Consider the following 113123-nt stretch of genomic DNA (forward strand, 5'->3'; position numbering starts at 1 on the left):
AAATTCAGGGTGATACTGCACGCTCCACTGGCGTGGTCCATAGCGCAGCGCTTGGTGAGCATCGTGGCTGTTATGTGCCAGTACCGTTGTGTTGGGCGGCAGTTGCATGACCGACTGGGCATGGGTGAGGTGGGCCGGGAAACACTCGGGCAACTGGCTGAATAAGGGGTCTTGCTGGCCTGCCTGGGTGAGCCTTACCGAATGGGTGCCTGACTCCCGACCGGCGGGATGGAAGTCGCTAATGCCGTCAAAAGCGGCGGCCATTAGCTGATGGCCGTAACACACACCAAGCATTGGCACGTTTTCCACTAGCGCCTGCTTGAGCCAGGGTTTTAGCGCTTCACTCCACGGTGGCGCTTCGCTGACCATGCTGTGCGAGCCAGTGATGACGAGGCCTGCAAGTGATGATGGCGACACAGCGGGCACCTGGTCCCGCGCATCCCACACAGTTAACGTTATTGCAGCAGGTAGCGCCTCACGCAGCTGTTGTATAAAGAGCTGCTCGAAATCACCGTGCTGTTCAACCACTTCCGGGAACGCATCACCGGTTTTAATAATCACTAAAGCAGGCATTAATGAGTCTCATGTTAGCGCAGCGTAAACGTGAAAAGCGCTATGCGGGGGGTATCGCAAAGCGGAAACCGTAGCCTATCGGGGGGAATCCCATGTAAGGTGCAGTAGTAGTCCCATATTACGTTTAGGAGTCTGATATGCAACAGATAACCCGCGCGGGTGAGCCGATGGATGTCGCTGGTAGTTTGCCAGCCCCTGGGCAAGTAGCGCCTGCCATGACGCTCACTAACGGTGATCTAAAGGATGTTACTCTGGACAACTACTCGGGGAAGCGCAAAGTACTCAACATTATTCCCAGCGTCGATACCCCGACCTGTGCTATGTCGACCCGTCAGTTTAACGCGCTGGCATCCAAGCTTGATAACACCGTGGTGTTAGTGGTGTCCGCCGACCTTCCTTTTGCCGCCAAGCGTTTTTGCGGTGCGGAGGGGTTGGACGAGGTTGAAACCCTATCCACCTTCCGCCATCGCGAGTTTCAAGAAGCGTGGGGCGTGGCGCTGTGCGATAGTGCGATGGAAGGCTTGTGCGCCCGTGCTGTGGTGGTGCTGGATGCCGATAACCGCGTGTTGCATAGTGAACTGGTCAGTGAGCTGAAAAACGAGCCGGATTATGACGCCGCTCTGGCGGTTCTCAACGCGTAGTGCCCGCTTGATGGCGCTCCGCCGCCGCCACCAACGCACGGATTAAGCGCTGTTGGGGGCGGTTGAAGATGAGCCATTCTGGATGCCACTGCACGCCAATCAGAAAATCGTGATCCCGAGACTCAATACCCTGGACCAGGCCATCGCGGTCGCGGGCGACAATGTCGATCCCTTGGCCCGCCTGGTTGACAGCTTGATGGTGGAGGCTATTGACGCGGCACCAAGTGACACCCAGCAAGCGATGAAGCTGGCTGGCACCCACAATATCCACCGTTTTACGCGGTAGGACAGTGCGTCGACGCTTCAAGCCTTCGTGGGTGGTATAAATATCCGGGTCCAGGGTGCCACCTAAATGCACGTTTATCAGTTGAGCACCACGACAAATGCCCAACACCGGCGTATGCAACGGGATGAAATATTCTAGCAACGTGAGTTCTAGTTCATCCCGGGCAGGATCGAGGCGCACGTCAAGCTGTACTTCCCCCCCATACAGAGAGGCTTGAATATCGTCACCCCCGCCGATAATCAGCCCGTCTAAGTGGTCGGGCATGCGTCGAGAGGGTGATAATCGCAGCGGTCGGCCACCGTGGCGCCAAACCGCAAACCAGTCAAACCACCAGGCAAGCTGGCTTTTTGCATCGGAAGTGGTGATGCCAATTAACGGGCGAACCATGCAGCGGCACTCTTAAAGAAGGTGAAAATATCAGCGTTTCGTTGAAGCGAGGCTGCCCCACCAGTGTTTAACGCGGCTTGCCAGGCGAGTGATCAAAGGCCGGTTATGCTTGGCAATGTAGTCTTCGCAGCGGCTGGCAAGCGTTTCTCGAGAGGCGGCCAGGCGCTCCACCGCCACCCAGCGATTCCATTCCTTGGCGGCCCCCCAATGAGGCTCCGAGAGCTGCGCGTTGGGTAGCCGGTAGTGGAAAGTCGGTCGCGGCTTGATCAATTCGGTATGCAGCAGTTTATGAGGGTGGCTGGGGCGCAGATAAGCAAACAGCGGTAGTAGATCCAGTTCCCGGTTGCGGGTGGGATTGTAATGAAGATAGTCGTCAATCAGCGTATCGATATCCGGTGTGTACTGGCTGCTCAAGACTTTAAACGCATACTCTTTTGGGAAAGGGTTGGCGTGAGGCAGCACCTCGCGGGTGATGTCCACTTTAATCTCATCGCGAAGCCAGCTTGCCAAGAGCAGGTAAGCGCGCAGCATGGCCAGTAAGTAATCTACATCGCTACGTTCAATTTCGAGATTTAGATGCAGCCCAAATCCGTATAGCAGGCTGGCATCCGTGCCCTTGGCACCATGGGCACGAAGCGCTTCAAACAAGGCATCTAAATCTTCCAGCTCATTCCAAGGAACCGGTGGGCAAACGATTTCAGTGGGGACCAGGCCCGTCACCATATCGCCAATCAGTGCGCGAGTTTTACGGTGGAATTCGAGACGATGTAGGTGTCGCTGACGTGCCCATTCGCCGTCCTGCTCGTGACTCTCTTCCAGTAGCGCCTTATCAGGGTGGGCATACTGGGTATCCAGTTCAATGCCAAATTTACCCCAGCGTGTGCCTTCCACGAGTAGCCGATGAGGACTGACCACGTTAAGCTCGCCACCAAACAGCTCGCGTACAATCTGGGCTGTGTCGCGGGGTGGTAAACCGGCGAACTCGATTTCGACACCGATATGGCGAGTTTGACCCTTAGCATTCTGTCCGTTAGGTGGCGCATCTAACGTCATCTCGGCATCCCGTGAGGTGAACGATTTATGCGCTCAGCCTATCATAGTCACGCACGTGGGCTGAGAATATTCGCTCAGCCCACGCCACGAGAATTGGATTGCGTGGCAATGCCCGTTTACGTCTTGGTTCAGGAGTAATATGTGCGACCGCACTGGCTAATTAATACCGTTCTAAGCCTGGTTTTTATTGTGCTGTTGGGGGGCGTGGCCACCCAGGCTCAGGCGCAATCAATTTCGCTGCCCGGTTTAGGCGGTGATGAGTCTGAACAGCAAACCGACGTTAACAGCGAGGAATTCCAGGGGTCACTTGACGACGTTATCTCGATGCTCGATGACGAAGAGCGACGCAACGAATTACTGGATTCACTGCGTGAGCTACAAACTACGTCGGAAGAGGCGAGCGAAGATGAGGGCATCGTTCGCCAGGGTTTGCTGGGTGCATTGGCTGACACGCTGACCGATATTGGCGAGCAAGCCCAAGCGGGCGGCTCGCCAATCGAGGAGTGGTCGCGGCAACTGGTGCATGGTGGTGAGGAACTGAAAGCCGTGGTCAGCAGCGCCGATCAAGGGGAGTCCATTCGTGCGGTGGCCGAAGGGGCGGTGCTCGCCTTGATATGGGTGGCGTTGCTGGTAGCGATGATTGGTGCTGGCCGGGTGATTGCCAATCGCCGTGAGTGGCCGCTTGATTTGCCGCGCGATCCTAAAGGCTGGCTGATGGTCGTGCACTTCTTTCGGCGGATACTGCCCTGGATACTGGCATTTGCCATTACCCTCGGGATCGGCCAACTGATGCCTTACAGCCCAGGCCGTACCATGGTGCTGGTGGTCGCCTATATTTGCGTTTGTGGTCGGCTACTGTCGGTGGTGTTTGAAACCGTGGTGGCGTTCTTTAGCCGCGGGCATCGGTTTACTGCCGTTCAGTTGCTACACCAGCAGGCGCTGCGTGGTCTATTCGTGATTGGCGCGCTGATTGCCCTGGGCGACGCGGTAAATTCAAGCCGTATCGTCGAGATGCTAGGCGAAGAGCTTTCCAGTCTTGTCTCAGTACTCGCTAACATGATGGCCGCGCTACTGTCGGCGCGCTTCGTCTTCAAGTTCAAAAGGCCGGTGCGCCACCTGATTCGTAACCGCCCTTACAAGCAACGCCGCGATGCCAGTGCAGCCGTGGAAATGATCCGCAGCCTTGGCGGGTTGTGGCATATCCCCGCGTTGCTGCTAGTGGGCGGTTCGCTGTTGGCAATCTTTATTACCGTGGGCGACGTGGGTACCGCGCTGGCACGCTCAATTATTTCTGCCAGCCTGCTGGTGTTAACGTTGGTGATTACCGGTCTGCTGCGTCGTCAGGCCGAGCGTTTGGGTAAGCGTCGGCATCGCCGCCGGCAAAGTCAGTACCGTAAACGGCTGGAGCGCTTTGGGTTTGTGCTGGCGCATATTTGTGCGTGGGTGGTATTCGCTGAGCTGTCGATGCAGGTGTGGGGCAGTTCAATGTTCGGTTTAGGCCAACGCGGCCTGGCCGGCGCGAAAATCGGCCCAGCCTTGGTGAGCCTGGGTGGGACGGTGCTACTGTCGTGGCTGGTATGGATTTTTGCCGATACCGCGATTCAGCGGGCGCTTGTTTCGTCGACGCGCTCCCGTGGGCGGCGGGTTAATCAGGCCCGCGCGCAAACCATTACGCCGATGATTCGCAATGTCATTTTCGTGACCATTCTGATTATTGCGTTCATCGCCGCGCTCGCCAACTTAGGCGTGAACGTAACGCCACTGCTGGCGGGTGCCGGTGTTATCGGTCTGGCGATTGGTTTTGGGGCGCAAACGCTGGTGCAGGATTTGATAACGGGGATATTTATTCTGATCGAAGACTCCCTCGCAGTGGACGATTTCGTCGAAATCAACAGCCACACGGGCACGGTCGAAGGCCTAACCCTGCGCACCGTCAGGCTGCGCGACCTCGATGGCATCGTACATATCATCACCTTCAGCCGCATCGAGTCGATCCACAATATGTCTCGCCAGTTTGGTATTGCGCTGATGCGGATCCGCATTCCCCACGATATGAAAGTGGATGATGCCATTCATCTGATGCAGGAAACCGCCCAGGAACTGCGCAAAGACCCGATGATGCGCCATTACATTTGGTCGCCGCTGGAGATGCAGGGAATCGACAGTTTCGACGACGGCGGTGCCATTCTGCGCATGCGCTTCCGCACGGCACCGGAAATGCAGTGGGACGTGGCGCGCGCCTTTAATCTGATGCTGAAACAGCGCATGGAAATTGACGGTGTTGACCTTGGCTTGCCCCGCTTGAGTGTCAGCATGGAAGGTCAGATAGGTGGCTCCCTGACGCCGGACGGCAGCGTGGACATGAACCTGGAAGGCGACGGCGAAGCAGCCGAGAACAGCCCGTCAACTGATGAGGCCAGCGGTGCCGAGGAGACACCAGAGGGAAGAGAGAGGCCAACACCGCCAAAACCCGCGCCGCTTCCGACCCAGGCCGAAATCAAAAAGGATGAACGTCAGCGCACAGCGAACAAACAAGACGCTCGTTTATCCGGCGGCAAGCCCCATGCAGAGGGCAAAACCCATTATGATGCCGATACCGGCCCCGGTCGCGAACATGGCGACGAGTAGCCAGGGGCCTCGCCAGCGCCGCCAGCGGTTATACAGAGAGACCGCGTTGCTGACGCGGTCGACCAGCTCATCATGACGCGAAATGGCTTGATCGGGTGGCAATGAAAAATCATTGGCAACATCGCCTTGCCAGTGCGCCCCATGGGTTAAGCCTAAGCGTGCGCGCAGGCAGCCAATATCGCTGAGCGTATGGTGTAGCGTGTCGTAGGCATCGCGGTGCTCGTTGACTGCGAGCACACTCTCCGCATCCTGGCGCAGAGCGCTGTTTTGGCAGCGCATCACGGCGTTGTGGATGTCGTGCTCGCTGGCCTGTGATGAAAGCGATAGGCGTTGATACAAATCGCGCATATGGGTGTTTTTATTCCGTCGGTCGCCGCTGCGTCGGTTTAGTAGGTTTGCATCAGGTAATCATACGCGTTTTTGATGCGCTGAAAACGGGCGGATGCCAGCGCCACTTGATGATCGCTCTCGGTAAAGAAGCGATCTGGATGGTGCAACTGTGCCATGCGCCGGTAAGCAAGCCGCACGTCGCCCCGGCTGGCGCCCGGCGGCAGCCCAAGTACGGCAAGGGCGCGCGTCGTACGGTCGGGAGGTGGTGCGGTGCGCTGCCACTGGCGGCGTTCCCCTCGAGCGCCTTCGTGGCGAGTCCTTTCCTGTCGCGCTTTTTCCCGCTGGGCCTGCTCGCGTCGATACTGTTCATCTTGCTTTCGCTGGCGGTCACGCTCTTGGCGAGTATGCTCTTGGCGCGCATGGGCCTCTTCTTGTTGGCGCTGTTTTTCCTGCTGTTTACGTTGTTTTTTCTGCTCGCGCTGTTGGGCTTGTCGATGCGCCTGCTGTTCCGCTGCCTCGCGCGCCTGCTTCTCGGCGGCGGCATCGCGTGCCTTTTGGCTAAAATAGTCTGGGTTGTGCTGTTGCCAGTAGGTATGACGGCTGGGATCCTCCGGGGATCCCATCTGGCGGCCGGTTAATTCGTAAAACAGAGTGCTCAGCGTGGTAGGCGACACGTTGAGCAAATCAGCCAAAAAACGCAGGATATAATGGTTAGCTAACGACAATTCGCCATCGTCGGTGGCCACGGCGATCGACTGATGCAAGATGCTTAGGCTACGCTCCTGGGAGCATTCTTTGCGTAGAATTTCGGCGGCTAACTGGATCGCCTGAAGATCCTGGCTATGGGCAATGCCCATGACCGGGCCTAACTCATGCCCATGACGAAACTGTGCTGTGACCTGGGCCAAGCGACGCCGCCGCTGGCCTTCCGACACATGCTGGCGGTGCACAAGCACCCAGGCCAGCAATAACAGTGTTGCCGTATCCACTTGGCTGCGGCTTTTTAACAGCACGAGCTCAAAGGGTGAAAAACGGGCCATGGACATTCCCAAGCTCCCAATACGAATAGGTAAACAGCGGGCAATAGTGGCGTTAGGCGCCCATTAAGGCAAGTCCTCCCCATACCCGATGCCGTACCATGTTATCGCATCGTCAGATCCAGGGAAGTAGGAGATTAGTTAGTTGATCAATGTTGAGCGTAAAAATAGCTATCAGCTGCGTATTTCGCGTCGTTTAAAGGAGGAGACCTCTCACACGCTGGATGTCTATCTGTTCGTGCCGGGTGAACTGGGCCTGTCCACCCAACTGATTTCAGAAGAGGCGTTTTATCACTCGGCTATCCAGGTGTCGCGAACCTATTACAGCGACCAACATCACCTGCCGTTGGTACATAGCCGCCTGGCCACTCGCAACCAGATGGGCAGCGACTCCTATCGACTGAGTTTGAGCCTTTACGCATACCAATACGTAGGCGCAATGGAGCGCACCACCCAGACCATGCTGGAAAGCGCGCGAGACATCCGCCGTGGTCAGGACAAGCAGCAGGCCGATCAAGAAAGTATCAATAGTCTGTGCGAGCAGCTTCAAGAGATGAGCGACTTAAGCGAGGGCATCTTGAAGCGCCTGCGCCGCCACCCACCCGAGGACGAGCGACTGTATAAATATTTTGCCAATATCGATAATTATCTGTCGTGGTTTACCGAGCAGCAGCTATTGGCCTTGGTGGCCCATATGCCCAGGGGCGGAGAATTTACCCCGATTCGTCGCCGTTTTGTGGCGATTTGCCAGCGCGAAGCCGAGTACCGCTACGAACAGGATTACAATGCCGTACGGGTCATGGATGACCCCACCCGCATGTCGAATAAGATGCGCTTATTGCGCCGTTTAATCGAGTACCCCATTACCCTGAAACAGCGTTCCCAGGAACTGGGCGGCGGTGAGCAGAAAGCTGTCAAAGCCCTGGCCACCGCCGTGGTCATGGGTTTTGTATCGTTTGGCGTGCTGCGCCTCCGCGATACGCTGGGCGATATTACCGCGCTGTTTGTGATTGCCATGGCGGTGCTTTATGCGATGCGCGAGGTATTCAAAGATGATCTACGCAACACGCTTTGGCGCTGGCTTCGACGTGGGCGTCCCAAGTGGCGGCGGCAATACGTCGACCCCAACCGCAATGTGGCGGTCGGCCACCAGCTCGAGTGGTTCGACTATAAACGCTATGCCGCATTGGACACTGAAATTCAGCAGCTGCGGCGCCGTACCGTCGCCCAGCGTGAAGAGGTAGTGCTGCATTATCGCTCGCAGTCGCGGATGTCGCCGACGCGCTTCTTGAGCGGCTATGAACACACCCAGGAGAGTCTGACCCTGGATATATCCATGCTGACGCGACTGATGAGCAAGGGAAAGCATGCCATCTACCGACTCAAGGAAGGTCAGGCAGTGCGCGAGACCGTCGAACGCCGTCACCTGTTCAACCTGGTGATCCGTGAAACCGGCAGCGAAGACCAGCCTTATCTTGCCCGCTGGAAGGTAGTGGTCAGTCGCTCAGGGATTGTTTCGGTGGAAAAAGTCGAGGAAAGCGATACCGAATAGGTGCAGACGTAAACTGCGCTAGATCAAGTATTGCGTCATCCCATTCAAGCCAGCATAGGCAAATGCCCGCGTGGGAACTAGGCTTAAAGATAGGCAATGCACCCTGCATTGGCGACGACATCGCAAGGTTCGTCGCAAGGAGAAGAATGATGCAAGCAATCGATATTATGACGCCAAAAGTCGTCAGCGTGTCTCCCGACACGGAGGTGCGTGATATAGCGCAACTGCTGCTTAGGCACCGAATTAGTGGCGTCCCAGTAGTGGATGGTCAGGATCGCGTGGTGGGCATGGTCAGCGAGGGTGATCTGATGCGCCGACTGAAAAATGACAGCGGTGAGGACCATGGCGGGTGGCTATCGCTGTTCAGCGCCGGTAAGAATGCTGGCGAGTATGTGAAGTCGCATGGGCGCAAAGCTCAAGAAATCATGACCCCTGATCCGCTGACCGTTGAGGAAAATACACCGTTACATAGCATTGCGCGATTGCTGGAAAAGCACCATATCAAGCGCGTGCCTGTGCTGCGTGATGGCAAGCTGGTGGGCATCGTCAGCCGCGCTAATTTACTGCAAGGCATTGCCAATGCGGCGGTGGGGGCCACTCAGTCGCCTACCGACGATCGGGCAATTCGAGAAGCTATTCTCAATGAAGTCGAGCATAGCACTGACGTGCGGACCGAAAACATCAGCATCATCGTGGACGGCGGTGCCGTGGAAGTGTGGGGACTGGTGGACTCTCTGGAGCAGAAGCAGGCCGTCAGTGTAGCGGCGGAAAATGTGCCGGGGGTGACGCAAGTCGAAAACAACCTGGGTATGATGCCCCGCGGCGTGGGCTTTATGTAACTTCTTCGCCCGTGTCCGCGTATTGTCGGACCGCCTGTTGGGTTGGGTAAAAAGGCACGCCAAAGCCCGCTAACGCTAATAGCGGGCTTTATTAGTTCTAGCCTACCGCCTTGATGGCGTTTTCCAGGCTATCGACACTGCGTTGGGTGTGGTGAAGCTTATCGAGGCCAAACAGGCCAATGCGGAAGGTCTGGAAGTTGTCGCCCTCATCGCACATCAGCGGTACGCCGCCTGCCACTTGCACACCTGCCTGGGCAAGTTTGCCGACCAGGCCGGCGTCGTTGGTGAAGCACACCACCACGCCAGGCGCCTCAAAGCCCTCGGCGGCAACGCTTACAAACCCGTGGCGTTTCAGCATGGCGCGGACTTCCTGGCCGATCGCCTGTTGCTCGGTTTTGACCTTGGCAAACCCATACTCGCGGGTTTCCTGCATGATGTCGCGAAGCTTGCGCAGGGCATCGGTGGGCATGGTCGCGTGATAGGCGTGGCCGCCGTTTTCGTAGGCCTGCATAATGCTGTGCCACTTGCCCAAATCGCAGGCAAAGCTGTTGCTTTGCGTCTCGCCAAGCCGCTCAGTGGCACGTTCTGAAAGCATCACCATGGCGCAGCAGGGCGAGCCGCTCCAACCTTTCTGAGGCGCGCTGACCACCACGTCCACACCTAAATCCTGCATATCCACCCACAGCGTACCCGCGGCAATCGCGTCGAGAACAAACAAGCCGCCTACGTCGCGGGTCGCCTGGGCAACTGTGCGAAGGTAGTCGTCGGGCAGCAACAGCCCGGCTGAGGTTTCCACCTGCGGGGCAAACACCACGGCGGGCTTTTCCTCACGAATGCGCTTGGCGACCTCGTCGGCGGGTACCGGCGCAAAGGGTGACTGAGGATCATCGGCGTTAAAGCGACGCGCTTTCAATACGCTGTGCTGGTCAGTCAGGCGGCCCATCTCGATAATCTGCGTCCAGCGGTAGCTGAACCAGCCATTGCGAATCACCAGGGTTTTCTGGTCGACGGCAAACTGGCGGGCGACCGCTTCCATGCCGAAGGTGCCGCTCCCCGGTACGATCACCGCCGCATGGGCGTTGTACACCTCTTTCAGCGTGGCGGAAATATCGCGCATTACGCCCTGGAACTGTTGCGACATATGGTTTAGCGAGCGGTCGGTATAGACCACCGAATATTCCAGCAAGCCGTCAGGGTCGACGTTGGGCAGTAAGCCAGCCATGGCGTTCTCCAATCATGTGATGTGCTCTCAATCGGCACATTTTGTCTTGTATAAGAAGGTGTTCTTAAGAGTACGAGCAAAAAACGCACAAAACCAGCCCGCAAGGGGCTGGTCGTTAAAGCTAAATAGCGGGAATTAACGTGGCGGCAATTGCTCGGGCCCAAACGCATCGGGCAGCAGGGTTTCCATGGTGTAGGTTTTTAGTACCTCGCCCTGGCGGGAAAGCACCAGGATCTGCGTGTCGGGCGTGGCAAACTCGCGGATGCGCTGGCGGCAGTCACCGCAGGGCGTACATAGGTGCTCGCCCGGTCCCATGACATAGACCTTGGCAAGCTCGCGCTGCCCGGCAGTAGCCATGGCGGAAATCGCCGAGGCTTCGGCACACAGTCCCTTGTAGTGGGCGACTTCCACGTTGGCGCCGGCAAACTGCTGCCCGTCGGGTGTCTCCACCACCGATGCCACCGGGTGGTGGGAGTAGGGCGCATAGGCATTGCCCAGCGTCTTGAGCAGTGTTTCAACCAGCGCCGTATTGGCTTGGCTCATGGCGATATCCTCGATCATGGCTTTTAGGACTTGGCAGCGTCGTCGCGCAGCACGGTATCCAACGCGATGATCATCATGTCGTCGAAGGTGGTCTGACGGTCGGCGCTGGAGAGCGAGTCGCCCTTAAGAATATGGTCCGACACGGTGCAGATGGTCAGTGCCCGTGCGCCGAATTCCGCCGCCACGCCGTAAAGGCCTGCGGCTTCCATCTCAACGCCGACAATGCCGTAACGCTTGAGCAGTTCGGCCATTTCGGTTTGCGGGTTGTAGAACAGATCCGCCGAGAAGATGTTGCCCACCTTGACCGGTACGTTCTGTGCGTTGGCGGCGGCCACGGCGTGCTGGGTCAGGTCAAAGTCGGCAATCGCGGCGAAGTCATGGTCGTTGAAGCGCATGCGGTTGACCTTGGAGTCGGTGCAGGCACCCATGCCGATGACCACATCGCGGACGTTGACGTCGTCGCGTACCGCGCCGCAGGAGCCCACGCGAATAACGGATTTAACGCCGTAGTCGGTGATCAGCTCCTTGGCGTAAATCGATACCGAGGGGATGCCCATGCCGTGTCCCATGACCGAAATCTCGCGGCCTTTGTAGGTGCCGGTGTAACCAAACATGCTGCGCACGTCGTTCACCTGGCGAACGTTCTCCAGGTAGGTGTCGGCAATGTACTTGGCACGCAGTGGATCGCCGGGCATCAGCACAGTATCGGCGAAATCACCTGGGGCAGCGTTAATATGTGGGGTAGCCATAAAAGGTCTCCTTTAAGCGGCGTTGGGCAAAAAGCTGTCGCCGTCGGCCATGGCCTCGAGCGCGAAGTAGTCGGCGAGCGTCTGGCCAATATCGGCGAAGGTGCCGCGTTCGCCCATGGGGCCGGGGGCAAAGCCTGCGCCCCGCACCATGACCGGCACGTACTCACGGGTGTGCTCGGTGCCTTCCCAACTGGGGTCACAGCCGTGGTCAGCGGTGAGCAGCAGCAGGTCGTCGTCGTTGAGCGCGGCAAAAAGCTCGGGCAGGCGGGCATCGAAGTGCTCAAGGGCGGCGGCATAGCCCGGCACGTCGCGGCGGTGACCGTAGACCGAGTCAAAATCGACGAAGTTGGCCATGATCATGGTCGGGCGGTCGCTGGTTTCCTTGGCAGTACGCGCTATCTCGCCAAGCGTCGCTTCCATCAGCGCATCGTGGCCGCTGGCTTTGACCTTGTGGGTGATCCCGCAGTGGGCGTAGATATCGGCAATCTTGCCGATCGAGACCACTTCGCCTCCGGCCTCGGCAAGCTTTTGCAGCACGGTAGGCGTCGGCGGCTCAACGCTGTAGTCGCGGCGGTTGCCGGTGCGCGCGAAACTTGCGCTGTCGTCGCCAACAAACGGGCGGGCGATGACCCGGCCAATGTTGTAGGGCTCGAGCAGGCCGCGCACGGTTTCGCACAGCGCATAGAGCCGTTCGAGGCCGAAGTGCTCCTCGTGGGCGGCAATCTGGAAGACGGAATCCGCCGAGGTGTAGACGATCGGCTTGCCGGTAGCGACGTGCTCTTCCCCCAGGCGGGCGATGATCTCGGTGCCCGAGGCGTGGCAATTGCCGATTACACCGGGAAGGTTGGCCTCCTCGACAATCCTGTCGAGCAGCTCAGCCGGGAAGCTGTCGGTCTTATCGAGAAAGTAGCCCCAGTCAAAGCGTACCGGTACGCCAGCAATTTCCCAGTGGCCGGAAGGCGTGTCCTTGCCGCTGGAAATCTCCTTGGCATGGGCGTAAGCGCCTTCCAGCGTGCTGGGCAGGTCAACGCCTTCGGCGACGCTGCCAGTGGCATCACGGTGGGCGTGGAACAGACCCAGCTTGGCCATGTTGGGCAGTTTCAGCGGCCCGGAACGTTCGGCGGTATCGGCCTCGCCGCGCGCGCAGGCGGCGGCGATGTGGCCCAGGGTGTCGGCCCCCTGGTCACCGAATTTGTCGGCGTCCGGCGCGCTGCCGATACCGAAGGAATCGAGGACCACGACGATGGCACGGCGCATTAGGCTTCTCCTCGGAAAGTGTCTTGAAGTAGCGTGTCAGCGGTGGCGGGCTGCTCGCCCAGCGTAACCGCCGCGCGTAGCTGAGCGGCGGCGCGGGCGGCGGCGTCTTCGCTTTGGGCGTGAACGATGGCCAGCGGGCGCTGGTTATCCACCCGATCGCCGACTTCGGCGATATCGCTGAAGCCAACGCTATGGTCGACGCTGGCGTCGTTGCGCAGGCGGCCACCGCCGAGTTCCACCACGCTCATGCCCACGGCGCGAGTGTCAATACGTTGCACGATGCCATCCTGCTCGGGATAGACCGCCTGAACCACCGACGCGGTGGCCAAATAACTATCCGAGCGCTCCATGAAGTCGGCGGGGCCGCCCAGCTCGTGCACCATGCGGGCGAAGACCTCGGCGGCCGCGCCGGAAGTAAGCGCTTTTTCAAGCTTGGCTAGCGCTTCGTCACGGCTGGCAGCCAGCTTGCCCGCCATCAGCATTTCCACCGCCAGTTCGCGGGTTACCTGCATGACGCGGCTATCGGAGCGCTCGCCGCGCAGCAGCGCCAGGGTTTCGACGATCTCGACCGCATTGCCGGCGCAGGGGGCCAGCGGCTGGCTCATGTCGGTGAGCAGTGCGGTGGTGGGCGTGCCTGCCTGGGTGGCCACGTTGGCGATGCTCTTGGCCAGTTCGCGGGATTTCTCTGGAGTGGGCATAAAAGCGCCGCTGCCGACTTTGACGTCCATCACCAGTGCGTCAAGCCCCGAGGCTAACTTTTTACCCAGAATCGAGGCGGTGATCAACGGGATGGATTCCACCGTGGCGGTCACGTCGCGCACCCCGTAGATACGCTTATCCGCGGGGGCGAGGTTGCCGGTTTGGCCGATAATCGCCACGCCGGTGGATTTGACCACATCGCCGAAGCGTTCCGGGGCGGGGTAGGGGTTGTAGCCGGGAATGGACTCGAGCTTGTCCAGCGTGCCGCCGGTGTGGCCCAGGCCGCGGCCGGAAATCATCGGCACAAAGGCACCGCAGGCCGCGACCCAGGGGCCAAGCACCAGCGATACTAGATCGCCCACGCCGCCGGTGGAGTGTTTATCGACGACCGGCCCCGGTAGGTTGAGTGAGTCCCAGTTCATCACATGGCCCGAATCGCGTGTAGCCGTGGTCAGCGCCACGACTTCTTCGCGGCTCATGCCGTTCAAGAACACCGCCATGGTGAACGCGCCAATTTGCGCATCGCTGATGCGGTCGTCGGCAATGCTTTGTACAAAGGCTTTGATTTCTTCAGCGGGCAGCGGCTGGCCGTCGCGCTTCAGGCGAATCAGTTCTTGGGGAAGCAAGGTGTGCTGGGAAGCCATTAGTAGCCTCCCTCAGTGGTGGATCGTGGGTTGCCATCCAGCGTATTGAGCAAGTTACCCAGCAAACTCGACGCGCCAAAGCGAAAGTGTTTAGCCGAGACCCACTGATTACCCATGATATTGGCCGCCAAGGCTAAATACTCGGCGGCATCTTCTGCTGTTTTGACACCACCGGCTGCTTTGAAGCCAACATCTTTACCACTGGCTTTGATCGCCTTGAGCATGATCTCGGCGGCTTCCAGCGTTGCGTTGACGGCCACCTTGCCGGTTGAGGTTTTGATAAAGTCCGCGCCGCCCTCAATGGCCAACTCGCTTGCCCGTTTAATAAGGGCGGGATCCTTGAGTTCGCCTGATTCGATGATGACTTTTAAGAGCGCCTGGCCGCCGCAGGCCGCGTGGCACATTTCCACCAGTTCGCGGCCAGTATCTTCATCACCTGCCATGAGGGCACGGTAGGGGAACACCACATCGACTTCATCCGCGCCGGAGGCAACGGCTTCACGGGTTTCTCGGGCAGCGCCCATGATGTCGTCACCGCCAAGGGGGAAGTTGGTCACGGTGGCAATTTTGACTTCACCACTAAGCTTGTGGGCGGTGAGTGCGCGACGTGCCGTCACCACAAACTGGGGGTATATGCATACCGCTGCCGGATGGCCATAGGGCGTTTTCGCCTGCTGGCAAAGCGATTCGATGGTCGCATCAGTATCGGTATCGTTAAGACTGGTTAGGTCCATCAGTGAAAGCGCCTGGCGCGCGGCAAGGGTCACGTTAATCGAAGCTGTCATGGACATCTCGCACAGTTATTATCAACGGAAAAAAACGGGCACTACCGTATATGACAGCAGCGCCCGAGATATAGCTTATTATTACGTTAAGTAGCGGCGCTGCCTAGGGCGATAAAGAAGCCTGCAATGGAGGCTGACATTAGGTTAGACAGTGTACCGGCCAATACCGCTTTGACACCAAAACGGGCGATTTCCTTGCGGCGTGTCGGGGCAATGCTACCCAGGCCACCCAGCAAAATCGCAATCGACGACAAATTCGCAAAGCCACACAGGGCAAAGGAAAGAATCGCCGTGGTATGCGGCGTCATTGCCTGGCCAGTGGCCGCCACCATCTGCTCGCCCTCAATATAGGGAGCCAGGTTGATATAGGCGACAAACTCATTGACCACCAGTTTTTGGCCGATGAACGAGCCGGCTAGTGTCGCTTCTTCCCAGGGTACGCCCAGTAAAAATGCCAGCGGGGCAAACAGCCAGCCGAGAATCCACTCAAGGCTCAGCGACTCGAAGCCAACCCAGCCGCCGACGCCACCCAAAATGCCGTTGATCAGCGCAATCAGCGCAATGAAGGCAAGCAGCATGGCGCCGACGTTAGCGGCCAGCATCAGGCCAGAGGTCGCACCGGAGGCAGCCGCGTCCAACACGTTAGTGGGCTTGTCTTCCTGTTCTTTAAGCTCTTCCTCGACCTGGGAAACGCTGTCGGCGTCCTTGGGGTCCTGGGTTTCGGGCATGATCAGCTTAGCAAACAGCAGGCCACCGGGGGCTGCCATAAAGGAGGCGGCGACCAGATATTCCATGGGAATACCCAGCGCGGCATAGCCGGCCAATACAGAACCCGCCACCGATGCCAAACCACCGCACATAACGGCAAATAGCTGAGAAGGGGTCATCCGGGCAATAAACGGACGAACCACCAAGGGCGCTTCGGTTTGACCAACGAAGATATTAGCCGTGGCCGACAACGACTCGGTGCGCGAGGTACCCAGTGCTTTTTGCAGCGCGCCACCCAAGATGCGGATCACCCATTGCATGATGCCGAGGTAATACAGTACCGCGATCAGCGAGGAGAAAAAGATAATGACCGGCAGAACTTTAATGGCAAACACGAAGCCGACTTCGTCAGCATTGGCCAAGTCGCCGAACAAGAACTCGATGCCGTCATCGGCAAATACCAGAATCTGGCTGACGCCCGCCGAAATGGTTTGCAGCACCGTCTGGCCAAAAGGGACGTAGAGCACAAAGGCGCCGATACCCGCTTGAATGCCAAACGCGCCGAGCACAGTACGCAAGCGGATCGACTTGCGATCGTAAGAAAAGATCAGGGCGATGGCCACCAGAGTGACCATGCCGACCAGGCTCATCAGGAGTGTCATAGGGAAATCCTTCGCATCGCGTTAGGCGGTGTTACAGCAGGTTGAGCTTCACGGTGTAAATCATCGCATTCTGATAGTTGTCAGGCGTGCCCAACTTTTCATCAGAATAGCGATACTGGACGCCGGTGGTGACCAGCTCAGTCGGGTGCCACCAGAGACTTACCGCGCCATTGGTGCCTACGCTGTTGGCTTTATCGCCCACATAGTTCTGTTCCAGGTACTCATCGTCGCGGCCAAAGGTTTGCTCATGCCAGTTGGTGACGCCAAAGTCCTGTCCGAACGCGGTAAAGTCGTAACCCGCGACCCAGCCCGCCATAAAGCCGTTTGAGCCGGTGTAGCCGTCGCTTTGTACCCGGGCGGCGCCGATAAACGGCTTGAACCACAAACCGTTGTCTAACGTCTTGCGGTAGCCCAGGCCGAGAATCTGGTCCTGTTCACGGCTGTCATAACCGTAGTCCCGGAAGTCGTAAAGATGTGCATAGATAGAGAACGGGCTGTCGCCCAGGTAAATATGTGAGGTCAGCTTGCCCGCCGTGCGAAAGTTGTCCTTACCGCCGCTAGCCTCGTCGAACTGGTCGTTGGTGGGGTTTTCAAAATCAAAAAAGCCGTAAAATTCACCCCATTCGTAGCCCAGGCCGCCTTCGATTTCGAGAAACATGAAATCGCTTTTCGCCGCATTGTCAGCGGTACGGTCTTCGGTGCCGTCAGACCAGTCGAGGTAGTTGACCGATACATTGGCGAATGACCAAATTGGGTCGAAGGTGTCCGCGTTAGCGGTAGTGGCGGTACCGGCCATTAATACGCTGGCGCAAAGCGCTGTGAGCGAAGCGCGAGATGCAATAGCAGTAGTAAAACGAGTACGAGCAGTCATGGTAGCCTCAACAGGTTTGTTAGTTGCAGTTTTGATCCGCCTCGACGACGGACGTGAGGGCTGGCGTTGACCCGAGTCAGCGGGTTTTATTGAGCTGTAATGTTAAAATTATAACATTTAGTGTTATTTTTCTAACGCCAATTTGCAACTTTTATCACTTCAACGTCTATTAAATGAAAAATTGGTAACATAAAGTTTAATGGTCGTTGATTTAATGGTAATTCCGTGAGCGCTCGCTCAGCATAGGGAAGGCCCTCAGTGAAAAGGGATAAGCTCAGCGATAACCCTAGGCCCATCCAACGTACAACAGGCCGTTACCAGGAGAAGCTGTCAATGAAAGACCGAAGCGCGTTGCGCCTGGCAACGTTGCAGGAGACGTTAGCAAACGGTGGGACTCTGCATTTGCGCGATGCGGCTGAGCTGTGCGGTGTGTCCGAAATGACGATTCGACGGGATGTGAATGCCCATCCTCACGTCATTAGCTTGTTAGGTGGCCGGCTGGTCATGGCGCATACCCCAGGCGTTACGCCGGTATACGACTTAACCGAGCAGCAGGCCAGCCATTACCAAGCAAAAAACCGCTTATGCCAACGAGCTCAACGTTTCATAGAGGATGGCGATACGCTATTTGTCGACTGCGGTTCAACGCTCATGCCACTAATGAACCAGTTGGGCAGCTATCGCGAGCTCACCGTGATCACCTATGCCCTAAACGTGGCGAACGCGGTAGCCCCTTTGCCCAACGTACGGCTGGTGCTGCTGGGTGGATTGTTTTATGCCGCGTCGCAAACGTTTGCCAGTGACAGCATGGCGGAGTCAATCGAGCGGTTGGGTATCAATAAGGCGTTTATTTCGGCCGCGGGTGTCGATGTGCAGCGTGGGGTGAGTTGTTTTCACTTCCATGAGGTGCTGCCTAAACAGGCAGCTATGGCTGCTGCCATGCAGCGTCTATTGGTCGTAGATGCAAGCAAATTTGGTGTTGTGCGCCCTGCCTATTTTGCCTCAGTGAGTGAGTTTGATGTGATAGTGACTGACGAAGAGGGCGCATCACCCTTTCTCAGTGATGGGCTCCGTGACCAAGGTCTCGGCCTGCCGACTATTACGGTGGCTTAAGCTTAGTTTTCATTAAATTAGCCAAGTTTTCTTTAAGCCGCAGGCCATTCGTGGCAAAATCCGCCGCGTTTACCTGCGGCAAATCGTCTCTTCTCTTCTGCATCATTGATGCGAGAATAGCGTCCGTCTGCGGTAATTGTGTTTGGCGATAGTCTGCCAAGCGATCCTCTCTCGCGATCAGACGTCGACGTTAAGCGGTTGCTTATCGGCTGCGTTTGCTCAAGAGACTTTGTTGGCTTGCTACCTTAGCAGCTTGTTCACAATGTTTGCCTCCCAGCCCTGACGAGGTCGTAACATGAGAAAAAACCTCTACGCCAAAGCGGCAGGTCTTCTACTGCTGCTTTCTTTATTTTTACTGCTGGGTGGTTGTAGCTCGGCGTTGATGGACCCGAAGGGTCAAATCGGCGCCGAGCAACGCACCCTGATTCTGACAGCCTTTGGCATTATGCAGATCGTCGTGCTTCCCGTTATCGGGATGACGCTGTTCTTTGCCTGGCGTTATCGCCGCGGCAATCATAATGCTGCTTACACGCCTGATTGGGCTCACAACACCTGGGTCGAAGTGGTGGTGTGGCTGATTCCGTGCGTCATCGTTCTCTTCCTTGCCGGGTTGACGTGGTATACCTCGAACAGCCTGGATCCGCACAAGTCCATTGCTGAGGAAGACGAAGAGACGTTTGAAATCCAGGCTGTAGCGATGGATTGGAAGTGGCTGTTCATCTATCCCGAGCAGGGCATTGCCACGGTCAACGAGGTGGCGTTCCCCGCGGATACGCCGATACGGTTCCGGGTGAGTTCTGCGTCAGTGATGAATTCGTTCTTCATCCCTGATCTCGGCAGTCAAATCTATGCCATGGCGGGTATGGATAATGACGTTCATCTGGTTGCTGATGAGGAAGGCACTTACCCAGGCCGTTCCACCAACTACAGCGGTTCAGGCTTCTCTGGCATGACCTTTGAAGCGCATGCGACCTCTGATGAAGGCTTCGATGAGTGGGTGGACGAAGTGAGAGAGTCCTCTGATTCGATAAGCTTCGACGATGGCTATCTCGAGTTGTTAAAGCCAAGCCGTAATCATCCGGTCGAGTACTTCTCTGAAGTATCGCCGACCCTTTATGACGACATTCTCAACACTTACCACAGCGGTGAGCCTGTTGATGTGTTGCCTAATGAGACCGGATACAAACATGCCAGTAGCGATCATCAAGAGCAGGACGGCGATATGGCGATGAACGCGGAGGCAGCGGAGTAAACTATGTTTGGAAAACTCGGTTTAGACTCGATCCCCTTTTACGATCCCATCATCGTATCGCTCATGATCATGACCGCCTTGGGCGGAGCGGTAGTGTTAGGGGGCGTTACCTACTACCGCAAGTGGGGCTACCTGTGGAGCGAGTGGGTAACCTCGGTCGACCATAAAAAGATCGGGATCATGTATTTCATCGTGGCCCTGGTGATGCTGGTCCGCGGTATTGGTGAAGCGCTGATGATGCGTGCCCAGCTGGCGATTGCCTCTGGCGGAGCAGAAGGCTTCCTGCCGCCGGAGCATTACGACCAGCTGTTCACGACCCACGGCGTCATCATGATCTTCTTCGTGGCCATGCCCATGGTCATCGGTTTGATGAACCTGGTCGTGCCGCTACAGATCGGTGCCCGCGACGTTGCCTACCCGTTCCTGAACAACCTCAGCTTCTGGTTGTTTGTATCTGGTGCGATGATCGTCAACCTATCTCTGTTTATCGGCGAGTTTGGTACCACCGGCTGGTTGGCCTACGCGCCTCTCTCGGGGATTGAGTACAGTCCCGGGGTCGGGGTCGATTACTGGATATGGGCGTTGCAGATATCCGGGGTAGGGACCACGTTGACGGGTATCAACTTCTTCGTGACGATCCTGAAAATGCGTGCGCCGGGCATGAAGATGTTCCGCATGCCGATCTTTACGTGGACATCGCTGTGCGCCAACGTGCTGATCATCGCGTCGTTCCCGATTCTGACCGCGACGATTGCGCTGCTGACTCTTGATCGTTACTTGGGGATGAACTTCTTCACCAACGATCTTGGCGGCAACGTGATGATGTATGTCAACCTCATCTGGGCCTGGGGCCATCCTGAGGTGTACATCCTGATTCTGCCGGCCTTCGGGGTGTTCTCTGAAGTCGTGGCGACGTACGCCCGCAAGCGATTGTTTGGCTATACCACCATGGTCTGGGCGACCGTCGCGATTACGCTGCTGTCCTTCATCGTATGGCTGCACCACTTCTTCACCATGGGTGCAGGGGCCAACGTCAATGCCTTCTTCGGCATCATGACGATGATCATCGCCATCCCCACGGGTGTGAAGGTGTTTAACTGGCTGTTCACCATGTATCGCGGCAGCATCGAGCTGTCTGTGCCCATGCTGTGGCTCATCGGTTTCATCATCGTCTTTACCATCGGTGGTATGACCGGTGTGATGCTGTCGGTGCCAGCCGCTAACTTTGTGCTGCATAACAGCCTGTTCGTTATCGCCCACTTCCACAACGTGATTATCGGCGGCGTGGTCTTCGGCATGATGGCGGGAATGTACTACTGGTTCCCGAAGGCGTTTGGCTTCAAGCTCGACGAAAAGTGGGGCAAGCGCAGCTTCTGGTGCTGGTTGATCGGCTTCCTCATGGCCTTTATGCCGCTCTACGTGCTCAGCTTCGATGGGGCCGTGCGTCGCATGCAGTCTTACGAAGCCACTGAATGGCAGCCAATGATGATCGTCGCCTTTATCGGTGCCTGTATTATTCTGATGGGTATCTTATCGACACTGATCATGGTGGCGGTCAGCATCAAGAATCGTCATAGCATGAAGTATGCAGACTTGAGCGGTGACCCTTGGGATGGCCGTACCCTGGAGTGGGCAACCTCTTCGCCTGCGCCTTTCTATAACTTCGCGCATCTGCCCAAAATCAGCGGTATCGATGATTTCTGGCGCCAGAAGCAGGAAGGTCGTGACGCAATTGGCACTGGGCCTTACCAGGACATCCATATGCCGCGCAACACCATTGCTGGACCAGTGATCAGCCTGTTCTCGATGATCTTTGGTTTTGCCCTGGTATGGCATATCTGGTGGCTGGCGATTGTCGGTGGTATCGGTATGTTTGTTGCCTTTATCGCCCGCGTAGCTAATGACGATATCGATTACTACGTGCCGGCGGCTGAAGTCGAGCGTATTGAGACTGAGCATAAGCAACGCCTCGAAGAGTATCGGGAGTGGGTCAAGCAGAATCCCGAAGAAGCGTCTCATCTACAGGTTCGGATGCAGGGGTAACCATGGCGAGCGAAGCAGTAAGTAACCACGACGATCACGCGCATCCAGTGACGCATGATCACCACGATACCGGCAGCATCAAGGTGTTCGGTTTCTGGGTTTACCTGATGAGCGATTTGGTGATCTTCGGAACACTATTCGCAACTTTTGCCGTGCTCCTTCGGGGCACGGCCGGTGGACCCGACGGCTCCGAGATCTTTGATTTACCGCTGATTCTGGCCGGTACATTTGCACTGTTGATCAGTAGTTTTACCTATGGGATGGCGGTGCTGGCAATGACCGCCGAGAAGGTTGACAAGGTCAAGAAATGGCTTTGGATCACCTTCGTGCTGGGGGCGGCCTTTATCGCCATGGAGATTTATGAGTTCCAGCATCTCATTCATCTCGGCTACGGGCCTGATCGCAGCGCCTTTTTATCTGCCTTCTTTACACTGGTTGGCACACACGGTCTGCACGTAACCTTCGGGCTGGTTTGGATCCTGGTAGTACTCTATCAATTGCGTACCAAGGGTCTGAACGACATGACACGTCCGCGTATCCTATGCTTAAGCTTGTTCTGGCACTTCTTGGATATTGTTTGGATTTGCGTGTTTTCATTCGTCTACCTGATGGGGGTTCTGTAATATGGATGATTCACCCACTTCACACGGCAGCGTAAAGTCGTATGTGACAGGCCTCATTCTGTCCATCGTGCTCACTATTATCCCCTTCTCGGTGGTAATGAGTGGTGCGTTGAGCATGAATGCCACCGTTTGGACGATTGTTATAACCGCCATAGCCCAGATTCTGGTGCAGCTTGTGATGTTCATGCACATGGACACTAAGCAAGAGGAAGGTTGGAACTTCATGTCCTTCGTCTTCACCCTGATTATTCTCGGCCTGGTTGTTGGAGGTTCGTTGTGGATCATGCATCACCTGCACCTCAATCTGCACATCGGGTAACGTTTATGGCAAAGATGGGCGATTATTTCGCCCTCACCAAACCGGGTATCATCGGTGGTAATACCATTTCAGTCATGGGCGGCTATTTTTTAGCCGCCCGCGGCGATTTTGATTTGCTGCTGTTTTTGAGCGCGGTGGTGGGCTTGGCGCTGGTGATTGCGTCAGGCTGTGCCTTTAATAACGTGATTGATCGGGACATTGATGCGGTGATGAGCCGCACGCGTACGCGGGCTTTGGTACAGGGTCGTATCACACCGTTTGCGGCATTGTGCTTTGCGACGCTGCTGGGTATTGCCGGCTTTGCCGTGTTGGCGCTAGGTACCAATGGGTTGACGGTTGCTTTGGCAGGCTTTGGTTACGCTATTTATGTAGGGGCCTATAGCCTCTATATGAAGCGTCATTCTGAGTTTGGCACTTTGGTGGGTAGCCTTTCCGGTGCAGTACCGCCAGTGGTGGGTTATTGCGCCGTAACTAACCAGTTGGACGCCGGGGCCTTAACGCTACTGTTGATTTTCTGTCTTTGGCAAATGCCGCATTCTTATGCGATTGCTATTTTCCGGATGGAAGATTACCGCGCCGCTTCAATTCCGGTCTTGCCGGTGGTACGCGGTATTGCGTCAGCGCGTCGCTATATTCTTGGCTACATAATTGCGTTTATTGCCGCATCCTTGGCGCTGGTATTGGCCGGCTATGCTGGCGTTGGCTACCTGATCGTAGCATTGGTGATGGGTAGCTACTGGCTTTATCAGGCCGTACAGGGCTATCACGGTAGCGATGAAGTCCGTTGGGCTAAGCGCGTGTTTGGCGTTTCAATCCTGGCGATCACGGTGTTGAGCGTTGCCATGTCACTGGATGCCAGCCTGCTGTCGTTACCACCGTTGTTAGACCGTTGGTTATGAATTTCGTCAGAAATTAGGCAGGAGTGCAATGCTCCTGTCTATACTGTCTTTAAGCCCGACGTGGGTTTGATCGACTATCCCGTCGGTTAGAATAATAAGGACAGTAGGAGACGTACCCATGCTGACACACGTCTGGGGTCTGATGGCCCATCCTCAACGCGAATGGAAACAGATGCACGACGAGCATGAAACGGTGTTTCACCTCTATGCTCACCATGTATTGATTCTCAGCGCTGTCCCCGTTGTCTGCTCTTTTATCGGCACTACCCAGTTCGGCTGGGGACTTGGCGGTGAGCGGACCATTCAGCTTAACCTGCTGGATGCATTTTATGCGGGTATCGTGTTCTATCTGGTCATTCTGGCGGCCGTGTTGTTCATGGGTAACGTTATCCATTGGATGGCCCAGCGCTTTGTAGACCCCCCAAATCGTCGGCGCTGCGTAAAATTTGCAGGTTATGTCGCAACCCCCATGCTACTTAGCGGTATTGTCGCCCTCTATCCCATTGTATGGCTGTGCCTGCTGGCCGGGGTAATAGGGCTGTGCTGGTCGGGTTATCTGCTCTACGTCGGAATTCCGAACTTTCTGGATATTTCTGATGAGCAAGGGTTTATCGTTTCCAGTGCCACCCTGGCGATCGGTGTGTTGGTGCTTGAGATGTTGCTGGCCGCGACGGTGTTGCTCTGGGGTTACGGCGAGCAGATTATTCTCGGTATCCTGTCCTAGCCCACGCCGTTAGCGTCCTGCTCCTTAAAACCGCTACCTCGCTATGCTGCGAGGTAGCGGCTTGAACTATGCGTTTTGCTGGCTTGCCTGAATGGCGGTCAGGGCGATGGTATAGACAATATCGTCGACCAATGCCCCGCGTGATAAGTCATTTACGGGCTTATTCAAGCCTTGCAGCATTGGGCCGACGCTTACCACCCTAGCGCTGCGTTGAACCGCCTTGTAAGTGGTGTTTCCCGTATTCAGATCGGGAAACACAAACACCGTTGCGTTACCGGCGACCGGTGAGTCGGGCGCTTTTTGCTTGCCTACACTTTCGATGGCAGCGGCGTCGTATTGCAGTGGACCGTCGATAAGTAAGCCAGGCGCACGCTGTTTGGCGATGCGCGTGGCTTCGCGCACTTTATCGACATCCGCACCAGTCCCCGAATCCCCCGTTGAATAGCTGATCATTGCGACCCGCGGTTCGATTCCAAATGCTTGTGCCGAGTGGGCACTTTGTATAGCGATTTCGGCGAGCGTTTCAGCGTCAGGGTCGGGATTTATTGCGCAATCACCATAGACCACCACTTGTTCGGGTAGCAGCATAAAGAAGATCGACGACACCTGACGGTATTCCGGTGCGGTTTTGATCAACTGGAAGGCGGGTCGCACGGTGTTGGCCGTGGTATGGACGGCCCCTGACACCAAGCCGTCGACCTCATCCAACTGAAGCATCATGGTGCCAAGTACTACGTTATCCTGCAGTTGGGCCTCAGCCGTTAACTCGTTGAGCTTACCGCGTCGACGCTTAACCATGGGGGCGATGTAATGCGCACGGGTGCTTTCCGGGTCAATAATGGTGAGCGCCTCCGGTAGCGTCAATCCCCGGTTGCGGGCGACATCTTCTATGTCATTGCGATTACCCAGCAGTACGCAATTAGCGATGCCGCGCCGCTGGCAAATAATCGCGGCTTCGATGGTTCTTGGTTCGTCGCCTTCAGGCAGCACGATGCGCTTTTTGGCTTGCTGAGCATGCTTGACCAGCTGGTGACGAAAGGCGGAAGGCGAAAGCCGATGCGTGTAGCCACGGCTAAGATTGGTTTTTAGCCAGTCTAAATCGATATGGGCAGCAACATAGCGAGCGACCTGTTCGGCGCGCTCGAAATCATCCATGGGAATTTCACTGCTTAACTGGCTTAAGTTTTGCGCGGTGGTCAGGCTGTCGGTGTCGACTGCCAGCACCGGCAAGCCAGTTTTTAGCGCAGGCCGACACATTTCAATCATATTGTCGTTGGGCATAAAGCCGTTGGTTAGCAGCACACCGGCCAGGCGGGTACCGTTCATGGTGGCAAGTGCAGAGGCCAGCACCACATCGTCGCGGTCGCCAGACGCGACCACCAGGCAACCTGGCTTGAAAATATGCAACGCATTGGCGGCACTGCGGGCGCAAAGGCTGGTGGAAAGCACCCGTCGGCTGGCGGCTTCGCCTTCGTTCAGCAGCGTCGCATTCAGCGCCCTGGCGACGTCCAGCGTGCGCGGTGCACTGAGCGCATTGCTGTAGGGGACAACGCCAATCAGATGAAACTTATCCGTGGCAAGCGACGGCGAGTAGCGGCGTAGCTCGTTGAGCAGTGAGGCTTCCAACTGGGGTTTAATGGTCCCTGGTGCCGCGGAAAGATCGTCTTCCTGGCCGTAAGGCAGGTTTTTCATACGCATCAAAATGCCGCCCAGTGTGCGGCTGGAGCTAACGCCGCCGAAGCTTCTTGCGTGCATATCCAGCTCTTCGGCGAGCCGCTGAGGGTCATCCAAATCGCCGGTGCCCACCAGAATAATGCGTGCATTTAATGCATTAGCCAACTGAGTGTTGGTTTGGGTGGCGTAGGTGGTGTACTGGGTGGGGACCACGCCTTCGACCACCACCAAATCCAAGGTGCTACCGTCCCGGTAAGCCTGCTGGGTGACCTGATCGTAAAGCTCGATCACGTTTTCCATCAACTCGTCGGTTTGATTGTCGCGCAACAGGCGCTCAAGCCGGGCCTGTGAAATAGGCGAGGGCGGTCGTTGATTTAATGTACGCGAAGCTAGCGCCGTTGAGCGGTCCAACCCGGGGCCATTTAACTCTTTTTGCATAAATGGCTTTAGAAAGCCTGCTTTAAGGCCAATGGTGTCCAGCGCTTGAATCAACCCCAGGCACGCGGAGGTTAGGCCTGCTCCTTGGCTGGTGGGTACCAGTAAAATAGCCTGCGGTGCATCAGCGGGCGTGTTCATGCGTGAGTCTCCAGACAGTGACGGGTTTCCATGGCGATACGGCCTTCTTCATCCGTGGGAATGACCCACACCTGCGCCCCTTGGTGATCAGGGTTATCCAGCCTGCCTTCTTTACCGCGAATCGTGGCCTCGTTGGCTGCGTCATTCAGCGCAACGCCGAAGTGCGGCATCAGGCCAATTACTTGGCGACGTACCTGTGGTGAGTTTTCACCGATACCGCCGGTGAAAATGACACCATCCAACTGGGGCAGCGCACAGGAAAGCCCCGCCAGTGATTTAGCAATACGGTAGCAGAATACTTCCAGCGCCAGAGTGGCGCCTGTATGGCCCTGGGCGGCGGCCTGTTCTATTTCACGCATATCGTTGGTTAGGCCGGAAAGCCCCAGTAGCCCGCTTTGTTTATTCAGTACCTTGTCGATTTCATCCAGCGACCAGCCAAGCTGGCGATGCAAATGCGCGTGCAGGCCGGGGTCGACATCGCCGCTGCGCGTGCCCATTACCACCCCTTCCAATGGTGTTAATCCCATGCTGGTATCCAGGCTTTGGTTCTGCCACACGGCGCTGGTCGAGCAGCCGTTGCCCAGGTGCGCGGTCAGCCAGCCGCCAGCCCCCCGGTCGCTCAGTTCACCGGCGCGCTGGCTAACGAAGGCGTGACTGGTGCCATGAAAGCCGTAGCGGCGAATGCCGTGCTCGGAGTAAAGCGCCTCGGGCAGTGCATAGCGGTAGGCGCGCGGCGGCAGCGTTTGATGAAAGGCGGTATCAAACACGGCGACCTGGGGAAGCGAGGGAAAGACTTGTTGAGTGGCGGTAATACCGGTCAGGTTGGCCGGGTTATGTAACGGCGCGAGGGCGGCGGTACTTTCAATGACGGTGATGACGTGCTCATCAATCAGGGCTGCCTGGGTAAAATGCTCGCCCCCGTGGACAATACGGTGACCAACAGCATTAGGCCGGCGGCCTTCCAAACAGTCTAGAATGGCGCTTATTGCCTGGGCATGGTCGACGCCGGGCAACGACTTGGTAAAACGCTCACCGGCGCTGTCGTTTCCTTTAAGGCGTGCTTCGGGACTGCCCAGGCGTTCAGCAATGCCATCAAGACGTGCTGCCTTTGGGTCTGCATCAATAAGGGCATATTTAATTGAGGAGGAGCCGCAGTTAATGACCAATACCGATGCGTTCATGAAGGGCCTTTTTCGACAAAGAGATAAAGTAAAAAGTTAGACCTTAGTATAACATGTAGCAATACTGACCATCAGTTCGTAAATCTCGTTAGCCTTCTAGCTAAAATCTCGGCATGCTAGGTATTGCCGTTACTGCTTTCCATCATCCCAAAAAGAGCCCGCTGTTACTATGCAACCCCCTGCGCTCCCGTCTTTTCTTCCACGCCATCTTGCTATCTTATTATTAATGACGGTGGCGACGATGTTCGCGGCCAACCATGTCTCGGCCAGGTTAGCGTTCGATAATGGTACCGGGCTGCTACTGGCGGTGCTGACCCGTTCCGGGGTGGCCTGTTTGATCCTGCTGTGCTTGGTGGTCGCGCAAAAAAAGCGTCTCTGGCTGCCGCCGGGTACTTGGCGGTGGCAGCTCGCCGTCGGGCTTTGTATCACGGTGCAGAGCGTTTGCTTGTACTCGGCCGTAGCGCGGTTGCCGGTGGTGATTGCCTTGCTGCTAGTCAACACCTTCCCGATCCAACTGGCGCTGCTCAGTTGGGCATTAGGCGGGCCGCGACCAACGCTGCGCAGCTGTCTTATAATGGGCACAATTTTGATCGGCCTACTTGTGGTGCTCGATATACCCGCGTGGTTTGCCAGTGCTGAGGGCATGGGCCCAGGCTGGTTGGCGGGTATCGGCTTTGGGTTAACGGCGGCGTTTGCCTTCGCCTGCGCGCTTTGGACCACCGAGCATAGGCTGGCAGGGGTAGGAAGTACCTTACGCAGCTTGCTTACGATGCAAACCGTGTTCATTGCCATGATCATAGGCGGCTTAGCTGGCGTGGTCCCGGGAGGGATGAGCTTGCCGGAAAACAGCCAAGGCTGGATTGGGCTTACGTTATTGGCAGTGTTGTACGGTTCGGCCTTTTCGATGTTGTTTATTTTTGTGCCCCGCCTGGATATGGCGCGCAACGCACCGGTGATGAACATCGAGCCCGTCGCCTCGTTAGTGATTGGTTACTTCGTCTTGGGCCAAATGCTCAGCCCTAGCCAGTTAGTCGGTGGGGCGGTGGTTGTGGGTGGAATCGTGGTGTTGAGTCTCTCCAAACAACGGTAATTTGTTAGCGTGCTAATTAAATGATAAGCTAGCGATGTCATTAACACGCTAATGAGTTCCGCATGTCCCCCGAACAACGCTTTGCCCGCTGGGTAAAGGTGGCGATTGCCGCCTTTCTCCTTGTATTTTTATATTTTCTCATCGCCGATAGCTTTATGCCCATCACTCCGGAAGCGCGGGTGATGCGCCCGGTGACGCGCATTGCGCCTGAGCTGAGCGCGCCTGTTAAAGAAGTTGTGGTGCACGACCACCAACAGGTCGCAGAAGGGGACGTACTTTTCCGCTTAGACGCTGCGCCTTTTCGCGTGGCCTTGCAACAGGCACAGTTGGATCGCGAACAAGCCCAGCAAGACAATGCCCGCTTAAAAGCTGAACTAGCCGCGGCGCGTGCCTCCCTGATGTCGGCAGAGGCGACGGCAGAGGAACGCCGCGGCGAACGTCGTCGTGGGGAAGCGCTGCTCGCACGGCAGAGTCTTTCTCGCCAGCAGTACGATCAGCAGGTTGCCGCCGAGCACACGGCGCAGTCGGCGGTGGCCTCGGCCCAGGCAAACATTGAAAGTTTGGAAGTGCAATTGGGTGAAGAAGGCGAGGCCAATTTGCGCTTACGCCAGGCAGATAATGCCCTGGAAAAAGCACAGCTGGATATGGCGCATACCAACATCCGCGCGGCCGAGTCCGGGGTGATAACCAACCTACAATTGCAGGCGGGCGACTATGTACAGGCCGGTCAGCCGGCGTTGGCATTAGTGGCTGATAAGATGGATATTATTGCCGACTTCCGGGAAAAAAGTCTCCGCCATGTGAGCTTGGGCGACTCGGTCAAGGTCGTGCTGGACGGCTGGCCGGGGCAGGTGTTTGAGGGCAAGGTCAGCGCCTTTGATGCAGGCGTTGGCGAAGGTCAAATCGCCCCGAACGGCCAACTGGCGGATATCCCGACAACGGATCGCTGGGTGCGCGATGCCCAGCGTCTGCGCCTCCACGTAGAGCTAAACAAATCACTACCTGCGTTACCAGCCAGTGGTGCTCGAGCCACTGTGCAGTTGGTGCCGGGAGATCATCTGCTGGCTAAACCGTTCGCTGCACTGCAGGCGCGTTTAATCAGCTGGCTTCATATGGTGTATTGAGTATGGCGTTCAATAAACGTTTGGGGCGCAAGCGTGCTGTCGCCATAGAGACAACTGCTCAGCGACCCGCCGGGCTAACGGAGAACGGCCTGCGCCAATGCTTGCGAATCGCGGGTGGAGGCTCGCTGGGTTTTATTATCAGCCAGTTGATGGGCTGGAATTACGGCGTGTTCTTCACCGTGTTTCCGATGTTTCTGCTGGGCATGGTACCCATCTTGAACGGCCATATCGTGCGGCAATTTCTGGCTAACGTCTCGATCAATGTGCTCGAAGTCAGTTTGGTCGTAGGGCTGCTCAAGCATATGCCCTTAGTGATGACGCTGGTAGTGCTGGTGATCTTTTCGTTTCGCTTTTATCTCATGGCCAAAGGCCCGCTATTTTTGTTCGGGGCCAACGGCGTGCTCACACTGAGTATTCTGCTGCACTTTGCCAGTTACCCAAGCGTTGATTTGAGCGATTTGCTGGCCAGCAATATGGTCGCCAGTGGGCTTGCCGTGTTGATTGCCATGCTGATGCACACCTTGTTTCCCGATGTAGAGCCTCGCAACCCACCGCCTAGAGGCGCAAAGCCCGCTGCGCAAATTCGCCATGAAACCCTGATGGGCGGGATCACCGCGACGCTCTCCTTTGTGGTGTTCCAGGTTTTTGATTTGCAGGGCTCGCTGTCGGCCCAGATGGCAACCATTCTGGTGCTGTTCTCGCTGGGCTATGGCGGTGCCAAAGTATCTGCTGGCAAACGCGCGGTGGGCACGCTATTGGGCTGCAATCTGGCGCTTGCCATGCAGCTGGTGCTGTACACCCAGAGCCATCATTTTTTACTGGTGATGCTGCTCTATTGGCTGGGTCTTATGCTGTTGGCAAGGGAGCATATTCTGGAAGGCGGCGGTTCGGGTATTGGCTTTGGCGGGCTAACCACGCTGGGTATTTTATTTGGCCAGTCCCTCGGGCCCCAGCAGGATCTCGTTTACAGTGCGCTCTATCGTTTTTCGTCGATGAGCGTAGCGCTGCTGGTGACGCTGTTGGTGATGGCGTGCTTGCACGTCATTCTTAATCGCTTTGCGCCTACACGCTTACCTAGTGCAGCAGCCTAAAAGAAGTTGAGGCAATTTTGCCGATAACGACTACGCTGATGACTAACCCACGCATGAAGTAAGCATTCACTACAGGCGTGGTATTACCCCACTAACGGATTAGAGGTGTTTGTCATGGCAAATGGTAAAGAAGACAAAGCAAAAGGCACTGCCAACAAGGCTGCCGGTAAAGTGAAAGAAGCGGCGGGCAAAGCTACCGGCAGCGGCAAGACCGAAGCCAAAGGCAAGGCTCAACAGGCAAAGGGCAGCATCCAAAAAGGCGTGGGTGAGGCCAAGGAGAACCAAAAGAAAAAACGCTAGCCGCATAACATTGACACCAACAGGGGGCTTCGGCCCCCTGTTGACGTTTAACACCGTGAAGCTTGATCCAGCGCAATATGGCGCGTTGCCTTCTGTGCCGTAATGGTGAGGAATTTCGACTTCCCGACAGAGGAGACGCGCCATGCCTGCCATGATGAAAGCGGCCATTTTTGTTGAGCCCGGCCGCATCGAGATTGACGACAAACCCATTCCTGAGATCGGCCCCAATGATGCCTTGATGCGCGTGACCACCACGACGATCTGCGGCACCGACGTGCATATCCTCAAAGGCGAGTACCCGGTGGAGCGCGGCCTGACCATCGGCCACGAGCCGGTGGGCGTTATCGAAAAGCTGGGCGCCAACGTTCAGGGCTACCAGGAAGGCCAGCGGGTGATCGCCGGGGCGATCTGCCCGAGCTTTACCTCCTATGGCTGCCAGAACGGTTGCGCCTCGCAGGATGGCGGCCACCATAGCCACGGCTACAAGCCGATGGGCGGCTGGCGCTTTGGCAATACCATCGACGGCGCACAGGCAGAATACCTGTTGGTGCCCGATGCCCAGGCCAATCTCTCGCCGGTGCCGGATGGCCTGACCGACGAACAAGTGCTGATGTGCCCAGATATTATGTCGACCGGCTTTGCCGGTGCCGAAGCCGGGGGTATCAAAATCGGTGACACGGTAGTGGTCTTCGCCCAAGGCCCGATTGGCCTTTGCGCTACGGCGGGGGCGAGGCTGCGAGGCGCGGGGATGATCATTGCGGTAGACGGCGTGGATGAACGCTTGGCTATCGCCAAGCAGATGGGCGCCGACGTAACGCTGGATTTCCGTAAGGTCGACGTAGTGGATGAAATCCTCAAGCTCACTGGTGGGCGCGGTGTCGACGTTGCCATCGAAGCCCTCGGCCTGCAGCAGACCTTCGAGTCTGCCCTGCGCGTACTAAAACCCGGCGGAACGCTATCCAGCCTCGGCGTTTACTCTGAAGACCTGACGATTCCGCTGGGTGCCTTCTGCGCGGGCCTTGGTGACCACAAGATCATTACCTCGCTGTGCCCCGGTGGCAAAGAGCGCATGCGACGGCTGATGAGCATCATCGCCGCTGGTCGGTTGGATCTTGGCCCCATGGTCACCCACCGCTACGCGCTGGAGAACATCGTCGATGCCTACGACCTGTTCTCTCATCAGCGCGACGGCGTCTTGAAAGTAGCGCTCGAGGTTTCCTGAGTGTCAGGCACCGCATAAAACAACGAGGCTAACAACGAAAAACCCGCTAACGGTCCTCTGTATAACCGTCAGCGGGTTTTATTGCTGGCGGCAATGGCCGCTAGGTCTTATTCCAATTCCGCCGAAAAACTCATTTCGACGCCTGCATCATCGACTCGGAGCCAGTACTCCATATTCTTGTAGATGTCAGCATACTGCCTGACGACGTCAATATCAGATGCTGATACCTCGTCGGAAGAAACCTGCTCCATGACATCGGCCAGCGAATGATAAAACTCACTAGTCAGGTGACCATGAAGCAGTAGGTCTTGCTCTGAAGCAGGGGCTTCCAGCGCTTCCTGCAGTGAGGCCGGATCGCTGATATCAGCGCCCAAGGCAATGGCATTGTTAGACATAGCAGCATGCAGTGCCGGTGTTTCTGGCGGCAGCATCATGCTTTCGATTTGCTTGGCGTCTCCGCCTGGTTCAAGTTCCAGAGCCCCTAGTTCAGGCACGAAGGCGCTTGCGGTAGTCACCAGCCCCATAGGGTTCGGGGAGGCAAGGGTCAGGATACCGCTGCCGCTGGGTTCGCCATTGGTCATTGTCAGACTGTCGATGCGAGCCCTCAAACCTGATAGCGCTGAACCGATCATCATGGTGGCCGGGTTGTTCATCGCCGTGTTGATTTCGCTCCAGGCGCTGTTCAGGTCCTGCAGCTCATCACAGCTGAAGGGGTTCTGACGCACTTGCTGAGCATATTGCTGAACCGTCTGAAGCAGTAACGGTAAATTCAGGCCCATCCCGATGCTGGCGATACCTTCAGTGCTACCGAGACCTGGAACCTGAGTCGTTAGGGCGCGCAGGTCGCTGACAATCTCTTCATCGGTTTCCAGAATGACATTCATCTCCATGCGGTCCTGGTTGTACTCACGCATGCCCATAACGAGGCCGGGGAAGCGGCTGGTGATGCGGTCAATATCGGCCTGGCAGGCAGACAGATCCAATTGCTCTGCCTCAACGGCGTCCATCAATGCCTGAGTACCTGCATGGGAAGGAGAGCTGAGCTCATTAAGCAGGCGTGAAAAGTCGACTTCCCCGGCGCCGTAAGGGGTAAAGTCGTGGCGCTGCTCAAGCTCTGCCAGTGCACCAGAATCTTCGAGGTTGCTGTCAGGCAAGTCGTTACCCAGAACCTGCGCTAGCAGCTCGTCGCTGGCATCCTGCGGCACGACAGATATCAGTAACTGCTGATCAATAATGGCCAGGATCGCCTTGACTGGTGCCTCGGGTGTCAGTACCCAGTAGTCTGTGCCGTTGGTGGTGGCCGTGGTGGGATGGATCTCTGCCTTGGTCAGGATACGCTGAAGCGTTTCGCGAAACGCTTCTTCATCTTGCAGTTGCATGCGCAACACAGGCAGGATGCCCAGCCCATAGAAGGCGACCTGGGGGCTCATCTTCAGGCCCAGGGCATGCACATCCTCCAGTGATTCTACACCTACCAGTTCTTCACCCATGGCGATTAACAGCGCCCCCAACGCATGCTGCACTTTATCGTCTTCTAGCTCGGGCAGTGTGTCGCGCAGTTCATCCAGATCAGACTCAAGGCTCGCCATAGGCTGCATGCGCTGAAAGAGATCAAAGGCCTCCTGTTCAGGCATTGTGTCACTTGAGGCCATGAAGTAGGGAGAATCGGCCGGGATATAACTCAGTGTCGATGCCTCCCCGGCTGACTCTTTATCATCGCTGCAGCCGCTGAGCAGGCCTGCGCTGACCAGGGCCAGGGTAACCGCCAGGGAAAGTTTGGTTTTCATCGTGTACTCATTCCTTGAATAGTTTTGGTTTTAGATGGTTTATTGATCTAATTAATCAGCAAATGATAATAATACACTAAGTTTTCTTTACTATCTTCTCCTTAAGTAAAAAGTGACTCTCGAGATTTGTTAAAACTCAAGAGTCACATTCCATCGGTAGGCCGCTTCGTTACACCTCCTGATAAAGCTCGCTGCCTTTGTTGCGGAACTTTTCAGCCTGTTCTTCCATGCCTTTCATGATGGCTTCCTGATCGCCGTCTAGGCCGTGTTCGGCAGCGTACTCGCGTACTTCGTGGCTGATCTTCATGGAGCAGAACTTCGGCCCGCACATGGAGCAGAAGTGGGCTACCTTGGCGGAGTCCTTGGGTAGGGTTTCGTCGTGGTATTCCCGGGCGGTGTCCGGGTCTAGACCCAGATTGAACTGGTCTTCCCAGCGGAACTCGAACCGCGCCTTGGAAAGCGCATTATCCCGCCGCTGTGCCGCCGGGTGGCCCTTGGCCAAGTCCGCTGCGTGGGCAGCAATCTTGTAGGTGATAATACCGGTTTTAACGTCGTCTTTATTGGGCAGGCCCAGGTGCTCTTTAGGCGTGACGTAGCAGAGCATCGCGCAGCCAAACCAGCCGATCATCGCCGCCCCAATGCCCGAGGTGATGTGGTCGTAGCCGGGGGCGATATCGGTGACTAGCGGGCCGAGAGTATAGAAGGGCGCTTCATCGCAGTACTCCAGCTGCTTGTCCATGTTCTCTTTAACAAGATGCATGGGCACATGGCCGGGGCCTTCGATCATCACCTGCACATCGTGCTTCCAGGCAATGTGGGTCAGCTCGCCAAGGGTTTTAAGCTCCGCCATTTGCGCTTCGTCGTTAGCATCCGCCACCGAGCCGGGGCGCAGGCCATCGCCGAGGGAGAACGCCACGTCGTACTGCTTGCAGATCTCGCAGATCTCCTCGAAGTGGGTATACAGGAAGCTCTCCTGGTGATGGTACAAACACCACTTGGCCATGATCGAGCCGCCGCGGCTGACAATGCCGGTGACCCGCTTGGCGGTGAGTGGCACATAGCGCAGCAGCACGCCCGCGTGAATGGTGAAGTAGTCCACGCCCTGTTCGGCCTGCTCGATCAGGGTATCCCGGAACACTTCCCAGGTGAGGTCTTCGGCCACGCCTTTGACCTTTTCCAGCGCCTGATAGATGGGCACCGTGCCAATCGGCACTGGCGAGTTACGTAGAATCCACTCGCGGGTTTCGTGGATATTTTGCCCCGTGGAGAGATCCATGATGGTGTCTGCGCCCCAACGGATACCCCAGGTCATCTTGTCAACCTCTTCTTCAATGGAAGACGTCACCGCGGAGTTGCCCAGGTTGCCGTTGATCTTGACCAGGAAGTTGCGGCCAATAATCATCGGCTCGCTTTCCGGGTGGTTGATGTTATTGGGAATAATCGCCCGGCCACGAGCCACTTCATCGCGCACAAACTCGGGTGTGATCTCTTCTGGTAGGCTGGCGCCAAAGCTCTGACCTTTATGCTGGTGGCCCAGAATGCGCTCCACTTCTTCAGACCCTAACGCCTGGCGGCGCTGGTTTTCGCGAATGGCAATAAACTCCATTTCTGGGGTGATAATGCCCTGTCGCGCGTAATAAAGCTGAGTGACGTTTTTACCCGGCTTGGCCCGCCGTGGAGTGCGGGTTAAATCAAAGCGCAGCTGGGCAAGGGTGGGGTCGTTGGCGCGGCGGTTACCGTACTCGGAGGTGGGGCCGGTGAGAAACTCGGTGTCATCGCGTTCTTCAATCCAGGCCCGGCGTAGGGCGGGTAAGCCTTTGCGTAAATCGTTGTTAGCCTCTGGGTCGGTGTAGGGGCCGGAGGTGTCGTACACCAGCAGCGGCGGGTTCTCTTCATCAATGCCGGTGGTTTTGGTGGGCGACAGTGAAATTTCCCGGAACGGCACGCGAATATCGGGCCGCGAGCCTTCCACGTAAACCTTGCGCGAGCCGGGCAGCGGCGCAATGGCGGCGGCATCGACCTGGGCGGTTTCGGCTAAAAAGTGACTGGTTCTATTGTTGACGGACTTAGTCATTACGGTCTCCATAGGTTGTTGTGGTGCTGCATTAAGCTGTCAGGTCTTGGTCTATTAGCGCTAAACCCATCTGCCAGAAGTCGATTTCCAGGCGGGTGGCATCGCGGAAAATTTTGCTGAGTTCAGCAAAACGGGCGGGGGTGACATCGGCAAGGCGGGCGTTGAGCCATTCAAGCTCTGCGTGCATGGCGGCCTGAAACTCGTCGCCTTCGTACATGGCAATCCAGGCGTCATAGGGATTTTGCGCGCCGCGCAGCGTAGAAGGCTGGGCGTTTAGCCAGTTGGCGATTTCGCCGTAGCCCACCAGGCAGGGGGCCAGTGCCACGTGCAAATCCAGCAGGTCGCCACGGTTGCCGGTATCTAACACATAACGGGTATAGGCCAGCGTCGCCCTGGCTTCGGGAAGCTCAGCCAGTTCCTGCTCGGAAATGCCCCATTCCTGGCAAAAGCCCACATGCAGGCCCAACTCCACATCCACAATGGCTTTCAAGCCTTCATGGGCCTGTCGAAGATCGGCAAGGGTAGGGCTTTTATAGGCGGCCAGCGCGTAGGCACGGGCGAAGTGGATTAAAAACAGGTAATCCTGCTTTAAGTAGTGGCGAAACGACGCCTCAGGCAGCGTCGCCGTGCCCAACTGACACACAAAATCGTGCTCAATATAGGCGCGCCAATCGTCTTGGCAGGCGGTGGTGAGATCAGTAAAGCGGTAGCCCATGATGCCTCCGGTGATAATGATCCGGAAGGCAGGCGGGAGAGATCGAGGAAATGGCCCTAAAGGTGGCGTGCGATCGTGAGAGAGCTAGCCATGGCCATCGCTTGATCCCTACGCCGGTACCCGCGCCGCTCGCTATATGAGCAACGCATTAGCCGGATCAGGTTCAGCGGGACCAGCGCTTGGCAGCAAAAATGCTCGCCCTGCGCCATCTCAGCCGGATATCACCGGCACCCCGTCAAGCTGTTCGTTGGTGGAGTGTAGGAGGCGGGTGGGGGAGATGCAAGGGGGGCTGATTGGAGATGGATAATCGCACAAGCACGCGAATTTTAAATCTGCTTCAAAATTCACTTTGCCACCAGCAGAATCAATGGGGTAGAGTCAATTGGTGGCTGTAAAACCTCAATCAATGCGCCGTCGCGTTCATTGAGGTTTTGCAGCGGGGTGTAGATTTATTGTTAGGCTTAAAAAAACCGAACCATAGTTAAATTGGGGGCAGGTGTGAATAAGAAGATTACGGGACGTGGCGAGGGAGTTGTTAATGTACTTAAATCCGATTCAGTAGAAAAGTTAGGTGAAGATTATTTAGAATTTGGTATAGATACAGCTCTTGAATCGGGAGTGCTAAAAGACATACCTTTTGTTAGTTCAGTGGTGGGGCTGTTTAATGTTACCGGAACCATAAGAGATCAGATGCTAGCGACCAAAATAATAAAGTTTTTAAGCGAGATTTCGGAAATTTCGATTGACGAAAGAACGGAAATGATTGACAAGCTTAATGAGAATGATAAGTTTGCTGGTAAGCTGGGTGCAACTTTAATTGAAATCCTTGACAGAATGGAAAGTGAAGTAAAGCCTGAGCTTTCCGCTAGGTGTTTCGTTGCTTACGCAAAGGGCGAAATTTCCTTCACTGAGCTTCGTCATATGTTACATGCACTCGAGAGAGTTCCGACTTTTGAATTAGCAGCATTAGAAGAGTTCTCCAAAGCAGATATAAATGAGTCTTTAAAAATGGAAGAGCCTACATTGTTAGCTTTTGTAAATGCGGGCATAGGGCAAAATAATGGCGGTTTAGATGGAGGAGCTATTCTTCCCACTAAGCTTTGCAAACTATTTGTTAGCAGTGGTGCTGTTAAAGCCTAATATGTCTAACCGACAATGCCAGCCGAACAAACGCTTGCAGCCTGACGCCAAACAGTACGCGTTTTTTGCGTTACTCGCTGTGCTCAAACATTAACACAAAAACCGCTCCGTATTAGGCGCAGCTGAAGCGGGCGTCAGTACTTTGGGTCGAGTCTCTTGAGAAATGACGTGAATATGATTAGGGATGGATATTTTCTGTTCGATTCTGACCCAGAGGAGACTACGCTTGAGGTCGCCAAAAGAATTGGGCGCCCGATCAAAACCCCTGCTATGCCTTTGATTCAAACGCTGACACCACGAATCAAAGAAAATGAATACCCTAATACATACAGCGGTAATTTTGGTCTGAATGAGTTTCCGTTACATACGGACCTGGCGCATTGGTACATTCCCCCGAGGTATTTTCTTCTTCGGTGCGTGAAACCAACAAGTGAAGTGGTTACAAAGATCCTTGATCATCAGCAATTGTTGCAAGGGGAGTCTGAGGAAGCGTTAAGCCGGTCCCACTTTATGCCGAGGAAAAGATTAGATAGATCGGCCAACGTCCTAAAAATTGTCAACGGAGAGTTGTTTAGATGGGATTCAGTTTTTTTGAAGCCGGTCAATAGATCGGCTGAGGCATTAAAACAGCGAATTGAAGAACGGATAATTTCTAGGGCTCCTGAGTCAATTTGCCTTGATAAGCATGGAAAATGTTTACTTATTGATAATTGGAGAGTGCTTCATGGTAGGAGCGCTGTCGGAAGAAATTCGATGAACCGAATAGTTGAGCGAGTTTATTTAGAGGAGTTGAAACTTGACAGTACAAAGAACGGCCCATGAATGGTCCAAGGACGCGCTGTACTCGAAGGCGCAGCGTTACGCAGATATCATGTTAGATAAAAATCATTCTGATTGGGAGTTTGGGTTTTGGTCAGCGCTTACGCTTGAAATGCTGGTTCGAGCATCTATTGCGAATATTTCTCCAGCTTTGTTAGCTGATGGAAAAGATTGGAATAATGTCTTATATGCGGTAGGAGTCGACCCCAACCAACAAAAGTTCAATCCGAAATCTTCCGACATTTCAGACTTGCTTAAGCGTGCGGAGGGACTTTTCTCAAGTTTTACTAGAGAAATGCTTAATTTTAGTGTTGCACACATAAATAAGAGGAACAGCGAATTACACTCTGGCGCGCTTCCATTTGATGGTGTTGGGTCTTCATCATGGTTGCCTATGTTCTATTCTGTTTGCAAAGTGTTGGTTGAAGAAATTGGCGAGTCACTGGAGACTCTCGTTGGCGAAGATATCGCAGAAGAAGCAGAGCAACATATCCAGGCACTTGAGGACGAAAGTGCAAAATCCGTAAAAGGTACCATAAATGCCCACAAAACGATCTGGGAAGAAAAGCCAGAAGAAGAACGAGAAAAGCTATCTAAACAGGCGGAGCTGCTGTCAACTCGACATCTTGGGCATAGAGTAGCCTGTCCGGCATGTGGAAGTACCGCGCTCGTTCAAGGTAGGTCTACTGGCGCCCCTAAAACCACCGTTGATGAGGATGGGATCATTGAGAAACAAACAATGCTTCCCTCATCTTTCGAGTGTGTTGCCTGTGGCTTAAAAATAGCAGGCTACTCAAAGTTAGTTGCATGCGGACTTGGAAATACCTATGTGTCCACGAGCCATTATGATGCGGTTGAATACTTCGATATAGATATAGAATCCGAAGTGGAAAGCATGATGTGGGAAGATAACAATGAACCTTTTTGAGGTGCTAACAAAATGCTGTTGTCGGACACACCTTCGCTGCGCTGCGTTGTGCCGCAAAGGTGGGTAACGCTTGCTGGCCAGCTGCTCATTGCCTTACTAAGTGGAGATGGCCACAAAATCAATGACTCCGGTTCCATTGATTTAATTTCCGTTCGCGATATTAACCGACTGTTCGACCTCCATTTTGAGACGATTTACCTTATCGGTGGCCCACTCCTGTGCATCGTCACCAAAGACGAAACGGGCGGGTGGCTTGTTCGACATGCCGAGGGAGACGATTCGTTCTGCGAGAACGGCCGGGTCACCAGGCTGGTTATGATTGGCGGCCGCGATAAACGAGCGGAACTGCCGGGTCGCTTCTGCATAATCGGCAACGTCGATATCACCGTGCTCGGCTGATTTGTCGTCAAGGAAATCCGTATGCAGCATTCCCGGCTCAACCACCATTGATTTGATATTGAGGGGAGCCAGTTCCTGTGCGAATCCCTCGATCCAGCCCTCAACTGCAAATTTTGACGATGCGTAGATGGAGCCTCCCGGGTTGGCGAGCAGGCCGTTAACAGAGGAGATGGTAACAATGAGGCCTGACTGGCGTGCACGCATGTGTGGCACCACAGCACGGGTAACGTTCATCGTGCCGAAGACATTCACCTCGAACTGGCGCCGCACTTGTGCGCTACTGATCGTCTCGAACCAGCCGAGCTGTGCTTGGCCAGCGTTGTTGACCAACACGTCGATCGTGCCAACCAGTTCCACTGCCTCCTGTGCCACGGCGACAGCCGCATCTTCGTCCGTAATATCGAGTGCCAGCGCGTGTAGTCTGCTGTTTGATCCAAGTGCTTCCGTAACGTCGTTGGCAGACCGAGCCGTAGCGGTGACCGTTTCACCAGCAGCAAGCGCCGCACGGGCGATCTCCCTACCTAATCCACGGCTTGCGCCGGTGACGAGCCAGTTTCTAGCCATGAGGCGACGTCACCCCCTGATTGAGTAGCGCTACACTTTAGAGTCCGATCCTATGGGTAAGGAGATTGGACATGAAGAAGCGTTTCAGCGAAGAACAGATCATTGGCTTCTTGGCCGAAGCCGAAGCGGGACTGCCCATCAAAGAGCTATGCCGTCGGCACGGTTTCTCAGAAGCCAGTTACTATCTATGGCGGAGCAAGTTTGGCGGCATGAGCGTCCCCGATGCCAAGCGACTCAAAGAACTCGAAGCCGAAAATGGACGCTTGAAAAAGCTGCTCGCAGAGTCGCTACTGGAAATGGAGGTCACTCGCGAGGCGCTGAGAAAAAAGTGGTGAGCGCCCCGGCACGCCGAGACGTGGTGCGCTTTATGGTGTCACGTGGCCTGAGTGAGCGCAGAGCGCTCCGTGTCATTCGTATGAGTGCCAGTGCATTGCGCTACCAGCCGGCCCCTGACCGCAATGAGACATTGCGTGAACGCATTGTTGCCTTGGCACACCGGCATCGCCGCTATGGCGCTGGCATGATCTACCTGAAGCTGCGTCAGGCCGGAGAACCGGTCAATCACAAGCGTGTTGAGCGTCTGTATGCGGAAGCTCGCTTGCAGGTGAAGCGTCGCAAGCGCAAGAAGGTTCCCATGTCTGAGCGAAAGCCACTTGGTCGCCCTGGGGCTGCCAATCAGGTCTGGTCAATGGATTTTGTGTTTGACCGGACGGCAGACGGACGAGTGATAAAGAGCCTCACGGTTGTCGATGACGCCACCCATGAAGCCGTGGCGATCGTGCCTGAACGTGCCATTAGCGGACTGTTTTTAACACGTATTCTGGATCACCTGGCCCTACAACGTGGCCTACCGAGCGCCATTCGTACGGATAATGGAAAGGAGTTCTGTGGGCGCGCCATGCTGTCATGGGCGCATCTACGTGGCGTTGCCCTGTTTTTAATCGAACCTGGAAAACCCAACCAAAACGCCTACATCGAATCGTTCAATGGGCGCTTTCGAGATGAATGCCTAAATGAGCATTGGTTCACCAGCCTTCAACACGCCCAGGCTGTCATCGAGGCATGGCGGCGGGAGTACAACGAAGAAAGACCGAAGAAGAGTCTTGGAGGGCTGACACCGTCAGCCTATGCCGAGCAACTGGTGGTAAAACACGATAAAGTTATTTCTGACTCTAAACCCGGGTGCTACTGAAGATGGGGTGACGTCGGAGGTGCTCCTATCTATAATGTTGTTACATAGTAGGCCCTCTAATAAATCATGATAATCTGCTTATTAGTTATAGGGTCTATAAGGAGAGCTAACGAATGCGCCCAAGCCTACTCGGCGATCTGGAAGTTTTCCGCGTCATCGCTGCTGAAGGCAGTTTTACGCGCGCCGCTAAGCGGCTGGGCGTCACTCAGTCGGCGCTCAGCCAAACGCTCAAGCGGTTGGAGGAAGACATTGGGATCAGGCTTCTGGCGCGCACGACGCGCAGCGTTTCGCCTACGCATGCTGGCGCCCGTTTGCTGACAAAGCTTTCGCCCGCACTCGATGAGGTGACCAACGAAATCAAGTCGCTCGCCAGCCAGCGCGATGAACCGGTCGGTACTGTCAGGGTGAGTGCCGGAAAACACGCAGCCGACACGATTCTCTGGCCAGCGTTGAGTTCTTTGATTCGCCAGCATCCGGGTATTGAAATCGAAGTCTCCGTCGAAAACGACTTCGTGGATCTCATCGCAGGTGGGTTTGACGCTGGCATCCGACTGGGTGAAAGGCTTGAGAACGATATGGTGGCACTGCCAATTGGCCCCCGGATGCGGGTCGCTGTTGTCGCCGCGCCTTCTTATCTATCGCAACACGGCACACCAAAACAGCCTTCCGATCTGTCCCAGCATGCCTGCATCAGCTTTAGAAATCGCAGCGGGGAGCTATCAACTTGGGATTTCGAAAAGGATGGGCGCAGCCTCACCGTTAAGCCTGGTCGAGGCCCAGTTTTCAACGACAGCGATTTGATGGTTGCCGCGGCAACCGAGGGGTACGGCGTTGTTTACATCCTTGAGGACATAGTGAGCAGTCAAATAGCGTCCGGTGCGCTGGTACGTGTGCTGGAAGAGTGGTGTGAGCCGTTCGCTGGTTACTACCTTTACTATCCGAGTCGCCGACAGCAAACGTCCGCCTTCACACACTTCAAGAATGCACTGCGCGACGTGGTTTCGTTGAGTTAATAGGGTAGGGTTATCGCGGGATAATGAGCCACAGGATGTGCCTATGACTATGATTGACACCATCAGATTTCCGCGACTCAAGCTCGGCTTGCTCCTGTTCCTGGCAGGCATGCTCGGTGTGGTTGCCTTAACCATCACGGTACTTCCCCAGGTGTTGGGCGACGCGTCACTCCCTTTACCCTCGTGGTTGGTTTTGGTGGCGAGCATCGCGCAGAGCGGGCTACTTGTGGCGCTTGTCGTGTGGTTGGGTGTGTTGCTTGCACCGAAGGTTGGCCTCAGTGCGCCCGCGTTTGAGGCAGCGGTAACCCGTCAGTCGGTAGCCGCAGCACTCCGACCCCAACTCTTACCCGGGCTCCTCGGCGGGTTACTGGGAGGGCTTGGGCTCTTTGCGATTGGCGGCTACGCCCCTGCGGAGCTTGCTGACGTGGAACAGCCGTTCACCGTGCCACTCGTTGCTCGCGTTCTCTATGGCGGTATCACGGAGGAGTTGCTTTTACGGTGGGGGCTAATGACGGTGCTGGTTTGGATGGCGTGGCGACTCTTACAACGTCGAAAAGGTACACCACAGATCGTCTACATCTGGTTCGCCATTGTCGTAAGCGCACTCTTATTTGGCGCAGGTCACCTGCCAACTGCCGCAGCGCAGGTTGGGGCGTTGACCACTGACGTGGCGGCGTTCGTCGTCGGCGCGAACGCTGTCTTTGGGGTGCTTTTCGGCTACCTGTTCTGGCGATACGGCTTGGAGGCGGCGATTATCGCTCACGCGTTTGCGCATGTGGTGAGCCATGTCGTTAGCATTGTAGTGGCATAACAATGCAGGGGGCGCCAGAAAGCGTCACACCTTTCGCTTTCACAAAAGTTGCACCGCTAGCCGGCGCCGCTGATCGCCGACGTTAAAAACGAACTGTTTTCCGCTCTGAGTCGATGACCGAAGCGCCTCTAGATTCCCGGTAGAGGCGCTTTTTCCAACAAAAACTTACCTGCCGTAACCGAATCTTCCTTGTTTTCGAACAGTGTTCTGCCTATGTTTGATACGTGCCAATCAAACGACTGTCACATTGCTTGAGTCAAGGCAGGATCGCCTTTCAATACCATGACGATTCATAGAATCGTTCTTAGCAAGTCGTCACAAGGAGAATACACGTGAAACTCAGAACCCTACTTACCGCCTCGTTTGCCTCTACCGCTCTGCTCGCCGCGGCACCGTCGGCCTTCGCCGCACCCAATGCTGATGGGCTCTATCTGGGCATCGGTACCGGTTTCAGCTCGCTGGAGAACGACAACGACGATGTCGACGATTTCATCTCCGATGGCGCTGAAGACTTTGATGTGGATGATGACGAAGACAACGTCTTTAAAGGTTTCGTCGGCTACGAGTTCAATCCTTACTTCGCTACCGAAATCTTCTATGCCGATCTGGGTCGTACGCGCCTAGAAGGTAACAGTGGTGCCAATACCGATTTGGAATCCGACGCCTATGGGGCGAGTCTGGTCGGTCAATTGCCTATCACCCCCTGGTTTACCGCCTTCGCCAAGGCCGGTGTGGCCAAGTGGGAAACCGACGTCGACGGTAACCTTGGCGATGCTAGCGTTGATCTTGAAGATCAGGACGGCACCGATCCGGTCTACGGTGTCGGCGCGCAGTTCAACTTCGATCCCTTCCTGGTTCGTGCTGAATACGAGCGCTACGACTTCGACAGCGACTACAAGATCGATACCTTTACCGCATCAGCCGGTTTCCGCTTCTAACCGTCAATTTGTTTTGTTATGGGCGATATCAGCGCCGGGGCTCGCCCCGGCGCTGTTGTTTTCAAGAAGTTTGTTTTCCAGACCAGCACCTTGCTCCAGCTCGGCAACGGACTCTAACAAACGGCGGGCGTTCTTAGGTGTACCCAGGAGATAGGCTGTCTCTTGCAACGCCTCATAGTCTTCGAGAGAGATCATTACCACGGACGGCGCTTTGTTGCGGGTGATGATCATGGGTGAATGGTCTTCACAGACCTGCTCCATGGTTTTTGCTAAATTGGTTCTAGCGGCCGTGTAGCTGATGGCATCCATAAGGTCGCTCCTGAGCGGGATGTTTAATGTACAGAATGTCGAACGTTACGAGGTTTGACAATCGACTGCGCAGTGTTCGGTTTCCCACCGCTTCGTGGCGCCAGAATTGCCACAAAGTCCTATGTTATGTGTCCGGGGAGCGCCTATGAACCTTCTATTCATCTGCAGCGAAAATAGGCTACGCAGTCCAACGGCGGAAAATGTCTTTTCAGCTTATCCCGGTATCCAGGCGATCGGCGCTGGGACAGGGGCACATGCGCAAACGCCTGTTTCCCGGGACTTGATTGAGTGGGCCAATATCATTCTGGTGATGGAAAAGCACCACCAGGATGAAGTCGCCAGTACGTACAAGGACGTGTTGAAGGGAAAGCCGCTGGTCTGTCTGGATATCCCCGATCACTACGAATTCATGCAGCCCGAACTCATCAAATTGCTCAAGGAAAGGGTGCCAGAGTATGTGCGGTTAGCGACAGTCGAAAAATAGCTAGGTTAGCCACCGCCAAGAAGCGATGCAGCTGAGCTGGGGCGTTAAGCCAACAAATATGATAACTGCTTCAAAAAGGCTGACATTAAGGCACCATAAGCCCGAGGATATCGCTTCAATCTTTGAAAGCTATACTGGTGACCTCAAATCAGCAAGATATCTTGCGAGGCTGCCACACTTCGGTATCGAGCAAACCGAACGGATGCTTCAGATGCTTTCAACCCCGGAAATTACTGTGATCGGCGGCAACAATTTACTCTTTAACGACAAGCACGACCTTGCCTTGAACGCCGCCTTGCATAGCTCGCTGATGCGCAGCCGGTGCTTCTGCCAACGAATAGGTACTGTCGATCACGATCCGAATGGTACGGTTGTCGAGTAAGCGACTGGCCTGCGCCAGCAGCATTCCGTTTGAGTGCACCTGTAGTGAGGAAACCGTAATTCCTAGCCTGTGGGCTTCATCCCTGGCAGAAAAGCCCAAGGGGTTGACCAGAAAGAGCGAGCCGCCTGGTTTAATAATGCTGAGGAAGCGTCCCATGTTCGAACCACCCACAGCGTCAAGCACCAGATCCACGTCATGTGCGACCGTTTCGGCGGCTGCCTTGGTGTAATCAATGAAGTCGTCAGCACCCAGCTCACGAAGAAGCCCTTCATGCTTACCTGAAGCAACCGCGATCACGCGTGCCCCTTTCCATTTGGCGATTTGAACCGCTAGATGCCCCACGCCACCGCCAGCTCCATTGATCAAGACGGCCTTGCCTTCGAGCGGGACAGGCACATGCTGGAATGCCTGGAATGGGTTTAGTCGGTTGTGGCCAGGATCCACCAGAAACTGCCAGACAGTAAGCAGTGACATCGGGGCACCTGCTGCCTCGACATGAGAAATGCCCTTTGGCTTCAACGCCAGGTGGCTTTCAGGAACGCTGACATATTCGGCATAGGCGCCGCTGCCCGTCATCAGGTCTTCGGGAAAACGCACCATTGCAAAGACGTGGTCACCTACGCTGACTTTGGAAACCCCGTCGCCGACGGCAGCAACGACTCCTGACACATCAGTGCCCAATATCAACGGGAAATGTGGGCTAGGCTGCCATTCTGGAGGTAGCGCCCGATAGCCGTCGCGCAGGTAAAGGTCTGGTGGGTTAAGACTTGCCGCACGAACCTGGATAAGCACTTCACCGGTTTGTACTGCGGGTCGGGGCGTATCTTCGTAAAGCAAGACCTCTGGGTCACCGAAACTATGCAACTGCACTGCTTTCATCATGTCGTTCATCACAATCTCACTCATGAATGGTTACATGGCAAATAGTAAGAAAGTTCCTTGCCGTTGATAATGGTGCGTAGATTCGTTTTAATTGTTCCATGAAAGAACAAATTGGATTAGAACGCCTCACGGGCCTTATCGCATTTGCACGCGCCGGTTCATTAGGCAGCTACACCGCTGCGGCGCGCTCGTTGTCTGTTTCGCCCTCTGCGATAAGCAAAAGCATTCAGCGGTTGGAGCGTCACTTCGGCGTCTCTCTTTTTACTCGCACGACACGATCTCTGTCTTTCACGGCCGAGGGCCGCGACTTGCATGGACGTGTGCTAGAGCTGCTGCGCCAAGCAGAAGAGATAGAGCAGGTGGTCAAGTCTGCTCGTACCGAGCCCGCAGGCACGTTACGAATTGCGACATCACTTCCACTGGGACTGCATCTGATTGCTCCTGCTATTACGGATTTTCGAACACGCTACCCGAAGGTAGCGATCGACCTGCGGCTGAGCGACCACATCGTCGGTATGGTTGAAGAGGGCATTGATCTTGCAGTACGGATCGGTGAACTTGCGGATTCGTCACTTTTGTCCAGGCGACTCTCACCTTACAGGCTCTCTTGCTACGCTTCGCCAGACTACTTGGCTAGGTATGGTGCTCCCGAGCATCCAGATGAACTGGTGGGGCACGAAACGATCAATTTGCGTTACCAAAGTACGGGACAACTTTTTCGCTGGCCTTTCCTGATCGGCGAGAAGGAGGTCGAGATAGTGCCATCTTCCTCTGTCATCGTTGACTCAAGCGAAGCTGTCATCGTCGCTATGACAGCGGGTGCAGGCATCGGAATGGCTGCAAGTTTCATGGCTGCACCGCGGGTTAGGCGAAAGGAACTGGTACCCATCCTGCCTGACTTCGACGTAGAACGGCATAATATCGTTGCACTATGGCCGCAGAGTCGGCGCACCAACCCCGCTGTACGCGCCTTTATCGATATGTTGATCGAAAGACTTTGAATACCTAACACTTGATACACACAAACCTCTGGAATCAGCGAACAGCAGTTTTACATCGCTTTCGGCAGTGTTTCAGCGCTTCGCAACAGTCCAATATCGTGCTCAATAAAAGCTCGCCCATCTTACTGGCAGGCGGTGGTGAGATCGGTAAAGCGGTAGCGCATGATGCCTCCGGTAGTAATGATCCGGAGGCAGGCGAGAAAAATCGAGGGAATGACGCGGAATGTGGCGTGAAATGAAGCCGTGGCCATCGCTTGATCCCTACGCCGGTACACGCGCCGCTCATTATGTGAGCAGCGCATTAGCCGGATCAGGTTCAGCGGGACTAGCGCTTGGCAGCTAATTGATCACTCCGAGCCATCTCAGCCGGATTCATCTGCACCCTGTCAAGCTGTTCGTTGGTAGAATTTAGGAGGCGGGTGGGGGAGATGCGAGTGGGGAGGGTATTATTAGAGATTTCAAATCGCGTAAGCGCGTACATGTTTGATATATTGCCAAATTTATCTTTGCTTACAAGGGAGTCAGTGAGGTAGATTTGATCAAGGCGGCTACATAACTCAATGAACGTATCTGCACTTTCATTGAGTTATGTAGCCGGGTATATCATCATTGTTAGCCCAGGCATGAGAAGTCATCAAAAATGGACACAAAAGAAATTTCAACTGGAATGGAAAAGTTGATTAAAGAAGCGACAATTTTTTTTGATATGGCATTAGACGAATGCGGTGAAGAGGTTGATCCGTATTGGGTTTTTAATGAAGGTCGAAATTTGTATTGGGATAAATTGACACAGGAAAGTCGGATTCTGTCTCAGAAAACGCAAGAAACGCTACTAAACGTAATTGCCTTGTTTATACCTACCCTTAAAGCATCTCCAGTTCTTGATGAGTCTGATGAGAAAGATGTCCGGAGATGTGTAAAAAGAATGCGGGCGACTCTCAAGCTGAGAAAATTTAGTGCGTGGGATATAGAGGTGCTTCATGATGAAGGCGCTGTTTTAGGAGTGAGCCCCCCAGGCCAGTCAGAAGATAAAAGTAACCCCCCTAATGATGCTCGTGAAGAATTCTTTGAATGTGTTGATCTGCTGATGGGTATTACACAGCTTTTAAAAATAACACCTGCAAATATCCCTGATGGTTTACATTCAAAAAATCCAAACTTATCTCAGTCATATCGGCCCAATACCGCTTTTATTATGATGCCAATAGACAAGAATGCTCCCGACAATGAGGATATTTATGCAGCCTATAAAGAATGCTTTTCTAAGTATGGGATTAGCGCTATTAGAGCGGATGAAATAGAGCATGAAGATGTGATAACTGAGAGAATAATTGAAGAAATAAAAACCAGCGAATTCTTGCTTGGAGATTTGACGAATGAGCGACCAAGTGTCTATTACGAGATCGGCTATGCCCATTCTCTAGGTAGAAGAGTGATTCTTTATAGAAAGGCAGGTACTACAATACACTTTGATTTAGCTGCATACAATTGTCCAGAGTATAAAAACATTAGTGAGCTTAAATCTATACTTATGAATCGTCTTGAAGGTACCACTAACAGAAAGCCAGAAAATAGCTAGCAATAAATTACAAATAACGAGCTGCAGAGTGCAGCATTATAGTCTCTTGGAATGAAGTGAAAATACATGAATTTAAATTATGAAGAACAAGTCGAGAATCAGAGTTATATATACAATTACTTTAAGACTTCAATAGATGAAACCTCTGACGAGTTGAAGTTGGAAGTTAAGAATTTCATATCAAGGATTGAGTTGATTTTGTCATGCAAATATTCATTTGAAAATAATACGCTTAGTAGTGATGAATTAGAAACTTATGTATTTATGCTTAAGTTGTCTGAAAGTTGGTTTGTTCATGAAGAAATATTGAAAATAGCCTCAAGTTATGGTTATAAAACTGAAAAGCCAAAAAATAAAAATAAATTTAGTGTGGCTGATTCAATTCAAGACGCCTTGGCAATGCCCAAAGACTTTTGCAATACACAAAAACCTTATGGCAAGCCAGGGTTTTTTAATGAGACGAAAATACGTGACGCATATTTAGAGTTTTTGTTTGAAAACGAGATGTCTACTTTCAAGAAATATCTAAACTCAATATTTAAATTGAGAAAAAATGCCCGTGAAAGTGTCCAGGACTATATTTTTTATTTAGAGTCAAAGTCGTTGGGGAGTCAAAAAGGATACTTGTTGGAGTCATATAATAGATTAACTACAGGACCAGAAATAACCCCGGTGAATATTATGAGTGTTGCATATGCAGTCAGAAATCAATACGTCCACGATGGTGAGGTAATTGACTCAGGTATAGAGGACTACCAAATAAAATGTGAGCTGCTAAAAGCTTGTTATAACTTTGTCATCAGCTACTCTCTTATAATTGCAACACAAATCTGCTCTGACAAAAACTAATATGAAAATACACACATATTATTCCTGCTACTCGTTCCTAGCTTTGTAAGCTCGCTCTTGAGTTGAGCGTTTTCAGTGGTCAGCTCGACTTCATGTCTTAAGAAATGGGCCTTTTTCCTAGATGCGGAGGGTCAACTATAGATCTAAGGCTCGTGCAGTCCCAGTTGCGTTGTTACTTGGTCATATAGGTTAACCTCGTTAAGCGGTTGTGTCTGCTTAACGAGGTGTCCAAAATCATCGAGGCAGATCGCTTCATTCAAGAAGTTCCTTTTCATGGTAACGGATTCCAGCAAACGGCGGGCGTTCTTTACTGCGAGTAGGAGATAGGCTGTCTCTTGCATCGCCTCATAGTCTTCGAGAGAGATCATTACCACAGCAATTGTAGTCGGGACTGATGGAGGTGGGAGAGTACAAAGTTTGTACGAGGGTTAGCAAGGAGCACCCGTTACTAGACAGTGTAAATTTATTCCCCAGATGGACGAAATTCCATCGTTGCTACGACGTTATCGCTCTTGCTTTATGTTTTTCCAAATCAGACCAACCAACACAATCACCAATACGGCAAACAGCACGACGCCGCCCGCCGAACCCATCACCTGCAGAGTCAGGCCTGACACGACCAGCCAGAGCGCTGGGATGATGACGGCGATCCAAAGGGCGAACCCTCGTAGCAGAATAAGCACCAGGCCAAGCGTGGTCACTGCTGTGGGATCGGCATGGATGCCGAAGACTTCTGCCTGGTACCAGGAACCACCGCTCAGCGGCGCCACCAGCGGCAGGATGACCAGGCCGAAGAGGGCGATGGCGGTGCCAATGACGACGGGTGGGCTTGTGCGGCGTGAGGTTTTGTCTATTCCCCATCCCGTTAGCGCCATCACAACCAACAGCCCTGCCTGGGCGATAAAAGCGTAGCCAACATAGCCCCCGGCCCAGTTGAGCTCTGCATAGCGCTGAATGAAAAATGCCACGGCGACAAAGGCCCATAGCGGGGCGGGTAGCAGGCAGGCGAGTCGTGTGCGGTGTGTCAATGCCAGCGCAAGGCTAGCGGCGCCCAGGGTGAGGGTCAGCAGATGCAGCGGCCAGAAGGTTTCGCCCATGCGTTCCAGCAGGCGGAAGTACACCTCCGCCGTGAAGGGAATAAAGTCCTGTAGCCGGTAACTTGCCCAAGCGTTCATAGCGACTCAATATAATCAGCCATCCGCTGCCGGGCATTGGAGGAGGGCATGGTGCTGTGGCCGGCGCGCATGTTCTCGCGCATGTGCTCGACCTGGGTGGTGGCGGGGATCGCGCAGGTGATCGCCGGATGGCTGACGATGAATTTCAGCAGAAAGTCCGCCCAGGTGTTGCAGCCGCATTCCTCGTTGGCCCATTCGGGCAATGCCGCGTCACGGCGCTTGAGGTTCTTGATCAGGCTGCCGCCATCGTACGGCCGGTTGGCGATCACACCGATGCCCCGTTCTTCTGCCAGGGGCAGTAGCCGGTTTTCGGCCTCGCGGTGGGTGATGTTGTAGGTGAGCTGAACGAAGTCGATATCCTCAGATGACATGATCTGCTCCACCTCGTCGTGGCGGCGCCCGTGGGAGGTGGTAATGCCGACATGGCCGATAACGCCTTTGGCCTTCATTTCCTGCAGCGCGGCCAGGTGATCGCGCCAGTCGGTCAGGTTGTGCACCTGCACCAGGTCGAAGTGATCCAACGTCCAGCGGTCTTTCAGCTCCGCCACCTGCTCCCGGGCGGAGCCACCGGCGGGGCTCCAGACCTTCTCGGCGGCAAACAGGCTTTCGGGCGTGCCGAGTTCTTGTAGGGCATGGCCCATCACATCCGGCGCCGAGCCATACATGGGCGAGGAGTCGATCAGGCCGCCGCCATGTTCGAAAAAGGCCTTCACCACCTCGGTGCGCGCATCGAGCAGCGTCTCGTCACTGCCAACGTTGAACGTGCGCCAGGTGCCCATGCCAATCACGGGCAGCTTTTTGTCACTCCCCGCAAGGGTCTTCCGGTGCATCCCGTCGGTGTCGGCAAGCAGCGGTACGCTTGGCAACATCATGGCGGCCAGCGTGGCCCCCATGAGCTTGAGGTTTTGTCGGCGCGTGAGGCGATGCTTGATGAGAGGGTTCATAGCGGTCGCTCCTTCCGATTTTTCTGAATCGGCAGCGTGGCAGCCAACACCAGTACAAAGCATGTCAGCACAAATACCTTATTCACAAACCAGTTGGTGCGCCAGATTGACCACTCAGGGTCATTGAGAAAGCGCACGAACAGGGTGGCGATGATGAGGATTTCAATAACGGACATGCCCACCGCCAATGCGCGCGTGTAGCGGGGCTGTTTGAGCAGCGCCCAGCCTAGCCAGACGTGGGCCACTGGCCAGAGATCCCAATAGATATACCGCGCCCAGGGCTCCCCGTATGCCAGCGCGTAGCCAATGGGGAACAGGTATTTGATGAACAGCGTCCACGCCGCGAGGATAAATAACAAATGGGCGAGGAAGCGGATCCAGGCATTGGGTGGCGTGGCGGGCAGTGACATGGCATCGCTCCAGTACTGGGCCGTTGACGGCCTGGCCTTACACCATCTGCAAGGAATGCTTGCGCGTTGGCGGAGGAAAGGCGGCGTCGATCTGGGCCAGGTCATCGTCGTCGAGTCTGACGGTATCTGCCTTGGCGTTTTGTTTGAGGTGATCCAGATTCACGGCTTTGGGAATAGCGATCACCCCGGGGTGGCGCAGTGCCCAGGCGAGGGCGATTTGCGCGGGGGTGGCGCTGTGCTTGTCGGCGATGCGTTGCAGGGTGGCGTCATGCAGTAGCGCGCCGCCCTGGCCGATGGGGCAGTAGGCCATGAGCGGCATGTTGTGCTGTGCTTGCCAGGGCAGTAGGTCGACTTCAATGCCGCGTGCGCCGGGGTTGTAGAGCACCTGATTGGTGGCGCACGCGGGCGCGTCGAGCTCTACTAAATCGTCAACGTCAAAGTTCGACACGCCCCAGCGCAGAATCTTGCCCTGTTCGCGCAGCCGCTCAAAGGCTTCCACGGTTTCGCTAAGCGGGTACTGGCCCCGCCAGTGAAGCAGGTACAGATCAATAGTGTCGGTGCCCAATCGGCGCAGGCTGCGCTCGCAGGCGGCTTGAACACCCTGGCTGCTGGCGTTGTGGGGGTAGACCTTGCTGACCAGATACACCTCATCGCGCCGGTCACGGATGGCTTGGCCAACGATTTCTTCAGCGCCGCCTTCCGCATACATCTCGGCGGTATCGATTAGCGTCATGCCCAGATCGAGACCTTCACGCAGCGCTCTGATCTCAGCCTGCCGCTGCCCGGCATTCTCGCCCATATGCCAAGTGCCCTGGCCGACACGGGGTACGCTTTCTCCGCCTAGCTCTAATGTCTGCATCTTTCTATCGCCTGATGTGATACTGCACTGCCTGCCGCCATCGCGGTTCATAGATTTGCACCAGCATCATACGTATACCGGTTCGTTCTAGATCTCAGGCACTCTATCAATCCAAAACAGCGTACCTTCGATATCGGCATGTTGCCAGATCCGCACGGTCTAGAGGCTTAACCACGTAGCTGCCGGTTGCCGTTAATCGGTAATCCGGCATTGACAATGGGGCGCTCAGCTCAGAGTGCGTATCAAGACCGGCTACTCTTCAAATACCAGCGCGTCCGGGTTGGCGCCCAGCTCTTTCAGAGCTGCCATGATGCTCTCGTTGAACGGGTCCGGGCCGCACACGTAGAAGGCCTGGCTCATGTCCTTGATATGCGAAGTCAGAAAGGCCTTGTCGATCACACCATCGGTAAAGATGTGGTCGCCGGACGGCTTTTCGTCGGTGATGACGTTGATGCACTGATCTCCCAGCATCGTCTCGAATTCTTCCTTGAGGATGATGTCCCGTTCGGTCTTGTTGGAGAAAATCAACTGGTTGCTGCCGATCTCGCCCTTGCGATGCAGGTCGCGCAGAATGGCGATAAAAGGCGTCACCCCGGCACCGCCCGCCAGAAACACGCCCTCGTCCTTGTATTCGATAGTGCCCCAGGGCTCGCCAATGATCAGCGAGTCCCCTTCCTTGAGCTGGCCAATCTGCTGGGTGACGCCCTCGTGGTCCGGATAGATCTTGATGACGAACTCAAGCCACGGATCCGATACGAGTGAAGAAAACGTGAACGGCCGTTTCTCGTCGGTCCAGCCTTCGCGGTTGACCGCTACCTCGGTCGCCTGGCCAGGTGTGAAGGTGTATCCCTCAGGCTTGGCAAGGCGTATTTGTTTGACATCGTGGGTGAGACTGCGGATTTCCTGGATTTCGAGTGTATGGTCCATACGTGCCTTATGTCTCTCATCGATAGGTTGCAATGTTTAATGTTGGCCGCGAGAGCGGCACGTTGCAAAACCAGGCATTAAACGCAAGGAGGTGCCATAGATAACGCAGCGTATTGAACATGCGAACACGGTGATAGAGAGTTTCATCAGCGTACTAAAAGGGAAACCTATCGATGTCGAAAAAAGATGAACATCACTATTCAGCTACCCGTGGATAACGCAGCTTTTATTGTCGAACACGCCTACACTGGCACCCCTGGTGCTTCTCAGCGCTGGCGGCGCAGATGTCTTAGGATCGCCCGGATAAACTGCTGCTGAGCCTGACGCTGATCCCGCCGTACCTGCTCAATATCGATGCCCCCCATCCCATCTTGGTATCTCAATGGGATGGTTCCCTGGTCGTCGACGCTATTATTTTTAACGTCTACATTATTCCGGTGAGTTAATAGACCACCGGCGTTAAAGGACTGCACTTCTTTTGATTTCATCATGCCTCTGACCTCCATAACGCCGCCCTTGGTAGCAGGACGTTTTGGTTATCTTGTTGCGTTAGGGAGATGCTAGTATTGTTCTAATACGCAAGCTATTCCATAAATATGAGCGCGGACTTTGCAAAAACGAACAGTAAGAAAGGGCAAGCAGCCTTCGATCACCACACAAAAAACACGCAGTTATCTGGCGTGGAATGACTTCGAGATCATCCTTGCCATCGCGACTGAAGGCTCGCTTTCTGGCGCCTCACGCGTTTTGGGGGTCAGTCATGCCACTGTTTTCCGGCGGCTGGGTGAAGTTGAGCAGCGCTTGGGCGTTACTCTCTTTGAGAGGAGCCGTACCGGCTACCGGCCCACGCTGGCAGGGGAAGAGCTTGCCGATACGGCTAGGATTATGGATGAGGCCGCACTGGCCGCGGAGCGTAAAGTCGCTGGTCGCGACTTGGAGCCCAGTGGAGAAATCTATACCACCACAACGGACTCCTTGTTGATGGGGCTGCTGGCGCCTCTGTTCACGCAATTTCAGGATAAATACCCGGCCATTGTTCTGGATGTTGCCGTCTCTAACCAGTTGTTCAACCTGACGCGCAGAGAGGCAGACGTTGCTATTCGCCCCTCCAACCTTCCGCCGGATAACCTGATTGGTCGGCGCCTGGCAACGATCGGCCAGGCTGTCTATGGGCATCGTAGCCTTGGTCTAACGCCAGGGGCCTCCATTGACACCCTTGCCAGCCAACCGTGGATTGGTGCCGGGCCACGACTGCAGGATTCAGCGCTAGACCAGTGGATGGCCAGGCACGAGCTGAAGGCGGCCTGCATCTATCGTGTTGATACCTTGGTCAGCATACTTAGCGCTATTCGCTCTCGCATGGGGTTAGCCGTTTTACCGTGTTATTTGGCGGACAATGATCCGGAAATTATCCAGCTCAGCGATCCTATCCCCGAACTTGAATACGGCCTATGGTTTCTGATGCATCCAGATCTTAGAGGTGTGGTGAAGATTCACGCCCTGAAGGACTTTTTGATGGAAGCTGTTCAGATGCAGAAACAGCGGCTGGCCGGGCCACTATTGCGCTAGCCAGCTATTTCAAACTGCGCAGGGAGTGCATTGCGGTTAGTGGTCCTTCGGTAAGTACGTATTTCGATATTCGGTTCATACTGATGTTGTGATTATTTTACCTGTTTGGGATGGGGCGTGAAGGTGCACGATAGCAATTTAGCCAGCCGCTGTTGCCGGATAATTTTTTATCGCTTTGTTGCTCCAAAATTACCGCAAAGCTGATCGTTAACTGGGGAAGTGACCATGAATCAGAACCTTGCCGATGAACTGGTTATGATCACTCGGCCCCTTGTCTTCATTTCGCTGCGTTAGGACCACAGGGGCGCGCTATATAAGACGCGACATCGTGATATGACTCGCAAAATTTGCTACTCCAGTCAGGGTTGTTGAGACACTAGAGGGTAACGACCGGCATTGCACTGGATATCCTGACGGGCATCGGTTACTTCAGGCATCGAGTAGATCGTTGAGGTTGTGTATGCAGTTCATGGTAAACATTGATGTGAAAGAGCTTGGGAAAGCCATCTCCTTCTACGAGAGTGGGCTTGGTTTGCAGCTTAGTCGGCGACTATTTGGCGATACGGTTGCAGAAATGGGAGGAGGACCTGCGCCCATTTATCTGATCGAGCAGCCTGAAGCGAGCGCTGCTGCCCCCGGTACTTCCCACCAGCGTGACTATAAGCGCCATTGGACACCAGTACATCTGGATTTCATTGTTGAAGATATAGACGTGGCAGTAAAACAGGCAGTGTCGGCGGGCGCTTCCCAGGAAGGGGAAATCAAGACTTACGCTTGGGGCAGGCTTGCAACCATGAGCGACCCCTTTGGAAATGGGTTCTGTCTACTAGCGTTTGCTGAAGGAGGTTACGGCCATGTGGAGTAATGCCCAATAAATGGCAACAGCAGGTGATGAACGCAATGTCGTCGTAACTTATATCGAGAGGAGATTTTCTCATGATTGCTTATACGATGGTGGGCACGAGAGACCTGGAAAAAGCCCTGCAATTTTACGACCCACTTTTTGCAGAAATGAACTTGGAATTATGCTGGCAAGATGAATCATCTGTTTCATACGGTAAAGGGGAGGATATGAGTTTTCCCCGATTCTTTGTTGGGTATCCTTTTGATGGGAAGACGTCGAGCGTTGGCAACGGTTCGATGACTGCCTTCCAGTTTCATGACCCCGGAGTTGTTGACAGACTATATGAAATTGCCATGAATCACGGTGGCAACTCGGAAGGAGCGCCTGGCTACAGGCCTCAGTATGCTGAAGGTTTTTATGCAGCCTACGTGCGTGACCCGGATGGTAACAAGTTGGCATTTGTTGTGTACCCGCAAGAGTAGCAAAGTAGATAACTAAGCCATTAAATCACCCTCTGTAGATGCCGGCCGCTCGTTCCTTGAGTCGCTTATGACGGCCATTGAGAATAAGAAAATACATCGAAGCTTGTCGATTTCGCTCACTCTCGAACGACTAGGTAATAGTTCGGTCATTCGATCGCAGCCCGTTTTGGGTGGGCTCAATGATTTCGTGGATGAACAACATTGATGATTAGCTGCCTACAATCGACGCTTGGCAGCATAAGGGTCTTCACTACTTTGGTGAAGTTTGTCAGTGCTGGTGCGATGAGAAGGCGCACATGGAATACATAGGAGAGCCTGTTAATGACCACAACTAAACAGCCGTTGCCGAGTGTCGTATCTTCAGAAGAGTGGAAAGTAGCGCTGGATCAGCTGCTTATAAAAGAGAAAGCGCTAACTCGTGCACGTGACGCGCTAAATGCAGAGCGTAGGCGGTTACCGATGGTTAAGGTAGCTAAGCACTATGCGTTTCAGGGCGATAACGGCACAGTGTCTTTGCTTGACCTGTTTGAAGGGCGTCGTCAACTCATTGTCTATCATTTCATGTTTGCCCCTGAATGGAGCGCGGGCTGTGACGGATGCTCCTGGGTTGCCGATGCCATGACACATCCGGCCCATCTGCATGCCCGCGATACCACGCTGGTGATGGTGTCACGCGCCCCATTGGAAAAGCTCAAGCAGTACAGGTCGCGGATGGGATGGACGTATCCCATTCCATGGTATTCGTCTTACGAAAGCGATTTTAACTATGATGTTGGCGTAACCACCGATGATGGCGAAAGGCACGGTGCCAGTGTGTTTCTTCGTGACGGTGATGCCATATATCGCAGTTATTTTACAGGGGCACGTGGCGTCGAATATCTCGGCAGCCTCTGGACCTATTTAGACTTAACCCCGTTTGGGCGTCAGGAGACCTGGGAAGACTCTCCGGAAGGCTGGCCGCAGACTGAACCGTATGGTTGGACTCGTCGTCACGACGAATACGACCTCTGAAATCCATAAGCAGAACTGGAGGGCTTTAAAAGCCAAGGAGAGGCCAATGGATAACGCAGTGTATTGGTACGCCATCGCGTCGGTACTACTTTTTCTTAAGATGTTTGCCATTTCGGTGTATCAAGGATTTCATCGCATCACCAAGATGACCTTCAAGATCCCCGAAGATGCCGCTTTTGTGGGCAGGGAAGCCGCTAAGGAGGAATTGCCCCAGGTACAAAGGGCAGCGCGTGCCTGGTCAAACGATGTTGAAAATATCCCCATCTTTCTGGCGCTTGGGGTTGCTTACGTGTGGGTGGGTGCTGCGCCAGGCTTGGCGGTCTGGCTCTTTTTGACGTTTACCGGCGCCCGTTACGTGCACACCTTGTGCCTGTTGGCAGGGCTTCAGCCATGGCGGACGATGGCGTATTTCGTCGGCGTGGGGTGCATGTTTCTGATGTGTGGCCTGATTATGGCGGCGCTTCATTAACCAGGCGCTCGAGAGTGGCCGACAACCGACTAGTGGTTTCGCTTTTATTGCGCAGTTAATTGGGTGTTTTAATTAAAATTAAAAGGCTTAGTGCATGACTTCGAAAAAGTTTAATTCAGTTGAAGATTACCTGAGTTCATTGGACTCAAAGCAGGGAAATACTCTCAGGGATGTTATTGACGTTATCCTCAAGAATTTTCCTGACTTGGATTGCAAACTATCGTGGAATGTCCCTCAGATTTGTAGAGGCAGTGATTACGTGTTCGGTGTTTCGGCGTTGAAAAATCATCTTGCGCTTGCCCCTTGGAGTGCCAAGGTAGTTGAGGACTTCAAGGCGAGACTTGAAAGCGAAGGGTACATTGTTAAGAAAAACTTATTTCAAATACCTAACGACTGGAAAATTGACGAAAAGTTATTAACTGACCTAGTAACAGCTAGGATTGCTGAGCTGGATTAATGGTCCTTCTGCTCTATTGGCAAATGATCCCCATAACGACGGCCGTAGTACTTCGCGATGGGCGCGGCAGTCATGCCATGCACTACCAGTGAGGCGGCCACCAGCAGGCTGGCAACTACCCAGATCGTATCATTGCCGGTCTCGTGGTAGACCAGCATGGCGTAGAAAACCGCCGCCACACCAATGGGCCCGAACCAGCCAGCCAAGAGCGCTACCGGCAGGTCCCGCCAAAGCCGGATGGCAGGGCGTAACAGCAGTATCACCGGGAGGCGGCGTAGCACCAACACCGCCAGGGTGAGCCCCAACCCAGCCCACCCAAGGTTCAGCCAGCCCGACCAGGGGATCATAAGCCCCACTAGCATGAAGACCGGCAGGGTGAGGAACAGGTTTACCGCCTCCTGAATTTCGCTTTCCTCACTACGGTCCTTGCCGTCCACCCGCTGATCGAAGGCAATGCCGGTGGCAAACACCGCCAGAATACTGTCCGTGCCGAGGAGCTTGGCGGCGCCTAAGGCCAGCAATGTCAGCGCCAGAGTAGTCACCAGAAAAGAAGGCTGGTCGATCAGGTTGCGGGCTTCCGCCGTGCGCAGGGCCGTGCCAGCCAGGTAGCCCAGCAGGGCGCCAATCGCAACCGCCCCCAGCACTTGCCAGCCTAGAACATGGACAAACCATTCCTGTAGCGCGGTATCAGAACTTTTGATCAGCAGAATCGGCAACATGACTAGCGGCAGGGCCAGACCGTCATTAAGGGCAGCCTCCGCTGACAGGGTATGGCGGAAACGGTCAGGCAGGTTGTCGGTGGCCACCCCGCCAGTCACGATTGAACTGGAGACTACCGGGTCAGTGGGGCAAACAGAGGCTCCCAGCATGAGCGCGGTCATTAGCGCCACGTCGAGAAACCCTAGTGCCAGCCCGCTACTTATCAGCCACATCAGGGGCATTCCGAGCGCCAGAATCACTGTCAGGGGGCGGCCTTGGTTGAATACGAACCGTGGCGGCAGACGCAGGGCGATACTCATCAGGCTGACCCCCAGGCTCACTCGAGCGACTTCCTCCAGGATTTTCATCTCATGGCCCCAGCCGGTAGGGTCCAGCCAGCCCAATATGGGGCCTGCCAACACTCCTAGCAGGAATGCTAGCAAGGGCAGCGACAGAATACTTCGGTTCAGCAGGCGGGAAACCATCCCAATAACTAGTACTGTGGCGCCAACGAGCGCTAGGGAGATGTTGAATTCACTCACGCTACGCCTCTTTTCGGATTGGGGCTCAGGAAAGTCCAATAGAGCTTTGTTAGTTTGGCTTCCATGTGCTGGACTTCAAGGGCTGTCATCGAAGTTATTCGGCTGAAGCTCTATGGCATTAGCGTTTGTTTGGCGTCGGGGATCCTTATCCGTGGTGGCTAGTCGAGCTTTATAATCGCTTTGGAAAAGCCGACTGGCTCGACGATGCGTTCAGCGCGGGGGACATTTTGATGGTGCAGGTTCTGCGCAGACTGAATGGGCTGGGTTTGCGCAATGAGTATCCGAATCTCCCTGCCTATGCCGCCCGCGGCTATCTACCGAAGCAGTTGACAAGGCGTGAAGCTAGCGCCGAACGTCATTTCGAGAAGAACGCGCCGGGCGCCAATCACCCAGCTGCTTAGGCAGGCACCGATGTTGCCTGCGTGCCCCGCAACTGGCTAACGTCAGCCCGTGGCGGCGCGCCAAACATGCGGCTATATTCGCGGCTGAAGTGGGAGGGGCTTTCGTAACCCACCCGGTAGCTGGCGGTGGCCGCCTCAAGCCCCTCGGCGAGCATTAACCGCCGGGCTTCGTGCAGGCGTAGCTTCTTCTGGTACTGCAGGGGCGACATCCGGGTGACCTGGCGGAAGCTGTGATAAAGCGTCGACTCGCTCATATTGGCGCTCGCCGCCAGCTCACGGATCTTGAGCGGCTGCGCATAATGCTCTTTGAGGGCGTAGATGACCTGCGCGATCCGATTGGCTTGGGAGTCCGAGGCGGCAAAGCGGCGCATATGCGGCCCCATTTCGCCCATTAGCGCCCGGTAGATCAGCTCCCGCCGTGCCAGGGGCGAAAGCACCGGTATATCTTCTGGGGCGTCGAGCAGGCTTAACAAGCGGTAAAGCGCACCCTGCATACGGGCATCCATGGGCGCAGATTTCAGGCCGCAGTCCATCTCGGAGCAGATGGCGTCATGGCCAGCAGACGGTGCCTTGTCGCCCAGTTCCAGTATCAGCCCGGCTACCTCCTGAGGATCGACCCTGACCTTTACCGCCAGGAAGGGCTGCTCCGGGGCGGCATGATCGATCCGACCGACGACCGGCAGGTGAACGGCGCTCGCCATATAGCTCGGACCGCTGTAAACGATCTCCTTGTCCCCCAGCAACACCGTCTTGCTGCCCTGAATGACAAAACACAGGCAGGGTTCGTAAACCGCGCAGTGAAAGCTGGTGGGGGCATCAACGCGCACCAGTTGGACCTCGGCAATCGCCGTATCCTGAATATCTTCCAGGGGCGACCAGCGGCGGACGACCTGGCCCAGCTGGGGCAGGCTGTCACTGAAATGGGTGATCTGCTCAGGTGCGATAACGGTCAATGGCTCTCCTCCCTAACAGCTTCCAGTATATGCCTTCGCCCCACTAATCGAAGGTATTTTCAGTGTGTTTTGCAGAATCAGGCAAGCACCCCGCAGAAACCGACAACCCATGTGGTATGTCATCAGATCGTCATCAAGCCCATGGTCAGAAACAGGCCGATGTGCTGACGCGACCTCCCTGTATCGTCTTTCATACGCCGCGACAGAATTAGGCAATCATCCCGCAGGAACCCGCTACCTCGAACGCGCTTACCTCGCCTATGGTAAGTAACGTCGGATAGACAGTAACCAACTGCTCGTCCATGCCAGCTCCTTCGTCCCTCCCGATGACAATAAATGACTGTCGATTCTGACAGCGCTTAAACGACTAGTGAATCGTCAACCGCCCGCGCGGTGCGACATCCATAACGAACGCTGCTACCGGGGTTCGGTAGCCACTGGAGCAATTCATCATGGGAAGTTTGTATCAAAGCGTCCGTCTGGCAAGCCGCCGGGCGGTGATCCCGTTTCTGCTGCTGACGGCCTTGCTGACGGGGTGCGAGGCCCAGAGCGAGGAGGCCGCAGCGCCTGCAGCGCCGCCCCCGCCTGAAGTCGACGTGGCGGAAATCGTCGCCCAGCCGGTGGTGTTGAGCGAGTCATTTACCGGCCGGGTGGAAGCCGCCGAAACGGTCGAGCTAAGAGCCCGGGTGAGCGGCTATATCCAGGAAGTGGCGTTCGAGGAGGGCGAGCTGGTCGAGCAAGGAGATCTGCTGTTCCAGATCGACCAGCGGCCCTATCAAGCGCGGGTTGGCGCCGCCCAGGCGGATCTTGCCCAGGCCAGAAGCCAACTGGCCCAGGCCGGAAGCGAAGCCGAGCGCGCACGCGTGCTGCTGGGCCGCCAGGCCATTTCTCAGGAGGTGCATGACCAGCGTCAGTCGGCCCTGAATAATTCGCGTGCCATGGTGGATGCCGCCCAGGCCGCCCTGGATACCGCCGAGCTTGATCTTGAGTATACCCGAATCACGGCGCCCGTCAGCGGTCGCGCCGGCCGGGCCATGGTGACCCTGGGCAATCTGGCCAGTGCCGACCAGAGCCTGCTGACCACGCTGGTGAGCATCGATCCGATACACGTCTACTTCGAGGCTGACGAACAGGCTGCCTTTGCCAGCCAGACACTCCTCACCGGTGACGCGTCGAACAGCCTGAATATCGAGCTGGGCGGCGACCCAGAGCGCCAGTACAAAGGCACCCTGGACTTTATCGACAACCGCTTGAACCCCAACACCGGCACCCTGCAGTTCCGGGCGGTGCTGGACAACCCGGACGGCCGCATTCGGCCCGGGGAGTTTGCGCGGGTTGAAATGCCGGTCGCGCGGTTGGAGCAAGCATTGCTGGTGGATGGCAAGGCGGTGCTGACCGACCAAGATCGCCGCTACGTCTACGTGGTGGATGAGAACAATCTGGCCCAGCGGCGCCCGGTCGCCACAGGGCGCCAGGTGGATGAACGCACGGTCATCAGCGAAGGGCTCGCTGCTGGCGATCGGGTAATCGTCAACGGGGTGCAAAAAGTCTTTATGCCGGGCATGGAAGTGAGCCCTCAAACGGTGTCCGCCACCCCGACTGCTGACGCACAACCCGCCATTGCTGCCAGGGAGGACTAAACCGCCATGAATTTTTCGCGTTTCTTCGTGGACCGACCGATATTTGCGGCGGTGCTGTCGATTATTATTCTGGCGGTGGGGCTGATCTCGATTCCCAACCTGCCGATCAGCGAGTACCCGGATGTCGTGCCGCCCTCCGTGGTGGTGCGCACGGTTTACCCCGGCGCCAACCCGAAGGAGATCGCCGAAACGGTCGCCACGCCCTTGGAAGAAGCCATCAATGGCGTTGAGGACATGATGTACCTCAAGTCCGTGGCGGGCTCTGATGGTGTGCTGCAAATGACCGTCACCTTCCGCCCGGGTACTGATGCCGAGGAGGCCGCCGTTCGGGTGCAAAACCGCGTCAGTCAGGCCGAGGCCCGGCTGCCGGAAGCCGTGCGTCGGCAGGGCGTCACCACCCAGAAGCAGTCCCCCACGTTTCTGATGGTCGTTCACCTGACCTCGCCCAGCGGTGAATACGACACCCTCTACCTACGAAACTATGTACGGCTGAATGTCCGTGATCGACTGGCCCGGCTCGAAGGGGTAGGGGACGCGCAAATCTTCGGCGGGGGTGATTACGCCATGCGGGCGTGGCTTGATCCCGAACGAATCGCCGCCCGTGGCCTGACGGCCGGCGATGTGGTCGGGGCCATGCGCGAACAGAACGTGCAGGTCTCTGCCGGGCAGTTGGGGGCCGAACCCATTGAGGACAGTGACTTCCTCACCCTGATCAACGCCCGAGGGCGGCTGGAAACGGTGGAGGAGTTTGGCGACATCGTGCTGAAGCGCGGTGAGGGCGGCGAGATCCTCAGGCTTGCGGATGTGGCCCGGCTGGAAATGGGCGCCGGGGACTATACGCTGCGCTCGCAGTTGGACAGCAACAACGCGGTGGGTGTGGGGATCTTCCAGGCACCGGGGGCCAATGCGCTGGAGATTCGCGAGCAGGTCGTCGCCACCATGGACGAGCTGTCCGAACAGTTTCCGGACGGCGTGGAGTATGAAGCGGTCTACGACACCACCATCTTCGTCAATGACTCGATAAAGTCGGTGATCGCCACCCTGCTGGAAGCCGTGCTGCTGGTGGTGCTGGTCGTCACGCTGTTCCTGCAGACCTGGCGTGCCTCCATTATCCCACTGCTGGCGGTGCCGGTCTCGGTGATCGGCACCTTCGCGGCGCTCTACTTACTGGGCTACTCCATTAACACGCTGACCCTGTTTGGCCTGGTGCTGGCCATCGGTATCGTGGTGGACGACGCCATCGTGGTGGTGGAAAACGTCGAGCGGAATATCGAGGAAGGCCTGAAGCCCCAGGCCGCCGCCCATCAGGCCATGAGAGAAGTCTCCGGGCCTATCATCGCGGTGGGGCTGGTACTGTGTGCGGTGTTTATCCCCATGGCCTTTCTCTCGGGGGTGACCGGTCAATTCTATAGCCAGTTTGCGGTGACGATTGCCATCTCCACGGTGATCTCCACCATCAACTCGCTGACCCTGTCGCCCGCGCTGGCCGCGATGCTGCTCAAGCCCCATGACGCGCCCAAGGATCGACTCACCCGCGTGATCGATACGCTGTTTGGCTGGATTTTCCGGCCCTTCAACCGCTTCTTTAACGCCAGCTCCAACAAGTACCAGGGCGGCGTGGCCCGCTCCCTGAAGCATCGTGGCGCGGTGTTTGTGGTCTACGCGCTGTTGTTGCTGGGCACTGGCGTGATGTTCAAGGCGGTGCCGCCCGGGTTTATCCCGGTGCAGGACAAGCTGTACCTGATTGCGGGCGTCATCCTGCCGGAAGGGGCGTCGCTGGAGAGAACCGACCAGATGCTTCAGGACGTCGTGGATATCGCCATGGAAACCGACGGTGTGGAGCACGCCATCGCCTTTCCCGGCCTGAACGCGCTGCAGTTCACCAACACCTCCAACACCGGGGTGGCCTTTCTAACCCTCAGCGCCTTTGGTGAGCGCAGCCTCAGCGCTGCGGAAATAAACGCTCGCATCAACCAGGGCATTGGCGGCTTGAAAGAAGGCTTTGCGTTCTCCTTTATGCCGCCGCCGATTCTGGGTCTGGGCAACGGATCTGGCTTCCAGCTGTTTATCGAGGATCGCGGTAACCTTGGCTATGGGGCATTGCAGCAGGCGGTGAACCAGCTCCAGGGCGCAATTGCGCAAACGCCGGGGATGGGCTTTCCGATTAGTAGCTATCAATCCAACGTCCCGCAGCTGGATGCCGAAGTGGATCGTCTGAGGGCCAAGGCCCAGGGTGTGCCTCTGACAGAGCTGTTCGACACCCTGCAGACCTATCTGGGTTCGACCTATGTGAATGACTTCAACCGCTTTGGCCGCACCTGGCAGGTGATCGCCCAGGCGGACGCTCCTTATCGGGCCAGCGTGGAAGACATCGCCCGGCTGCGCACCCGTAACGACCAGGGCGAAATGGTGCCCATCGGCACCATGGTGGATATCCGCCAGACCTTCGGCCCCGACCCGGTATTGCGCTACAACGGCTACCCGGCGGCGGATCTGGCCGGTGAGTTCGACCCCCGCGTGCTCTCTTCCGCCCAGGCGATGGATACTATCAACGGCCTGGCGGAAGAGCTGCTGCCCCCAGGCATGGCGCTGGAGTGGACTGATCTGAGCTACCAGCAATCCACCCAGGGTAACGCGGCGCTGGTGGTCTTCCCGCTGTCGATCCTGCTGGTATTCCTGGTGCTGGCGGCGCTTTACGAGAGCTGGACGCTACCGCTGGCGGTGATTCTGATCGTGCCCATGTCGATGCTCGCGGCGCTGATTGGCGTCTGGTTTGGCGGGGGCGATAACAACATCTTCGTGCAGGTGGGGTTGGTGGTGTTGATTGGCCTGGCGTGCAAGAACGCCATCCTGATCGTGGAGTTCGCCCGGGAGCTGGAACTGCAGGGCAAGGGCGTGGTGGAAGCGGCCCTGGAAGCCTGCCGGTTGCGGCTGCGGCCGATCATCATGACTTCGATCGCCTTCACGGCGGCGGTGTTACCTTCGGTCGTTGCCACCGGCGCTGGCGCCGAGGTGCGGGCGGCGCTGGGTACGGCGGTGTTTGCCGGCATGATTGGGGTGACGCTGTTCGGCCTGTTCCTGACCCCGGTATTCTATGTGGCGCTGCGCAAGCTCTCCGGTTCTCGGCCGCTTGTTAGCCATCACAGCGCTACCTCGGACACCACACCTTACCCCGCCAGCCACCCCCAAAGTTGATGATAGAGCGGTATACCAATCAACACATTGAACGGGAAGGTGAGACCCAGTGAGGCCAACATGGCAAGACCAATGTTGGCCTCTGGAATAGCGGCACGCACGGCGACAGGCGCGGCAATGTAAGAGGCACTGGCGGTAAGGCTGGCGAGTATCACCGCGGAGCCAGCGGGCAGCCCAAGCCAGAACGCCATCATCAGGCCAAAGCTGGAAAGTACGATAGGTGCTGTCAGTGCGAAAATGATCAGGCGGCTGTGCCCCCAGCGCAGGCTGCGCAGCGTTTCTGCGGCGACCAGGCCCATCTCCAGCAGGAACAGCGCCAGGATGCCCTGGAAGGCGTTGGTATAAAGGCTGGTCACCGATTCACCGGCATTCGGGCCATAGAGCCAGCCGATCAAAACGCCGCCCACTAGCAGAATCACGCCACGATTGGTCAGGGTCTCGTGCCAGAGCCCTGACGTTTTATTCAGCTCTGCTGCTGTGGCACTGCGGTTACCGCGGCTGAAGCGCCGGTAGAGCAATAGCCCGAGCATGATGGCGGGTAGTTCAAGCAGTACCAGGTAAAGCGTGACTTGCCCGCCGGTCACCAGATCATGCGCTTCGGTGTACGCCAAGGCAACGGCAAAGGTCCCGGCGCTCACCGAGCCGTAGTGGGCGGCCAGGCTGGCGCTGTCGGCAAGCGACAGCCGCACCAGGTAGCGAACCACCGGAAACACCACCAGCGGAATGATGATGCCCAAGAGCGTGACACCGGCCAATTCGATCAGCAGTGAGGTGCTTAAGCTGCCGTGCAGCGCCATGCCGCCTTTAAGGCCAATGGTCAGCATCAACAGCAGACTTAGAATGTCGTAAGCGGCTTTGGGAATGCTGAGGTCGGAGCGCACCACGCCGGCGACAACACCTAATACAAAGAACATGACCACAATATCAGGCACGGCAACTCTCCTTGAGGGGGGGCAGCCACTGTAGCGATGTCTAGTAATTGATGAAAACAAATAAACTTTATATAGTTATAGATAATTATCTATAATCTCAGCATGAAGATACGCCAACTAACTTTTCGATTGCTTCAGGTTTATACCGACGTAGTGCGCACGGGTTCGATTACGGCCACCGCCAATCGGCTTCATCTGACCCAGCCGACGGTATCTCAGCAGCTCAAACGTCTGCGGGAAATTGTTGGTGAACCCATTGTTCGCCAGGAAGAAGGGCGCGTGGTGCCCACGGAGGTTGGCCAGGCGCTTTACCAGCTAAGTCAGGACTTACTCAGCCGTGCCGATGTGTTTAGCCAGTATCTGGATGAATACAACCGTGGCAGCCGTGGCCACTTCAGCATTGGCTTGGTCAACACCGCGCAGTACGTGCTACCCCGCCTTTTAGGGCCGTTTAGTCAGGCTAACCCGCAAGTAGATGCCACGGTAGAGATCGGTAATCGTCAGCAGATGCTCAATCGCTTTGAGCGCCATGAGGATGATATCTATGTGTTTAGTCATCCGCCTTCGGATGACGATGTGCTGGCCGCCCCATTTCTGAGCAACCCGTTGGTAGTGGTGGGGCCGGAGACATCCCGCTGGGCCGATGTGAAAGGCCTCACCATGGAGGCCTTGAAAGACGAGCGTTTTCTGCTGCGCGAGCCGGGTTCCGCGACCCGGCATACCTTTGATGCCTGGCTTTACAGTGCGGGCATTGAGCTGCGTTCCACTCAGCAGATTGCCAGCAACGAGGCGATTCGCCTTGCAGTGGCCTCAGGCATGGGCCTGGCGGTGTTGTCCCGCCACGTGGTAGCGGATTCCCCCAAAGGCGTTCAAGAGCTGTCCTTGCCGGGCTTTCCACTAAAAAGTCGCTGGCACTTTGTGGTACGTCGCCAGCGCCGCCTACCGCCAGCTGCCTATCGTTTTTTAAGCTTCGTACAAGGCTCGCTGGCCCAGGCATTTGACGAACCTGAAGGCGAGATGGCTGTGGCTGAACTGCTTGGTGCCATAGCCTCGAGTGGCCAGCGAGGTTAGTTGCTCAACAAATCACGCGCTGCCTGCAATAACGCAATGACTTCATCATCGCTGGTTTGGGTGAAGTCGTGATAGTGCATACCCACGGCGTTAAAAGGCTCAGGCGTCGCTAGGCAAATCAAGTCGTCTACCTCAGTTGCCAGTTCATCCACTGCAGCCTGAGGGGCGACAGGAACTGCCAAGGTCACCGTGGAGACTCCCGCCAGGCGTAGCCCTCTAACGGCTGCTTTGGCGGTCCCGCCTGTGGCGATACCGTCGTCCACTAGTAATACATGGCGGCCGCTGACGTTTATCGGCGGGCGCTTGCCGATGTAGGCTTGGCGACGGCGGGCAATCTCCTCTAGCTGGCGCTGAGTCTCGGCTTCAAGGTAATCTTCGGATGGTTGAAATAGCTCAACTGCTCTCGGTGTCAGTACCACCTGCGGTGGATCCCCATCTACAACCGCGCCTAATCCAAACTCGGGTTGTCCAGGCGCGCCTATCTTGCGTACTACCACCACATCAAGTGGGCATGGGAGGGTGATCGCCACCTCGTAGGCCACCGGCACACCACCGCGCGGTAGGGAAAGTATAACGTCATAGTGTTTGCCGGATAATACCTTGGCAAGCTGGCGTCCTGCCTCGCGTCGATTATCGAATAGCTCACGGTGTTTGGACATAAGCAGCTCCTAACAAACGACTACGTGCTTGGTCCTCCCTTGGGCGTTTTCAGTCCTAAAGTTATTGCTGACGTTTCGTTAACGTGGGGGTGGGCAACGAGCGTCACCCAAGTCAACTATAGATAAACGCTAGTCTGACTATAGTAAGTAAGTACCGGCTTATCCAAGCCCATGCGATTTGTTAGTTAATCGTCGTTAATAACAGTCGCAAAGGAGGCGTTACGATGCTGCTAGAAGGGTCATGCCATTGCCAGGCCGTCACGTTCAGCGTGAAATCATCCCACCCTTTCCCTTTCAATCGCTGTTACTGCTCGGTATGCCGCAAAACAGCGGGCGGTGGTGGCTACGCGATCAATCTCAGCGGGGATAGTAATACGCTCAGGATTAGCGGTAAGGAGCACATTGCTATCTACCAAGCCGTCATAGATGGGGAGCAAAGCACAGGGGAGAGGCATTTTTGCCAGCGGTGCGCCAGTGCCCTCTGGGTTTACGATCCCGAATGGCCTGAGCTTGTTCACCCTTTCGCCTCGGCGATTGATACACCATTACCCTCACCGCCAAAGCTTACCCATATGATGCTGGGCAGCAAGGCGGAATGGGTTGAGGTGAACGCGCAGATCCAGGACAAGTGCTTCTATGCTTACCCTGACGAAAGCCTGGCCGAATGGCATCAACGCCTGGGCTTGGAGCGATAACGCCAGTAGGCGCTATTTAGCGTGCGATTGACGGTACAACCACCACACATCGACCCCAAACGAGTAGATTAAAGACAGCAGCGCGCTTAACGCGAGCAGCCCTGCAACGAAGGGCGAAGTTAACGGCGTTAAGGCCAGCAGCAGCGCGGCTACCTGCCACACACACACGGCTTTGCGGCGGATGCTTACAAAAAGCGGTTGTGAGAGCCATGTGAATTGCCAGCCTGCAGCCACAAACAGGTACCGCATACCGCCAATTAGCAGCACCCACTCGCCTAACAAGTCAAGCCACAGCCCTACGCAGAGCAGCATGATCAGCAGGGCGTCCAGTTCCATATCAAAGCGCGCGCCGAATAATGAGTAGCTGTGCGTGCGACGCGCAACCCAACCATCAATGCCATCCAGAAGGAGGGCAAGCACGGCAATGGCCAGCCAGGACCATATCGAAGTGGCAAAGGCTTGGGAAGCGAGAGCGCCCGCCACCAGTGCGACCAGCACCGCTCGGGCCAACGTTATCCGATTTGCCCAGCCAAGCGACCCATAGGGCCAGTAAGTAATCACCAATCCACTGATTAGCCCATAACACAAAACGGCGATGACCCAATTGTACGGCCCAGAAATCAGTGAAGGTAATAGCCAGCCCGAAAGCCCCAGCGCAATACCGCCCAGAATTACTTCCATGGCTGTCTGACATCGTTTGGCTGCTGAGATGGTTGGCGTGTTTGTGAAGGAATGCATGGCTTCTCCTGCCATTACGATCATCGCACTAATAAAATAATTCGATGCAAATATTTTTATATGTACCATTCTTGTAGAAGAAGGTAGGGTTGTCTAGTGGTGCCATGTCGAATATCCATTTGTTTAACGCTACGCTAAAAAGGTCAGCCCAGTGAACACAATTCGAAGCCAGTCCGTTCTATCTGGCCCCGCTTTGCACAACGGCAGACTCCAGGAAAAGCGAGTGGCACAAGGAAGGGGTGCTGATGAGTGAAATCAACAATGCCACTGCATTTTGGGTGACTTACCCAGGCTGCGGTGAGCTGAGACAAGAAGCGTTGCCCGCTGCGGGCGAGGACGATGTTCTTGTACGTACGCTTTACAGCGGGATAAGCCGTGGCACCGAGTCGCTGGTGTTTCATGCTCGCGTGCCGGAAAGCGAGTTCACCCGCATGCGGGCTCCCTTCCAGTCAGGCGACTTTCCTACGCCGGTCAAATACGGGTACGCCAATGTCGGCTATGTAACGCATGGGCCCCGGCATTTGATAGATCGGCGGGTGTTTTGTTTGTTTCCCCACCAAGACCAGTTCGTGGTGCCTGCTTCTGCCGTGACACGGCTTCCCGATGATGTGCCGCCTGAGCGCGCCGTACTGGCCGCCAATATGGAAACCGCGATTAACGGCGTTTGGGATGCAGAACCGGCACTAGGCGAGCGTATCAGCGTAATTGGTGCCGGTGTGGTTGGCGCGCTGGTAGCCTATTTATGCGCCCAGATACCAGGCGTCGAGGTGCAACTGGTAGATATTAATCCCTGCCGCGAAGCACTGGCGAAGCAACTGAACGTACCTTTTTGTCTGCCTGATGAGGCCAGTGCTGAACAGGACTGCGTCATTCACGCCAGCGGCCATCCCGATGGCCTGCGCCAAGCACTTAGCTTAGTAGGTAGCGAAGGACGCATTATTGAAATGAGTTGGTTTGGCGAAGCCGAACTGGCGCTGCCGCTAGGCGGTGCTTTCCATTCCCAGCGACTTACTCTACGCGCCAGCCAGGTGGGCCAGCTGCCACCTAAATTACGCCCGCGGTGGGATTACTCACGGCGTCTGCGCTTGGCGCTGAATCTGCTGGTGGACGACCGCCTGGATGTGCTGATCAGCGGTGAAAGTGACTTTGCCAGCATGCCCGACCTGGCCCCACGGTTGTTTTCAGCCGGCAGCACTGAGCTGTGCCACCGGCTGCGTTATCCCCCCGTAATGACAACATGACAGGAGTGTCTATGTACCGCTTATGTGTCCGTGACCACTTTATGATCGCCCACAGTTTCAAGGGTGAAATCTTTGGCCCTGCCCAACGTACCCACGGCGCGACGTATGTGGTGGATGTGATCTTCCAGCGTCCCGAGTTGGACGACGATGGCTTGGTCATCGATATTGGCTTGGCGAGCGAGACCGTAAAAGCGGTGCTGGCGGGCTACAACTACCAGAACTTGGACGAAGTGAGCGAGCTTCAGGGTAAGAACACCACCACCGAGTTCATGGCCAAGGTGATTTTCGACCAGCTCGCCGCGGCGATTAACGCCGGTGAGATGGGCACGACGGCCCGTGGGTTGACCCATCTGGAAGTCAAACTGCATGAATCGCATGTGGCCTGGGCAAGCTACGAAGGCGCGCTATGAATCAGCGGTTCAGCTTGATTGTGGCCGGCGACCCTGACCAGCGTACCGGCGGCTACCTTTACGATGCCCATATCGTCGAGGCGCTGCGGGCTCAGCATTGGGCAATTGAGGTGATCGGCCTGGAAGGCACGTTCCCCGATGCCGACGAAAGCGCGGCCCGGGCACTTGAGCAAACGTTGGCAAACCAGCCTGATGGCGCCGCCGTGGTCATTGATGGATTGGCCATGGGAGCACTGCCCGACGTGGTAGCCCGCCACACCGAGCGCCTGGCCATCACTGCGCTGGTGCATCACCCGCTGGGCGATGAGTTGGGACTGAATACGGCTGACCAGCAGAGGCTACACCGCAACGAACTGCACGCGCTTGCTGCTGTACCGCGCATTATTGTGACCAGCCACTTTACCGCCCGCCGCTTGTCGGCGCTTGCCGATGACTACGCCATACCGCTAAGAGCCAACATCAGCGTCGTCGAACCCGGCGTTGAGCAGGCGCCGGTTAGCCCAGCCTGTGAAGCGGGTGAATCGTTGCGGCTGTTGTGTGTGGCCACCTTAACGCCTCGCAAAGGGCAGGATGTGTTGATTGAAGCGCTGGCGGGCCTTGACGCGAGCGGATGGCGCTGCGATTGCTACGGTGGCGCGCGGGATGCCGAGTTCACCCTGCGGCTGCAGTATTTGGTCGAGTTTCACGATCTTGAAGCGAATGTCACCCTGCATGGTGAATGCGACAGCGACACCCTCGAAGCGGCCTATCAGCGCGCCCATGCGCTGGTGCTACCTTCCTGGTACGAGGGTTACGGGATGGTGGTGACCGAAGCGCTGGCCCATGGCCTGCCGGTGATCACTACCACCGGCGGCGCGCTGCGCGATACCTTGCCTGCCGGTGCTGGCTTGAGTGTGGAGCCAGGCGACGTAGAGGCCCTGCAACACGCCATTGAGCAGTTCTGCAATGATGCACCGTTGCGCGCATCGCTGCGTCAAGGGGCCATTGAAGCCCGCCAAGCGCTTAATGACTGGCAGGATGCTGCCACGGCGTTTGCCGGTGCACTGACGTCAGCGCCTGTATCTATGGCCTCGGGTAGCGAGTTTGCAGCCTCGTGGCTGGCGTTGCGTGAACCCGTGGATCGTGCCGCGCGTTCCCAGCGTTTGGCCATGCTGGCCGGAGAGTGGCTAGCTGCTTGCCCCGGTCCTTATCGGCTGGTGGATCTTGGCTGTGGCCGGGGCAGTAATGTTCACTACCTGGCCCCCCGTCTACCTGGCCCGCAAACCTGGACCTTGATCGACCACGACGCGACATTGCTCAGCGAAGCCCGGGCGAGATTGATGACCCTGCGCGACGCAGACGGGCAGTCGATTGTCGCCGAAACCCAGGCGGCATCTTTCGCCCACCTCGATACGCAAGCGTTGAACGGTGCCCATCTGATCACTGCATCGGCGTTGCTCGATTTGGTATCTGAACGCTGGATCGACGCGTTGGTTGCCCACTGCGCGAGGCACCGCCAGGGACTCCTCATGGCGCTTAGCGTTAGCGGTGAATGGTGGTTTACCGATCGCCATCAGCGGCCTATTGCCGACGACGAAGACCGGTTGGTGCTTGAGTTATTTTGCGCTCACCAACAGCGCGACAAAGGCCTCGGTGAGGCACAGGGCGGCCACGCCCATGCAACACTGGCCGCTGCCTTTGAGGGCGTCAATTACCGCATTGAAGAAGCCAATACGCCATGGCAGCTATCCGTGGAAGATGCTGCTCATCGGCCACTGATGGCGTCATTGATTGACGGTTGGGCGACGGCAGCTAGCGAGCACGCGCCTGAGGCCGCTGTACGCATTGCCAACTGGGCCGTGCAGCGCTGTCATGCTGTCGCCAGCGGTGAACTGGGTATTTGGGTCGGCCACCGTGACCTGCTGGCTTTGCCCATGGAAGTTCAACCCCAGGGGCAGGGGTAACGCCATGGCGAATGCACAATGGTGGCGCTCCCCGTGGTTACGCCGCGTGGCCGTCAGCAGTTTGTTGCTGGGGGCGGTTGCGATGTGGGTCGAACCCCAGGCGATTTTTGCGCAGGTTCAGCAGTTGTCGCCAAGCTGGGTGCTGTTGGCGCTGTTGATTAGCGTGGGTCAGGTAGCTCTCAGCGCCTGGCGATGGCAACTGACGGCCAAATTAATACAGGTACCGATGCGCTTTGGTTACGCGCTGCGCGAATATTACCTCGCCTTGCTGGTTAATCAACTGTTGCCGGGGGGCGTATTGGGTGATGTGGGCCGTGCCCATCGGCATGCCGCCCAGTCAGCTTCCCGAGGGCGTGCCTGGCGCGCAGTGATTATCGAACGTATCTCGGGGCAGTTGGCTTTAGCCTTGCTGACGTTGGTGGCGCTTGCGCTGTCGCCGCTGTGGCACGCGGCGTTGGGCTGGTCTGCATGGTTATCCATCGGCCTGGTGGCGCTGCTGGCAACAGGGCTTATAGCGGTCGCTTTGAGTCTGGCGTTTCTTAAGTGGGCGGTAACGTTACCCGGCTGGTGTCTGGACGTTGGAAGCGATATCCAGCGTGGACTATTAACGCCTGGCGTTTGGCCTATCCAACTGCTGTCCTCGCTGACGATTGTGGTCAGCTATGGGGTGGTGATGGTGTGTGCGGCGCGGGCAATTGGCGTTGAACTGCCAGTGCTGAGCCTGCTGGCACTGGCACCCGTGGTGCTGCTCGCTATGCTAGTGCCTGTTTCGGTTGCTGGCTGGGGCGTACGTGAAGGTGCGGCCGCGGGCGTGTGGGCCTGGGTGGGCTTGCCTGCTGCGCAGGGCGTAGCGGTATCGCTGGCCTACGGGGTGATCGTGCTGCTTGCCAGTTTGCCGGGCCTTTGGGTGGCCATTGGCCACCGTCAGTCTGCGCTACCTCCCGAAAGCGGCCGGGCGAAGCAGAACGTCGAAAAGGGTGTCTTCTCCGCAGCGGAAAGTTCGCAGGGCAGGGCGCAGCGCACTGTCCAGCGTTTCGATCGGGGTCATTTGCAAGCCGGGGCGGCCCGAGCCGATCAGCAGCGGGGCGACCAACAAATGCAGCCGGTCCACTACTCCCGCCTCGATAAACTGCGAGACCGTGATGCCACCGCCTTCGACCAGAATCCGGCGCAATTGGTGCGTGTCGAGCAGCTCAAGCACATCGCGGGGCACAAATTGGCCGCGGCGATCCAGCGGCAGCACACAACGCTCCACCGCATCGGGCGGGACAGGAAGGCAAGCGTCAGGTCCCACCACATGAAGCGTGGGCGCAAGGTCGCTTTGGAACAGCTGCCGACCCATCGGCACACGGCCACGCGGGTCCAGCACCACGCGCGTGGGGTGGGCACCGCTAACGTGACGCACGGTCAATTGCGGATTATCGGCGTCGGCGGTGCCGGCGCCGATAATCACCGCATCTGCCAGTGCCCGCAACCGGTGCAGATGCACCAGGCTAGCCCGACCATTGATGTAGTGGGAGTGGCCACTTTGGGTGGCGATCCGCCCATCCAGGCTTTGTCCCAGCTGTGCCACCACCCACGACGCTGTTGTCGCCAGGGGAGCCAGGCAGCTCACCAGTTCGTTGGCTTCATCGGATATCGTCTGCCCGTCATCCAGAGGGTACCCCGCCAGCAGTTGCTGCCAGATAGTGTCTGGGATGATGCAAGCGTGGGGGCTCACTCGATTCGTACGTTCCATGGAGTCGGGCATGACGCCTCCGTGTGGGATCAACCGTTGCATCATGCGTTGCACGGTGGCCCAGCGCAAGCGCCATCCGCCCATCGCGCCAGTCAGTCAGGAGACTTCTATGTATCACATTGAACGCGCCATTTTTGATATTAGACGAGGACTTCCCGTGGTGGTTAAAGCGGGTGAACAGCAACTGCTGGTTCAGGCGTTGGAGGGCGGTGAGTCAATTAACGAATTGGCGCATTTGTCCGGTTCTCGTCCATCGCTAGTGTTAACGCGACATCGTTTAGAGGCCATAGGCGTATCTATCACCGCGGACGCCGCGCATCTACCCTTGGCTACCCATATCGACGAGCAGGCCCTAAACGCGCTTGCGGTGGGACAGCTAAGTGAGGATGAAGCACCTGCCTGGTTGAGCGGCCTGCAGCCAGCCGGCATGGGTGAGCGGGGCGCGGTCGCATTGATGCGCCGGGCTCTGCTAATCCCTGCCGCGTTGATAGCCGTTGTCAGTGATAAGGCAGCAGCAGGCATCGCCCACCGGCTGGCAAAAGGCGAATTGCTCGCGGTAGACGCCCATGATGCTGAAACCTGCCTTGCCGGTGCACCGGGCATGCTAAAGCGCGTCAGCGAGGCCACTATTCCATTAGAAAACGCTGCTGAGAGCCGGTTTGTGTTATTTCGTGAGCCAGACGGGCTGCGTGAGCACGTCGCGGTGGTGATTGGACGTCCTGAGGAAAACACCGAGGCCGTGCCGTTACGTATGCACTCTGCGTGTTTAACCGGCGACCTGTTTGGCAGCCTGCGCTGCGACTGTGGCGAGCAGTTGCGCAATGCCGTCGCCGATATTGAGGCGATGGGGGGTGGCGTGCTGTTGTATCTGGCCCAGGAGGGGCGGGGGATTGGACTGGCTAACAAGCTACGTGCATACACATTGCAAGATGGCGGCTTGGATACGGTCGACGCCGATCAGGTACTGGGGTTTGGCGATGATGAGCGTGACTATGCCGTCGCGGTCGACATGCTGCGTGCTCTGGGTATCTCCCGCGTGCAGTTATTGACCAATAATCCATTGAAGATGCAGGCGCTCAGCGAGGGTGGGATTGAGGTAGTCGCTCGCCAGGCGCTTTATGGCCGTCTGACCGACCAGAACCATCGTTATCTCAATGCCAAAGCCACCCGGGCCGGGCACTTTTTGGAAGATGTATTAAGTAGTAAGTAGAAAGAAGGAAGAAGGAAGAAGGAAGAAGCCTAAGTTGTCAGCGCTAAGCCTTTTTAAGTGGCGGCAGGCTGGCGGTTTCGGTCACCACCCTGGCCAACTGGCGGGCGTAATGGTCAACCAAACGCGCGCCTAGTTCGGCGGTTGCCTGGCGTGCATCACCCGCGACGCCTTGCGCGCTTAGATCTTCCGCTAGCCAGGCGAAGGCGGCGGCGCCCTCGGGGGCTAACAACCCTTCGCCTTGATAAGCCACAGGCGAGGGGGCTTGGTAGCCGTCTAGTTGAACCAGCGTCGGGGCTAAGTGCAGCATCATGGCGGTTTCAAGCGCGCCGCCGTGCAAGCCGTTACGAAGTTCATCCGCGTCAATCGCATCGTCAAGCGGCGGCAAGCGGGTGTAAGTCGCTTTTACCACGCGCATGCCATGGCGGCGGCGCAGCGTTAGTGCAGCCAAGTCCATAACGGCTTTGTTACCGCCGTGGCTGTTAATTAACACCAGACGATGAATTCCTGTGCGGGCTAGGCTATCGCCGTAGGCCTCCAGAGTGGCGATGGCCAGCGGCGCAGGCAGGCTAAGCGTACCCGGGAAGCTTGCGTGCTCATCGCTGGCGCCCACGGCGATCGGCGGTAGGCAGAGTGCGTCAACACAAGGTGCTAGCTGTTCCAGCATGGCGCTTTGTAGGCCTTCACCGATGGTCAGATCTGTTGCCAAAGGGAGGTGGGTGCCGTGTTGTTCAATGGCGCCAAGCACCAACACCGCCACCGGGTCACGTTGAGCGAACTCGGCTAACTGCGATGCGGTGAGCATTTGCCAGTGGTGAATCATTGGTTAACGTGCCTATTGGGTAGTTAAGAGGTGCGGATGGTCGTCGCGGCAGGCGTAAAGATCGCCGGAAGGCAAAGCCTCGGCTCCGTCACCTAGCCACTGGATGATAGCCTGCGGTGTCTGCCACTCAGCCCAGCGGAAATGGCGCTGCTCTCCGGCTACCACATTGTAGCGATAATCGCCGAGGCGGCTTAACCGGTTAACGCAGGCGTGGGTTACCTCCAAGGCGCCTGCGACAAACTCCACCGAAAGTGCTGCCACCGGGCAGCTTAGCCCGGCCAGCACCTCGGCTTCAAAGCCTTCTACATCAATCTTGATAAAGCTGGGTTCGCCGTAGTCGCTGATTAGCTGATCCAAAGTAGTGACGGGCACGCGAAGCCGTTGTTCCCAGCGTACTTGGCTAAAGCCTGCGTTGCGTTGACCAATCTGCTCGCGCCAGTCAGTCGCCAGTGTCGAAAGCGTGGGGTTGCTTTGGCTAATGGCAATTTCAGCAAACCCCGCGGTGGGTCCTGCGGCCAGCGGTAGTAACGTGACATTTGACGTTTTTATCATGCGTTTGAACCACTTGGCGAGTGCCGGCTGTGGTTCAAGGGCGACGACCCGGGCTCCCAATGCATTGAACGCAGCGCTTCGGTCACCCAGGTGGGCCCCGATATCAAATGCGGGTTTGTTGCTAACAATGAAGGGTTGGTACAGCCGCTTCAACCCTCGCTGGCGCCCAGGTCGCCAGTAGATAAATAGCGATCGGGCAAGGCCGCCCGCATGCCGCAGCTGTTGCGGACACCAACGCTGCATTAATGAGGCTCCTTGAAGGTGGCCGAAGGGTTGGTGGCTGCTTGGCGATCAAATTGTTTGAACGACTGGCAGGGCATCTCACCTCTGTGCTCAGCAGGCGTGGGCACCAATGGGAAAGGATGCTGGGTTGTTGGGTCTAGCGGGTAAGGGTGGCTATTTTCCACCAGGGTTTCAAACGCCTCTAATAACGGTGGTTTTAACGTACTGCTGGGCGTTTTAAGTAGCCCCAGGCGATAGCGAACAACGCCCCCCCAGGTACCGCTACTTGTGTATTTTACCAACGGGGCGGCACCCACTAACCCAAGCCAAGCGGGAGTTAGCCAGCCAAAAGCCGTTGGTGAAAAGACTACCATAATCCCCGCCCAGAGTAGTCCGCTCAGCGTCATCCAGCCGGTGTGCTGCCAGGTTTCCCGCCAGCTAAGCGAGCGCTCACCGCGTGGTTGGGTTTGCCACTCGATGGAGCGCCCCAGCAATACGTTGATGATGAAAAGACTGTGCCAAGCCATCATCAGCGGGGCGATTAAAGCAGCAAATAATATTTCAAAGCAGGTGCTCACGATCAAGCACAACCGGCCCCCAAAGGCGTGAGGCGCTTGCCATAAAGCCAGTCCCAACCCGAGTAATTTAGGGGCCAGCAGCATGCCAAGAGTAATCGACAACAGCCCGAGCGACAGTGGCTGGGGTAGGGGATGGCCGGACACTTCACCCAGCACATGATAGGTCACCAGCACACTGGTGCAGATCAGCAAGCCTAGCCACACCAGCGATGACAAGTAGGCGAAGGCACCGTAAAAAAAGTGCAGCCGGCTAAGTGGGTGCAAGCCTGCTCCGCCCAACAGGCGCAAGTGCTGAAGGTTGCCTTGGAGCCAGCGGCGGTCACGTTTGGCAAAATCAAGTAAATTACTCGGCATGGCTTCGAAGCTGTTGTGGGATGCGCTGACGTAGGGGTTATGACGCGAGACAGCGGTGGTCACCGTGGTGTCCAGCAATACTTGCCAGCCGCCGCGCTTAAGCAGTGCAGCCTCAACAAAGTCATGGCTGAGTAGTTCACCGCCCATCGGTGGCTTGCCAGGTAGTGTGGGCAAGCCGGCATGGTCCATAAAAGCGCGGGTGCGGATGATGGCATTATGCCCCCAGTAGTTGGCGGCATCGCCCTGCCAGAAACTTTGGCCAGCCGCCAGCATGGGGCTATATAGCGCTGACGCAAACTGGGTAAAACGGCCAAATAGCGTCTTTTGGCCTACCGGGATCGGTACAGTTTGGATCATCCCAATACTTGGCTGGCGCTGCATGCGCTGGACCATTCGTAGCAGCGTGGCACCGCTCATCAAACTGTCGGCGTCCAGCACGACCATAAAATCGTAATGCCGCCCCCAACGGCGGCAGAATTCCGCGATATTGCCCGCTTTTCGGCCGTTGTTGTTGGGACGCCGCCGGTAATGGATAGCGAGCTCGCCAGCAAAGCGACGTTGCAAGGCCGCGACGTGGACTTCTTCCAGCTGCGCATGGTCTGCGTCCTGGGTATCGCTAAGAATAAAGACGTCAAAATGTTCGCAAAGCGGATTAGCCGCTTCCTGCTCGTCATGATCATCAAGCGCATGCGCTAAAAGCGAGCGGCAGGTGGCTTCCAGCCCTGCAAAGGTGGGAATCGGCGGTTCGGCGTAAATCGGCATGACAAGCGCCGTGCGGCTGACCAGCAAGCGTGCATTGGGTATTTCTCGGCTGAGTCGGCGCAGGCTAAGGGGGTCGAGATGCAGTGCGCATACAACAAAGCCGCAGAGCGCCCCCCAAAATGCCAGCGCGATCCAGGTAAAAGTGAGCGCAAACAGCATGAGCATGGCGATCTGCCAACCCATGGCCAGGCTCAACGTTACCCGATACATGGCAATGCACCCCGCCACGCTTGAGACCAGTACCGCGATGGCTAAGAGCGCTCGGCGTGTTTTCAGCCAGGGAATCGAGGGTATCAGGGCGCTTGTATCATTCATCGGGATACCACACGTAATTCCAGGTTTCGCTAACGGGGGCGCCCTCCAGGGTCAGCCGTAGGCGAATATCGCTGGGTTGGTCGTCGGCGGGTAGCCGGAAGCTAGCGCGCCAGCCATTGTTTGGCAGCGGGGTGACTTGGGGCTGTTTTATCTCCCCTTGTTGGGTGCTGATGTCGAGCTCGACGGGACTCTCGGCGGCAATATCGTCAAGCTCGCCGCCCTGGAAATCGACAATAAATTGACGCTCGCCCTCGCGAGACGGTTCTGCTTGACCCGGCACCTCCGCGCGTCCGTGGCGGGTGCGTACCACGCGGCCCAGCGTATGGCTTTCCGGTTGTGTATTGAGCGTATGGGTTTGGTAGTGCAAGCGACGTGATTCACCAGCCTCCAACGGGGCGTCGGCGACCCAGTAGGCGACAATATTGTCGTGGGTCTCGTCAGGCGCGGGAATCTCCACCAGCTCAACGTGGCCTTGGCCCCAGTCTTCAAGTGGCTTTACCCATTGGCTGGGGCGACGGTGATACTGCGCTTCGGTGTCCAGGTAACGGTTGAAATCGCGTTCGCGCTGCATCAGCCCAAACCCCTTGGGGTTATCGTCAGTAAAGGACGAAATACGCACGCTTTCGGGGTTATTTAGCGGCCGCCAAATCCACTCGCCGGTTCCCGTTTGTATCAGCAGCCCATCAGAGTCGTGAACTTGAGGGCGGAAGTCATCGGGACGTTCGCGACTGGCTTCGCCGAAGGTGAACATGCTGGTAAGGGGCGCGAGGCCCAATTTGCCGACATCTTCGCGGGCGAATAACTCTGCTTCGACCTCTACCTGAGTATTATCGCCGGGCTTAATCACAAAGCGATAAGCGCCGCTCAGCGACGGGCTATCCATCAGCGCGAGTAATTCTAATTGCTCGGCGTCAGCCTCGGGTTTGTATAGCCAAAATTCACGGAAAGCAGGAAACTCTTCTCCGTCGGCTGAAGCGGTATCGATAGCTAATCCCCGGGTCGATAAGCCGTAAGCCTGATCGCGTCCTACCAGCCGGAAATAGCTTGCGCCGAGAAACACCGCAAATTCGTCGGCGTAGTCGTCGCTGTTAAGCGGGTAGTGCAGACGGAACCCAGCATGACCACTGCCTGTTAGGTCATCGTCAAGCAATGCACGGGCATCGTCATCGTAGGAAAAGTCATCTGTCGAGAAGCGTAACGGCGACACCTCGTCGTTCTCAATCACGTTGAGTCGAACCGGCGCCTGGAACAAAAAACCGCTGTGAAATAATTGCAGATTGAAAGGGCTCTCGTCACGCCAGTATGCGTGCGATGGATCAAAGCGAATCTGTCGGTAGGTATCGTAGTCGATCTCGCGGAGCGCAGCAGGCAAATCTTCTTCAGGCGGCTGATAGGGGGTATCGGCCAACTCTCGTGCCTTGTCTAACACGGTTTGGTAATGAGTGTGCTGATCCGCCATCGCTGGCAGCGTGGTCAGCGCGCTAGTAATAATGACGAGCAACGTTCCTTTCGCTATTTGTTGCATCACAATGATGTCCTTTCAGTTGCTGGTCTAATCGCTATCTTCTACCACTTCGTGCAATTTTTAAACAATAGTTATACATTTGGCTAGTAAAGTACATGCTGAGTGTATTTACCAGCACCGCTGTTCTCGTGCGACGATATGGCACTCCTTCACTCTGTTGGCAACGGATGGCAAGCCTGCAATGCGTCGATTATGGATAGGGGCGTTAGCGCTCAATATAGGCTTGGTGGCGCCGCTGTGGTGGCGCTACGGCGACATCCAGGCAAACGTGATCGCCTGGGAGGCCTGGTGGGTCATGCCGATGATGCTGCTGGTGCCCAGAGGGCGCTTCAGCCTTGGGCTGGGCGTTGCACTGGCAAGTTGGCTCATCCTGGCCACGTTGATCAACCTCGGAGACGCTGCTACTTACACCGCCTTTGGTCGACCGCTAAATCTCTATCTCGATACGCCGCTGCTGGGCTCCGTTTATGACTTGCTTGTTGGTAATGTAGGCCAAGTTTGGGCGATTTGCGCAATGTTAGTGGCGGTTATGCTGCTAGCGGGGCTTGCGGTCGGTGTGATCAAGTTGCTGCGCCCGAGAGCGGGTTACCCGCTAACCCTGGGAACGAAGCGAGTAGCGCTTGCAATGCTGGTGTGCGCGAGCCTAGGCATAGGACTTGAGCTTGGCGGCAAGCGTGTCATCGTGCACGCGAGCCTACCGGCGGTGAAGGCCACTCACGACCAGGCGCAACAATTATGGGCCACCCATCAGGCGAAACAAGCATTCACACGCACGCTTGCAGCATCTCCCATTGAGCAGCGTTCGCTAAGCGGCTTGGCGGGGCGCCGGGTGCTGATGACGTTTATCGAATCCTACGGTGTATCGGCGTTGGCAGATGATCGTTATCGCCCGGTGATGGCCCCGACGCTTGACGAGATTGAGCAACGCCTAGCAGGACGTGATATTGCAGTGGTATCTGGGCTGCTCAAATCGCCGATTCGTGGCGGACAATCCTGGCTTGCCCATGCCACTGCGTTAAGTGGTTATACCATCGACAATCAGCTGTGGTACCAACTGATGTTGGACAGCGAGGCAACCACGCTAGTGGACGATTTTCGTGCCACTGGGCAGCGCACCCTGGCGGTGATGCCCGCCATCACCCAAGCGTGGCCGGAAGGCGCGGCCTATGGATATGACGAGCTAGTGGTGGAGAAAGACATAGACTACGCCGGGCCCATGTTGAACTGGGTGACCATGCCCGACCAGTTCACTCTGGACTATACTCAGCGCGAGCTGCTGGATGAATCGCCGGTCTTTGCTCAACTGGCGCTGATCTCAAGCCATGCGCCTTGGACGCCGATTTTGCCGGTATTGGACGATTGGTCGACCATCGGCGACGGGGCGATTTTCGCCCCATGGGAGGAGGCAGGCGACCCGCCGGAAGTGTTATGGCAGGACATCGAGCGTATCCGCGAGCACTACGCCTGGTCGATCGACTACTCGATTAAAACGGTGGGACGCTGGGCTGAACGTGTAGCGGATGATAATACGTTGCTCATAGTACTTGGCGACCATCAGCCGGCCCCAATGATTACTGGCGACGATGCTAGCGGCGCGGTACCGGTGCACATTATCAGCGGCGACCCCGATTTGCTCGCCCCGTTTCAAGACAGAGGATTTGTTTCGGGCATGTGGCCCGCGTCTGAAAGCGAAGCGCCCGCCGCCGAGTTAAGCCAACTGCGGCGCTGGCTCCACGCTGATTTTGCCTCTGACACTAACAACTCAAGGACGGCGCCATGATCCAGCCGGTGATTCTTAGCGGTGGCAGCGGAACCCGCTTATGGCCGCTTTCGCGGGAGCAAATGCCCAAGCAGTTTTTGCGCTTAACCTCTCCCCAAAGCCTATTGCAGCAAACCTTGGCGCGGCTGGACGGGATCAATGCATTGCCAGCGATGGTCATTGGCCATCATCGCCACCGCTTTCTTATGGCCGAGCAGCTACGTGAAATAGATGCGGTCGCACGCCTTATACTTGAACCCGAAGGGCGTAATACCGCGCCGGCAATTGCCTGTGCCGCGCTACTGGCGTGCCAGGCCGGTGATGACCCACTATTGTTGGTGCTGCCCGCGGACCACATGATTGGCGATGTGGCGGCGTTTCAGCACAGCGTCGACAAAGCGGTGCCGTTGGCTGAGCAGGGATATCTGGTGACGTTTGGCGTTGTGCCGACGCACCCGGAAACGGGCTACGGCTACATTGCCAGTGGTGAACCGCTAGGCGGTGGCTATCACCTGAAGGCGTTTATCGAGAAACCCGATGCCGAACGTGCCGCCCAACTGGTTAAAAACGGCGACACGCTGTGGAATAGCGGTATGTTTTTGCTGCGTGCTTCCACCTATTTAGCCGAGTTGCAGCGGCTTCAGCCGGCCATGGGTGACGCCTGCGCAAGGGCGGTCAGTGGCGCGCATCGCGACCTTGATTTTCTGCGCCTGGGGGAAGACGCATTTTGTCAGTGCCCGGCGGATTCGATTGACTATGCAGTGATGGAGCACTGCCAGCACGCCGCTGTAGTGCCGCTTGCGGCGCAGTGGAGCGATATTGGTAGCTTTGATGCGCTGCGCGCAGCGGCTACGCCGGATGCTAACGGCAATGTAAGTCACGGCGATGTGTGGCTGACCGAGACCCAGGATTCACTGGTGATGGCCGAAAGCCGCTTGGTGGCCACGCTGGGGATCAAGGATCTGGTGGTGGTGGAAACCGCGGATAGCGTGTTAGTAGCCCACCGCGATCAGACGCAACAGGTCAAACACCTGGTGGCCAGCCTTGGCCAGGCAGGGCGGCGCGAAGTGGATGAAGCGCCGAGGGTGCATCGGCCGTGGGGAAGCTTTCAAGCGATGGACGCAGGGGCGCGCTATCAGGTCAAGCGCATTACCGTTAAGCCCGGCGGTCGGCTTTCGCTGCAGCGCCACCACCACCGGGCCGAGCATTGGGTGGTGGTTAGCGGGACTGCGCGAGTCACGGTGGAGGAGCGCTGCTATCTGGTCAGTGAAAACCAGTCGACGTACATTCCCATTGGCGCACTGCACCGGTTGGAAAACCCCGGCAAGATCCCCCTTGAGCTGATTGAAGTCCAGTCGGGCACTTACCTGGGCGAAGACGATATCGAACGCTTTGATGATGCCTACGAGCGCAACAGTGATGAGTAACGTTGAGCCGAGTTAGTAAAGCCGGTAGTCGCGGAAGTTGGGCCGTTTTTGCTGTTCTTCGGGGGTTTTGCCGTAGCGTTTGTATTCCCACTGATACTGCGCCGGGGAAAGCGAGATGGCGTCTTCCACACTGGCATTGACCCCGGTGGCAGACTGGACATCATCCTCGTTATAGACCCGCTCGTCGGCGTCAAGGAAATGGATTTCAAACCCTTTGCCGGGCACCCGCAAAGCGACCCCGGTTACCACGCGCGCTTGAGTGCGGGCCACCAGTTTGGGCAATAGCGTTGCGGTATAGGCGTCACGGCCAAAAAACGGCGCGAACACGCCGCTACCCCAGCTGGGATCCTGGTCGGGCAGGATGCCGATGGCTTCGCTACGTTTGAGCGCCTTGAGAAGCGCGGCAACGCCCCGAGGGTTGGTGGGCACCAGCGCGGCGCCCATTCGCTCACGGCCATGGCGGATAATGGGGTCAAGAGCGGCCATTTTAGGCGGCTCGTACATGGCGGTGAACGGGAAATGGCTCGACAGCCAGAAGTTAAGTACTTCCCAATTGCCAAAGTGCGGCGCCAGCACAATCACGCCGCGTCCTTCGGCCCTGGCATTGTCGAGCTTGTCGCGCCCATGCACCGCTAGAATGCCGCTCTCTACGCGATCGGGTTCGGCCATCCACGCATGGCCAAGCTCCAGCATGGTGGCGGCGGAGTGGCGCAGGCTATGGTGGGCCAGCGTCTTGCGCTCGTCGGCGGTGAGCGTGGGGTAGGCGACGGTCAGGTTGGCGTTGGTGACGTGGCGCTCGCGACGGCTCAGCCGATAGACCTGCGGCCCCAGCCATTTGGCGCAACGCCATAGCCTACTCAGTGGCCAGTCGGCAAGCAATCGCCACAGCCGAGCAATGGCCGAGGCCTGCGGAAAACGCTGCTTGATGCGCTTTAAAAGTGACTGACGTTTCGGCATAACTTAAATCAGCCAGCTATTCACATTGGAGGGGGCACGTTTCTCGTGCAAACACTTAAACCCTTTAACACAGCGGACAATCAGCCACACCGCCAGAGCCAACAGCAAAGGAAAGCCGATCAGCACGAGTGTTAGCATAAAGGCTATGCATGCGTAGAGTAGGCCAATCCAAAAGGTACGCACTTGGTAACGGTAGTGCTCATCAAGCCAGACAGGCCCTTTGCCGCGAAACACATAGGCCATCACCACACCGACGACGGCGGTAAAACCGACCACAAAACTCGCTAGGTAAAGGGCGTAAATCACCAGTGCCATGGTGGTGTCGGGTGGCGTTTGAGTCTCTTGGGGTTCGTCCGAGATCATCTCACCTTCAATTGGGCGCTCATCTGGGTTGTGGTTCATAACCGTTCCTTTCGCAAAGTCTTAGCCACTGGCGCGACCACGACGCGTTAACGCGCGCTATCATAACGTGCGTGGCTCGTCTGCGCATTAACTCGGCGCCTAGCGTGCAGGGCGGCAAATCTCGAGCAGGTTGCCGTCAGGGTCGCGTAAGTAAATCGACTCAATCGGCCCGTTAGCGCCTTGGCGCGCGACCGGGCCTAGCTCAATCTCAATGGCCAGGGCGTCCAGGTGCTGTTGAAATTCATCCAGCGGTAGCTGACAGCGCAGGCAGAGGTCTAGACTACCTGGCGTGGGCGTTGCGGAAATCGGCGCGATATCGGTATCGGTTTGATGTAGGCGCAATGCAGTATCGCCGAGCAGTAAATCTACCCGCTGAGCGTCTCGGTAGCGCACATCCAGTCCTAGAACACGTGAGTAAAAATCCACCGCGCGACCCATGTCGGTCACGGTCACAACGAGATGGTCCAGACCTGAGAGCATGCCACTTTCCTTAATCCAAAACAGTGAGCCAAAGAATACGACGATGCGACGTTGTCCGCTATGCGGTGCGGGGAGTGTCGTGTTGTATCACAGCGATCGTCGTCGAGACTATTACCAGTGTGCCACGTGTGTGTTGGTCTTTGTGCCCCCAGAGCAGCAATTGAGCACTGCTGACGAAAAGGCGGAATACGATAAGCACCAAAACTCGCCGCATGATACGGGATATCGACGCTTTTTAGCGCGTTTATTTATCCCGTTGACGGCTAAGTTGGCAGCCAACGCACACGGGCTTGATTTCGGGTCAGGCCCTGGGCCCTCGCTCTCGGTTATGTTCGAAGAGCAGGGCTACCCAATGACAATTTATGACCCCTTTTACGCGCCAGACCAGGCAGCGTTGACCCAGGCATACGATTTTATCACCGCGACGGAGGTGGTGGAGCATTTGGCCCAGCCCGGCCATGTGCTGGCTCAATTGGCAGCGCTGCTTACCCCTGGCGGCTACCTGGGGCTGATGACCAAGCGAGTCACGTCGGCCGAGGCATTTGCGCGCTGGCATTATATTGCAGACCCGACCCACGTGAGTTTTTTCAGCGAAGCAACGTTTCGTTGGTGGGCCGCCCAGCAACATTTTAAAGTGGAATTTCCTGAGGCCGATGTAGTTATTCTACATAAACCGCTAACAACAGTGGCAGGGTCGTGAAAAAAGCATTGACTTTGTTCCCTTGGGGGCAATAATTGCGCGCCGTTCTTCTTGCCTGACTGGATGCGCCAGGCGAGATGACCGCTGTTTTGAACATGGTTGGCAACGTTATTACTCCAGTCGGTAAGGTGAGGTTTTCATGTCGCGGCAACTGCTAGCCATGGCGCTCGCGCCCTTGTTAGGGCTTTTTATTCTCGGAATCGGTAACGGCTTTCTGGCCACCTTGATCACCATTCGCCTAGACGCGGCGGGTGAATCGGCCACGGTGATCGGTATTGTCTCTTCCGCCTATTTTATTGGTCTGGCGCTAGGCGCCATGGTCAACGACCGCTTGTTGCTGCGTATTGGTCATATTCGCGCCTACGGTAGTTTTGCCTCCTTAGTGGCAGTGACAGTGTTGCTGCAAGGCCTGTTTTTCGACCCCTGGGCATGGTTTGTGCTGCGCTTAATTGGTGGCTGGGCCACGGTGGGCGTGTACTTGGTCATTGAAAGCTGGCTGCTCACCTCCGGCGATCAGAAAGTGCGTGGTCGCCTGCTCGCGCTGTACATGATTTCGCTGTATGCCGCCGGGGTGTTGGGTCAATTATTGCTTGGCGTGACAGACGCCATGGGCGCCACCGCGCCTTTTATGGTGATTGGCCTCTTGGCGTCGCTTTCGGTGCTGCCCATGGCGATGATTCCCCGTGTATCGCCGCTTATCGAACACGCCGAACCGCTTCCTCCGCTTCGTCTGATTACCATGACGCCCACCGGTGTGATGGGCAGTCTGGGTTCCGGCATGGTGGTCGCAGCGGCGTATACCTTGCTGCCGCTTTATCTTCAGCGAATTGGCTTGAGCGTCAGTCAGGTCGGCCAAATGATGGCGGTGGTGATACTGGGGGCCATGCTGCTCCAGTATCCTATTGGTCGCTGGTCGGATCGCCACGACCGTCAAATGGTGTTGATCGCAATCAGTGCTTTCTGCGTTTTAATTTCAGCGGCCATGCTGTGGCTGCCGCTTTCCACGCCGCTGCTGGTGGTGCTGTTGTTCCTGTTGGGGGGTGGGGTGTTTGCGCTATACCCAGTGGCCGTCAGCCATGCGGCCGACCGCGCGCCGGCTGGTGCCCTGGTGCGCATGAGCCAGGGATTGCTGCTGATCAACTCGATCGGTGCGACGATCAGCCCGCTGATGATTTCACCGGTGATGACCGCCATGGGCGATGCTGGTCTATTCTGGGCCTTTGGCTCGCTGAGTTTATTCTTTTTGCTGTTTTTCGCCTGGCGTCGTCGTGTGCGTCCCGCACCGGCACCGGTGGCACCGTTCACCGCTACGACGCCAATGAGTTCTGCAGGTGCCGAGCTGGTGGTTACTGAAGAACTGATGCAAGGGGCGCTTGAGCACGAGCATTTAGAGGACTTATCTGATCTGGTGCCCGATGTGGATGTGGCGGAGCCCATCGCTGGGCCGCCGCCCGAAGACGAAAACCATATCGTTTACTACTCAGATGTAGAGCAGGCAAACGGGCGACATTAAGGCGTTAACCGCGTTTGGGTGAGACCTTGGGCTAATGGTGTGTAGTGGTGAGGATTACTACTATCCACTTCAGGCTTTCAAACAATTGTTTAAATTTTCAGCCCGAGGTCTTGTTATGAATTACTACGCCGCGCCGGTACGCGATCTGCGCTTTGTGCTTGAAGAGCTGCTAGCGCATCGTTCGCTGAACCTGCCGGGCTTTGAAGAAGCCACCCCCGATTTGGTCGAGGCAGTGCTTGAAGAAGCTGCCAAGCTGGCCGGTGATGTTTGGGGCCCGCTGAATGATGTCGGCGATAAGCAAGGCGCGACGCGTCATGCCGATGGCAGCGTGACGACGCCGGATGGCTTCGCGGCGGCTTACCAGGCGTATGTGGAAGGTGGCTGGAACGGTATTGGCGTTTCAGAGGCGCTAGGCGGGCAAAACCTACCTGAAGTAGTGGCCAGTGCCGTTCAGGAAATGCTCCATGGCGCCAACATGGCGCTGGGTCTCTGCCCCATGCTGACCGCGGGCGCCATTGAAGCCTTGGCCCATCATGGCAGCGACAACCAAAAAGCGATCTATCTACCCAACCTGGTGGAAGGCACTTGGACCGGGACCATGAACCTGACCGAGCCTCAAGCCGGCTCGGACCTGTCGAAAGTCCGCACCAAAGCGGTGCCTGAAGGCGACCATTACCGTATCAGCGGCCAGAAGATCTACATTACCTGGGGCGAGCACGACGCCGCCGAGAACATCATTCACCTTGTGCTGGCCCGCAAGCCCGACGCGCCGGAAGGCAATAAAGGCATTTCGCTGTTCCTGGTACCTAAATTCCTGGTCAATGAGGACGGCTCGCTTGGCGAGCGCAACGATGTGACCTGCGCTTCCATCGAGCATAAGTTGGGCATTCACGGTTCACCCACCTGTACCCTAAGCTTTGGCGAAAACGGCGGCGCGGTTGGCTATCTGGTCGGCGAAGAAGGCCGTGGCCTCAACCATATGTTCACCATGATGAACGAAGCGCGCCACAAAGTGGGTATTCAGGGCATCGGCGTGGCCGAACGGGCCTGTCAGCATGCGGTTGCCTACGCGTTAGAGCGCACCCAGGGCCGCTCCCCCAAAGCGCGGGGCGGTAAAGATTGTGCTATCAGTGACCATCTTGACGTGCGCCGCATGCTGCTCTCCATGCGCGCGCGAACCGATGCGCTACGTGCGCTGGCGCTGTATTGCGCCGCCGAGCTGGACACTGCTCGCCATGCTGAAAGCCATGAGGCGCGTAATGCCGCCCAGGCCCGCGCGGACATACTGATCCCCGTCATCAAAAGCTTCTCCACCGACCAGGCGGTGGATATCGCCTCCATGGGCATTCAGGTGCATGGCGGCATGGGCTACGTGGAAGAGACCGGCGCCGCCCAGCTGCTGCGCGACGCGCGTATTGCCCCCATTTACGAAGGCACCAACGGTATTCAGGCGCTTGATCTGGCGGGCCGTAAGCTACAGCGCGACAACGGCGAAGCATTGACCGAGCTGCTGAATGATATCTCAGCGACCGTCGAACAGCTTAAGGCAAAACCGGACCTGGCACTATTGGGCAGCGGCTTAGCGGCGGGGCTTGAAGATTTAAAGGCTGCCCAAGCCATTGTGCTTGCGCATGGGCAAGACCCGGATTGCGGCGCTGATGCCGTTCAAGCGTATGCGACGCCTTTCCTGAATCTGGCGGGGCATGTGCTCTGCGCATGGCAGATGGGCCAGGCAGCGTTGAGCGCAACAGCTGCCATTGATAATGGCAGCGACGACCCCTTCTATACTGCCAAGATGCGCAGCGCTGAATTTGCCATCACCCAGTGGCTGCCGGTAGGCCGCGCCCAGCGGGCGGTGATTGAGGCGGGCATACAGTGTTTAAGCGACTATGAGGTTTACTAACGTTAATTTGCAGCTTCGCGCCGCCGCCCTTTGAGGCGGCGGTGCTGTTTCTAGACAATCAAAACAAGTATTTAAAACGAACGCTTTCAATAACAATATTCTCAACACCACCAGGAGCCGACCATGCCATCGATTTTTGAGCAAGGCTTGCCCAAAACTGTTGCCAATCACGTGCCGCTTTCACCGCTGACTTTTATCGAGCGCTCGGCGTCGATTTACCCTGATTACCCCGCGGTAGTCCACGGTAGTACACGTCGTACCTGGAGCGAGACCTGGTTACGCTGCCGCCAGCTTGCTTCCGCCCTTCAGCAGCGGGGCATCCAACCGGGCCAAACGGTCGCGGCCATGCTGCCCAATGTTCCCGCCATGTTTGAAGTCCATTTTGGGGTGCCGCTCGCGGGCTGCGTGCTCAATACCCTGAATATCCGCCTTGATGCAGAGGCTATCAGCTACATGCTGGCGCATGGCGAGGCTCAGGCCGTACTGGTCGATCCCGAGTTTGCCGACGTCATCCAGCAGGCCGTGGCGAAGCTTGAACATAAGCCGCTGATCATTGACGTCGCCGATGTGGAGTTTTTGGGAGAAACCCAACACATAGGCGATATCGAGTACGAGGCGCTGCTTAAAGAGGGCGATGCCGATTTCGCCTACCAACTGCCAGCGGATGAATGGGATGCCATCTCGCTTAATTACACCTCGGGTACCACTGGCAAACCAAAAGGCGTGGTTTACCACCACCGCGGTGCTTACCTAAATGCGGTAAGCAATATCATGGAGTGGGCGATGCCCCACCATCCGATCTACCTGTGGACGCTGCCGATGTTCCACTGCAACGGCTGGTGCTTTCCATGGACGATTGCCGCCAACGCCGGGGTGAATATTTGCCTGCGTAAAGTCGATCCCAAAAAGATTATGCAGCTGATCGTCGCCGAGAAAGTCAGCCATTTCAGCGGGGCACCAATTATTCTCAATGGTCTGGTGAACCTGCCTGCGGAAGATAAGCAACAGTTCGACCACCCGGTGAAAGTGACCACCGCTGGTGCTGCGCCACCTGCGTCAGTCATTGCCGGGGTCGAAAACCTCGGTATCGAAGTGACTCATGTGTACGGCCTGACCGAAGTGTATGGCCCCGTTACCGTGTGCGCTTGGCGCGAAGCCTGGGATGAGTTGCCACTGGAGGCTCGGGCCAAGATTAAAGCCCGCCAGGGTGTGCGCTATCACATGCTCGAAGCGCTGTGCGTGGCCGACCCGTTGACCCTGGAGCGGGTACCCAAAGATGGCCAAACTATCGGCGAGATACTGATGCGCGGCAACAACGTCATGAAGGGCTATTTGAAGAACGCCGAGGCGACCGAGCAGGCGCTGGAAGGCGGCTGGTACCACACCGGCGACTTGGCCGTGTGGCACTCGGATGGCTACATCGAGATCAAGGACCGTTCCAAGGACATCATTATCTCCGGCGGTGAAAATATCTCGACGACTGAAGTGGAAGACGCCATTTACGGCCACCCCGCCGTTGAGGAAGCGGCTGTCGTCGCTAAACCCGATGAAAAGTGGGGCGAAACGCCCTGCGCCTTTGTGAAGCTCAAAGTCGGCTACGGCGAAGTCACCGAAGCCGATATTATCGCCCACTGCCGCGAGCACTTGGCGGGCTACAAGGTGCCTAAAACGGTGGTATTCAGCGAGCTACCCAAGACCTCAACGGGCAAGATCCAGAAATTCGTATTGCGCGAAGAAGCCAAACAGCATTGATAACCGCCGAGTACTGGTAATCGATAGAGGAGACTGTGCATGAATGATCAACAGATTGGCGTGGTAGGGGCTGGCACCATGGGGCAGGGGATTGCCCAGGTGGCGGCTGCCAGTGGTTTTCAGGTGCACCTTTACGATGTGGCTGAGGAACAGCTTAGTCGTGCTGAGGCGGGCATCGAGAAAGGCCTAGGCAAGCTGGTTGCCAAACAAAAACTCAGTGAGACGGATAACGACGCCGCGCTGGCGCGTCTTTCAACCACCACTTCCTTGGACGCCTTAAGCGACTGTACGGTGATTATCGAGGCGGCCCCAGAGCAGCCTGCGCTCAAAGAGAAATTGTTTCGTGATCTCAGCCACCTGAGTAACGATGCGATTTTGGCCTCTAATACATCATCGTTATCGCTGACCCACCTAGCCGCGGTGTGTGAGCGACCAGAGCGCGTAGTGGGCATGCACTTCTTTAACCCGGTGCCGGTGCTCAAGCTGGTGGAAGTCATTCGCGCCGAGCAGACCTCGGATGCCACCGTCGAACGTATTGAACAGCTCGCCAAGGCGCTGGGTAAAACCGCTGTGCCGGTGGGCGACGCGCCGGGGTTTGCGGTGAACCGCCTGCTGGTGCCGATGATCAACGAAGCAGCGTTTATCGTCCAAGAAGGCACCGCCACGCCAGAAGCGGTTGACGAGGCCATGAAGCTTGGTGCGGCTCATCCCATGGGGCCGCTGGCGCTAGCGGATTTGATTGGCCTGGATGTCTGTCTGGCGATTATGGAAGTGCTGCAAGAGGGTTTTGGCGACCCCAAATACCGCCCCTGCCCGTTACTTAAGCGCATGGTGTCGGCCGGTTATTTAGGCCGTAAGAGCGGACGTGGTTTCTACGTTTATGAATAATTGATGAGACATGAAGAAGTCATTGCCTCCCAACCAAGCGTTCGCTAGGGTTGGGTGGTACCCCTTTTCAAGATAAAACAACTTTTGTACACAACAACGTTGTACACAAAAACAAGGAGCTCGCCATGAGCGAATCAGTGATCGATAAGGTGGATAACGATGGGGTGGTGCGGCTAACCATTAACCGCCCAAAAGCGCTCAATGCATTAAATAGCGATGTGTTATCCGCATTGGAAGCACATTTGGTGGAGCTTGAAGCTCACCCGAACCTGCGTGCCGTGTTGATTACCGGCGCCGGTGAAAAATCCTTCGTGGCGGGTGCCGACATCACCGAAATGCGTGAAAAAACACCCGAAGAAGCGCGGGCTTTCGCCGCTCAGGCGCTGCGTACCATTAAACGCTTAGAGACGTTGCCGGTGCCGGTGGTCGCCCTTGTTAACGGGTTTTGCCTTGGCGGCGGCTGCGAACTGGCGTTGGCCTGCGACTGGGCGGTAGCCAGCGATAACGCTGTATTTGGCCAACCGGAAGTCCTACTAGGCGTCATCCCGGGCTTTGGCGGCACACAGCGCCTGCCACGCCGGGTAGGGCCTGCCATGGCGATTGATTTAGTCACCACCGGTCGCAAGATTGACGCACAAGAGGCACTGCGTATTGGCCTGGTGAATCGGGTAATGCCCCAAGCGGATCTTGAGAGCTACGTTGAAGAGCTCACCAAGCAGCTTAAAGGCAACGGCCCACAGGCGGTACGCGGTGCCAAGCAGGCCGTTCACGACGGCATGGACCAGGACCTGGGCAGCGCACTGGCGCTGGAAACCAGCCTGTTCGCATTCTGCTTTGCCGGCGACGAGCAGAAAGAGGGCATGGCGGCCTTTGTTGAAAAGCGTAAACCGAACTTCTAAAGGTTGCTCGTTGCAATTTTGCTTATTTAGGGGGTGGCGCTTGCGCCACCCCCGTTTTATTCTCAAAGGCTAACAATGACTTCCTTGGAGTTGCCACGATGCAATGGGCCGCGTTTATCCTCGCCGCGCTTGGTTTTGCCTATCTCCCTGGGCCTGCAATGCTGTATACCGCAGCGCAGACCCTGGGGCGCGGCCGGCGAGCAGGATGGTTAGCGGTCATTGGCGTGCATATGGGCTGCTATGTTCATGTGGTGGCCGCCGCGCTGGGCTTGGCGCTGCTGTTTGCGGCGATTCCGCCTGCTTACATCGCCATGAAAGTCATCGGCGGGCTTTACTTGCTCTGGATGGGACTACGCCTATGGCAACAGGGCATCCGTACCCATGGCGATGAGGTGCCGCTGGCAACCACAAAACGCGTGCTGCGCGACAGCTTTTTGGTTGAAGTGCTCAACCCTAAAACCGCGCTCTTCTTTGTCGCGTTTCTGCCCCAGTTTGTGCAGCCCGAGAGCACACTGCCAGTGGCATGGCAGTTGCTTTGGCTAGGTATCGCCGCCAATGTGCTGTTCTCATCTGCGGATGTCGTGGTGGTGATGCTTGCCAGCCCGCTGCGGGCCTGGTTACAAAAATCCCACGGTTCCTCTCGGCTGATTCAGCGCATCGGCGGTGGCGTATTAATGGGTTTGGGCGGAAATACGCTGGCTCAGGCAGCACGTTAAGAATGGCTACCTACATCAACCGGCTAATTCATTTCCCCACGTAAGGAGCGCTGCATGTTTGATCTGTATATTGCCAACAAGAATTACTCTTCCTGGTCGCTGCGCCCTTGGGTGCTGATGAAAGCACTGGAGATTCCGTTTAACGAACATCTTATGCCGTTTGAGGGCGGCTTCGGTGCTAGCCATGCTAGTTACACGCGTTTTTCGCCTTCGGGTTTGGTGCCCTGCTTGGTGGATGGCGAGGTGGCAGTGTGGGACTCCCTGGCGATTGTCGAGTACCTGGCCGAACAGCACGCCAACGTATGGCCTGCAGATAAAACCGCCCGTGCCTGGGCACGCTCAGCCACTGCCGAAATGCACAGCGGCTTTAGTGCGCTGCGCGACGAGTGCTCGATGAACTGCGGTATGCGGGTGGAATTGAATAGCTTATCGGACAAGCTCAAGGCCGATGTGGCTCGTTTGGATGCGCTATGGCAGCAAGGGCTTGAGCGCTTTGGCGGGCCGTTTTTAGCAGGCGAACACGTCACTGCTGTCGATGCGTTTTATGCCCCCGTGGCGTTTCGCGTGCAGACGTTCAACATACCGCTAAGCGCAGCCTCTCAGGCTTATGTGGAACGCCTGCTGACGCTGCCTGCCATGCAAGCGTGGTATCAAGCCGCGCTTGAGGAGCCGTGGCGGGAGCCGATGCACGAAGCCGAAACGCTAAAGAACGCCACCCTTAAGACGGATCACCGCCAGTCATAACCTGTCTACAGCATGTATCAGGTACACTGGCGCAAATTTTCGTTTGGAAACTCCCATGGCCCTTAGTGCAACGCCTTACAAAGTAGATATTAATCTGACGGATCTGGATCGCGGGGTGTATGAAACATTGCGCTTTACCGTGGCCCGTCACCCGTCAGAAACTGAAGAGCGTATGACCGCCCGGCTGCTTGCTTATGTGCTTTGGTATAGCGAGTCGCTCGCCTTCGGCCGTGGGCTTTCTGATGTGGATGAGCCCGCGTTGTGGGAGAAAAGCCTGGATGGTCGTGTGCTGCATTGGATCGAAGTGGGGCTGCCAGATGCAGAGCGAATTACCTGGTGTTCCCGCCGTGCCGAGCGCGTTACCTTACTCGCTTATGGCCGGGTAGACCTATGGGAAAGCAAAGTGCTACCCAATATATCGTCGCTGAAAAATGTACATGTGGCAGGACTGCCACAGGAGGCATTAGCCACCATTGCTAAAGACCTGCCAAGGGCTATTAACTGGGCCGTGATGGTTAGCGAAGGTTCGCTGTTTATTACGGATGAAAATGGTCAGCACGAGATTACACCTCAGTGGTTACTGCAGGATCGTTAGCCTTAAGGTTTTGTTTCTTCTGAATTTAGCGTATGCAACAGGGTGGCCTAACGGCCATCTTTTTTATTTGGGAGCGTTTTTTCTGGAAAGACAGAAGCATGCTTGCTATCTTTTTGCACTAATACATACAGACAAAAATGTTTGTCTGTGATCGGTTGTTTTAAACCGCTTCTGCCTCCCTCAACTCATGGACTGAGCAATGACTGGATATTCCCCTCTGCGTTGGCCACTTGCCAGCCTGTTTGCCTGCGTTAGCCTGCTGCCCGGGTTGGCCAATGCAGCGGATGATGTGCTATCGGTAAAATTTGAAAATGATAAATTTGCCAGCAGCGACGATGGTCACTTTACCAGCGGCTTTGAACTTAACTGGGCGTTTGAGCCTGCTTCTGACAGCTGGACTCAGCGTCTAGCAACGGCACTGCCTAATAGTCTAATCGGCAGCGCGGATAGAGCTGCTTACCGGCTAGTGCATCAAATTTATACGCCGAACAATATCACACAGAGTGAATTAATTGAGGATGATCGCCCTTACGCAGGGCTTGTCTACGGCGGTATTTCACTTTACGAAGATGTGCCAATGGGCAACTGGCAACAAGCGACCGACCTGCATCTGGATATTGGATTAGTGGGGCCGTCATCACTTGCCGATAGCATTCAGCGCGAAGTGCATCGCTTCACCGATGGCGACCGCCCTAGCGGCTGGGACAACCAGCTAGGTGATGAGGCGATACTTAATGCGGCCATACGCCGCCAGTGGTGGCATAGCACGCCGTTGGGTGGGAAGCAGTTTGCCCATGGCCCGAGCGTAAGCGGTGCCTTGGGTAACCTCTACACTTATGCTGGCGCCGGTTACAGCGTGCGCTGGGGCGATGACGCCTCGGGCATACCTACGCTAACGCCTAATCCGGGCAGCCGTCATCACCTGACCGGCAGTGACGGCTGGCAGTGGTACTTGTTTGCCAGTGTGGATGGCTATTACATGGCCCAAAATCTTACCCTGGATGGTAATAGTTTCCGCAATAGCCACTCGGTTGACCGCAAGGCGTGGGTGGGCGATGTGTCGGGTGGGCTGGCGCTCGCGTGGGGAGATTGGCAAGTGACCTATGCCGCCGTGGCGCGCTCGAGAGAGTTTGATGGTCAGGAAGAGCAGGATAAGTTTGGAGCACTGATGCTGTCGAAACGCTTCTAGTTGCATTGCGGTGCTGGCAATGTACGGCGTAGGACGGTTGACGTAATACGGAGGACGCTAATGGCCAGGAAGCAATACCCCCACACGCCTGATGGACGCTACTTCGTCGCCAAAAACCGTCTCTGGCGCTGTACCGACCCGCGCTTGAGCGAAGAGGAAAAACGCTCGCATATAAAAGCGCTGATGAAAGCCCGCCGCGCGGTGAGAACCGCCCAGCAGCAAGGCGATGAGCACGCTCTGCGCCAAGCCCGCGACGCGGTACAAGCCGCCAAGGAAGCGTTGGGCGAGCGCGGCCCGGTCTGGTGGAAAGACGATGCACCCGATGAAGGCGGCTTAGCACCTCACAATAGCTCTTATGCCTGGTGGTGGGAGAGCCGCGAACCTTCATTGGAAGAATAGCTTTTTGTTTTGACGCCTCTTTTAGCCGCGTTGACAGACGGTATCTCGGTCTTTATATTTAAGCTAATAAAAATCACTATCATTATTATTTATATTAGCTCCGGGATCTTTTTATCATGTACACACACGCCTTTCGTATGCGCAGGCTGTCTAGCGCTATTGCGCTTGCGTCTATTATCGGTACGCCTACGCTTGTCTTTGCCCAGCAATCCGATGCCGCCAGTGATGTCGAACTGGAGGCCATGCAGGTCGTTGGCACCGCCATGGACGCAATGGGCTATATAGAAGCCGAGAAACAGCCCAGCGTGGGCAAGCTGGACGTGCCGTTAAACGAGCAGCCATTCTCCATGTCGGTGGTGGATGAGCAGTTCATGCAGGATACCGGCAGCAAAACGATCCAAGATGCGCTGCTGTATACGCCGGGTGTTTACGCCGGTAACTATGGGTTTGATACGCGCATTGACGGTGCCTCGGTACGCGGTATCGAAGCGGGGCGGTACCTGGATGGCCTGCGCCAACTTTACGGCTCTTACAACTCAGTGCGCACCAACCCCTATGCGTTGGAGAGTCTGGAAGTGCTGAAAGGGCCATCTTCCATGCTGTATGGCCAGGCAGATTTAGGTGGCATCATCAATGGGGTCTCTAAACTGCCAGAAGAAGAGCCCAGCGGCGAAGTATGGGCCCAATATGGCTCCCATAATCGCAAGCAGCTCGCCGTCGATGTCACTGGGGCTGCTGACGAAGAGGGCAAGCTGCTTTACCGCCTGGTGGCCCTAAAGCGTGACAGCGACACTCAGGTGGATCACGTCGAGGACGATGGCTATGTGGTCTCACCCTCACTGACTTGGCGGCCGAGTGATGACACCGAAATCACGCTGCTGGTTAATCGCCAAGAAAATGAAGGCCAGGTGTCTGCGCAGTTTTTACCCCAGGCCGGTACGTTGGAACCGGGTTCTGAGGGCTTTATCGGTTCCGAGCGCTTTGTCGGCGAGCCGGGCTGGGATCGCTTTGATCGCGAGAAAACCGAAACGACGCTGTTCTTTGACCATCAGCTCAACCGCGACTGGGCGTTTTCCGCCACGGCGCGTTACACCGATTCAAGCACCGAAACCCGCGAGCACTGGGTCGATATTCCCAGCGTGCCCGACGCCAACGGCGAGGTCTCGCGGACGATTTTTACTGCCGATGCCGAAACCCAAATATTTAACCTCGATGCCCGTCTGGAAGGGGATTTTAATCTTGGCAATACCCAGCATAACCTGATGGCCGGTATCGACCGCCAAGACGCCACTTGGGAGCAGGATAACTATTCATCAGTACCTGGTGGTGGGGGGGCCTTCGACATTTACGATCCTCAATACGGCGACCTGCAGCTGGATTCGCTTGCCCCGACAGACCAGCCCGGCAACGAGGTTGAGCAAGTCGGCATCTATCTTGCCGATCATATTGAAGTAGGGCCAGTGGCAGTATCTGCCGGACTGCGTCATGACTGGGCTGAAAATCGCGAGCTAGCCGTGACAGGGGCTGATACGGTCAGCGATGAAGAAGCGACGACGGGCCGTTTGGGGCTGATGTATCGCTTTGAGAACGGCATTTCGCCCTATGTCAGCTATTCGGAAGCCTTCAGCATGAATTTAGGCACCGATGGCACAGCCAATCAAAGCACGCTTAAGCCCACCACCGGCGAGCAGGAAGAGGCGGGGGTTAAGTATCTGTCGCCAGATAAATCGCTGGCGATCAGCGCCGCCTACTTTGATATTACTCAGGAAAATCGCATCAACGATGGCACCACCCCAGGCGGCGTAGAGCAAACTGGGGCGGTAATTGATGGCTGGGAGTTGCAGATCAACAAGCGGTGGCAGGACTTCGAGACCCAGTTAGGCTACACCAACATGAATGCCGATGACGCAAGCTCTGGCGAGCGGCTCTCGGCCGTGGCCGAAAAGCAGGCGTCCTGGTGGAACAAGCTGTACGTGGGCAATAACTGGCGAGTAGGTGCCGGGGTTCGCTACATCGGCGACAACGTAGGCTCTGGTGGTGCGCCTAAGGTGCCTTCTGAGACTCTATTTGACGCAATGATTGGTTACACCGTAGGCCAGTGGGATCTGAGCCTGGACGCTAAAAACCTGACCGACGAAGAGTTTGTCTCCTGGTGCCGTTACGAAGGCGGCGACTGCGGCTACGGCGAGCGGCGCAATGTGACGGCCAACGTGCGCTATCAGTTTTAAATACCCACGCTTGGAGCACATTGAAATGGCACAAGGGGGCGACGTCAGTTGCCCCCTTGTGCGTTAGGCGTGGGGCTTTTTAACCAGCAACGCTACTAGCTTGCGCACGATGGGTAACACCAGGTTGATAACGGGCAGTGCGACAGCAAAAGCGAAAAGCCACGCTTTAAGCCAGATCATCATTATGCCGTCAATGAGGCCGATATTGTATAGCGTGATCACCAGCGACATGACGCATGACATGAACAGCGCCATCAAAAAAGTAAACAGCAGTTGGCTGTATTTGGGGTCGAGCATCGTGCGCCTCTTCACGCTGCAAATTATATCAGGAATGTAACGCAGAACGGCCCGTTTGGGCCGTTCGCGATAATGATTGCAGACTATTATTGCTTGTCTTGGGTGCGTAATTCAAAGTCACTGGCATCATGGCGCTCATGCAGCTGCTCATGCGGCTCGCCAAAGGTGCGGTTGACCATGCGGCCACGCTTTACAGCGGGGCGCTCATCGATTTCTTCCGTCCAGCGTAGAACATTTTTGTAGGTGTGTGCCTCGATAAACTCTGCCGCCTCGTAGACCCGGTTTTTCACCAGGGCGCCGTACCAGGGGTGAATCGCCATATCCGCAATGGTGTATTCATCGCCCGCCATGAAGCGATTCTCGGCCAGGTGACGGTCGAGCACGTCAAGCTGGCGCTTTACTTCCATGGTGTAGCGGTCAATCGGGTACTGATAGCTTTCCGGAGCGTAAGCGTAAAAGTGGCCGAAACCGCCACCGAGAAGCGGTGCGCTGCCCATTTGCCAGAATAGCCAGGAAAGGCACTCGGTGCGTTTAGCCGGGTCCTGGGGCAGGAAGGCGTCAAACTTTTCGGCCAGGTAAAGCAGGATGGCGCCGGATTCAAACACCCGCTGCGGCGGCGTTATGCTGTGATCCATCAGCGCGGGGATTTTGGAGTTGGGATTCACCTCGACAAAACCACTACCAAATTGGTCGTCCTCGCCAATCTGGATCAGGTGGGCATCATACTCAGCGCCTTGTATGCCTTTTTCCAGCAACTCCTCAAGCATCACGGTGACTTTTACCCCGTTGGGGGTGGCCAGTGAATAAAGCTGTAGGGGATGTTTACCAACCGGCAGCGGTTTGTCATGTGTCGCGCCCGCCACAGGGCGGTTAATGTTGGCAAATTTGCCGCCGTTGCCGGGTTCCCATTGCCAAACGCGCGGCGGGGTGTAGGTGTCATCGCTCATCATGCTCTCCTGTTATTGAAACCACCGCGCCAAGGTGACGCGGCGGCTAATGGTTCGCCGACTATCGACCTTATACCAGGGTCAGTGTGACGTCGATATTACCGCGCGTTGCATTGGAATAAGGACAGACGACGTGAGCTTTATCCACCAACTGCTGGGCGAGCTCTTTCTCAAGGCCGGGTAGGCTGATTTTTAGCTCCACTTCGATGCCAAAACCGGTGGGAATAGCCCCGATGCCGACGTGGCCGTCAATTTGGGTATCGTCAGGTAACTTAACTTTTTCTTGGCTGGCGACATGCTTCAGGGCACCTAGGAAGCAGGCCGAATAACCCGCCGCGAACAGCTGTTCGGGGTTGGTGCCATCTCCGCCGGGGCCACCCAGTTCTTTGGGCGTGCTGAGTTTTACGTTCAACGCGCCGTCGGACGATTTTGCATGGCCTTCACGTCCACCGGTGGCGGTGGAATGGGCTCGATACGCGATGGTTTCAATCGACATAGTCGATACTCCTTGATGGCTAAGAAGATACGTTGCACCCAGTCTCATATCACGGGTGTGCGCATAAAGTTAGTGCAACTTTATTTTGCGCGCAAGTTAATTGGGTCAACGCTCTGTTTTAATGCCTGTGAGACGCTGACTATTGAGTGTGTTGAAGTTTATCGCGCAGTTTGACGAGGTCGTCTTTAAGTTGAGTGAGCGCCTCGATGGACTGCTCGCTGGCGTTCACCACGCAGCTTGGGATATGACGCGCCTGTTTACGCATCGCCTGGCCGCGGTCGGTAAGAAACAGCTCCACCACCCGCTCATCCAACTGGCTACGCTTTCTTACCAATAGCTGATCGGCTTCAAGGCGTTTAAGCAGCGGTGTGACCGATCCTGGGTCTGTGAGTAATCGCTTACTAAGCGTGCTGACGGTAATGCCGTCTTCCTGCCATAGCACCAGCATTGCCAGGTATTGAGGGTAGGTAAGCCCCAGCTCTTTGAGCAGCGGCTTATAGACCTTGGTCATCATCAAGGAAGTGGAGTACAGCGCGAAACAAAGCTGGTTATCGAGTTCTAGCTCGCTGCAGGTCGGGGCGTCGGCCATGAAGGCTCCCTAACAAAATGCGTGACCCTAATGTAGCGTGATCGACCCTCAGGTGGCTAGCGCTCTATACCTTGGTCGTAATTTACCCGATTAGCTTTGACAGTGTACTGGCAGGTGGCTAGTGTTCGCTTATCGAATGTTACCGGTAACAAGGCGGCGCTGACCGTTGGTGACCGGCAACCTTCCCTCGATAGCGATGGCTGTCTTCGCTATCCACTAAGATGATCAACAACAACGATTCGATTGGAGACACTTCATGACCGCAATTTGGCGCAACACGCTGACCCTGGTTGGGGCGACCACGCTCACAATGGGTATGGCTCATGCTCAAAGCCCTGAACTATCCGACCCGCCGGAGATTGACGGCGACGTAGTGGGTGATCACGGCTCCCACACCCTGCGCATGGGCCTTGGCCTGTCGGAGAACTCCCCGCAGTATATTTCCAGCCAGTATTTCGGCGAGATTCTCGAGAAGCGCACCGATGGGCGTATCACCGTCAACGTTTTCCCCAACAGCCAGTTGGGCGACGACGTACAAATGCTGGAAATGCTGCAGACCGGCACGCTGGATATGACATATCCCTCCAGTTCAGCCGCCACCAGCTACGTCGAAGAACTGGCTGTGTTTGACCTGCCGTTTTTGTTGCCAAGCCGTGAAGCTGCTATCGAAGTGCTGCAAAGCGATGTGGCACTGGAGCTGCTGGAAGGCTTTGAAGACTCCGGCCTGAAGCCGCTGGCATTTTCCGAGAACGGCTACCGCCAGCTTTCTAACAGTGACCGTCCGATCGAGACACCGGAAGACGTTGCGGGCCTTGATGTACGCGGCCTGAGCGTTCGCACCATGGAAAACCCGGTGCACCTGGATATCTGGGAAGCCTTGGGTGCTAATCCCACGCCGATGGCATTTGGTGAGCTTTTCTCGGCGATGGAGCAAGGCGTTGTCGACGGTCAGGAAAACCCCTGGAGCACCATCCTTACGTCCAACTTCCACGAAGTGCAGGATTACGGCACCGAAACCCGTCACGTTTACACGCCGTTCATCATGATGCTGTCTGAGCGTACCTGGGACAAAATGGCGCCTGAGTATCAGGAACTGGTGATGGAAGCGGCGCGTCAGTCCGCCGAGTACGAAATTCAGCTGTCGGCGGAGTACGACGAATGGTCGCGCGAGCAGCTTGAAGAGCGCGGCATGGAGATCACCCGTCTTGATGACGAGCAGTTGGCGGCTTTCCAGGAAGCGGTACAGCCGGTATACGAAGAGTGGGCGCCGCGTATTGGTGAAGAGCTGATCGAAGACATCCAGGCGATCGTCGACGATAGCACCGAATAACCTTCCCTTCAGCCAGTGATCGGGCAGGCCTATTGGCCTGCCCGAGTTGTCAGTACCCTTGGAGTTATCATGACGACTTCCCAGACCACCCCGCTTAACGACCCCGTGATTGAGGATCCTTCAGTATACCTGGATGACCCTAATCGCAAGCAGTTAGAGCTGGATACTGACACCCGCCAGGGGCCAGTGTTATTTCGCTGGCTCACCCTGGGGATGGAATACCTGATAGGGGCCATCTTAGTAGCGCTTATCGTGGCAGTGTCGTGCAATGTGATTGGTCGCGCGGTGTTTAATCATTCGCTGCCCTGGGCCGATGAACTGGCGCGCATGCTGTTTATCTGGCTGGTGTTTGTAGGGGCTGCTGCAGCCTTTGCACGTTATGAACATATTGCGGTGGATGCATTGGTGCGTCGCTTACCAATGCGTTTTGCTCACGTGCTGTATTTTATCCAGCATTTGATCATTACTGGGTTGATGGGCGTCATGCTGGTTGGTGGGTTCCATGTTATGGCGAGCTCCACTGGCCGTTCTGCTATTCTCGGCGTACCTTCCAGCTTGGTAAGCCTCTCGCTGGTGCTGTGCGTTTTATTTATCGCTGTGGTGTCGATATGGAGGATGTGGGTCAGTCTTCGCATCATTCGCCAGCCAGGGCAGGGGGACTAAGTCATGCTATGGATTTTTCTAGCAATCTTGTTGATATCTATAATTTTAGGTTTGCCGATAGCGTTCGGGCTAGGAGTGGCGGCTGTAGTGATGGCGGTCATTTCCGATATCCCATTGTCGATTATGATTGAGCAGTCGATTCGTGGCGTGAATAGTTTCCCACTGCTGGCCATCCCGTTCTTCATTCTCGTGGGTGAGGTGATGAGCCAAGGTGGCATCGCGCGCCGCTTGATGGAGCTTGCCGGCGCCCTGGTCGGCTTTATGCGCGGCGGCCTGGGGCAGGTTGCGATCACCGGTTCAATGTTCTTTGGCGGCATCAGCGGCTCTGCGGTGGCGGATACTGCGGCCACGGGCGCGATGATGATCCCGTCCATGAAGCAGCAGGGCTACACCGCCGCCAATGCCACCGCGATTAATACCGTGTCGTCGGTGATTGGCATTATTATCCCGCCATCTATTCCGCTGATTCTCTATGGCATTGTCACTGAGACCTCAATCAGCCGCCTGTTTATTGCCGGTATCGTGCCGGGGTTATTGATAGGTTTTGCGCTAATGGTGACGACATTCATCATGGCTTCTAAGGATGGTGGCGGGGTGCGGGCCTTCCGTTGGGATGTCCTCTGGAAAGCCTTCAAGGATGCCTGGCTGGCGCTGGTGCTGCCAGTGATCGTCATCGGTGGCATTATCGGTGGTGTGTTTACTGCCACAGAAGCGGCGGTGGCTGCATTGCTTTACGCGCTGGCCATTTCTGTTTTGGTGTACCGTGAGTTCAGCGTGAAAGAGCTGGGCGGAATGTTGATTCGTACCGCACGCCTTACCGGTATGGTCATGATGTTGCTGGCGTTTGCCACCGTTATCGCCTGGTTTTTAACCATTAACATGGTGCCGCAAACCCTGGTCACCCAGGTGCAGGCGATTACCCAGGATCCATTCTTGTTACTGCTGATTGTGGCGGCTTTGCTACTGCTGGTCGGCTTTGTGATGGACCTGACCCCAGCCATGGTAATTATGGCACCCATGCTGGCCCCGATTGTGACCTCGGTGGGCGTAGACGCGGTGTACTTTGGCGTGCTGATGTCGTTTGTGTTGGGTATTGGTCTCTTAACGCCGCCGGTGGGCACCTGCCTTTACGTGGGTTGTGGGGTTGGCAAGGTGTCAATGGAGTCCTTGGTGCGTGCCATGTTGCCGTACTACGCTGCGTTACTGGTCGTACTGGTGATCCTGATTGCGTTTCCTGGCGTGGTAACCTGGCTCCCTGATCTCACCGCTGTGCGCGGCAATTAAGTGGAGCGTCAGGATGGGAAGTGCTTCTCAACGTATTCTAGTGATGGGCGTGTCTGGCTCGGGTAAGTCTCATATAGGACAACAGCTGGCGGCCACGTTGGGTGCGACTTTTATTGACGGTGACGATCATCATTCACCCGCCAATGTGGCCAAAATGGCCAGCGGAACACCGCTTAACGATGATGATCGGCGCGAATGGCTGGACACACTCGCAGGCTTGTTCGCCGAGTATTGCCGTCAGGACCGTTCGCTAGTGATTGCTTGTTCGGGGCTGAAAAAACGCTACCGTGACCGCCTGCGGGTAGGGGATCCAGCGTTGGGTATTCTTTATCTGGAAGGAAGTCGTGACCTGCTCCGCGAGCGGCTTACCACGCGGGCGGGCCACTTTTTTAAGGGGGATACGATGTTGGCAAGCCAGTTGGCTGATCTGGAACCGCCGGGGCAATCTGAAGCGGTTAGCCTCTCAATTGCGTTAACGCCCAGCCAAATTGTGCGCGAGTTTATCGCCACGCTGCCCGCGTCGGCTAAGCCCTCCCACTAAGCGGGTATCGCCTTGGGGCCAAGGCTTCGCTAGTCTAAGGCCCCTGACACTTGCTTAGAAGGCGCCTCGTTTGAAAAAAAAACGCCCCACCTTGCAGGATATCGCGGATCGCGTTGGTGCTACCAAAATGACGGTGAGCCGCTGCCTGCGCGACCCCGAAACGGTGTCAGCAGGCTTGCGCGAACAGATATTTTCCATGGCAGAGCAGGTCGGCTATATCCCTAATCGTGCCCCCGATTTGCTTTCCAGGGCGACCAGTCACTCCATTGGCGTGTTGGTGCCGTCGCTCACTAACCAGGTGTTTGCCGACGTCATCGTCGGCATCGAAGCGCTGACCGAGCCGGCCGGCTATCACCTGATGCTGTCCCACTATGGCTATAGCCCTGAATTTGAAGAGCGCAGCCTGGCCTCGTTGCTGTCCTACAACGTGGACGGCGTGATTCTTTCCGACCGCGAACACACCGCCCGCAGCGTGCGGATGCTAGAAACCGCCGGTATTCCAATTGTCGAGATCATGGATACCCGTCAAGCGCCGCTGCAGCAGGCGGTAGGCTACGACAACGTCAGCGCGGCTTTCGATATGGTCAGCGAGATGATCCGCCGCGGTCGGCGACAAGTTATTTACCTGGCAGTGCGGCTTGACGAGCGTACCCGGCAACGTGAACAGGGCTATCGTGAGGCCATGCAGCTCCATGGTCTAACCCCGGTGACGCTGTATAGCAGTCAGCGGTCGTCTTACACCGTGGGGGCGGCGCTGCTGGAGCAGATAATGGCCGAGTATCCCTCCGCCGATGGGATCTTCTGTACGAACGATGACGTCGCAGTGGGGGCCTATTTTGAATGCCAGCGTCGGGGTATCAAGGTGCCCGAACAAATGGCGATTGCCGGTTTTCACGGCCACGACGTTGGCCAGGCGATGACCCCGAGGCTCGCCAGTGTGATCACGCCCCGCCAGGCTATCGGTAAAGCGGCTGCCGAGGCTTTGCTAGCCCGCATCAATGGAGAGCCGGTTAAGCAAACGGTGATTGACCTGGGCTATGCCATTGAAGCAGGAAAAACGCTTTCGCCAGCTGCATCGCCTGGCGTCGCTTACGACAACTGACTAGAGTAAAGTTTTTTGCACAGGGGCACTATGCTGTGAAGATCACTCAGTTAAACGTTTATCCCGTGAAATCGCTGCAGGGCATCCGCGTTGAGCACGCCAGACTAAACGAGCACGGGCTGGCCTGGGATCGTCGTTGGATGTTGGTCGACGCTCGGCAGCGGTTTGTTACCCAGCGCCAGCTTCCTGTCTTAGCCACCGTTGGGGTTGCGCTTACCGAAAATGCCTTGGTGCTTTCGCACCCGGCGATGGAGCCGCTCGCTGTACCGCTTGAAGAGCCTGAGGGCAATATACGGCTGGTTAGCGTTTGGGACGACCACTGCAAAGCGCTGCCGGAAGGCCCAGAGGTATCGCGTTGGCTCGAGGCCGCGCTCGGTGAGCAGGCTCAAGGGATTAGCTTAGTGCGCTTTGCCACTGAGTTTACCCGTGCTGTCGAAGAGGATTTTCTTGAGGGTGGAGCGGCGCACACCTATTTCTCCGACGGCTATCCCTTTTTACTGACCACCACCGGCTCGCTTGACGCCTTGAACGAGGCGTTGGTATCGGGCGACCACGCGCCCGTGCCGATGAGTCGCTTTCGGCCCAACGTGGTGATCGAGACCGATACCCCGTGGGCCGAAGACCGCTGGGCCACCCTTACCGAATCAACGGGGGCATTTCAGTTTACGCTGCGTAAACCCTGCAAGCGTTGCAAAATTACCACCATTGACCAGCAAACGGCGGTTATTCCTGAACCCGCCGAGCCGCTGAAAACCTTGCTGGCGCTGAATACCCAACCCACCTTGAAAGGCGCTCACTTTGGCCAGAATGCTACCTTGACCAAGGGTGATGGCGAGACTATCCAGGTGGGGGCGGCGCTTGAGGCACGCGAGCGCGACGCCTGATACGCAGCAGGCGTGTGGCAATCGCCGTGCCCAATAGCGTGATCAGCATACCCGCGATAATTTGCAGGCTGAGTGTCTCGCCTAGTAGCAGGTAGCCCCAAAGCAGCGCGCTGACCGGCACCAGAAACGTCACAGTGGAGGTGGCAGTGGCGCCAGCGCTTGAGAGCAAACCAAAGTAAAGTAAAAACGCCAGCGTGGTGCTGAGCATGGCAAGCGCCAGCGCGTTGCCCCATGCCAACGGGGAAATGGGGTCGCTTGGCCACCACAACATCCCCGGTACCAGTAACACGAGCGCTGACATCGCACAGCTACCGGCGGCTAACACGCGGCTGGGTAGATGGCTCAAGCGGGTTTTCGAATAGTTACCGGCAATGCCGTAGCAGAAGGTTGCGCCCAGTACGGCCAGAATAAACCAGCCGTCGCCGCCGACTGCGAAGTCGAGGCGGTTCGCCGACAGTACATAAACGCCCGCCAGCGCCAGCGCTAGCCCCAAGTACTGCTGGCGAATGATTGGCGTGGCAAAAAATAATGCCCCGATAAGCGCGGTAAAAATCGGTGTAGTGGCATTGATCAGCGAGGTGAACCCCGCTTCCAGGCGGGTCGTGGCCAAGGCCAGCAGCGAGAAGGGCAGGACGTGGTTGATAATGCCAAGTAACAGTAGCGGGCCCTTGTGCTGCCATATCAAGCGCAAATAGTGAACGCTGAGTAAAAACGGTATCAGCAGCAGCGCGCCTACCCCCATGCGCACCAGAATCAGCGGAATCGGGCCAAATTCAGGCACGGCAACGCGCATAAAAATAAACGATAATCCCCAAAGAGAGGACAGCAGCATCAATCTCAACGCATCTGCCGACGACATAGCAAATCCTTGCGCAAAAGTGGTGGCATAAGGCCGATAAGCTTACGACCGTCTTACCGGCAATGGAACCTAGCTTGTCGGCAGGGCGACAAAAATCAGCTACTCTGGGTAGGTAGTCGCAGACAAACAGCGGCTCCATCAACAACCTGACTTTTGACGCGAAAGGAGCTATTCATGGATCGTAAAGCAAGCGCACGTTGGGAAGGTGGACTGAAAGACGGCCGTGGCCACGTCGCCACTGAAAGCGGCGTCCTCGACGCTAGTTATTCATTTAAAAAACGTTTTGAAGATGAAAAAGGCACCAATCCAGAAGAGTTAATCGGTGCGGCTCACGCCAGCTGTTTCTCCATGGCTTTGTCGATGGTGCTGGGTGAAAAAGATTTAACGGCCACCTCCATCGAGACCAGCGCCAAGGTGACGCTTTCCCAGAGCGATGCTGGGTTCGATATTTCGAAAATTCATCTGGACGTTGAGGCCCAGGTAGACGGTGCTGATGACGCGACCTTTAAAGAAGCGGCAGAAACGGCCAAGGCCAATTGCCCCGTCTCCAAAGTGCTCAACGCCGACATCAGCATGACGGCCAAGCTCAAGAACTGAGCCTTCGATGGCAATGATTTGACCAAGCTTGAATCACAAGCTGCCTTAGATCGTAACGCCTTGGCATTCGCCAGGGCGTTTTTAATGGGGTGCCTGCTGAATGACTAGCGCGCCGGGTCCAAAACCCCGCCCATAGAGGCATTGCGCCGAAACCAGCCCGCAATGCTGGCGCGTGGCTGGTGGGTGGGGAGCACCTCGTGGGGGATGGTCTCCGACATAAAACAGGCAAAGGTACCTGCCTCCGGCATCACACGGGCGACTTCCTGGTCAGGGGCATCCGGGTGATACAGCACCATTTCGCCGCCGCCATCGGTAGGCCAATCAGGGTTCAGGTAGCCCACCGTTGAGATCACGCGGTTGGCTCTTCCGCGAAAGCTGTCCACATGGCGCTGATAAAACGCCCCTGGCGGGTAGTGAGCAAAATGGGCTTCATACTCAAACAACCCCAAAAACAGCGCTTGGTTGAGCGCCTGCTGTAATTCTTCCATGGTCATTAAATAGCGCCGCTGGGCTTCGCTTGCGCGGTCGAGCCAATGAATGGCGTCGCCACGGATGTCCTTGCGCAGATGGTGCTGCTGGCCGCGGCCAATGCCCGCCTCATCAAGCACATTATGCGCGGCCATGTGATGGAGCTCGTGATGAAGGGCATGGCACAGGTCGAGATCAATAACGCCTTTACCGACGTACCAGCCTTGCTCAACCAGCGCATCCACCAGCGCGACTTGAGTGGCGGGTGCCAGTAAAGAAGGCGATAAACACACGCTTGGGGTCATTCGTTGGGTCTCACAGGCGTTGAACGAGGGGATGACGACGTTTGGGGGCTTTTGCGTGCTGGGTAATGGCGCAGCGCGCCGACCGGTCGTTGGTAAAGGTCAATTTGCATCCCAAAACCTTCGGCCAGCAATTCCACTAGCATCATCGCAGACAGCCCCCAAATAACATGACCGTCTACTTGATAGCTGGGCACGTAGTGGGCGACGCCATCCACCGTAATGACATCGGTATGAGTGCGCTGGTCGTCCAGAAAATGGCTAAGCGGTACCTCGAAAATGGCGTCTAACTCACCCGGGTCTGCCACCAGGGGGAGGTCGGGTGGAATAATGCCCACCCAGGGGGTTACCCGAATGCCGTGTAGTGAGATCACATCGGATAAACGGCCCACCGCTCTGACATCGCTTGGGTCAAGCGCAATTTCTTCCTGGGCCTCACGCAGCGCCGTGGCGTAAAGATCGCGATCATACGCCTCTCGCTTACCGCCAGGAAACGCCACTTGTCCGCTATGCGTACTGAGGTGTCTGGCGCGCCGGGTAAACAGCAATGTGGGGGTGGGGCGCTCGACAATAGGTAACAAAACGGCCGCTTCCGGCATCACAACGTGGTCTAGCCGTTGAGGCGAGAGTTGTTGCAGACGTTTGCGAAGTGTCTCTAACATGGAGCATCCCTAAGCGTTGTTTCCTTTTCCCCAGCAGCCGTAGAGAAATCGCGATGAACTTTTGCAGCCAGTGTGGCAATAACGTGCGTTTTGCCGTTCCTGAAGGCGATGACCGCCCGCGCTATCTGTGCGATGCCTGCGGCACCATCCATTATCAAAACCCGCGCATTGTCGCGGGGACATTACCCATTAGCGGTACCAAGGTGCTGCTATGCAAGCGCGCCATTTCACCGCGTCGAGGGTATTGGACCCTGCCAGCGGGCTACATGGAAAATGCCGAAACCACTGAACAGGCCGCCACTCGCGAGACCCGCGAAGAGGCCTGCGCCGAGGTGGCGTTAGCTAACCTCTACACGCTGATCGACTTACCGCACATCAATCAAGTTTATATGATTTTTCGGGCGGAACTGACCGGTGGCTTCAACGCCGGGCCAGAAAGCCTCGAAGTAGCGTTATTCGAGGAGCACGAAATCCCCTGGGATGAGCTCGCTTTCCCGACGATTGAGCAAACCCTGCGGCACTTTTATGCTGACCGCGTGCGTCATGAGTATCCGCTGCATATTAGCGCGATTAACCCCGAAGACCGCGAGCGCTACGCCGGTAGCGCCTGATAAGCGGGCTATAAATCCGCCAGCGCCCAAACGTC

113 protein-coding genes, 3 pseudogenes and 1 riboswitch (2 of these 117 running past the window's edge) are annotated in these 113123 nt (G+C 56.2%); of the genes and pseudogenes, 65 read left to right on the forward strand and 51 right to left on the reverse strand.

Annotation, left to right across the window (positions count from 1 at the left end):
• Nucleotides 1–573, reverse strand: partial view of a glutamine amidotransferase gene (locus CPH17_RS18220; RefSeq protein WP_074395646.1) — the 5' portion only. 144 nt of this gene lie to the left of the window's left edge; the window shows 573 of its 717 coding nt (coding positions 1–573); it begins with the start codon at nt 571–573; the stop codon falls past the left edge of the window.
• 137 nt (nt 574–710) lie between these two features.
• On the opposite strand from CPH17_RS18220, the gene tpx reads away from it, so the two are divergent.
• Nucleotides 711–1214: a thiol peroxidase gene (gene tpx / locus CPH17_RS18225; protein WP_096300729.1), complete on the forward strand. Its 504-nt coding sequence runs from the start codon at nt 711–713 to the stop codon at nt 1212–1214.
• On the opposite strand, the gene CPH17_RS18230 is transcribed toward tpx, so the two are convergent.
• Together CPH17_RS18230 and CPH17_RS18235 are read right to left on the reverse strand one after the other, a co-directional pair.
• Nucleotides 1204–1887 (reverse strand): gamma-glutamyl-gamma-aminobutyrate hydrolase family protein, encoded by a 684-nt coding sequence (locus CPH17_RS18230; protein ID WP_074395648.1) that lies wholly within the window; start codon nt 1885–1887, stop codon nt 1204–1206. The two genes, tpx and CPH17_RS18230, sit on opposite strands and share 11 nt — an antisense overlap.
• 30 nt (nt 1888–1917) lie before the next feature.
• On the reverse strand, nt 1918–2940 hold the full coding sequence (locus CPH17_RS18235; protein WP_096300731.1) for an amidoligase family protein: 1023 nt from the start codon (nt 2938–2940) through the stop codon (nt 1918–1920).
• A 141-nt stretch (nt 2941–3081) separates the two neighbouring features.
• Between CPH17_RS18235 and CPH17_RS18240 the strand changes: the two genes are divergently transcribed.
• Nucleotides 3082–5568, forward strand: a complete 2487-nt coding sequence (locus CPH17_RS18240; protein ID WP_096300733.1) for a mechanosensitive ion channel family protein — start codon at nt 3082–3084, stop codon at nt 5566–5568.
• Here the strand turns inward: CPH17_RS18240 and CPH17_RS18245 are convergent.
• Entirely contained in the window at nt 5485–5916 is a 432-nt protein-coding gene (locus CPH17_RS18245; protein ID WP_074395651.1) for a hypothetical protein, read from the reverse strand. The genes CPH17_RS18240 and CPH17_RS18245 overlap by 84 nt on opposite strands.
• A gap of 38 nt (nt 5917–5954) precedes the next feature.
• Nucleotides 5955–6944 carry a J domain-containing protein gene (locus CPH17_RS18250; protein ID WP_074395652.1) on the reverse strand — a complete coding sequence of 330 codons (990 nt, stop codon included), beginning with the start codon at nt 6942–6944 and terminating at the stop codon, nt 5955–5957.
• 136 nt (nt 6945–7080) lie between these two features.
• Here CPH17_RS18250 and CPH17_RS18255 point away from each other — a divergent pair, with 136 nt between their 5' ends.
• Together CPH17_RS18255 and CPH17_RS18260 are read left to right on the forward strand one after the other, a co-directional pair.
• Entirely contained in the window at nt 7081–8487 is a 1407-nt protein-coding gene (locus tag CPH17_RS18255; RefSeq protein ID WP_096300735.1) for a hypothetical protein, read from the forward strand.
• A gap of 149 nt (nt 8488–8636) precedes the next feature.
• On the forward strand, nt 8637–9326 hold the full coding sequence (locus CPH17_RS18260; protein WP_074395654.1) for a CBS domain-containing protein: 690 nt from the start codon (nt 8637–8639) through the stop codon (nt 9324–9326).
• 97 nt (nt 9327–9423) lie between these two features.
• Here CPH17_RS18260 and CPH17_RS18265 read toward each other — a convergent pair whose 3' ends face one another.
• The 8 genes from CPH17_RS18265 to CPH17_RS18300 all read right to left on the reverse strand — a co-directional run bounded on the left by CPH17_RS18265 (nt 9424) and on the right by CPH17_RS18300 (nt 17466).
• On the reverse strand, nt 9424–10548 hold the full coding sequence (locus CPH17_RS18265) for an aminotransferase class V-fold PLP-dependent enzyme (protein WP_096300737.1): 1125 nt from the start codon (nt 10546–10548) through the stop codon (nt 9424–9426).
• Nucleotides 10549–10683: 135 nt separating this feature from the next.
• Entirely contained in the window at nt 10684–11091 is a 408-nt protein-coding gene (gene cdd, locus CPH17_RS18270; RefSeq protein ID WP_096300739.1) for a cytidine deaminase, read from the reverse strand.
• Between the two features lie 23 nt (nt 11092–11114).
• Nucleotides 11115–11840 (reverse strand): purine-nucleoside phosphorylase, encoded by a 726-nt coding sequence (gene deoD, locus CPH17_RS18275; protein WP_096300740.1) that lies wholly within the window; start codon nt 11838–11840, stop codon nt 11115–11117.
• A 12-nt stretch (nt 11841–11852) separates the two neighbouring features.
• Complete coding sequence (locus CPH17_RS18280) at nt 11853–13097, reverse strand: phosphopentomutase (RefSeq protein WP_096300741.1); 1245 nt, start codon at nt 13095–13097, stop codon at nt 11853–11855.
• Nucleotides 13097–14440, reverse strand: a complete 1344-nt coding sequence (deoA, locus tag CPH17_RS18285; protein WP_096300742.1) for a thymidine phosphorylase — start codon at nt 14438–14440, stop codon at nt 13097–13099. Before deoA ends, CPH17_RS18280 begins: the two co-directional genes overlap by 1 nt.
• Nucleotides 14440–15231, reverse strand: a complete 792-nt coding sequence (deoC, locus tag CPH17_RS18290) for a deoxyribose-phosphate aldolase (protein WP_074395660.1) — start codon at nt 15229–15231, stop codon at nt 14440–14442. The genes deoA and deoC overlap by 1 nt, the downstream gene beginning before the upstream one ends.
• 80 nt (nt 15232–15311) lie before the next feature.
• Nucleotides 15312–16595 (reverse strand): NupC/NupG family nucleoside CNT transporter, encoded by a 1284-nt coding sequence (locus CPH17_RS18295; RefSeq protein ID WP_096300743.1) that lies wholly within the window; start codon nt 16593–16595, stop codon nt 15312–15314.
• A gap of 31 nt (nt 16596–16626) precedes the next feature.
• Nucleotides 16627–17466 (reverse strand): outer membrane protein OmpK, encoded by an 840-nt coding sequence (locus CPH17_RS18300; RefSeq protein ID WP_082934204.1) that lies wholly within the window; start codon nt 17464–17466, stop codon nt 16627–16629.
• Nucleotides 17467–17799: 333 nt separating this feature from the next.
• On the opposite strand from CPH17_RS18300, the gene CPH17_RS18305 reads away from it, so the two are divergent.
• Nucleotides 17800–18579: a DeoR family transcriptional regulator gene (locus CPH17_RS18305; RefSeq protein ID WP_074395662.1), complete on the forward strand. Its 780-nt coding sequence runs from the start codon at nt 17800–17802 to the stop codon at nt 18577–18579.
• Here the strand turns inward: CPH17_RS18305 and CPH17_RS20010 are convergent.
• Nucleotides 18566–18739: a hypothetical protein gene (locus CPH17_RS20010; RefSeq protein WP_157742974.1), complete on the reverse strand. Its 174-nt coding sequence runs from the start codon at nt 18737–18739 to the stop codon at nt 18566–18568. The two genes, CPH17_RS18305 and CPH17_RS20010, sit on opposite strands and share 14 nt — an antisense overlap.
• Nucleotides 18740–18874: 135 nt before the next feature.
• On the opposite strand from CPH17_RS20010, the gene cyoA reads away from it, so the two are divergent.
• From cyoA to CPH17_RS18335, 6 genes are all read left to right on the forward strand, one after another.
• Nucleotides 18875–19831 (forward strand): ubiquinol oxidase subunit II, encoded by a 957-nt coding sequence (cyoA, locus tag CPH17_RS18310; RefSeq protein ID WP_074395663.1) that lies wholly within the window; start codon nt 18875–18877, stop codon nt 19829–19831.
• Between the two features lie 3 nt (nt 19832–19834).
• Nucleotides 19835–21874, forward strand: a complete 2040-nt coding sequence (gene cyoB / locus CPH17_RS18315) for a cytochrome o ubiquinol oxidase subunit I (RefSeq protein WP_096300744.1) — start codon at nt 19835–19837, stop codon at nt 21872–21874.
• Nucleotides 21875–21876: 2 nt separating this feature from the next.
• Nucleotides 21877–22497, forward strand: a complete 621-nt coding sequence (gene cyoC / locus CPH17_RS18320) for a cytochrome o ubiquinol oxidase subunit III (RefSeq protein ID WP_096300745.1) — start codon at nt 21877–21879, stop codon at nt 22495–22497.
• 1 nt (nt 22498) lies between these two features.
• Entirely contained in the window at nt 22499–22816 is a 318-nt protein-coding gene (cyoD, locus tag CPH17_RS18325) for a cytochrome o ubiquinol oxidase subunit IV (RefSeq protein WP_074395666.1), read from the forward strand.
• Nucleotides 22817–22821: 5 nt separating this feature from the next.
• Nucleotides 22822–23715 carry a heme o synthase gene (gene cyoE / locus CPH17_RS18330; protein ID WP_082934205.1) on the forward strand — a complete coding sequence of 298 codons (894 nt, stop codon included), beginning with the start codon at nt 22822–22824 and terminating at the stop codon, nt 23713–23715.
• A 118-nt stretch (nt 23716–23833) separates the two neighbouring features.
• Complete coding sequence (locus CPH17_RS18335) at nt 23834–24439, forward strand: Yip1 family protein (RefSeq protein WP_074395668.1); 606 nt, start codon at nt 23834–23836, stop codon at nt 24437–24439.
• A 66-nt stretch (nt 24440–24505) separates the two neighbouring features.
• Here the strand turns inward: CPH17_RS18335 and pta are convergent, their stop codons facing one another.
• Together pta and CPH17_RS18345 are read right to left on the reverse strand one after the other, a co-directional pair.
• Entirely contained in the window at nt 24506–26689 is a 2184-nt protein-coding gene (gene pta / locus CPH17_RS18340; RefSeq protein ID WP_096300746.1) for a phosphate acetyltransferase, read from the reverse strand.
• Entirely contained in the window at nt 26686–27870 is a 1185-nt protein-coding gene (locus CPH17_RS18345) for an acetate/propionate family kinase (RefSeq protein WP_096300747.1), read from the reverse strand. Before CPH17_RS18345 ends, pta begins: the two co-directional genes overlap by 4 nt.
• A 169-nt stretch (nt 27871–28039) precedes the next feature.
• Between CPH17_RS18345 and CPH17_RS18350 the strand changes: the two genes are divergently transcribed.
• The 5 genes from CPH17_RS18350 (at nt 28040) to CPH17_RS18370 (ending at nt 32697) form a co-directional block, all read left to right on the forward strand.
• Nucleotides 28040–28960: an EamA family transporter gene (locus tag CPH17_RS18350; protein WP_074395671.1), complete on the forward strand. Its 921-nt coding sequence runs from the start codon at nt 28040–28042 to the stop codon at nt 28958–28960.
• Nucleotides 28961–29022: 62 nt separating this feature from the next.
• Nucleotides 29023–30084, forward strand: coding sequence for an HlyD family secretion protein (locus tag CPH17_RS18355; protein ID WP_096300748.1), 1062 nt, complete (start codon nt 29023–29025; stop codon nt 30082–30084).
• Nucleotides 30085–30086: 2 nt separating this feature from the next.
• On the forward strand, nt 30087–31175 hold the full coding sequence (locus CPH17_RS18360; protein WP_096300749.1) for a DUF2955 domain-containing protein: 1089 nt from the start codon (nt 30087–30089) through the stop codon (nt 31173–31175).
• A gap of 114 nt (nt 31176–31289) precedes the next feature.
• Nucleotides 31290–31475, forward strand: coding sequence for a CsbD family protein (locus CPH17_RS18365; RefSeq protein WP_096300750.1), 186 nt, complete (start codon nt 31290–31292; stop codon nt 31473–31475).
• A 142-nt stretch (nt 31476–31617) separates the two neighbouring features.
• On the forward strand, nt 31618–32697 hold the full coding sequence (locus CPH17_RS18370; RefSeq protein WP_096300751.1) for an NAD(P)-dependent alcohol dehydrogenase: 1080 nt from the start codon (nt 31618–31620) through the stop codon (nt 32695–32697).
• Between the two features lie 107 nt (nt 32698–32804).
• Here CPH17_RS18370 and CPH17_RS18375 read toward each other — a convergent pair whose 3' ends face one another.
• The 3 genes from CPH17_RS18375 to tenA form a co-directional block, all read right to left on the reverse strand.
• Nucleotides 32805–34484: a hypothetical protein gene (locus tag CPH17_RS18375; RefSeq protein WP_096300752.1), complete on the reverse strand. Its 1680-nt coding sequence runs from the start codon at nt 34482–34484 to the stop codon at nt 32805–32807.
• A gap of 169 nt (nt 34485–34653) precedes the next feature.
• On the reverse strand, nt 34654–36558 hold the full coding sequence (gene thiC, locus CPH17_RS18380) for a phosphomethylpyrimidine synthase ThiC (RefSeq protein WP_096300753.1): 1905 nt from the start codon (nt 36556–36558) through the stop codon (nt 34654–34656).
• Nucleotides 36559–36589: 31 nt separating this feature from the next.
• Entirely contained in the window at nt 36590–37273 is a 684-nt protein-coding gene (gene tenA, locus CPH17_RS18385; RefSeq protein ID WP_096300754.1) for a thiaminase II, read from the reverse strand.
• 88 nt (nt 37274–37361) lie between these two features.
• Nucleotides 37362–37518: riboswitch (TPP riboswitch) on the reverse strand.
• A gap of 253 nt (nt 37519–37771) precedes the next feature.
• Between tenA and CPH17_RS18390 the strand changes: the two genes are divergently transcribed.
• Nucleotides 37772–38413 carry a hypothetical protein gene (locus tag CPH17_RS18390; protein WP_096300755.1) on the forward strand — a complete coding sequence of 214 codons (642 nt, stop codon included), beginning with the start codon at nt 37772–37774 and terminating at the stop codon, nt 38411–38413.
• Between the two features lie 796 nt (nt 38414–39209).
• Nucleotides 39210–40160 (forward strand): hypothetical protein, encoded by a 951-nt coding sequence (locus CPH17_RS18400; RefSeq protein WP_096300757.1) that lies wholly within the window; start codon nt 39210–39212, stop codon nt 40158–40160.
• 141 nt (nt 40161–40301) lie between these two features.
• Here CPH17_RS18400 and CPH17_RS18405 read toward each other — a convergent pair whose 3' ends face one another.
• Complete coding sequence (locus tag CPH17_RS18405) at nt 40302–41123, reverse strand: SDR family NAD(P)-dependent oxidoreductase (protein WP_096300758.1); 822 nt, start codon at nt 41121–41123, stop codon at nt 40302–40304.
• Between the two features lie 71 nt (nt 41124–41194).
• Between CPH17_RS18405 and CPH17_RS20320 the strand changes: the two are divergent.
• From CPH17_RS20320 to CPH17_RS18425, 5 genes and pseudogenes are all read left to right on the forward strand, one after another.
• Nucleotides 41195–41344: pseudogene (locus tag CPH17_RS20320) on the forward strand (transposase); the annotation flags it as partial.
• Nucleotides 41311–42315, forward strand: a complete 1005-nt coding sequence (locus CPH17_RS18410) for an IS3 family transposase (protein WP_231896491.1) — start codon at nt 41311–41313, stop codon at nt 42313–42315. The pseudogene CPH17_RS20320 and the gene CPH17_RS18410, both read left to right, overlap by 34 nt.
• Nucleotides 42316–42428: 113 nt before the next feature.
• The gene (locus CPH17_RS18415) at nt 42429–43328 is read left to right on the forward strand and encodes a LysR family transcriptional regulator (protein ID WP_096300760.1); all 900 of its coding nucleotides are present in this window, start codon (nt 42429–42431) and stop codon (nt 43326–43328) included.
• 43 nt (nt 43329–43371) lie between these two features.
• On the forward strand, nt 43372–44139 hold the full coding sequence (locus CPH17_RS18420; protein WP_172898707.1) for a CPBP family intramembrane glutamic endopeptidase: 768 nt from the start codon (nt 43372–43374) through the stop codon (nt 44137–44139).
• Nucleotides 44140–44471: 332 nt separating this feature from the next.
• Entirely contained in the window at nt 44472–45077 is a 606-nt protein-coding gene (locus tag CPH17_RS18425) for a porin family protein (RefSeq protein WP_096300761.1), read from the forward strand.
• A 3-nt stretch (nt 45078–45080) separates the two neighbouring features.
• On the opposite strand, the gene CPH17_RS18430 is transcribed toward CPH17_RS18425, so the two are convergent.
• Complete coding sequence (locus CPH17_RS18430; protein WP_096300762.1) at nt 45081–45386, reverse strand: type II toxin-antitoxin system Phd/YefM family antitoxin; 306 nt, start codon at nt 45384–45386, stop codon at nt 45081–45083.
• 145 nt (nt 45387–45531) lie between these two features.
• Here CPH17_RS18430 and CPH17_RS18435 point away from each other — a divergent pair, with 145 nt between their 5' ends.
• Nucleotides 45532–45870, forward strand: a complete 339-nt coding sequence (locus tag CPH17_RS18435; protein ID WP_096300763.1) for a low molecular weight protein tyrosine phosphatase family protein — start codon at nt 45532–45534, stop codon at nt 45868–45870.
• A gap of 253 nt (nt 45871–46123) precedes the next feature.
• On the opposite strand, the gene CPH17_RS18440 is transcribed toward CPH17_RS18435, so the two are convergent.
• Complete coding sequence (locus CPH17_RS18440) at nt 46124–47158, reverse strand: NADP-dependent oxidoreductase (RefSeq protein ID WP_197668829.1); 1035 nt, start codon at nt 47156–47158, stop codon at nt 46124–46126.
• Between the two features lie 74 nt (nt 47159–47232).
• On the opposite strand from CPH17_RS18440, the gene CPH17_RS18445 reads away from it, so the two are divergent.
• Entirely contained in the window at nt 47233–48135 is a 903-nt protein-coding gene (locus CPH17_RS18445) for a LysR family transcriptional regulator (RefSeq protein WP_096300764.1), read from the forward strand.
• A gap of 122 nt (nt 48136–48257) precedes the next feature.
• Here the strand turns inward: CPH17_RS18445 and CPH17_RS20425 are convergent, their stop codons facing one another.
• Nucleotides 48258–48386, reverse strand: coding sequence for a hypothetical protein (locus tag CPH17_RS20425; protein ID WP_269457715.1), 129 nt, complete (start codon nt 48384–48386; stop codon nt 48258–48260).
• Nucleotides 48387–48775: 389 nt separating this feature from the next.
• Here CPH17_RS20425 and CPH17_RS18450 point away from each other — a divergent pair, with 389 nt between their 5' ends.
• On the forward strand, nt 48776–49714 hold the full coding sequence (locus tag CPH17_RS18450; RefSeq protein WP_096300765.1) for a hypothetical protein: 939 nt from the start codon (nt 48776–48778) through the stop codon (nt 49712–49714).
• 66 nt (nt 49715–49780) lie between these two features.
• Complete coding sequence (locus CPH17_RS18455; protein WP_096300766.1) at nt 49781–50563, forward strand: hypothetical protein; 783 nt, start codon at nt 49781–49783, stop codon at nt 50561–50563.
• 275 nt (nt 50564–50838) lie between these two features.
• On the opposite strand, the pseudogene CPH17_RS20445 reads toward CPH17_RS18455, so the two are convergent.
• The 7 genes and pseudogenes from CPH17_RS20445 to CPH17_RS18490 form a co-directional block, all read right to left on the reverse strand.
• Nucleotides 50839–50940: pseudogene (locus tag CPH17_RS20445) on the reverse strand (type II toxin-antitoxin system Phd/YefM family antitoxin); the annotation flags it as partial.
• Nucleotides 50941–51066: 126 nt separating this feature from the next.
• Nucleotides 51067–51738 (reverse strand): DUF6064 family protein, encoded by a 672-nt coding sequence (locus CPH17_RS18465; protein WP_096300767.1) that lies wholly within the window; start codon nt 51736–51738, stop codon nt 51067–51069.
• The gene (locus CPH17_RS18470) at nt 51735–52682 is read right to left on the reverse strand and encodes an aldo/keto reductase (protein ID WP_096300768.1); all 948 of its coding nucleotides are present in this window, start codon (nt 52680–52682) and stop codon (nt 51735–51737) included. Before CPH17_RS18470 ends, CPH17_RS18465 begins: the two co-directional genes overlap by 4 nt.
• Nucleotides 52679–53092: a hypothetical protein gene (locus CPH17_RS18475; RefSeq protein WP_096300769.1), complete on the reverse strand. Its 414-nt coding sequence runs from the start codon at nt 53090–53092 to the stop codon at nt 52679–52681. The genes CPH17_RS18470 and CPH17_RS18475 overlap by 4 nt, the downstream gene beginning before the upstream one ends.
• A gap of 37 nt (nt 53093–53129) precedes the next feature.
• Complete coding sequence (locus tag CPH17_RS18480; protein ID WP_096300770.1) at nt 53130–53951, reverse strand: aldo/keto reductase; 822 nt, start codon at nt 53949–53951, stop codon at nt 53130–53132.
• 252 nt (nt 53952–54203) lie between these two features.
• On the reverse strand, nt 54204–54878 hold the full coding sequence (locus CPH17_RS18485; protein ID WP_096300771.1) for an FAD-binding oxidoreductase: 675 nt from the start codon (nt 54876–54878) through the stop codon (nt 54204–54206).
• Between the two features lie 266 nt (nt 54879–55144).
• The gene (locus tag CPH17_RS18490; protein WP_096300772.1) at nt 55145–55369 is read right to left on the reverse strand and encodes a hypothetical protein; all 225 of its coding nucleotides are present in this window, start codon (nt 55367–55369) and stop codon (nt 55145–55147) included.
• Between the two features lie 118 nt (nt 55370–55487).
• Here CPH17_RS18490 and CPH17_RS18495 point away from each other — a divergent pair, with 118 nt between their 5' ends.
• The 6 genes from CPH17_RS18495 (at nt 55488) to CPH17_RS18520 (ending at nt 59710) form a co-directional block, all read left to right on the forward strand.
• Entirely contained in the window at nt 55488–56447 is a 960-nt protein-coding gene (locus CPH17_RS18495) for a LysR family transcriptional regulator (protein WP_096300773.1), read from the forward strand.
• A gap of 460 nt (nt 56448–56907) precedes the next feature.
• On the forward strand, nt 56908–57312 hold the full coding sequence (locus CPH17_RS18500; RefSeq protein WP_096300774.1) for a VOC family protein: 405 nt from the start codon (nt 56908–56910) through the stop codon (nt 57310–57312).
• 71 nt (nt 57313–57383) lie between these two features.
• Nucleotides 57384–57773, forward strand: coding sequence for a VOC family protein (locus tag CPH17_RS18505; RefSeq protein WP_096300775.1), 390 nt, complete (start codon nt 57384–57386; stop codon nt 57771–57773).
• Nucleotides 57774–58094: 321 nt separating this feature from the next.
• On the forward strand, nt 58095–58784 hold the full coding sequence (locus CPH17_RS18510) for a DUF899 domain-containing protein (RefSeq protein WP_074395699.1): 690 nt from the start codon (nt 58095–58097) through the stop codon (nt 58782–58784).
• Nucleotides 58785–58830: 46 nt separating this feature from the next.
• The gene (locus tag CPH17_RS18515) at nt 58831–59253 is read left to right on the forward strand and encodes an MAPEG family protein (RefSeq protein ID WP_096300776.1); all 423 of its coding nucleotides are present in this window, start codon (nt 58831–58833) and stop codon (nt 59251–59253) included.
• Between the two features lie 94 nt (nt 59254–59347).
• The gene (locus tag CPH17_RS18520) at nt 59348–59710 is read left to right on the forward strand and encodes an iron chaperone (protein ID WP_096300777.1); all 363 of its coding nucleotides are present in this window, start codon (nt 59348–59350) and stop codon (nt 59708–59710) included.
• Here CPH17_RS18520 and CPH17_RS18525 read toward each other — a convergent pair.
• Nucleotides 59707–60951 carry a cation:proton antiporter domain-containing protein gene (locus CPH17_RS18525; protein ID WP_096300778.1) on the reverse strand — a complete coding sequence of 415 codons (1245 nt, stop codon included), beginning with the start codon at nt 60949–60951 and terminating at the stop codon, nt 59707–59709. The genes CPH17_RS18520 and CPH17_RS18525 overlap by 4 nt on opposite strands.
• A 125-nt stretch (nt 60952–61076) precedes the next feature.
• Between CPH17_RS18525 and CPH17_RS20145 the strand changes: the two genes are divergently transcribed.
• Nucleotides 61077–61352 carry a hypothetical protein gene (locus CPH17_RS20145; protein ID WP_197703499.1) on the forward strand — a complete coding sequence of 92 codons (276 nt, stop codon included), beginning with the start codon at nt 61077–61079 and terminating at the stop codon, nt 61350–61352.
• Here the strand turns inward: CPH17_RS20145 and CPH17_RS18535 are convergent.
• Nucleotides 61349–62305, reverse strand: a complete 957-nt coding sequence (locus CPH17_RS18535) for an AraC family transcriptional regulator (RefSeq protein ID WP_096300779.1) — start codon at nt 62303–62305, stop codon at nt 61349–61351. The two genes, CPH17_RS20145 and CPH17_RS18535, sit on opposite strands and share 4 nt — an antisense overlap.
• A gap of 452 nt (nt 62306–62757) precedes the next feature.
• On the opposite strand from CPH17_RS18535, the gene CPH17_RS18540 reads away from it, so the two are divergent.
• Together CPH17_RS18540 and CPH17_RS18545 are read left to right on the forward strand one after the other, a co-directional pair.
• Complete coding sequence (locus tag CPH17_RS18540; protein WP_096300780.1) at nt 62758–63945, forward strand: efflux RND transporter periplasmic adaptor subunit; 1188 nt, start codon at nt 62758–62760, stop codon at nt 63943–63945.
• 6 nt (nt 63946–63951) lie between these two features.
• Nucleotides 63952–67140 carry an efflux RND transporter permease subunit gene (locus CPH17_RS18545; protein ID WP_096300781.1) on the forward strand — a complete coding sequence of 1063 codons (3189 nt, stop codon included), beginning with the start codon at nt 63952–63954 and terminating at the stop codon, nt 67138–67140.
• Here CPH17_RS18545 and CPH17_RS18550 read toward each other — a convergent pair.
• Nucleotides 67113–68072 carry a sodium-dependent bicarbonate transport family permease gene (locus CPH17_RS18550; protein WP_074395706.1) on the reverse strand — a complete coding sequence of 320 codons (960 nt, stop codon included), beginning with the start codon at nt 68070–68072 and terminating at the stop codon, nt 67113–67115. The two genes, CPH17_RS18545 and CPH17_RS18550, sit on opposite strands and share 28 nt — an antisense overlap.
• A gap of 102 nt (nt 68073–68174) precedes the next feature.
• On the opposite strand from CPH17_RS18550, the gene CPH17_RS18555 reads away from it, so the two are divergent.
• Entirely contained in the window at nt 68175–69143 is a 969-nt protein-coding gene (locus CPH17_RS18555) for a LysR substrate-binding domain-containing protein (RefSeq protein WP_074395707.1), read from the forward strand.
• Here the strand turns inward: CPH17_RS18555 and CPH17_RS18560 are convergent.
• A complete protein-coding gene (locus CPH17_RS18560; protein ID WP_096300782.1) occupies nt 69140–69802 on the reverse strand; it encodes a phosphoribosyltransferase in 663 nt (220 codons plus the stop codon). The two genes, CPH17_RS18555 and CPH17_RS18560, sit on opposite strands and share 4 nt — an antisense overlap.
• Before the next feature lie 224 nt (nt 69803–70026).
• Between CPH17_RS18560 and CPH17_RS18565 the strand changes: the two genes are divergently transcribed.
• On the forward strand, nt 70027–70497 hold the full coding sequence (locus CPH17_RS18565) for a GFA family protein (protein ID WP_096300783.1): 471 nt from the start codon (nt 70027–70029) through the stop codon (nt 70495–70497).
• Between the two features lie 12 nt (nt 70498–70509).
• Here CPH17_RS18565 and CPH17_RS18570 read toward each other — a convergent pair whose 3' ends face one another.
• Nucleotides 70510–71235, reverse strand: a complete 726-nt coding sequence (locus CPH17_RS18570) for a CDP-alcohol phosphatidyltransferase family protein (RefSeq protein WP_096300784.1) — start codon at nt 71233–71235, stop codon at nt 70510–70512.
• 245 nt (nt 71236–71480) lie between these two features.
• Here CPH17_RS18570 and CPH17_RS18575 point away from each other — a divergent pair, with 245 nt between their 5' ends.
• The 4 genes and pseudogenes from CPH17_RS18575 to CPH17_RS20325 all read left to right on the forward strand — a co-directional run.
• Nucleotides 71481–72476, forward strand: a complete 996-nt coding sequence (locus CPH17_RS18575; RefSeq protein WP_096300785.1) for a zinc-dependent alcohol dehydrogenase — start codon at nt 71481–71483, stop codon at nt 72474–72476.
• 11 nt (nt 72477–72487) lie between these two features.
• The gene (locus CPH17_RS18580; protein WP_096300786.1) at nt 72488–72886 is read left to right on the forward strand and encodes a 6-pyruvoyl trahydropterin synthase family protein; all 399 of its coding nucleotides are present in this window, start codon (nt 72488–72490) and stop codon (nt 72884–72886) included.
• Nucleotides 72883–74829 (forward strand): glycosyltransferase, encoded by a 1947-nt coding sequence (locus CPH17_RS18585; protein WP_096300787.1) that lies wholly within the window; start codon nt 72883–72885, stop codon nt 74827–74829. The genes CPH17_RS18580 and CPH17_RS18585 overlap by 4 nt, the downstream gene beginning before the upstream one ends.
• A gap of 82 nt (nt 74830–74911) precedes the next feature.
• Nucleotides 74912–75667: pseudogene (locus CPH17_RS20325) on the forward strand (lysylphosphatidylglycerol synthase transmembrane domain-containing protein); the annotation flags it as partial.
• 96 nt (nt 75668–75763) lie between these two features.
• Here the strand turns inward: CPH17_RS20325 and CPH17_RS20075 are convergent.
• Nucleotides 75764–76651 (reverse strand): RibD family protein, encoded by an 888-nt coding sequence (locus tag CPH17_RS20075; protein ID WP_331710478.1) that lies wholly within the window; start codon nt 76649–76651, stop codon nt 75764–75766.
• Nucleotides 76652–76676: 25 nt separating this feature from the next.
• On the opposite strand from CPH17_RS20075, the gene ribA reads away from it, so the two are divergent.
• Complete coding sequence (ribA, locus tag CPH17_RS18595; protein WP_096300789.1) at nt 76677–77777, forward strand: GTP cyclohydrolase II RibA; 1101 nt, start codon at nt 76677–76679, stop codon at nt 77775–77777.
• A 43-nt stretch (nt 77778–77820) separates the two neighbouring features.
• Here ribA and CPH17_RS18600 read toward each other — a convergent pair whose 3' ends face one another.
• The 4 genes from CPH17_RS18600 to CPH17_RS18615 are packed head-to-tail and all read right to left on the reverse strand — an operon-like array spanning nt 77821 to nt 82905.
• Nucleotides 77821–78597 (reverse strand): creatininase family protein, encoded by a 777-nt coding sequence (locus tag CPH17_RS18600; RefSeq protein ID WP_096300790.1) that lies wholly within the window; start codon nt 78595–78597, stop codon nt 77821–77823.
• A 12-nt stretch (nt 78598–78609) separates the two neighbouring features.
• Nucleotides 78610–79392, reverse strand: coding sequence for an FkbM family methyltransferase (locus CPH17_RS18605; protein ID WP_096300791.1), 783 nt, complete (start codon nt 79390–79392; stop codon nt 78610–78612).
• Nucleotides 79392–81380: a glucans biosynthesis glucosyltransferase MdoH gene (gene mdoH, locus CPH17_RS18610; RefSeq protein ID WP_096300792.1), complete on the reverse strand. Its 1989-nt coding sequence runs from the start codon at nt 81378–81380 to the stop codon at nt 79392–79394. Before mdoH ends, CPH17_RS18605 begins: the two co-directional genes overlap by 1 nt.
• On the reverse strand, nt 81373–82905 hold the full coding sequence (locus CPH17_RS18615; protein WP_096300793.1) for a glucan biosynthesis protein: 1533 nt from the start codon (nt 82903–82905) through the stop codon (nt 81373–81375). Before CPH17_RS18615 ends, mdoH begins: the two co-directional genes overlap by 8 nt.
• Nucleotides 82906–83086: 181 nt before the next feature.
• Between CPH17_RS18615 and CPH17_RS18620 the strand changes: the two genes are divergently transcribed.
• The gene (locus tag CPH17_RS18620) at nt 83087–84685 is read left to right on the forward strand and encodes an alkaline phosphatase (RefSeq protein ID WP_096300794.1); all 1599 of its coding nucleotides are present in this window, start codon (nt 83087–83089) and stop codon (nt 84683–84685) included.
• Nucleotides 84682–86091 carry a mannose-1-phosphate guanylyltransferase/mannose-6-phosphate isomerase gene (locus CPH17_RS18625; protein ID WP_096300795.1) on the forward strand — a complete coding sequence of 470 codons (1410 nt, stop codon included), beginning with the start codon at nt 84682–84684 and terminating at the stop codon, nt 86089–86091. The genes CPH17_RS18620 and CPH17_RS18625 overlap by 4 nt, the downstream gene beginning before the upstream one ends.
• 12 nt (nt 86092–86103) lie before the next feature.
• Here CPH17_RS18625 and CPH17_RS18630 read toward each other — a convergent pair whose 3' ends face one another.
• From CPH17_RS18630 to CPH17_RS18640, 3 genes are all read right to left on the reverse strand, one after another.
• The gene (locus CPH17_RS18630) at nt 86104–87048 is read right to left on the reverse strand and encodes a lysophospholipid acyltransferase family protein (RefSeq protein ID WP_096300796.1); all 945 of its coding nucleotides are present in this window, start codon (nt 87046–87048) and stop codon (nt 86104–86106) included.
• A gap of 3 nt (nt 87049–87051) precedes the next feature.
• Nucleotides 87052–87450, reverse strand: coding sequence for a DUF4870 family protein (locus CPH17_RS18635; RefSeq protein WP_096300797.1), 399 nt, complete (start codon nt 87448–87450; stop codon nt 87052–87054).
• A gap of 99 nt (nt 87451–87549) precedes the next feature.
• Entirely contained in the window at nt 87550–87930 is a 381-nt protein-coding gene (locus CPH17_RS18640) for a VOC family protein (protein ID WP_074395723.1), read from the reverse strand.
• 43 nt (nt 87931–87973) lie between these two features.
• Between CPH17_RS18640 and CPH17_RS18645 the strand changes: the two genes are divergently transcribed.
• The 12 genes from CPH17_RS18645 (at nt 87974) to CPH17_RS18700 (ending at nt 101456) form a co-directional block, all read left to right on the forward strand.
• Nucleotides 87974–88630, forward strand: coding sequence for a class I SAM-dependent methyltransferase (locus CPH17_RS18645; RefSeq protein ID WP_231898052.1), 657 nt, complete (start codon nt 87974–87976; stop codon nt 88628–88630).
• Between the two features lie 139 nt (nt 88631–88769).
• Nucleotides 88770–90143 (forward strand): MFS transporter, encoded by a 1374-nt coding sequence (locus CPH17_RS18650; RefSeq protein WP_096300799.1) that lies wholly within the window; start codon nt 88770–88772, stop codon nt 90141–90143.
• A gap of 115 nt (nt 90144–90258) precedes the next feature.
• A complete protein-coding gene (locus tag CPH17_RS18655; RefSeq protein ID WP_096300995.1) occupies nt 90259–92046 on the forward strand; it encodes an acyl-CoA dehydrogenase in 1788 nt (595 codons plus the stop codon).
• Nucleotides 92047–92169: 123 nt separating this feature from the next.
• Complete coding sequence (locus CPH17_RS18660; protein WP_096300800.1) at nt 92170–93798, forward strand: acyl-CoA synthetase; 1629 nt, start codon at nt 92170–92172, stop codon at nt 93796–93798.
• A gap of 39 nt (nt 93799–93837) precedes the next feature.
• A complete protein-coding gene (locus tag CPH17_RS18665) occupies nt 93838–94686 on the forward strand; it encodes a 3-hydroxybutyryl-CoA dehydrogenase (protein ID WP_096300801.1) in 849 nt (282 codons plus the stop codon).
• 125 nt (nt 94687–94811) lie between these two features.
• A complete protein-coding gene (locus CPH17_RS18670) occupies nt 94812–95585 on the forward strand; it encodes an enoyl-CoA hydratase/isomerase family protein (protein WP_096300802.1) in 774 nt (257 codons plus the stop codon).
• 98 nt (nt 95586–95683) lie between these two features.
• Nucleotides 95684–96301: a LysE family translocator gene (locus tag CPH17_RS18675; protein ID WP_096300803.1), complete on the forward strand. Its 618-nt coding sequence runs from the start codon at nt 95684–95686 to the stop codon at nt 96299–96301.
• A 54-nt stretch (nt 96302–96355) separates the two neighbouring features.
• Nucleotides 96356–97045, forward strand: coding sequence for a glutathione S-transferase family protein (locus tag CPH17_RS18680; RefSeq protein WP_096300804.1), 690 nt, complete (start codon nt 96356–96358; stop codon nt 97043–97045).
• Between the two features lie 55 nt (nt 97046–97100).
• Nucleotides 97101–97640 carry a YaeQ family protein gene (locus CPH17_RS18685; protein ID WP_027336357.1) on the forward strand — a complete coding sequence of 180 codons (540 nt, stop codon included), beginning with the start codon at nt 97101–97103 and terminating at the stop codon, nt 97638–97640.
• A 199-nt stretch (nt 97641–97839) separates the two neighbouring features.
• Nucleotides 97840–98829, forward strand: coding sequence for a lipid A deacylase LpxR family protein (locus CPH17_RS18690; RefSeq protein WP_096300805.1), 990 nt, complete (start codon nt 97840–97842; stop codon nt 98827–98829).
• A 60-nt stretch (nt 98830–98889) separates the two neighbouring features.
• The gene (locus CPH17_RS18695) at nt 98890–99228 is read left to right on the forward strand and encodes a hypothetical protein (RefSeq protein ID WP_096300806.1); all 339 of its coding nucleotides are present in this window, start codon (nt 98890–98892) and stop codon (nt 99226–99228) included.
• Between the two features lie 116 nt (nt 99229–99344).
• Entirely contained in the window at nt 99345–101456 is a 2112-nt protein-coding gene (locus CPH17_RS18700) for a TonB-dependent siderophore receptor (protein WP_096300807.1), read from the forward strand.
• Between the two features lie 63 nt (nt 101457–101519).
• Here the strand turns inward: CPH17_RS18700 and CPH17_RS18705 are convergent, their stop codons facing one another.
• The 4 genes from CPH17_RS18705 to CPH17_RS18720 form a co-directional block, all read right to left on the reverse strand.
• Complete coding sequence (locus tag CPH17_RS18705) at nt 101520–101753, reverse strand: DUF2798 domain-containing protein (protein ID WP_096300808.1); 234 nt, start codon at nt 101751–101753, stop codon at nt 101520–101522.
• Nucleotides 101754–101839: 86 nt separating this feature from the next.
• On the reverse strand, nt 101840–102700 hold the full coding sequence (yghU, locus tag CPH17_RS18710; RefSeq protein ID WP_096300809.1) for a glutathione-dependent disulfide-bond oxidoreductase: 861 nt from the start codon (nt 102698–102700) through the stop codon (nt 101840–101842).
• Nucleotides 102701–102770: 70 nt separating this feature from the next.
• Nucleotides 102771–103196 carry an organic hydroperoxide resistance protein gene (locus CPH17_RS18715; protein WP_096300810.1) on the reverse strand — a complete coding sequence of 142 codons (426 nt, stop codon included), beginning with the start codon at nt 103194–103196 and terminating at the stop codon, nt 102771–102773.
• Between the two features lie 139 nt (nt 103197–103335).
• Nucleotides 103336–103785 (reverse strand): MarR family winged helix-turn-helix transcriptional regulator, encoded by a 450-nt coding sequence (locus CPH17_RS18720; RefSeq protein ID WP_096300811.1) that lies wholly within the window; start codon nt 103783–103785, stop codon nt 103336–103338.
• Between the two features lie 256 nt (nt 103786–104041).
• Here CPH17_RS18720 and CPH17_RS18725 point away from each other — a divergent pair, with 256 nt between their 5' ends.
• From CPH17_RS18725 to CPH17_RS18750, 6 genes are all read left to right on the forward strand, one after another.
• On the forward strand, nt 104042–105115 hold the full coding sequence (locus tag CPH17_RS18725; RefSeq protein ID WP_074395739.1) for a TRAP transporter substrate-binding protein: 1074 nt from the start codon (nt 104042–104044) through the stop codon (nt 105113–105115).
• A gap of 69 nt (nt 105116–105184) precedes the next feature.
• Nucleotides 105185–105778: a TRAP transporter small permease gene (locus tag CPH17_RS18730; RefSeq protein WP_074395740.1), complete on the forward strand. Its 594-nt coding sequence runs from the start codon at nt 105185–105187 to the stop codon at nt 105776–105778.
• Between the two features lie 3 nt (nt 105779–105781).
• Nucleotides 105782–107062, forward strand: a complete 1281-nt coding sequence (locus CPH17_RS18735) for a TRAP transporter large permease (protein ID WP_074395741.1) — start codon at nt 105782–105784, stop codon at nt 107060–107062.
• Nucleotides 107063–107075: 13 nt separating this feature from the next.
• Nucleotides 107076–107603, forward strand: a complete 528-nt coding sequence (locus CPH17_RS18740) for a gluconokinase (RefSeq protein ID WP_074395742.1) — start codon at nt 107076–107078, stop codon at nt 107601–107603.
• 70 nt (nt 107604–107673) lie between these two features.
• Nucleotides 107674–108705 (forward strand): gluconate operon transcriptional repressor GntR, encoded by a 1032-nt coding sequence (gntR, locus tag CPH17_RS18745; protein WP_074395743.1) that lies wholly within the window; start codon nt 107674–107676, stop codon nt 108703–108705.
• A gap of 35 nt (nt 108706–108740) precedes the next feature.
• Entirely contained in the window at nt 108741–109589 is an 849-nt protein-coding gene (locus CPH17_RS18750; RefSeq protein WP_074395744.1) for an MOSC domain-containing protein, read from the forward strand.
• On the opposite strand, the gene CPH17_RS18755 is transcribed toward CPH17_RS18750, so the two are convergent.
• On the reverse strand, nt 109543–110448 hold the full coding sequence (locus CPH17_RS18755) for a DMT family transporter (RefSeq protein ID WP_074395745.1): 906 nt from the start codon (nt 110446–110448) through the stop codon (nt 109543–109545). The two genes, CPH17_RS18750 and CPH17_RS18755, sit on opposite strands and share 47 nt — an antisense overlap.
• Nucleotides 110449–110622: 174 nt before the next feature.
• Between CPH17_RS18755 and CPH17_RS18760 the strand changes: the two genes are divergently transcribed.
• Entirely contained in the window at nt 110623–111045 is a 423-nt protein-coding gene (locus CPH17_RS18760) for an OsmC family protein (protein WP_074395746.1), read from the forward strand.
• A gap of 104 nt (nt 111046–111149) precedes the next feature.
• On the opposite strand, the gene CPH17_RS18765 is transcribed toward CPH17_RS18760, so the two are convergent.
• Nucleotides 111150–111818, reverse strand: coding sequence for a 2OG-Fe(II) oxygenase (locus CPH17_RS18765; protein WP_074395747.1), 669 nt, complete (start codon nt 111816–111818; stop codon nt 111150–111152).
• Nucleotides 111815–112477 (reverse strand): CoA pyrophosphatase, encoded by a 663-nt coding sequence (locus tag CPH17_RS18770; protein WP_074395748.1) that lies wholly within the window; start codon nt 112475–112477, stop codon nt 111815–111817. Before CPH17_RS18770 ends, CPH17_RS18765 begins: the two co-directional genes overlap by 4 nt.
• 53 nt (nt 112478–112530) lie before the next feature.
• Here CPH17_RS18770 and CPH17_RS18775 point away from each other — a divergent pair, with 53 nt between their 5' ends.
• Nucleotides 112531–113088: an NUDIX hydrolase gene (locus CPH17_RS18775; RefSeq protein WP_074395749.1), complete on the forward strand. Its 558-nt coding sequence runs from the start codon at nt 112531–112533 to the stop codon at nt 113086–113088.
• Nucleotides 113089–113096: 8 nt separating this feature from the next.
• On the opposite strand, the gene CPH17_RS18780 is transcribed toward CPH17_RS18775, so the two are convergent.
• Nucleotides 113097–113123 carry the end of a Nif3-like dinuclear metal center hexameric protein gene (locus CPH17_RS18780; RefSeq protein WP_074395750.1) on the reverse strand. The gene runs 285 nt beyond the window's last position, so only the last 27 of its 312 coding nucleotides appear in the window; its start codon lies off the right edge, out of view — the gene reads right to left on this strand; its stop codon occupies nt 113097–113099.

This window comes from Halomonas sp. hl-4, from assembly GCF_900215475.1.
Lineage (GTDB): Bacteria > Pseudomonadota > Gammaproteobacteria > Pseudomonadales > Halomonadaceae > Vreelandella.

Coding starts and splice junctions, on each gene's coding strand:
- CPH17_RS18510 (WP_074395699.1), top strand. CDS start 58,095: ATGACCACAACTAAACAGCCGTTGCCGAGTGTCGTATCTTCAGAAGAG.
- deoC (WP_074395660.1), bottom strand. CDS start 15,231: ATGTCCATGACAGCTTCGATTAACGTGACCCTTGCCGCGCGCCAGGCG.
- CPH17_RS18600 (WP_096300790.1), bottom strand. CDS start 78,597: ATGATTCACCACTGGCAAATGCTCACCGCATCGCAGTTAGCCGAGTTC.
- CPH17_RS18635 (WP_096300797.1), bottom strand. CDS start 87,450: ATGAACCACAACCCAGATGAGCGCCCAATTGAAGGTGAGATGATCTCG.
- CPH17_RS18540 (WP_096300780.1), top strand. CDS start 62,758: ATGGGAAGTTTGTATCAAAGCGTCCGTCTGGCAAGCCGCCGGGCGGTG.
- CPH17_RS18345 (WP_096300747.1), bottom strand. CDS start 27,870: ATGAACGCATCGGTATTGGTCATTAACTGCGGCTCCTCCTCAATTAAA.
- CPH17_RS18700 (WP_096300807.1), top strand. CDS start 99,345: ATGTACACACACGCCTTTCGTATGCGCAGGCTGTCTAGCGCTATTGCG.
- CPH17_RS18625 (WP_096300795.1), top strand. CDS start 84,682: ATGATCCAGCCGGTGATTCTTAGCGGTGGCAGCGGAACCCGCTTATGG.
- deoD (WP_096300740.1), bottom strand. CDS start 11,840: ATGGCTACCCCACATATTAACGCTGCCCCAGGTGATTTCGCCGATACT.
- CPH17_RS18300 (WP_082934204.1), bottom strand. CDS start 17,466: ATGACTGCTCGTACTCGTTTTACTACTGCTATTGCATCTCGCGCTTCG.
- yghU (WP_096300809.1), bottom strand. CDS start 102,700: ATGAGCGATGACACCTACACCCCGCCGCGCGTTTGGCAATGGGAACCC.
- cyoC (WP_096300745.1), top strand. CDS start 21,877: ATGGCGAGCGAAGCAGTAAGTAACCACGACGATCACGCGCATCCAGTG.
- CPH17_RS20075 (WP_331710478.1), bottom strand. CDS start 76,651: ATGGGCGGATGGCGCTTGCGCTGGGCCACCGTGCAACGCATGATGCAA.
- CPH17_RS18455 (WP_096300766.1), top strand. CDS start 49,781: ATGAATTTAAATTATGAAGAACAAGTCGAGAATCAGAGTTATATATAC.
- cyoA (WP_074395663.1), top strand. CDS start 18,875: ATGAGAAAAAACCTCTACGCCAAAGCGGCAGGTCTTCTACTGCTGCTT.
- cyoD (WP_074395666.1), top strand. CDS start 22,499: ATGGATGATTCACCCACTTCACACGGCAGCGTAAAGTCGTATGTGACA.
- CPH17_RS18265 (WP_096300737.1), bottom strand. CDS start 10,548: ATGGCTGGCTTACTGCCCAACGTCGACCCTGACGGCTTGCTGGAATAT.
- CPH17_RS18435 (WP_096300763.1), top strand. CDS start 45,532: ATGAACCTTCTATTCATCTGCAGCGAAAATAGGCTACGCAGTCCAACG.
- ribA (WP_096300789.1), top strand. CDS start 76,677: ATGTATCACATTGAACGCGCCATTTTTGATATTAGACGAGGACTTCCC.
- CPH17_RS18445 (WP_096300764.1), top strand. CDS start 47,233: ATGAAAGAACAAATTGGATTAGAACGCCTCACGGGCCTTATCGCATTT.
- CPH17_RS18295 (WP_096300743.1), bottom strand. CDS start 16,595: ATGACACTCCTGATGAGCCTGGTCGGCATGGTCACTCTGGTGGCCATC.
- CPH17_RS18680 (WP_096300804.1), top strand. CDS start 96,356: ATGTTTGATCTGTATATTGCCAACAAGAATTACTCTTCCTGGTCGCTG.
- CPH17_RS18365 (WP_096300750.1), top strand. CDS start 31,290: ATGGCAAATGGTAAAGAAGACAAAGCAAAAGGCACTGCCAACAAGGCT.
- CPH17_RS18430 (WP_096300762.1), bottom strand. CDS start 45,386: ATGGATGCCATCAGCTACACGGCCGCTAGAACCAATTTAGCAAAAACC.
- CPH17_RS18505 (WP_096300775.1), top strand. CDS start 57,384: ATGATTGCTTATACGATGGTGGGCACGAGAGACCTGGAAAAAGCCCTG.
- CPH17_RS18555 (WP_074395707.1), top strand. CDS start 68,175: ATGAAGATACGCCAACTAACTTTTCGATTGCTTCAGGTTTATACCGAC.
- CPH17_RS18695 (WP_096300806.1), top strand. CDS start 98,890: ATGGCCAGGAAGCAATACCCCCACACGCCTGATGGACGCTACTTCGTC.
- CPH17_RS18775 (WP_074395749.1), top strand. CDS start 112,531: ATGAACTTTTGCAGCCAGTGTGGCAATAACGTGCGTTTTGCCGTTCCT.
- CPH17_RS18620 (WP_096300794.1), top strand. CDS start 83,087: ATGCGTCGATTATGGATAGGGGCGTTAGCGCTCAATATAGGCTTGGTG.
- CPH17_RS18515 (WP_096300776.1), top strand. CDS start 58,831: ATGGATAACGCAGTGTATTGGTACGCCATCGCGTCGGTACTACTTTTT.
- CPH17_RS18770 (WP_074395748.1), bottom strand. CDS start 112,477: ATGTTAGAGACACTTCGCAAACGTCTGCAACAACTCTCGCCTCAACGG.
- CPH17_RS18280 (WP_096300741.1), bottom strand. CDS start 13,097: ATGCGCCGTGCCATCGTCGTGGTCCTCGATTCCTTCGGTATCGGCAGC.
- CPH17_RS18650 (WP_096300799.1), top strand. CDS start 88,770: ATGTCGCGGCAACTGCTAGCCATGGCGCTCGCGCCCTTGTTAGGGCTT.
- CPH17_RS18335 (WP_074395668.1), top strand. CDS start 23,834: ATGCTGACACACGTCTGGGGTCTGATGGCCCATCCTCAACGCGAATGG.
- deoA (WP_096300742.1), bottom strand. CDS start 14,440: ATGGCTTCCCAGCACACCTTGCTTCCCCAAGAACTGATTCGCCTGAAG.
- CPH17_RS18630 (WP_096300796.1), bottom strand. CDS start 87,048: ATGCCGAAACGTCAGTCACTTTTAAAGCGCATCAAGCAGCGTTTTCCG.
- CPH17_RS18420 (WP_172898707.1), top strand. CDS start 43,372: ATGACTATGATTGACACCATCAGATTTCCGCGACTCAAGCTCGGCTTG.
- CPH17_RS18475 (WP_096300769.1), bottom strand. CDS start 53,092: ATGTCACTGCCCGCCACGCCACCCAATGCCTGGATCCGCTTCCTCGCC.
- CPH17_RS18500 (WP_096300774.1), top strand. CDS start 56,908: ATGCAGTTCATGGTAAACATTGATGTGAAAGAGCTTGGGAAAGCCATC.
- CPH17_RS18260 (WP_074395654.1), top strand. CDS start 8,637: ATGCAAGCAATCGATATTATGACGCCAAAAGTCGTCAGCGTGTCTCCC.
- CPH17_RS18760 (WP_074395746.1), top strand. CDS start 110,623: ATGGATCGTAAAGCAAGCGCACGTTGGGAAGGTGGACTGAAAGACGGC.
- mdoH (WP_096300792.1), bottom strand. CDS start 81,380: ATGAATGATACAAGCGCCCTGATACCCTCGATTCCCTGGCTGAAAACA.
- CPH17_RS18450 (WP_096300765.1), top strand. CDS start 48,776: ATGGACACAAAAGAAATTTCAACTGGAATGGAAAAGTTGATTAAAGAA.
- CPH17_RS18415 (WP_096300760.1), top strand. CDS start 42,429: ATGCGCCCAAGCCTACTCGGCGATCTGGAAGTTTTCCGCGTCATCGCT.
- CPH17_RS18405 (WP_096300758.1), bottom strand. CDS start 41,123: ATGGCTAGAAACTGGCTCGTCACCGGCGCAAGCCGTGGATTAGGTAGG.
- CPH17_RS18575 (WP_096300785.1), top strand. CDS start 71,481: ATGAGTGAAATCAACAATGCCACTGCATTTTGGGTGACTTACCCAGGC.
- CPH17_RS18690 (WP_096300805.1), top strand. CDS start 97,840: ATGACTGGATATTCCCCTCTGCGTTGGCCACTTGCCAGCCTGTTTGCC.
- CPH17_RS18350 (WP_074395671.1), top strand. CDS start 28,040: ATGCAACCCCCTGCGCTCCCGTCTTTTCTTCCACGCCATCTTGCTATC.
- thiC (WP_096300753.1), bottom strand. CDS start 36,558: ATGACTAAGTCCGTCAACAATAGAACCAGTCACTTTTTAGCCGAAACC.
- CPH17_RS18230 (WP_074395648.1), bottom strand. CDS start 1,887: ATGGTTCGCCCGTTAATTGGCATCACCACTTCCGATGCAAAAAGCCAG.
- CPH17_RS18585 (WP_096300787.1), top strand. CDS start 72,883: ATGAATCAGCGGTTCAGCTTGATTGTGGCCGGCGACCCTGACCAGCGT.
- CPH17_RS18720 (WP_096300811.1), bottom strand. CDS start 103,785: ATGGCCGACGCCCCGACCTGCAGCGAGCTAGAACTCGATAACCAGCTT.
- CPH17_RS18740 (WP_074395742.1), top strand. CDS start 107,076: ATGGGAAGTGCTTCTCAACGTATTCTAGTGATGGGCGTGTCTGGCTCG.
- tpx (WP_096300729.1), top strand. CDS start 711: ATGCAACAGATAACCCGCGCGGGTGAGCCGATGGATGTCGCTGGTAGT.
- CPH17_RS20425 (WP_269457715.1), bottom strand. CDS start 48,386: ATGGCCACGGCTTCATTTCACGCCACATTCCGCGTCATTCCCTCGATT.
- CPH17_RS18370 (WP_096300751.1), top strand. CDS start 31,618: ATGCCTGCCATGATGAAAGCGGCCATTTTTGTTGAGCCCGGCCGCATC.
- CPH17_RS18660 (WP_096300800.1), top strand. CDS start 92,170: ATGCCATCGATTTTTGAGCAAGGCTTGCCCAAAACTGTTGCCAATCAC.
- CPH17_RS18640 (WP_074395723.1), bottom strand. CDS start 87,930: ATGCTCTCAGGTCTGGACCATCTCGTTGTGACCGTGACCGACATGGGT.
- CPH17_RS18470 (WP_096300768.1), bottom strand. CDS start 52,682: ATGAACCCTCTCATCAAGCATCGCCTCACGCGCCGACAAAACCTCAAG.
- CPH17_RS18655 (WP_096300995.1), top strand. CDS start 90,259: ATGAATTACTACGCCGCGCCGGTACGCGATCTGCGCTTTGTGCTTGAA.
- CPH17_RS18235 (WP_096300731.1), bottom strand. CDS start 2,940: ATGACGTTAGATGCGCCACCTAACGGACAGAATGCTAAGGGTCAAACT.
- tenA (WP_096300754.1), bottom strand. CDS start 37,273: ATGGGCTACCGCTTTACTGATCTCACCACCGCCTGCCAAGACGATTGG.
- CPH17_RS18490 (WP_096300772.1), bottom strand. CDS start 55,369: ATGATGAAATCAAAAGAAGTGCAGTCCTTTAACGCCGGTGGTCTATTA.
- CPH17_RS18755 (WP_074395745.1), bottom strand. CDS start 110,448: ATGTCGTCGGCAGATGCGTTGAGATTGATGCTGCTGTCCTCTCTTTGG.
- CPH17_RS18305 (WP_074395662.1), top strand. CDS start 17,800: ATGAAAGACCGAAGCGCGTTGCGCCTGGCAACGTTGCAGGAGACGTTA.
- CPH17_RS18355 (WP_096300748.1), top strand. CDS start 29,023: ATGTCCCCCGAACAACGCTTTGCCCGCTGGGTAAAGGTGGCGATTGCC.
- CPH17_RS18615 (WP_096300793.1), bottom strand. CDS start 82,905: ATGCAACAAATAGCGAAAGGAACGTTGCTCGTCATTATTACTAGCGCG.
- CPH17_RS18765 (WP_074395747.1), bottom strand. CDS start 111,818: ATGACCCCAAGCGTGTGTTTATCGCCTTCTTTACTGGCACCCGCCACT.
- CPH17_RS18605 (WP_096300791.1), bottom strand. CDS start 79,392: ATGCAGCGTTGGTGTCCGCAACAGCTGCGGCATGCGGGCGGCCTTGCC.
- CPH17_RS18375 (WP_096300752.1), bottom strand. CDS start 34,484: ATGAAAACCAAACTTTCCCTGGCGGTTACCCTGGCCCTGGTCAGCGCA.
- pta (WP_096300746.1), bottom strand. CDS start 26,689: ATGAACACGCCCGCTGATGCACCGCAGGCTATTTTACTGGTACCCACC.
- CPH17_RS18560 (WP_096300782.1), bottom strand. CDS start 69,802: ATGTCCAAACACCGTGAGCTATTCGATAATCGACGCGAGGCAGGACGC.
- cyoE (WP_082934205.1), top strand. CDS start 22,822: ATGGCAAAGATGGGCGATTATTTCGCCCTCACCAAACCGGGTATCATC.
- CPH17_RS18570 (WP_096300784.1), bottom strand. CDS start 71,235: ATGCATTCCTTCACAAACACGCCAACCATCTCAGCAGCCAAACGATGT.
- CPH17_RS18245 (WP_074395651.1), bottom strand. CDS start 5,916: ATGCGCGATTTGTATCAACGCCTATCGCTTTCATCACAGGCCAGCGAG.
- CPH17_RS18685 (WP_027336357.1), top strand. CDS start 97,101: ATGGCCCTTAGTGCAACGCCTTACAAAGTAGATATTAATCTGACGGAT.
- CPH17_RS18250 (WP_074395652.1), bottom strand. CDS start 6,944: ATGTCCATGGCCCGTTTTTCACCCTTTGAGCTCGTGCTGTTAAAAAGC.
- CPH17_RS18440 (WP_197668829.1), bottom strand. CDS start 47,158: ATGAGTGAGATTGTGATGAACGACATGATGAAAGCAGTGCAGTTGCAT.
- cdd (WP_096300739.1), bottom strand. CDS start 11,091: ATGAGCCAAGCCAATACGGCGCTGGTTGAAACACTGCTCAAGACGCTG.
- CPH17_RS18410 (WP_231896491.1), top strand. CDS start 41,311: ATGGCGGAGCAAGTTTGGCGGCATGAGCGTCCCCGATGCCAAGCGACT.
- CPH17_RS18725 (WP_074395739.1), top strand. CDS start 104,042: ATGACCGCAATTTGGCGCAACACGCTGACCCTGGTTGGGGCGACCACG.
- CPH17_RS18665 (WP_096300801.1), top strand. CDS start 93,838: ATGAATGATCAACAGATTGGCGTGGTAGGGGCTGGCACCATGGGGCAG.
- CPH17_RS18485 (WP_096300771.1), bottom strand. CDS start 54,878: ATGGACCATACACTCGAAATCCAGGAAATCCGCAGTCTCACCCACGAT.
- cyoB (WP_096300744.1), top strand. CDS start 19,835: ATGTTTGGAAAACTCGGTTTAGACTCGATCCCCTTTTACGATCCCATC.
- CPH17_RS18465 (WP_096300767.1), bottom strand. CDS start 51,738: ATGAACGCTTGGGCAAGTTACCGGCTACAGGACTTTATTCCCTTCACG.
- CPH17_RS18645 (WP_231898052.1), top strand. CDS start 87,974: ATGCGACGTTGTCCGCTATGCGGTGCGGGGAGTGTCGTGTTGTATCAC.
- CPH17_RS18520 (WP_096300777.1), top strand. CDS start 59,348: ATGACTTCGAAAAAGTTTAATTCAGTTGAAGATTACCTGAGTTCATTG.
- CPH17_RS18545 (WP_096300781.1), top strand. CDS start 63,952: ATGAATTTTTCGCGTTTCTTCGTGGACCGACCGATATTTGCGGCGGTG.
- CPH17_RS18580 (WP_096300786.1), top strand. CDS start 72,488: ATGTACCGCTTATGTGTCCGTGACCACTTTATGATCGCCCACAGTTTC.
- CPH17_RS18675 (WP_096300803.1), top strand. CDS start 95,684: ATGCAATGGGCCGCGTTTATCCTCGCCGCGCTTGGTTTTGCCTATCTC.
- CPH17_RS18735 (WP_074395741.1), top strand. CDS start 105,782: ATGCTATGGATTTTTCTAGCAATCTTGTTGATATCTATAATTTTAGGT.
- CPH17_RS18730 (WP_074395740.1), top strand. CDS start 105,185: ATGACGACTTCCCAGACCACCCCGCTTAACGACCCCGTGATTGAGGAT.
- CPH17_RS18480 (WP_096300770.1), bottom strand. CDS start 53,951: ATGCAGACATTAGAGCTAGGCGGAGAAAGCGTACCCCGTGTCGGCCAG.
- CPH17_RS18670 (WP_096300802.1), top strand. CDS start 94,812: ATGAGCGAATCAGTGATCGATAAGGTGGATAACGATGGGGTGGTGCGG.
- CPH17_RS18565 (WP_096300783.1), top strand. CDS start 70,027: ATGCTGCTAGAAGGGTCATGCCATTGCCAGGCCGTCACGTTCAGCGTG.
- CPH17_RS18705 (WP_096300808.1), bottom strand. CDS start 101,753: ATGCTCGACCCCAAATACAGCCAACTGCTGTTTACTTTTTTGATGGCG.
- CPH17_RS18715 (WP_096300810.1), bottom strand. CDS start 103,196: ATGTCGATTGAAACCATCGCGTATCGAGCCCATTCCACCGCCACCGGT.
- CPH17_RS18360 (WP_096300749.1), top strand. CDS start 30,087: ATGGCGTTCAATAAACGTTTGGGGCGCAAGCGTGCTGTCGCCATAGAG.